This window comes from Winogradskyella sp. PC D3.3 (assembly GCF_054366245.1).
In genome coordinates, this window is record NZ_CM135962.1 from 3711271 (window position 1) to 3826613 (window position 115343).

A 115343-nucleotide genomic window follows, 5' to 3' on the forward strand; every position below is an offset into this window, starting at 1 on the left:
CCTGTAATTTCAGGAACCACTGGCTGGTTAGAGCATTATGACGACATCATAGACTATTGTAATTCTAAAAATGGGACGTTTTTATATGCTTCAAACTTCAGTTTAGGTGTCAATATTTTTTTTGAACTCAATAAAAGATTGAGTGCATTAATGTCTAGTTTCCCTGAATACACAACAGCGATTGAAGAAATTCATCACACACAAAAATTAGATGCCCCAAGCGGAACGGCAATTACATTGGCAGAACAAATTATAGCACATACCAAACATAACAATTGGACCTTAGACCATCCTAAATCTAGTGAAATTCACATCGACGCAAAGCGCATTGCAGGTGTCCCAGGCACACATGAGGTTACCTATAATTCAGAAATTGATGCTATAAGTATTAAGCACACGGCACATAGTCGACAAGGGTTTGCTATGGGAGCAGTAATAGCTGCTGAATGGATTAAAGATAAAAAAGGCATCTTTAGTATGAAAGATGTGTTAAACATTGGTTAATTTGCCAAAGTATTGCAACAAATTAAAATAATTTTCAACCTATTAGATTAAATAACATATTATGAGCTGGACACAGTGGTTTATCTTTTTACTCATTATACAAATCATACATGGCCTAGGTACATGGAAATTATATATAAAAGCTGGGAGGCAAGCATGGGAAGCCTTTGTACCTGTCTACAACGCTGTTATTTTAATGAAAATTATTTCACGCCCATGGTGGTGGGTCATTCTAATGTTTTTACCAATTGTAAATCTTATTATGATTCCTGCGGTTTGGGTAGAAACAGCAAGAAGTTTTGGAAAAGACAGTAAACTAGATGCTCTTATATGCATCATCACATTAGGGTTTTACCTTTTCTACCTCAATTATGTTGCAGATGTGCATTATATTGAAAACCGCGAATTAAAACCAAAAACAGCATCAGGAGAATGGATTAGCTCTATTCTTTTTGCCGTAGTAGCAGCTACAATTGTTCATACGTATTTTTTTCAACCGTTTGTGATTCCATCGTCTTCTTTAGAAAAATCGTTATTAGTAGGAGACTTTCTTATTGTAAGCAAAATACATTATGGAGCGCGTATACCAATGACAACAGTTGGTGCACCAATGGTACACGATACAATTCCTAAATTAGGTAGCAAATCATATCTATTCAATGATAATTTTGAAGAGCGAAACACCTCTTGGATCAATAAACTTCAATTGCCATTTTTAAGATTACCAGGTTTTGAAAATGTAAAACGCAACGATATTGTCGTTTTCAATCAGCCAGCAGATACCTTGCTGAACATGAATGATTTTAATCCCGATAGAAATTATTACAAACCTATTGATAAAAAAACCAACTTAGTAAAGCGTTGCGTTGGTGTTGCTGGTGATACTTTAGAAATTAGAGATGGGTATGTCTTTATTAACGGAAAACAAAATAAGTTACCACCAAGATCGCATCTGCAATTTTCTTATAATGTTACCTTAAAAAAACAGCATACAACCCAAGCAGAACAATATAGATTTTTCGACTTATTAAAGAAAATTGGCATTACTGATGGTGCTCGTTTAATGAATGATGGTAGTTACACAATTTTTGCCGCAACCGATGAGGCTATTGCACAATTAAAAGTTCAACCAAATATAAATACGATTGAATCAATAAAGCAACCAAAAGGTTTAGATGGTCAGATTTTCCCTAGAGATATCAATTACCCTTGGAATGTTGACAACTTTGGACCAATGTGGATTCCAAAAGCTGGTGCTACTGTAGATTTGAATATGGATAATATTTCTATTTACAAACGTGTCATTGGAGAATATGAAGGTCACAATGTTGTAACAAGAGGAAATCAAATTTTCATTGACGATCAACCAGCAACATCTTATACCTTTAACCAAGATTATTACTGGATGATGGGAGACAACAGACACAACTCTATTGATAGTCGCTATTGGGGATTTGTACCTAACGATCATATTTTTGGCAAACCGGTATTCATTTGGATGAGTATTGATGGTATTAACGATGGTATTAAAAACTGGAGTTTCCGTTGGGATCGTATATTTACAACCGTTAGTGGTGGTAATGAACGCACCTCTTATTTAATTCCGTTTATTGTTCTTGTTTTAGGAATCACGTTCTTCAACAAATGGCGAAAGAAGAAAAAAGCAAAATCATAAATTGACGTAACTAGTCGTAATGAAAAGCCTTATTCACCCCACCTATTTCCCAAACATTGCGCACCTTTGGGCTGCTGTGAATGCGGATTCCATACATCTTGAAGTCTTTGATAATTATCAAAAACAATCGTATAGAAACCGAACCGAAATTTATGGTGCTAATGGTAAATTGGCCTTGACAGTCCCTGTAAGTTACACACAGAAGAACAGACAACGCTATAGAGATGTGAAAATTGCTAATGAAGAACAATGGCAGCTACTTCATTTAAAATCGCTACAATCAGCTTATAGTACGTCTCCTTTTTTCGAATTTTACATTGACGACCTCATGCCACTTTTTGAAAAACGATTCGATTATATCTTAGATTTTAATTTGAACTGTTTCGAAATTATCATAAATAGCCTTCAACTAAATATTGAACCTATTCAAACCACCTTATTTGAAAAAGAGCCTGTAGATAAAGTAGATTATAGACCTTTAGTTAAACGAAATTCTGAAGTTAAGTCGCTTCAGCCTTATACCCAAGTTTTCACAGAAAAGCATGGGTTCATTCCTAACCTTAGTATTTTAGATCTTTTATTTAATGAAGGACCAAATACGGAACTGTATTTGAAACGACAAACTTTATAAACAAAGACTATACTTCTAAGTTTCTCTCAAAGAGACATGAAGCTAAAACAGTATTATAAATGCTACAATCATTTGTACATTACGGCATCCACTTCGGCTTACCTTTAGTCCTTGCACTTACGGTCTTTAGAGACCGTTGGCTAAAAGCGTATGGTATTATGATTTTAGGAATGTTAATCGATTTAGATCATTTGTTAGCAACCCCTATTTTTGATCCAAACCGTTGCAGTATTAATTTTCATCCACTTCACACCTATTATGCTATGGTCGTTTATCTATTAGCATTAATTCCTAAAAAGACAAGGCTAATTGGTATTGGCTTAGTCATTCATATTATTGCTGACACTGCGGATTGTGGACTAATGTAAATTACTCTAAACTAAGCGTCGTTTTAATAGGATAATGATCTGATAGTTTTACATCAAAGGTTCGGAATCCATTGACTGTAAAATCTTTATCCGCCAAGATAAAATCAATTCGCATGGGAAAGAATTTAAAATCGTAGGTCCTACCGAATCCATTTCCAGCATTTTCAAACGTGTCTTTTAAATCGTCACCTTTGACCATTCTATAAACATAAGAATAGGCTGTATTATTGAAATCACCTGTAACTATTGTCTTATAATTTGTTTTTGCCTTATGAGCTAAAAACAATTCCACTTGATCTTGCTGTGCTCTAAACGTAGACCTTACTTGCTTAAACAAATGTCCTGAAGTTTCTTTTTTAAGTTTTTCAACGTCAGTTTCAATACCTGAAGATTGCAAATGAAATGTATAAACTCTAATCGTGTCTTTTTGTTTTACGATATCTACAAAAATGGCATTGTTATACGTATTGGGAAACTCAAGAGAACCTGAATTAATAATCGGAAATTTAGAAAAAATTGTTTGTCCGCCTCTAATGCCTTCTGTATATCTAGCATTAAAACTATTATAACCTTTCAGTTCTATTGGATCACCTGTTCTGTATTCTTGTAAACACAGAATATCGGGTTGCTCAGTATCTATAAATTTTAAAATATCTTCTTTCACCGTTTTATCGGGTAACCATCCAAACTTATTAAATAGTCTAACATTAAAAGACATCACAGAAAAGTTAGCCTCGTCTTTTATATCTTCTGAAGATGAAAACTTATACATAGAGTTGATATAATTCCATCCAAATAACAATACAACTAACGATAATAGCATTTGCTTTTTTACACGAAGCAACCAATAAATAAAGAAAACAACATTGAATAAAATAAGTAAGGGAACCCCTAAACTTAAAACTGATAATGACGCAAAACTTTTTGGAGGGATATAAGGTAATATATAAGACGTAAGCAGTAAAAATGCCACCAATGAATTGATGAAAAACACAACTTTACTACCAAATTTTAACCCTTTCACGTGTCTTAGTCTTTACCTACTTTAAATAAAAATGCTTTCTCATCGGCTGTTAAACTCTCATAACCACTTTTGCTAATTTTATCCAGAATAGTATCTATCTTCTTCTGTTTATTTAACGTATCAAAATCGGTTTTAGTCTTCCGCACTGTAGTACTTTTTGATCTATTTTTATGAACGGTCTTTAACTTCGATTTAGGCTTAAAATAACTCATAAAACCATCCATAGTTCGTTCAAATCCCTTTCCTATATCCGTCCCCTTTAGAAGTTGAGTCGCATAAATATATCCTAAAAGATAACCTCCAAAATGCGCAACATAGCCACCTCTATTCATCCCCATAAGCATTCTAAACAAATCCAAACCAACAATAACCATAGCCATATGCTTCCATTTCACATTAAAAGCATTGAATAATCGAATTTCACTATTTGGCATGTATGCCGCCACAAAAAGCAATAAGGCACTTACTCCTGCAGAAGCACCTACTAAAACTCCATTAGATCCTGAGATATTAGCAGGTACAAGATTTGAAAACGCTAAATAGGCTAAGCCGCCAAAAATAATGCCTAAAAAATAAATATTTAAGACCATTTTGGGACGAAATAGATTCGTTGTTACACGCGATAAATAATAAAGAAACAACATATTAAATGCCAAATGGAATAAGCCATTGTGTAAAAAACCATACGTAATCAATGACCATGGTTGCATTATAAAATCCATGATATTGGATGGCATTTCGAAGTAGGCAAACAAGTTAAATCGTATTAGTGATTTAAATATGAGACCAATAAAAAACACAACAACGTTGATGGCGATAATTTTACCAAAAACATCGAGGTTATTAAACTTATATTTTAAATCTTGAATCGTACTCATAATTAATTCCAACGGTATTTATCCTTTTCATTTTTCTTCCAGAAATACATTAATAAAAATCCAGTTAATGCACCACCAACGTGTGCCATATATGCCGTATTGCTTGGACTAAATATAGATTGCCCCGTTAAACCAGAAAATAAATCTAAAGCAATAATAGCTGGTATAAAATACTTAGCTTTTATAGGTATTGGTAAGAAAATAAGCATTAATTTACTTTCAGGAAACAACATCCCAAACGCCACTAATACTCCCATTATTGCACCAGATGCACCAACCATTGTACTATTAAATGCTCCAATAAAACTTTCTAAGTTATCACCTAAAAGCGGCACCCAAGCGGTACTGTATTTTCCTTCATTCAAAATATTTACAATCTCTGTTTGAGATATACCTGACTCTATTAAGGTCGTTAGGCCGGTGTTGTACTGAAAATATAAAAAAGCTACTTGTATAATGGCAGCACCAAATCCAGAAAGCAGATAGAATATTACAAACTTTTTCCATCCAAATACTTGCTCAACAGCAGTACCAAACATCCATAATGCAAACATATTAAACGCAATGTGCATAAAATTACCATGCATAAACATATGCGTTAACACTTGCCATGGCTGAAAAAGTTGATTTTCAGGAAAATAAAGTGCAAACCAAGTCATAAATGGCTGATTTTGACTTCCTATCGTTATCATTCCAATAAAAACAACAACATTAATAATCAATAAATGCTTTACGGCATCCGTTATTCCTTGTCTCATAGTCTACATGAATTTTTTTTCAATGTCATCTACTGCCATCGTTATAAACGTTGGTCTATTAGTTGGTGACACATTGGGTTCCTTACAGGCAAACAAACTATTTACCATATGTTCTTGTTCTGTACTATTTAGCGATTGACCATTTTTAATAGCCAAACTCTTTGCCATAGATTTTGCTAATAAATCCGCAGCACTAAAATTAGTATCTGGCACATCATTTTCTACATCACTAATCAATTGCTCTAAAATAATGGAGACTTCACTTTCTGGCACACCAACAGGAACTCCTGTAATTGTAATCCCCTTAGTATTCAATTCTGAAAACACAAAACCGGTATGTTCTAAATCGGATTTTAAGTCTTCAATAATTTTTGTTTCACTTGGTGTGAAATGCAATTCTAATGGAAACAATAATTGCTGACTGGTAGCTTCTTTTATCGTAATATGCTTTAAAAAGTTTTCATATAAAATACGTTGATGCGCTCTGTTCTGATCAATAACTAACATCCCAGATTTTAAAGTACTCACAATATATTTTTGCTGCAATTGAAACGTCGTTTTAGTAGTTTCAATAGACGAATCACTAAAGATAGATTCATTTTTAGATTCACTTTCAAACGTTACCTGACTAAAATCAGATGGCGAACTATTACCTTTAGATTCTAAACCGACATACAAACTTTCCCAAGACGCTGTAGGTGCAGATTTAAATCCGGTATTATGACTTGTTGTTTTTTGTTTTGTTCCTATATCATCCACAAATGGATTAAAACTGCGATCCACCTCAATTGCAGGAGTGGATGCTTTTTTATCTCTGTAATCGTACGGTGTATTTAAACTACTTTGATGTTCAAAATCTAAAACCGGGGCAATATTAAATTGTCCCAAACTATGTTTAACAGCAGAACGTAATATGGCATAAAGCGTATGTTCATCATCAAACTTAATTTCTGTTTTAGTAGGATGAATATTAATATCTATCGATTTTGGATCGACAGTAAGATTTAAAAAATAACTTGGATGATATCCATCTTTCAATAAACCTTCAAATGCCGATTTTATAGCATGATTTAGATAAGGACTCTTTATAAAACGTTGGTTTACAAAAAAGAATTGCTCTGATTTCGTTTTTTTGGAAAATTCTGGTTTCCCAACAAATCCTGAAATTTTCAAAACTTCTGTTTCTTCTTCAACTGGCACTAATTTCTCATTAGTTTTTGTTCCAAAAATATGAACAACACGTTGCCTGTAGTTTTCTTGAGGCACATTAAAGACATCACTTCCATTGTGGTAAAATGCAAAAGCAATATTAGGGTGTGCCAATGCTACACGATGAAACTCATCAGTAATATGTCGTAACTCTACGGTATCTGATTTTAAAAAATTTCGTCTTGCAGGAATATTAAAAAACAAGTGTTTTACAGAAACCGAAGTTCCTGTTGGGGCTACTGAGACTTCTTGAGATTTTACTTCGCTCCCTTCGATAATAATAGCCGTTCCTAAATCGTCGTCCTCTTGTTTCGTTTTAAGTTCAACATGTGCAATCGCTGCAATACTTGCTAACGCTTCTCCTCTAAATCCTTTGGTATTGAGTTGAAATAAATCTTCAGCAGCTTTAATTTTTGAAGTAGCATGGCGCTCAAAACTTAAACGTGCATCGGTGACACTCATGCCTTTACCATTATCGATAACCTGAACTAAAGTTTTACCAGCATCTTTTATAATGAGTTTTATTTCAGTAGCATTAGCATCTATGGCATTCTCCAATAGTTCTTTCACTACTGAAGCCGGACGTTGTACTACCTCTCCTGCTGCTATTTGATTAGCAACATGATCTGGTAAAAGTTGTATAATATCTGACATTAGCTTTTTGAGAAGAATATAGATAAGTCAAACCCAATAATGAACAAAAACAACAACACTAAAACAGCAACTATAATGACCACGCGTTTATTCACATTATCATCTGGATTATGCTTATAATCATTTATAGCGGCGTTGAATTTACCTTTTATCCCCTTTGCAGGAGCAACGGTTGTTCGGTGTTCATCAAATTTATGCTTAAGCTCAAACGGATTACCATCACCTTTGTAATAACGTGGTTTATAGTTAAACTTCTTATTCTTTTTCAATTTCATTAATCCCATAACATTCTTATTTAATATACCCTTCAAGGACATAGATTAAAACAAAAATAAAAACTAACAAGATGATTAAAACAGGCAATGAAACGACGACTTTTCCGCGACGGTTATCACTACTTTTTACATCATTCCATTTAGCTTCCAAGTCGTCTCTCGACTTTTTTCTTCGGAATCCTGAAAACGAGGTTTATAAGTAAAACGTTTATTTTTTCTTTGCTTAAACAAGTGACTCTTAAATTAAACTTGATTAATCTCAAAAGTACTGAAAATACAAGGAAATATACCTTAAGGAATCCTTAAAATTATTAACAAAAAGGATGCCATAATTGATGGTCGTAGGTCGTAGGTCGTAGGTCGTAGGTCGTAGGTCGTAGGTCGTAGGTCGTAGGTCGTAGGTCGTAGGTCGTAGGTCGTAGGTGAAATTAAATTTTAACTTCCACCAAAAAGATAAGGACCTCTTATTTTAAAAACAAGTATCGCCTATTGAAGACAGAGAACAGCATACTTAAACTGTATCTCTTCGTAATGCAGCCATTTTTATTGCAGCAATGGCAGCTTCTGTGCCTTTATTACCATGTATACCGCCTGAACGATCAATAGATTGTTGCATCGTATTATCGGTAAGCACACAAAAAATAACGGGAATATCTCCTTTTACATTAAGATCTTTAATGCCTTGAGTCACCCCTTCGCAAACAAAATCAAAATGCTTTGTCTCTCCTTGAATCACACAACCTATAACAATAATAGCATCTAGCATTCCTGAGTCAGCATAAATACTTTTACTCATTCTAGCTGCTCCATAGGTTAACTCAAAAGCTCCAGGAACATTCCAACGAACAATATTTTGCTTAATAGCACCGCAATCTATTAGGGTATCAAAAGCACCTTGCCACAAACCTTCGGTTATGGTATCATTCCATTCTGAAACAACAATCCCAAATCGAAAATCTTTCGCATTTGGGATTGTTGTTTTATCGTAATCCGATAAATTATGATTTACAGTAGCCATACTATAAGCTTGCTTCTACTTTTCCTATTAATACCTCAGCTGTTTTAGCTTCTGTTGATGCAGAAAACTCAGTTTTAATACGCTTTAAATAGTCTAAAGCTTTTGCATTCTCACCTAAATCAATTGCAACACGTGCTGCTTTCATTAAGTATAATGGAGTTGTAAAATCGTTAACATTAGCTTTAAATGCTTTTTCGTAATAACTTAAAGCATCCGCTTTTTGATCAAGTTGAACAAATGCATCACCAATACCACCTTTAGCAATCGGATTCAACATTTTATCTTCACTAGAAAAATTCCCTAAATGCTCTACAGCGTTTTGATAATCCTTAAGATTTAAATATGCCATACCTGCATAATAATTAGCTAAGTTGGCTGCTGGAGTTCCACTATATTCATTAATAATATCTAGCATTCCAAATTTCCCTTCACCACCATTTAAAGACATTCTATAAAGTGAATCTGAAGATATACCACTAACAGCATCATCAAAATACTTCTTAGCTGTGTACATTTCGTTCATAGCATCCTTTTGTTGTGGTTCTGCTACTATTTTATTGTATCCTAAATATCCTAGGACGATTAAAGCTACTGCTCCAACGAAACCTATAATATACTTTTGGTTCTTAACAGCCCATTCTTCTGTTTTGGAAGCTCCTTCATCTAAAGTGTTAAACACTTCTGCTGTTGTTGATTCTTCTTCAAAAACCTCTTCCTTCTCTTTTACTGTCTTTGGTTTGTAGCCTCTTTTCTTATACGTTGCCATAACTTGTCATTTTGTGCGTCCGCAAAAATAAAATTTTTATTGGGATTTAAAAGCCTATTTATTTGTTATTTTTGAATTATTAATTATGCATCCAAATGCTTTGTTACATCAGTAAAACAAGGCATAACGTCATCTTTTCATGAATCTAAACACACTATCTTTAGTTAATTACAAAAATTTTGAAAGTCAAGTTTTCGATTTCGACGTCAAAATCAATTGTTTTGTAGGTGCCAATGGTATTGGAAAAACAAATGCTTTAGATGCCATTTATCATCTGGCTTTCGGAAAAAGTTACTTTAATCCTATTGCTGTTCAAAATATCAATCACAATGCTGAGTTTTTTGTGGTAGACGGAAATTTTACTAAAAATGAACGTACTGAGAAAATTATTGTTTCTTTAAAACGCGGTCAAAAAAAAGTCATTAAACGGAATAGTAAGGCTTACGAAAAGTTTAGTGAACATATCGGTTTTATTCCTTTGGTTATTATTTCACCGGCCGATCGCGATTTAATTATAGAAGGTAGTGACACACGACGTAAATTTATAGATAGTGTTATTTCGCAAAGTGATAAAAGCTATTTAGCAGAACTCATTAATTATAATAAGGTATTAACACAGCGTAATGCATTACTAAAATATTTCGCAGTAAACAATACCTTTAATAATGATACACTTTCTATATATAATGAACAACTGCATAATTACGGCACGGAAATATTTAAAAAACGAGAGGCCTTTCTAAAAACATTTATCCCAATTTTTAAAGCCCGCTATGAAGCGATTAGTCAAAGTAAAGAAGCCATAGACTTACAGTATAAAAGTGATTTATTTGATAATGAATTACAAGATTTACTAAGCAAGACTATCAATAAAGACAAAGCCTTACAATATACAAGCGTTGGGACACACAAAGATGATTTAGTGTTTTTAATTGATGACTTTCCGATTAAAAAATTTGGAAGTCAAGGTCAACAAAAATCTTTTCTTATTGCTTTAAAACTAGCTCAATTCGATTTTATAAAGCAACAAAGCGGAGTTTCACCAATCTTATTATTAGATGATATTTTTGATAAGTTAGATGAAAATAGGGTCGCACAAATTATTAAATTAGTAGATGATGCACATTTTGGACAAATTTTCATCAGCGATACCCATGCCGAGCGAACAGAAGAAGTTATAAAACAAACCCATCAATCCTATAAAATTTTCAAATTATGAAAAACCTTACTCATATGACAAGACAACTCGCTCTGTTAGTATTTATGATTGGATTAGTCAGCTGTTCTAAAAACCCAGAAACCTATATTGAACACATCGAAGGGTATTGGGAAATAGAAGAAGTGACCATGCAAGATGGCAGTAAAAAAGAATATAAATTTAACGAAACCATAGATTACATAAGTGTTAATGATAGTTTAAAGGGCTTCAGAAAAAAACTAACACCAGGAATTAACGACACCTATTACACCTCTGATGATGCTGAAGCTATCGCTTTAAAAATTGAAGATGGAAAATTAAAAATTTATTATACCACCCCTTATGCCAATTGGACGGAAACTGTTTTAGATGCAAATTCTAACCAACTTCGTATTATAAATGAAGATGAGAATGTGTATCTTTATAAACGTTATACTCCAATACAATTGGATTTAGAAGAGAAGTAAAACTAAATAAGCAAATTCCCGCTTTATTGGGAAGTGAATATGGCAAAACGAAATAACGACAACCAACCTATACAAGACATTCTAAAAGAGTTTGTTCAAACTAATAATTTACAATCTGGTTTAGACAAGGTAGACGTGCGTGAAGCATGGGCAAATCTTATGGGAAACGGTGTTAATAATTACACCACAGCAATTGAATTAAAACACGACACTTTATATGTACAACTCAGTTCTAGCGTACTCCGAGAAGAATTGAGCTACGGTACGGATAAAATCATAAAGATGCTTAATGAGTCTCTTAGAAAAGAAGTGGTTAAAAAGTTAGTTCTCCGATAAGCCTACAGACTGTTAATCTTTTAATATTACCATTTCATATTTAGTCCTTAAGGTTTCCCTTGTATCATTTTCTATAAGCATTTCTGTGGAATAACCTCGGCCTATCATGTAATCCTGTATCATTCGTTTATTGAAATAATTTGCAATATTCATATCCAAGATTTCCAATTATTTTCCTATTTTTAAATTCTCTATAATTCAACTTCATGAAGTATTTTAAACTCATTCTATCATTCGTTCTAACGATAGGTATTTTCTTTGCATTAAACACAAAATTCGGTTCTATTCCTCCAATAGGAAAATTTCTAAATCCTTATTCTGGTGTTTGGCAAAATGAAACTGACGAATCTATAAGCGGAGATATCACAATTCCTGAATTAAAAAATAAGGTTACAGTACATTATGATGCTGAATTAATTCCGCATGTTTTTGCTCAAAACGATCTGGACTTATACAGAGCCCAAGGTTATATCACCGCAAAGCACAGATTATGGCAAATGGAATTTCAGACGTTTGCTGCTGCGGGGCGTTTATCTGAAATTATAGGCGAAGCAGCACTTAATTACGACCGACAAGAACGTAGACGTGGTATGGGTTATGGTGCAGAACAAACGCTAAAAAAAATGGCAGAAGATAAAACAACATCTGCTATGGTTCAAGCTTTTGCTGATGGTGTCAACAGCTACATTAATCAATTAGAACCAAAAGATTTACCAGTTGAATATAAATTATTGGACTACAAACCCGAAGCATGGACCCCTAAAAAAACGGCTTTATTATTAATGTATATGACTAAGATGTTGGCCGGAGGAGATGAAGACATGGAAAACACGAACGCCTTACGATTATTTGGCAAGGAACGATTCGATTTATTGTTTCCAGATTTTTTTGACATTACCGATCCTATAATCCCAAAAGACACCGATTGGAGTTTTATTGACGTTCCGCAAACACCAACACCAAATAGCACACCTGTTTTAGATTCCATTTCCGAGACTATAGACAAACCTAATCCTGATAATGGCAGTAATAACTGGGCTATTTCGGGTAAAAAATCGACCACCGGAAATGCTATTTTAGCTAACGATCCGCATTTAGGTTTAAACCTACCTTCTATTTGGTTTGTGATGCAATTAAGTACGCCAGAACACAATGCTTTTGGAGCTACATTACCTGGAGCTTTAGCTGTTATTTCCGGTTTTAATCAACATATTGCTTGGGGAGAAACCAATGCCACAAGAGATGTTATTGATTGGTATAAAATTGAATTTAATGAGGATAGAACACAATATAAATTCGATGACCAATGGAAAGATGTGTCTGTAAGAATTGAAGAGATTAAAATAAAAGGTAAAGAAACGTACAAGGATTCCGTGCTCTACACACACCATGGGCCTGTGGTCTATGATAAAAACTTTAAGTCTGACCAAGAACTAGCTGGTTACGCCATGAAATGGACTGGTCATATTCCTGGTAATGGTCAAAAAACCTTTACCGAATTAAACAAAGCCAAAACCTATGATGACTACACGGAAGCTTTAAAAAATTGGATTGCACCTGCTCAGAATTTTGTTTTTGCATCTACCGAAGGAGACATTGCCATATGGATACAGGGATTACTACCAAATAAATGGGAAGGTCAAGGTAAATTTATTATGGATGGTAGCAAATCTGAAAACGATTGGCAAGGATTTATTCCACAAGAGTTTAATGCACACATTAAAAATCCTGAACGTGGCTTTGTGAGTTCGGCGAATCAGCATCCTGTTGACGAAACTTATCCGTATTACGTATTTAATGATGGCTATGAAACCTATAGAAATCGTGTGATTAATAATTTCTTTAATTCTAAAGCAAAATTTAGTGTTCAAGATTTTAAGGATTTACACAATAACAACTACAATCTTAAAGCTGCTGAAATTGTACCTTATATGTTAGAGCACATGGATAGTTCTAACTTAACTAAAGAAGAAAAAGCCATTTATAATGAAATCAAGGCTTGGCGATTTAATAACGATATTAATGAAGTAGGTCCTAGTATTTTTAGACAATGGTTTGGCAAGCTTTACAATATGGTTTGGGATGAATTCGATGTAGAAGACACCGTCTTAGAACAGCCATTTACCTACCAAACCATTTATTTATTAAAAAATAAAGGAGACGATGCCTTTATGGATATTATAGACACACCCAAAAAAGAAACAGCAAAAGATCTATTTTTACTAGCCTTTAAAGAGGCCGCAGCACGTCTTTTAGAAATTAAAGCCGAAAAAGGCGACTATACTTGGGTTACTTATAAAGCGACTCATGCGAGTCATTTATTACAAGGTTTACCTGCCTTCTCTGTTTTTGATATTCCTATTGGTGGAGATCGAAGCATTGTTAACGCAACTTCCGAAGATCATGGTCCTTCTTGGAGAATGATTGTTGAAATGACCTCACCTCCTACTGCGTATGGTATTTATCCTGGTGGACAATCTGGAAACCCTGGAAGTAAATATTACGCTAATTTTATAGACGATTGGGCTGCTGGAAAATACTATAGCCTTAATTTTCTGCAAAGCAATACTGCAACCGATGCTATTATTGGCACACAAACCTTAACACCAAGCAAGTAATGAACAAAACTATCATCAACTTTATAGCCACAATTGTATTAGCGTATGTACTTTCATTAGTCTTGCCTTGGTGGTCTGTTATGACGGCCGCTTTAGCTACGGCTTTATTTATTCCATTAAAAAAAACAGCCGTGTTTTTTGTGCCATTTTTTGCTATTGTCTTATTTTGGACGGTTTATAGTTATGTAATGAGTAGTGCTAACGATTTTACTTTAGCTAAGCGTATTGCGATACTTCTACCCTTAGATGGCAATCCATATCTGTTAATGCTCGTTACAGGACTTATTGGCGGATTGGCCGCAGGTATTGCCGCTATTTTTGGAAAACAAATGAGTTTAATGCTAAAAGGTAAGTAGAGTATATAATAATCGAATTATAACATATAAATAAAAACTTATTCAATTTAGTAAAACCATATAGTCCTGATTGGAGTGGCTTTCAAAAGATAAGATACTCTTATAAATTGGAATTGTCTGATAGAATAAAACGTACGCAAAAAGGTTCTAAATAAACAATCCATAAACTAATCCATGATGCTAATGCTATTTAAACTAAATAAAAAAATTAATAGCCTTAATTTAAATGTTTCCTTATTGTCTATTTTCAAATATTCCTAAAACAATACGACTCATATTATATTTACAATCTTACTCACACGTATTATCGTTACTTACGACCAATGCGAACTAGCAAAGCAAATCAATATATAAAACACTACAAACGCATTGAACAAGGCTGAATACCAAAGTCGCACAGCACATCGTATACAGAATAGACTAACGAGAAGTTACATTGATGTTAATACCCAACTTGAACATTTTGCTATTATTTCATATAAAGTTCCAATTGAAAAAATTAAACACCTAATTCCTAAACCATTCAAACTTTGGACGTATACAGAACACAACCAAACCTACGCTTTAGTGAGCGCTGTTCCATTTAAAGACCACGACTTTTCATTTTATCGCATCTCAAGATTACCAAAATTCAATTTCTTCCAAACCAATTTTAGAACATATATCATTGACCCTCGAGATGACGGTTATTCGGCTTGGTTTTTTGGCACAACACTAGGTTCAATTGCGGCTATGATTCCCAAATTAATATGGAAAATGCCATGGGCATATGCGGATTATGAGTTTAGTTTCAAAATGAACAATGGCTACTATTCTGAATATAAAATGGCCTTTAAGTCCAAATTTAGTAATGGAACTATTGACATAAAAAACACAGGTAATGATGTAGCGCTATTGGAAGGTTTTAAAACCATGGAAGAACAAATTCATATTCTAACACACCCTATTACAGGTTATTACAACAGAGCCAATAAAGGCTTAGGGACTTACAACATTTGGCATCCTAAAATGGATTTAAAAGAAGGAATGGCTAAAAATTTATATTTTGAATTGTTCGAAAAACTAGGGCTTCTGAATCAATTGGAAATGAATAATCCGCACTCAGTCCTAATTACACCAAAAATAGAGTTCGACATTCTTCTACCTCCCCAAAAAACGAAAGTCCAAAATTAATTTTGAAAACTAATCAAACCAAACATAGTTTAAACTCACTAAAAAAAGCTCCACCAATAAAGGTGAAGCTTTTTAATTACCCTATAATTCTAAGTTTATTTAACGACTAACTTTTTAGTTGCTTTTGCATTTTGTCCATTCAATTCTAATAAATAGATTCCTGAATTTAAATCAAGATACATATCATTAGTACCTATTTGAAGTGCTTTTTGTATGATAAGTTTTCCATCAATACTGTAAACATTCATCTGATTAAATGAGGTATTGTTTGTTAAACTTAACCCCCCAGAAGTTGGGTTAGGATAAATACTTATTTCACTTAAAGTCAACTCATCAACACTTAAAAATGTACAGTTCACAGGATCAAACGTAACCAGACCTAGACTAGCAATATCGTTTTGGTGCACAATTACAGCTTCGGCATCAGCTAATGTGTTTGGAGCATTTTCTTCGTCCCAACAATTATGCATGGCAGTCAACGGATTATCTGTATTATTATAAAGCGCATAAGTAGTTCCTCCATTACCATTATTTGAAAAGATATTTTGCCCAACATTAGCAACATCATCACCTAAGTTAATAGCAGACTCACCTTGAAGTGTAATTCCCCATAAATTTCTACGAATCTCATTACCACTAGCAACAATATCCATACCTTCTGAAGACGCATTTAACGAAATACCACTTCCTCCTAGGTTAGGATTACCTTGTGTGTCATTATCTTCAATGACATTATTTCTAATAAATCCCGAAGCATTATCACCAAGAATGGCAATACCATAACGGTTGTCAACTATAATATTATCATCGATAACAGCATTAATCGTCCCGTTAACAAAATTAGAGACTGCAATTCCACCAACCATTTCTAAGGCACGATCTCCTTTTATAGTATTTTGAATAATTTGTATAGGATCTGAAGTCATAGTTGTTCCCATATTAATTTGAGGACGATTAGAATTTGCCTTATTGTTTCCTTCAATATAATTATTGAATATATAAGGTGATACATCACTGTTTGCACCAGAACTAATAGCTGCCGTTTCGTTAAAGGTAATCGTGTTATTTGTAATTTGAGGCATACCTCTTGAGAGTGAAATAACACCACCCGTTGCAACACCCGAAACATTATTTGTAATTAAACAATTGTTGATGGTAAAAGTTTCAGTAAGCACACGCAATCCGCCACCATATTCTATGGTTGCATTTTGAATATTGATATCTGAAAATTGTTCAAAACGAAATCCTTCATAAGGAAATATTGGGTTAACTGCCGTAAAGGTTACATTATTGGCATCAACATTAAAACCTCCAAAAACAGTAATTAATATATCTGCTCCAATTTCTAAGGTTAAATCTGAATCAATAAGAAGTGTGTCGTCTTCAGAAATCGTAAGATTATCTACAAGAGTGTAAGTTGAACCTGTAACAGATAGACTAGAAGGACTTAAAATAACAAGGTCGTCTAAACTGTAGATTATACCAAGACCTGGTGTAACATAACCTTGTGCCGAAATCATTCCGAAAATACTTAAGGTTGCAAATAGAGTAAGTAATAGTTTTTTCATAAAAAAGTGTTTTTTTTTAGTTTCAATAAAATTATAAAATATTAAGAATAACCACTATTAAAAATCATTTTTTATACGAATTTTCTTATTTTTTAATTAAAAATTAAAAAAAAAATCATACTATACCAATAAATATTTAGGGCTTAAAATTTAAAAATAAGGTAACAAAACCCGTACGTGTAACAAGTAGAGATCCAAATGATTTACCCGTATTTAACACTAAATTCGTAGAAGAAATTTACGAAGGGAAACACAAGATGTAGCAGTATGCTGTATAAATGATAAAAGTGGATCAACAACGGTCCTCTTTTTTTATCAATTGCTCCAAAATGACCTTAATTTTTATATTTTGAGGCATTCGCATTAACAAATACTTCAGCTTTTCTAATTTCATTATTAAAACTTAAAGCAACGTTATAATTATTATAAGCCTGTAAACTATCATCATTTAGCAAGTAAGCTTCGGCTAAACTATCATAGACATTAGCACTGTTAGGATGTAGCTCTGCGTTTATTTTAAATACATCAATAGCTTTTTCATAATCTTTCTTTCTCAGGTATTTATATCCCATACTATTAAAATCTCCTTCCTTTATCAAGATACTTGTAGAATCCTTTTTTTAATTTCTAAATATCCAGCAAGTGCTTTATCATAATGACCTGCCTTTAAAAGTGTACTTGGTGTTTTATATTCTTTTGATACTTTTAAATAATCATAAGTCACTCCAACCTCACCTCCTTCAGATATAACTGACAAATACCATTGTGATGTTTCTGGATGCTGAACGAATCGCAATGTCTTATACATATCAGCGACAAAACATTCATTTTTCTCTAAAGCAACAGGTACAATCTGTCTACCTCTCAATTTAAAACCAATTTATTATTGTCATAGTAAACCTCAATAATATCATCTTCATTGTAAAGACAATTACCTGCCGTTTCCTTTTTAAACGTTTCAGAATAGTTGACCAAATTAGAACAGCTCAATCCTATAAAAACGATTAGCACTATTAAAATTTTAAATGTCATTGTGGTTGGTTTATTAGGTTAAATAAGAGCAAAAAAAAGTCTCACTATAAGTGAGACGATTCTTTTTGTATTTTATTACTTAACCTTGATTGAAGCAACTGTAAATTAAAATACTATCTAATAATTATTTAACTCCCATTAATTCAACATCAAACACTAAGGTTGCATTTGGAGGAATAACTCCACCAGCACCAGCAGCACCATAACCTAAATCACTAGGAATTACCAACCGTGCTTTATCACCAACGTTTAAAAGACAAATTCCTTCATCCCAACCAGCAATTACCTGACCTACTCCAACTTGAAAATCTAATGGTGCATTTCTTTTATATGATGAATCGAAAACTGTTCCGTCAGCTAACTGACCTTTATAATGTACAGAAACTGTATTTCCTTTTTCTGCTTTTTTACCATCACCTTTTTGAATGATTTTGTAACGTAAACCAGATGCTGTTTCATCAAAACCTACAGCTAATTTATCCAATTCAGCTCTTACGGCTTCGCGTTCCGCAGCAATACGCTTTTCTCGAGATCCTTCAAATGTTCTAAAAGCTTCAATAGCATTAAACTTTTCAGCAGCATCTCCTTGTCTTACAATTTCAATACTTTCAATTTTATCACCTTGAGCGATAGCATCAACAACATCTTGTCCTTCAACAACTTTTCCAAATACGGTATGTTTATTATCTAACCAATCTGTTGCAATGTGCGTAATATAAAACTGACTTCCGTTAGTTCCTGGGCCAGAGTTTGCCATAGCTAAAACACCAGGACCATCATGTTTTAAATCGGGATGAAACTCATCATCAAATTTATAACCTGGGTTCCCCGTTCCTGTACCTTGTGGGCAACCACCTTGAATCATAAAATCTGGGATAACTCTATGAAATTTTAAGCCATCATAATAAGGAGTTCCTTGTGGCTTTGCAGAATTTTCTAAATTCCCTTCTGCTAAAGCAACAAAATTACCTACTGTTCCAGGAGTTTTTTCGAACTCTAAATTTACTAATATCTCACCTTTTGAAGTGTTGAATTTTGCGTATATACCGTCTTGCATTGTCTGTATTTTTATTTAAAGTTGCAAAGATAGTGAATTGAAAGTTTAGAACATAAAGCAAGAACTTTAAACCCTATATTTCTAAAAATAAGCCGTTATCATAAGACCAAATTGTCAATTTAAATGCCTTTTAAATTACAAAAAACAAAAACTTAAATTCTGTATTGAGAACAGAGCTTAATTTCTTGTAATTAAATGAAGACCACAATTAAAATTGGGGGTTTAAATTAATAAAGTTAGTTTTGAAAAAAAAACAAAACCACATGGCATTTTCGTTATCTAAACTTTTTGGTAGTAAATCTTCAAAATCTCAACCAGGAGACACTGTTGAAGCCATTATAAATGATGTAGAAAACAAACCATTTGGAGTTTCTGAGTCCAACGTCCTATTTGCTGGCTTAAATGAATTAGGTGGCTATCACTTTTTTCAAACCATTATTGTTGGTGAGCTCAATGTGAAAGCTAAAAACGGAGCGCAACTCTTCTTTATCGGCGATAATTTTAAATTACAATTAGAAGCTGACATGCCAGAATTTGAATCTGAAAGCTCTAATATTAAAGGGAGAAACGTCACTAAAATTGATTTTCAAATTGAAGAAAGTGATGTAAAAAACTTAGAAAAGGCAACACTTAGAAGTATTCAACTTAAAGTTAAGAAGCACGATATTCTTTTCAGTAAATATGTTGTGATTGATGCTCCTGATGAAGAGGAATAAAATTAGAAACTGAATTTTAAAATTTATGATTCTTCAAAATAATACAGGTCTCTCTTAATATTGAATGGTAAATACGTTTTTGATAGTATCAATCTAAATGATTTATCTGAACCATCTGAAATAGACTTTGTGGTAATTTGGTAGTACGTTTTAAATGAATACAGTCTATTTATAAGGTTCTCCTCTAATCTGTGACGTCCATCATTTTTATTTCCTCACACTTAATGAACTCATAACCATTAGCCTCTAAAAAATCGTTGGCCTCATTTTCTTTGAAAAATGGAATAAAAAAACAAGCCTTTAAAAATCCTATTATCCAGACATAAAAAGGAAACACTATAATTAAAAGAACAATTAAAAACGGGTTCAAAATATGGATGCCATTATTAAAAAGTTACCACTGATTTTTTTAGATTAATTACTTAGCGCCTTTGTGATTTTGCGAGACAACCTTAAACGGTGACACTCGGAGATACAATCTAAAACGAATTACACAAATTATAACTATCCCTACTAACAACTCGGATTAGACAATTTACTTCGTTTCTTTACTTAGATAATCCCACTGAGATTCGCGGAGTTTACACAAAGAAAAAAGAGTAATAGGAAAAAACCGAGTAAGTAATTAAATATACAACTGTATTACTTTCACTTTACAATATGCCCTCTACACTTTTAAACTTTACACAAAACACTAAGTACATTCAACCATCAACCATCAACCATCAACCATCAACCATCAACCTAATTAGCAACTTCACTCATAAACTTTATACGATACAAGCGCAATTCTTCATCATCGTAATCACCATCAAACTCTTTTATAGCATCGTCAATTTTATCACTTTCAGTTTCCATAAAATACTCATGAATTTCTTCTTGTTGATCCTCATCTAAAAGATCATCGATCCAGTAATTAATATTCAGCTTTGTTCCAGAAAACACAATAGATTCCATTTCCTTAATAAACGTAGGCATTTCCATCCCTTTTGAAGAGGCAATATCTGTTAAAGGTAATTTTCGATCTACATTTTGAATGATGTATAATTTTATAGCAGAATTGGTCCCTGTAGATTTTACCACCATATCTTCTGGACGTAAAATATCATTATCCTTTACATAATCAGCGATTAAATCCACAAAGTCCTTTCCATATTTTTTGGCTTTACTTTCTCCTACTCCATGCACATTAGTTAACTCTTCTATACTAATAGGATACTTTAAAGACATATCTTCTAACGAAGGATCTTGAAAAATCACAAAAGGAGGTACCCCTAATTTTTTAGCATTGCGCTTTCGTAAATCCTTAAGCATGCCCATCAGCTTTTCATCAGCAATAGCACCACCACCTTTAGAATTGGTAACAATACCATCGTTTGAATCTTCATCAAACACATGATCTTCAGCCATCATAAATGAAACAGGATTCGCTATAAAATCTTTACCTTCTTCACTCAATCTTAAAACACCATAGGTTTCAATATCTTTCTTTAAAAATCGAGCAACCAAAACCTGACGAATTAAAGCCATCCAATATCTTGGGTCTTTATCTTTACCTACTCCAAAGTGCTTTTGTAAATCCGTTTTATGCGACGAAATAAGCGCATTTGAGTTACCAACAAGTACTTGAACTAAGTCTTTTGCTTTATACTTTTCATTGGTCTTTTCTACGGTCTCTAAAAGAATTTTAACGTCGTCTTGTGCTTCTACTTGCTTTTTAGGATGACGAACATTGTCATCCATATCACCACCATCTCCTGTTTCATTATCAAACTCTTCACCAAAGTAATGTAAAATAAATTTACGTCGAGATACTGATGTTTCGGCAAAAGCTACCACTTCTTGCAACAAGGCATGACCAATTTCTTGTTCAGCAACAGGCTTACCTGCCATAAATTTTTCGAGTTTCTCTATATCTTTATAAGCATAATAAGCTAAACAATGGCCTTCACCTCCATCTCGTCCGGCACGCCCAGTTTCTTGGTAGTAACTTTCAATACTTTTCGGTATATCATGGTGAATTACAAAACGTACGTCTGGTTTATCAATTCCCATCCCAAAAGCGATGGTTGCTACAACAACGTCAGTATCTTCCATAAGGAACATATCTTGATGTTTCACTCTTGTTTTAGCATCTAACCCAGCATGATAAGGCACTGCTTTGATTCCATTCACCTGAAGCACTTGTGCTAATCCTTCAACACGTTTTCGACTTAAACAATATATAATACCAGATTTACCTTCATTCTGCTTTACAAAACGAATGATATCGGCATCTACATTTTTAGTTTTTGGGCGTACTTCGTAATATAAATTAGGTCTATTAAACGACGCTTTAAATGTTACAGCATTTGGCATCCCTAAACTCTTTAAAATATCCTCTTGAACCTTCGGAGTTGCCGTAGCGGTAAGTCCAACAATAGGAATATCATCACCAATACGTTTAATAATAGTCTTAAGGTTTCTATATTCTGGTCTAAAATCGTGTCCCCATTCACTAATACAATGGGCTTCATCGACAGCCATAAAAGAAATTTTGACCGTTCTTAAAAAGTCAACATATTCTTCTTTGGTCAACGATTCTGGAGCGACATACAGTAATTTTGTAATACCGTTTGTTATATCATCCTTAACGCGTTTAACTTCAGTTTTATTTAAAGATGAATTTAAAACGTGTGCTACACCTTCATGTTCAGATACTGCCCTTATGGCATCTACTTGATTCTTCATCAGAGCAATAAGAGGAGATACTACAATAGCAGTACCTTCAGCAATTAAAGCTGGTAGCTGATAACATAAAGATTTTCCACCACCTGTTGGCATAATAACAAAAGTGTTATTTCCAGCTACGACGTTCTTTATTACTTCTTCTTGAAGCCCTTTGAATTCTGAAAATCCAAAGTACTTTTTTAATGCGGAGTGTAAGTCAATTTCTGCAATACTCATTAATCCCTATTGGTATTTTATATACATTTGCAACAAGTTTAAAGATAACAAAATCTTTAAACCTAGAAAACGCAATAAATAATAAGTTTTGAACACTAAGCAATCTATCTTAAAAACGGCAAAATCTACCATAGAGTTAGAAAGTAAAGCCATCGATAATTTGGCTAAATTACTAACAGATGATTTTGCTGATGCCGTAGAATTAATATACAATTCTAAGGGTCGTGTTATTATTACTGGAATAGGCAAAAGCGCCATTATAGCTAACAAAATCGTTGCGACATTAAATTCAACTGGTACTCCAGCGGTTTTTATGCACGCTGCAGATGCCATCCATGGAGACCTTGGATTAATTCTTGAAGACGACGTTGTAATTTGCATTTCTAAAAGTGGAAATACTCCCGAAATTAAAGTTTTAGTACCACTTATTAAGAACGCAAATAATAAAATGATTGCAATTACAGGCAACATTAACTCCTTTTTAGGGCAGCAAGCCGACTTTATTTTGAATGCTTTTGTAACCCAAGAAGCTTGTCCAAATAATTTAGCCCCCACAACAAGTACCACTGCCCAACTCGTAATGGGAGATGCTTTAGCGGTTTGTTTATTGGAATTACGAGGGTTTTCGAGTAAAGATTTTGCAAAATATCATCCAGGAGGCGCACTTGGTAAACGTCTTTATTTAAGAGTTAATGATTTATCATCCCAAAATCAGAAACCCCAAGTTGGTCTTGAAGCTTCTCTAAAAGAAGTCATTGTTGAAATTACAGAAAAAATGCTGGGTGTGACGGCTGTTGTTGAAAATGATAAAATCATAGGAATTATTACTGATGGGGATTTAAGACGTATGTTAAGCAAAAGCGATGACCTTACGAGCTTAAAAGCCAAAGATATTATGAGCAATAACCCTAGACGAATTGAGGAAGATGCTATGGCTGTTGATGCAAAAGAGCTGATGGAAGAATTTGGAATCTCACAATTATTAGTAGAGCATGATGGCAATTATTCAGGTGTAGTTCATCTTCACGATTTAATAAAAGAAGGCATTATATAATGGCGAAAAAAAATGTAGATGAGATGTCTTTTTTAGACCATCTCGAAGAGTTACGATGGCATTTAGTTAGAGCTGCAGCAAGCGTTATCATTGCAGCTACTTTAGCTTTTATTTTCAAAGATTTTATTGTTGGAATTATAATGGCTCCAAAGCATATGGATTTCCCAACATATGTTGCACTTTGCCACATGTCTCAATTCTTTGGAATGGACATGTCTTTTTGTGCTAGTGAATTACCTTTTGTCATTGAGGTTAGATCCGTTGGAGGGCAATTTTCTGCGCATATATGGACATCCATTTATGCGGGCTTAGTCATTGCATTCCCATATGTATTATACCAATTATGGAGTTTTATTAGTCCTGGACTACAAGATAAAGAAAGACGAAGTTCTAGAGGATTCATATTAATTGCATCCTTTCTTTTCTTTTTAGGTGTCGCTTTCGGCTATTATGTCATAACACCTTTATCCTTAAACTTCTTAACAAACTATACGTTTGCAGATGAAGTATCTAACGCTTTCGATTTAAGTTCTTACAATTCTATTGTTAGATCATCGTCTTTAGCCGCTGGTTTTGTTTTTGAATTACCTATAATTATTTATTTTTTAACCAAAATCGGATTGGTAACTCCTCAAATCTTAAGACAGTACAGAAAGTACGCCTTAGTTATTGTACTAATTATATCTGCTGTAATTACACCTCCTGACATTGCTAGCCAGGTCATTGTAGCCATTCCTATATTATTATTGTATCAAGTAAGTATTTATATTTCTGCTATTGTCGTTAGAAACCAAAAGCGAAAAGCCACAAAAGAAAACAAAAAATCTAAAGTTAAGTCCTAAATTATGTCTGATATTGTAAAGGAATTCAATGATTATCGTTCTAAAATGAACGATAAAATATTAGCTGATAACAATAAAATTGTAAAGCGAATTTTTAATCTAGACACCAATGCCTTTCAGGCAGGAGCTCTAGATAAAAAAACTAAAGAGCTTTTAGGTTTGGTCGCCTCAACGGTATTGCGATGTGACGACTGTGTAAAATATCACTTAGAAGCGTCATATAACGAAGGTATAACCAAAGAAGAAATTAGTGAAGCTCTTGGCATTGCGACTTTAGTTGGTGGTACCATAGTCATTCCGCATTTGCGACGTGCACACGAATATTGGGATGCTATAGAGCAGAACCAATCACAAGGTTAAACTTTTAATAAATGATTAGCTAAAGCCGATAGAATCTATATGTTTTTGTTAATTTTAGCGTTCTTACACCATATATGAAGTTACGAGCAGAACATTTAATGAAGTCCTACAGTGGACGAAAAGTAGTAAAAGATGTCTCTTTAGAAGTGAATCAAGGAGAGATTGTTGGTTTGTTAGGTCCTAATGGAGCTGGTAAAACCACATCCTTTTATATGATTGTTGGAATTATAAAACCTAATGGTGGAAACATCTATTTAGATGATACCAACATCACAAAATTTCCAATGTACAAACGTGCTCAAAACGGAATTGGCTACTTGGCTCAAGAAGCCTCTGTGTTTAGAAAACTAAGTATTGAAGATAATATTTTAAGTGTGTTACAGCTTACAAAATTGAGTAAGAAAGAACAACACGATAAAATGGAATCGCTTATTGAAGAGTTTGGTTTAGGTCATATAAGAACCAATAGAGGCGATTTGCTTTCTGGTGGAGAACGACGTAGAACAGAAATTGCCAGAGCCTTAGCAACCGATCCTAATTTTATATTATTAGATGAACCCTTTGCTGGAGTCGATCCGGTAGCGGTAGAAGATATTCAACGTATTATCGCCAAATTAACAAAAAAGAATATTGGTATTCTTATTACCGATCATAACGTACAAGAAACGCTAGCTATTACGGATAGAACGTATTTAATGTTTGAAGGTACTATTCTTAAAGCGGGTAAACCTGAAGAATTAGCGAGCGATGAAATGGTACGTAAAGTGTACTTGGGTCAAAATTTTGAGTTACGAAAGAAGAAATTAGAGTTTTAAAACTATTGGCATTCTTTATTAGTCATACAAACTAGCATTCCTCTGAAAGTAGGAATCTACTTTTGGCAACAAAAAGCCATACCTAAAAATCATTTATCAACACTACAAAGGAAGAAATCTTATACCAAAGCTTGAACCTTAATGCTTACCTTCCTTTTTTGGAAGCACTAACTTCACCCCATTAACTAAGAGCAAACAAACCGCTCCTACGGCAAGACCAATAATAAAATCTCTTAAAATCGAAGGAATCTGTTCTAAGACATGATGCATAAATTCAATGTTATGAACAAAAATACCACCTGCCACTAAAAGCAAAGCTATTGTACCAATAACAGACAAACTCTTTACAAGTATAGGCAATGCATTTACTAAAAACGTGCCAAGTCCATATAACAATCCTTTTTCACCATTACTTTTATTGATAAGTTTTAGCCCCAGATCATCCATTCTTACAATTAATGCTACAATTCCATAAACACCAACGGTAGCGATTAAAGCAACTATAGAAACTACAATTATCTGCGTGACTAATGGTTCATTAACAACTGAACCTAGAGCTATAATTACAATTTCAACAGATAAAATAAAATCAGTAACAATAGCCGATTTAATCTTAGTTTTTTCTAAATCTAACAGTTCTTGTTCTGTAAAATCTCGTTTTAATTCAATCGTTTCATGTTTGGGATGTGGCACAAAAAACTCATAAATTTTCTCGGCTCCTTCATAAGCTAAATATAGACCACCAAGGATTAAAATAACGATAATTGCCCAAGGTATAAAGGCACTTAATAAAAAAGCCAGTGGTAAAATCATTAATTTATTAAGCATCGATCCTTTGGTGATTGCCCATAATACTGGGATTTCACGTGATGATACAAATCCGGATGCTTTTTCTGCATTTACAGCTAAATCATCCCCTAAAATACCAGCCGTTTTCTTTGTTGTAATTTTAGTCATTGCAGCGACATCATCCATTATAGTGGCGATATCATCGAGTAGTGCAAAAAATCCTGAAGCCATTAAATATAGTTAAGTTGGTGTAATTAAATTTTTGATTGTGTCAATAAAGAAAGTACAATATATAAGGCAATAATTAGTGGTATTGCGGCAAAATGTAGCACTATTAAAAACACCATACTGAGCAATAGAAAAATATAACGTATTGCATTATCTTTAAATCCCCAATTTTTAAACTTTAAAGCAAACAACTTTATCTTAGAATTTAAAAGATAGCAACTCAAAAAAGTTAAGCCTATTAAAAACCATTTATTAATTATTATAGAATTAATAAGGTCGTTATTCTGATACTCTAAAATTAATGGTAGTGATATTATTACTAAGGTATTAGCAGGCACTGGTAAGCCTTTAAAATAAGTTTGCTGATCTTCATCCAAATTAAATTTAGCTAAACGATAAGCAGAAGCTAAGGTTACAAATAAACCGATTAATGGTAATACAGACATCTTAAAGCCTTGCCAATGAAAAACGGAATTCCAACTATCACTATATGCTGAATAATCAGGTGCATCAATAGTTAATGAAATCAGCTTAAACATGATAACCCCTGGCACAACTCCACTAGTCACTAAATCGGCTAATGAATCTAACTGAATACCCAACGGACTCTGTACGTTTAACTTACGCGCTAACAAGCCATCAAAAAAATCAAAAAATATGCCTAAAAACACAAAAATAGCGGCAGCTATAAAATTACTGTTCACAGCAAATATCACAGCAATACAACCCGAAAACAAATTCAGAAGTGTAACAATATTAGGGATGTGTCTTTTAAAACTCATAGATGTATTTTTTGTAAAAATATAAAAGTATTTGCGTCTTAACTTATTATTTTTTCAAATTGCTTAAAAATAAAACAATAAGAACACCTTTTTACAGTTAAATAGATAGAAAAATAATGTGCATCTTTGTAAAAAATTTTTGCTGTTGAAAAATTACTATGTAATTCTCTTAACGCTTGCTACACTAACGGTTTCAGCTCAAACAACGAGAAAATATTCAAACGAATTTATGAATATTGGTGTTGATGCTGCTGCCTTAGGTATGAGCAATGCTGTGGTTTCACAAACTGATGACGTCAATTCTGGTTATTGGAATCCAGCCGGATTGGTACACCTTGAAGATAACCAACTAGCTTTAATGCACTCTAGCTATTTTGCCAACATTGCAAACTATAATTATATAGCATTTGCCATGCCATTAGACGATAAAAGTGCTGTTGGCGTATCATTAATTAGATTTGGTGTAGATGATATTTTAGATACCACACAATTAATAGATGATCAAGGGAATATTAATTACGACAGAATTAGTACGTTTTCTACGGCTGATTATGGCCTCACATTTTCCTATGCAAGAAAACTACCTTTAGATGGTTTAAATTTTGGAGTGAATGCCAAAATTATTAGACGAATTATTGGTGATTTTGCATCCTCATGGGGTTTTGGTTTAGATGCAGGGATTCAATTTGAAAGTAAAAATGATTGGAAGTTTGGAATAATGGCCAGAGATATTACAACCACTTACAATGCTTGGTCAATTGACGAAGAGAAATTCGAAGACATTAGTGGTGCTGTTGATGGAGAAAATCAAGAATTACCAGAAACAACTGAAATTACAATTCCCAAATTACAAATAGGAATGTCTAAAAAATGGATTTTCAACTATGACTATTCCTTATTAGCAGCTGCAAACTTAAATATGCGCTTTGCTCAAAATAATGATATTATCTCAACGTCATTTGCGAGTATTAATCCGGCTTTAGGTTTCGAATTCGGGTATACCGATTTGGTATTTTTAAGAGCCGGTGTTGGGAATTTTCAAAATGAAATACAAATTGATGATTCAGAACAAATAACATTTCAACCTAACTTTGGTGTTGGTTTTAAATATAAAGGTATTCAAATCGATTATGCCTTTACAGATATCGGAGACCAAAGTGCGGCATTGTATTCTAATGTATTTTCCTTAAAAATAGACTTTAGCGTCTTTAGATAGTCTTTCGTATGAAACTAAAATTAGCCTTACTTGTTTTCTTATTAACTTCTGTTACCGTATTTGCTCAACACTTTCAACTTTCTGATAACGCAAAAATATCAGTATTAACTATCGGCCCAGGCGAATCTTTATCTGATGCTTTTGGACATAATGCCTTTAGAATTAAAGATCAAAAGTTAGGAATAGATGCCGTATATGGTTACGGGGAATATGATTTTGACTCCCCTAATTTTTATTTAAAATTTGCACGTGGTAAGTTAAACTATCTCATTAGCAGACATAATTTCAATGCTTTTTATTACGCCTATACAAATGCGAATCGCACCATTAAAGAACAAGTTTTAAACCTTTCTACTGAAGAAAAACAAAACATCTTTAATTACTTAGAAAACAATTACAAACCAGAAAACAGAAGGTATTTGTATGATTTTTTCTATGATAATTGTGCCACTAGAATTAGAGATGTCGCACAAGCAACGACAAACAGCGATATCCAGTTCATCCCACCAGCAGATTTTAAATCTAAAACATTTCGTGAACTTATTCACGAACATGTCGGCCTGAATTCTTGGGGAAGTTTTGGGATTGATATTGCTTTAGGGTCTGTAATTGACAGACAAGCATCAGCTGAAGAATTTATGTTTTTACCAAAATACATTCATGCTTTCTTCGAAAGTGCTAAGATGAATTCTTCCGAAAATTTAATCGAAAGTTCATCTGTATTATACAAGAAGAGGGATATAAATGCCCCATCAAATTTCCTATGGAGCCCTTTAATTATCATCGGTTTACTAGCCGCTATAATTGTATTTATAACATTTAAGGATTATAAAAACAACAGAAGAAGTAATTGGTTAGATATTATTCTTTTTGGAACAACAGGCCTTATAGGTATACTCCTTTTATTATTATGGTTTGCTACAGATCATTCGGCTACAGCGCAAAATTATAACCTATTATGGGCCTTCCCACTCAACTTATTTATTATTGGTCAATTATATCAACCAAAAGTAAAAACGTGGTTTAAAAAGTATTTGAGATTCTTAATTATAATGCTTTGCCTACTCACCTTGCATTGGATTATTGGCATACAAGTGTTTGCAATCGGTTTAATCCCTTTGCTAATTGCGCTATTGCTAAGGTATGTCTATTTAGTAAAGTTCTTTAATCAGAATTAAATTCAAACGCATGATTGTTTAAATTAACAATATTCGAATAATAATTAGCTGAATTTATGTCATTTATCTAATCAAGTCTTTTAAAACATTAGATATTAATAATTTGTTAAAAAAATTTAAAGATCTAAGAAAATATAATTTTATCTTGAAGCAATTTGCGGTAATCCAATTGTTCAAATCAAGTCCTCATTACTCTTAACTAAAAAACTACTGTCCTCTATAATATAAAATAGTACTTAGTGTTTTTATAAAAATACTAAAATCTAGAAATATACTTCTATGTTTTATATAATACAGATCATATTGAAGTTTGTTCAGACTATCATCTATAGATGCTCCATAACGTGTACTAACCTGTGCCCAACCGGTTAAACCAGGATTAATAATATGTCGAGTTTCATAAAACGGAATAACACGCGATAACTCACTAACAAAGAAAGGACGTTCTGGACGTGGCCCAATAATACTCATTTCGCCTTTTAGTACATTGTAAAACTGTGGGATTTCATCCAAACGCGATCGTCTTAAAAACATACCAAAAGCGGTAATTCTTGTGTCGTTTTTTTGCGCCCACTTTACACCATCAGCCTCAGCATTAACAACCATCGTTCTAAGCTTAAGAATGTTGAATAGCTTACTGTTTTTACCAACGCGCTCCTGAGTGTAAAATAAAGGCCCTTTATTCCCTATTAAATTCCCAATTAAGATAAAAGGCAACAACAAACTACCTAAAATTAACCCTATAATAGCAAAAGTGATATCAAAGGCACGCTGAACAAATATGTAGAGCTTATTTTCATTACTTCGGCTAAAAGGAAAATACTTATAGAAGTCTTTACCAACAAATTGAATTGGAACCTTTTGCAAAAGCTCTTCATAAACTTGCGTATAATCTCTAATTTTAAAACCACGTTCCAGAAGCGATATTAAATCGTGATACACTTCTGCCATTATCGCCTCCGTATTAAAACTTGCGACCAAAACTTCGGAAATTTTTTCTTTTTTAATGGTATCTAAAAAATCTTCAGCATGAAATTCAGGTAGTCCATTATATTTTACAGATTCTGATGGTGAAGCCTCACTATTAATAAAACCAACTATTTTATAATTAGGATCGGAAGTATTCAAGGCTTTTATTAGGCCATCAATATTAGAAATTTCTCCAACTAAGAGCACGCGCTTGTAAAATCTAGGCGATTCAATTAAATTAATATAAAAGAGGCGCCATAAAAGAATAGAAATAATAATTGCCAAATAGAGATACACTATTTGCATCCGTTCATTTGGTAATACCGGAGATAAAATTGGTGTTAGTAAATAAAACAGTACAACAGTAGAAGCCGTTATAACTATATTTTTAAAAGTAGTATCAATACGACTCGCTTTTTGAAGATCATATAATTCAAAAATGGTTCCAAAAACAGTAATATAAACTCCTAATAAAATTAAGGCTACACTATTTTCAAAGCTGACTTCAATATACTCAAAATCAAAAAAAAGGCTTAAGCCATAGACAGAAAAAAACACCATCAATAAATCAAAAATTCTAAGAAGAATCTTACGTTCTGAAATTTCGAAATGAATGCTTTTTTTTTCGTCATTATTAAGAGTAAATGGTGGCGTAAATATAAGGAGTTGAAACGTTTTTTTTAACAGAAATTTAAGATAAAAGGGATTTCCATAAGGGTTTTACAGCCCCCCAAGCAAAACTTTCACTTTTTGCACGTGCATTTGTAATAAGCTTATGTCTCAAACCATTATCTGTTTGTAATGCTATAACTGCTTTGACCATCGCATCAACATCATTCGGAGGTACTAAGAGGCCGTCGTCGTAATCTGAAATTAAATATGGCAAACCACCGACGTTAGTTGAAACTATAGGTAAGCCAAGAGCCATAGCTTCAATAACACTTACGGGTGTATTATCTACATTTGTGGTGTTTAAAAAAATATTATATTGTTCTGAGCGCAAAATCCATTCGGTTTTTGTCAACTTACCTGTAAATTCAACATCCAAGTTGAGTTTTAAAGCCATTTCTTTCACGTGTTTTAAAGTCCCGTCAGAGTCGGGTCCAACCATACATAATGTAACATCTGGATTGTGTTTTTTTAAATCATGTAAAACGTGAATCGCCAATTCAGGATTATAAATTTTTGAAAACGAACGCACCCACAATAGTCTAAGTGTATCGTAAGTTTTACTCTTGAAAGGATAATTGTCAATTTGAATGGTATTGGGAATATGAACAATATTATCATAACCAAACGATTGAAATTCTTCTTTTAAATATAAAGAAGGAGACACATTCTGTTTTGCATATTTAAACACTAATGCACTTAATTTAGGATGCTGTTTTAAACGCTTAGGAAGATGACCGCCATGTAATATGGGCACATAAGGTAATTTTAATAATCGACAGACTTGACTTACTAAAACGGCATAATAAAAATTTTGAGTACTATAGGTATCTATAAGAACAGTATCGATACGTTTATGTAACTTTAAAACGCTCCACAACATATCAAATAACCTCAGCAATTTTTGAGATTGTGATGACGCATAATACAACTTATACCCCTCACCCTCAAGCAAAGCACCAAGAATCTGAATACCAGAGATATTAGACTGCTTGTTCTTTAAGTCGTTTCCTATGTACAGGACGTTTTTCATGTTTTACGTTTAATAAGGCTAAGGCGTATATAAATCCAGGAGCAGCAATACGCATTGCTGAATGGTTAATTGTTGCAAACCAAAAGATTAAAAACGAGTAAAACAATAAATTTCCTTTATGTTGGGCTCTGTATACTAGAGGAGTAATAATAAGTAGTAACAATATTATAATACCAAAAATTCCATGCTCTGAAAACAAGCGACTCACCTCGTTATGAGAAGCAATTGTTTTACCTTCTTCTTCGAATCTTACTTGTTTCATTCCACTAGCCCCTACACCAAGAAAAGGATGTCTTAAAAAGCCTTCGAACTCATGTATAAACAATTCAACTCTTCCTGTAGAAAGATCTGATTTTTCTCGTCCTACAGCATCTTTATTCGTGTACCGATTTTCAATTAATCCGTCCGTTTGGCTAGCTGTTATTGACCAAGTAATTACAACTCCTATAATTAATATAAAAACAGAGCCAATAATTTGTTGCCGCCTTTTAAATTTAGAAGTACTGTATAACACCACTAAAAATCCAATAATCATCATAACGGCAGCTATTACACCTCCACGACTAAAGGTTACTAAAGCCCTAAAGGAGATTAGAGCTAATAATAATAAATTAAAAAGTTTTAGAAATAACGTGGGAGAATTTAAAAAAAAACGAACGGTTAAAGTTACCATTCCTAACCCCAATAAAGTAGCTACCTGATTTGGACCGAACCCACCCGAAGCTGCAAAATTAGATGCTGTACTTTGTAGCACTTCCTTAATACTAGGATTGTACAAAAACAAATAGATCATCATAGCAAGTAAAGGAAATGTCATACAGGCTAAAATTTGTAATAATTGTTCTTGTGTTATGGTTTTATGATAGCAATACAGTGCCGAAGCTCCTAAACATACAGGACCACTCAATACAAATGCAACCGAAGTTCTAAAATTCAAATCAAAACCCAAAGTAGTAGAAGCTACCAAAACTGCAGGTAATAATAAAATGAGATAAACAAAATAGGGATAGCTTTTACCTGATACTCCGGTAAAAAACATACCAATTAATACAAGTAGAATAATATAATATTTAGAAAACTCATAAAACAAGCCTCCACCAGTCATCCGAAATAACGATTCTGCTGCAGCAATGTAGGCACACCCAAACAATACCCACATGACTTTAGAAGCCTTATCTGACAATAATACCTTAGCAATAAAATAAAAACAAACAATTATAAAATATAATTTCGAAAAGAAAGGGACATAATAAATGGCCACACCTATAAGCAGATGTAATACAACCAAAGCGACATAGAGGTCATTGGTAAAATGATATCGTTTTTTATATTGTTGAGCTCTCGTCATTTTATTACACAAATTTAGACATATAATGCCAATAAACGACTAACACTTGTTTCTTTAGAAAAATTTTGAGAGACAACAGTTTGTAAAGCAGTTCCTGTTTGTTGTCTAAGTGCAATATTCTTTATAAATACTATTATTGATTCTGCTAATGCTTCAGCATCTAAAGGAGGCACTAAAGTTCCAGAATCTACATCACTAATAACAAGGTTGCAATCCCCTACATCTGTAGCTACGACTGCCAAACCTGCTTGCCCATATTCTAATAGAGCCAAGGGTAAACCTTCTGACTTGGAAGACAACACCCCAATATCTACTTGAGACATAATTTGTTCAGTATCTTTACAACTCCCATAAAAAAATACGTTGGGCTCTAATTCCAATTCTTTAACCAATTTCATAATCCTTTTCGCATAGGCATCATCAAAACTCTTACCAACACAGTGTAAAGACCAATCTGAAAATTGACTAATAATAAGTTTTAACGCCTTTAGAAGTGTACCATGATCTTTTTGCGGTCTTAAATTAGCTAAACATAACAATCTCTTCCCTTTCTCTCCTTTTAATTTTGTTACTGAAACTGTATTATAAGACACTACAAAATTTGGTAAAAATATGACCTGTTTACATAACAAATGCCTTGCATCCCAATTAGCCAATTGATCATTGACTGCAATAATCCCTTTAAAGATATAAGAACATAATTTCAAAATCATTTTTGGTCGCTGATCTAAAAATTCACTATTGCCATAATGATCATGCCAAATAATAGATATTTTAGGATATATTAATTTCAATAAGGTAGCTATAAAATATGAACTAGCATGGGCATGAACTACAGTAATCTGCTCTCTTTTTACAAATTTTAGTAAACGTTTTAAAGCTCCAAAATCCAAAATCCTAACCCGATTTAAAAATAGGTATCCTACCCGTGCATTCAAGCTCCCTTTTAATAGACCTTCTGCACGAGTAGCACATAAATAAGACTTATCCACTTCGGAAACTAAAACATTTGCTAAATTAACAGCCATACGTTCTGCCCCTCCTGCTTCCAAACTATCTATTAATTGTAATACTCGCAATGGCATTTTAATTTTCGATTAATTATTAATTTCACATTTTTCACTTTTCTATCCGCACCAATAACATACGCTTAACAACCTATTCAAACCCTACTCTCAAAAGTCCCGTTCAATACGTCTTTAATATCTCTTTCTAAACGATTAATAGTATATTTCTGCGACCAATTTATGGCGTCTTTAGCCATAGAATCCAAATTGGCTGTTTTAAATATTTTGATAAATTCGGATATAGCAGCATCTAAAGTTGGCTCTACAATTATACCTCGACTTCCATGGCCGAGCATCCAACTTACACAAGACACAGAAGTCGACACAGGAATACAGCCATAAAACATACCTTCTGCAACAGCTTTAGGCCAACCTTCGCTCTTAGATAATAAAATATTAAAATGCGCCCTTAATAATGCCGCTTTAACTATAGTTTTATCCTGGTTTCCTCTTATGTTTATTTGATTATTTATGCCGCGTTCTTCTATATAACTTTTTATTTCTTGCATTAAAGGGCCATCTCCAAACAGTTCTAATCGTGCTGGAATACCCTGCTGATTTAGTTGTTCTATAAACTGAATTGTAAGTAAGGGGCGTTTTCCTGGCACTAACATACCTGCAAATACAAACACTAATTCTTCTGTATAATCTTTTGGACTAAAAGCGACGCGCTCCTCATCTTTATAGGTTGCTGAAATAAAAGGATACACATTTGATGTTTCCCCTGGCCAATCACCATATACCAACACCTTCATGTTCCGAGTAATAAAAGTGTTTCGTAGAATTGACTGTTGCAAGCGATAAGACTTGGGTTGATTACTATTAGGATCCCAATTCCCCGCATATTTAGTTGATTTATTTTTCCAAGGAAACACTATTTGCACGAAACTAGCCACTAAACTTACATTTGCAGGACAACGCAAATGAATGTGGTCTGCCCAAGCCATAGCTCTTATCATTTGAAACACAATTAAAGGCATAAATAGTATGGCCTTGATAGCGTTTAAAATAGAATTAAAAGCAAAAAAAGGAATGTAATAACGCTTAATTGAGTTGGTACTAAAAGGTTTAATTAAAACATCGTCTGGATATGAAAATGGCGCTAATATCCGTTGTTCATCTGCATATTTAAACCAAACATCCATTTCATTAACATAAGGGGAATAGGACCAATATTTCCCATCTTTCAAAATGGTTGGAGCTAAAGATATAATTAACAATTTCTTTGTTTTATTATTCATATATACCCACTTGAGTTATGATTATTTATTTTTATTGCTGGAACTCCCAACACTGTTGTATTACTTGAGACATCTTTTGTAACTAAGGAGTTCGCTCCTATTACTGCTCCATCACCAACATTAATTTTACCAGCCACAACTGCATTAGCACCGATATACACATTATTACCTATTATAGGAACACCTCGCTTATCTTTAATACCACTAACACCAATAGTAACCCCTTGGGAGATGTTGCAGTTATTTCCAATAACCGCATTTGCATTAATAATAATACCTCCAAAATGTCCAATATAGAAACGTTCTCCAATTGTAGATGCGTATGGCAATGATATACCTGTTATAATCTCTATAGATTTTTGAGCAATTAAGCAAGGAATTAATAATAGTCGTTTAAAAATAGCAGGTGTTTTGCTAACATAAATAGAGTGAGATATGCGATACACAAATAATGCCCACAGTCCTTGTTGAGTAAGTACTAAAACTAAGCTATTAGTATTACTATACTCCTTGTATTTAGCTATGTCTTTTTTAAATTTATTAAACATTATGCATAATTTTAGGCTTATTAAAGATTAAACTCCACCATCCTACTATTCTTCCTACGGCATCAGTTAAGGCTGATTTTCTTTCATTAGTAGTAATAACATTTAATAAACGAATGAACAACAATACCCCATGAACTGCGTGCCATTTAAATTTTGCCGTAATACTAGGATGTGGATATTTTACTCTCCAAACATACCAACCATTTCTTAAAACCATTTTTCCATACTTATACATATTAGGTCTCCCAGCGGCATCGTGATAATGACTTAATTGTACTTTAGTATCTATGACATTTTTCCCATAATCTAATGCCCGAATACTGAAATCAGCATCTTCATAAAGTCCATAACCTTCAAAATAGGTTGAAAAATTAATATGATCAAATAGTGTTTTTCGGAAAGACATAGACATCCCAATTAACAAATCTACTTCGTAACACTTACCCGTTAATGGATAGCCACTTGTACGACCATGTGAAAATTCAGGCACGCAGTTAGAAGCTAGTTGCGATGTAAGCCCTAAATAATTTCGAAATCTATTTCGTAAACCCTCAGGGTAAACGTATCCATCAAGCTCATAATACAAATTAGGATTATAATTTTCACCTACTTTCATCGGCTCCCATCGATTTTCGTTTATGGCAACTCCTCCTACGCCAATAATATTATTATTTTCATTAAATGTATGAATAACTTGTTTAAAATAATTTGGTTCTAAAACGGTATCATCATCTAAGAAACACACGATTTCTATATCTTCTGAAACCCTAGAAGTTCCAAAATTTCGTTGTTTGGTTAAACCTCGTTGATGCTCATTAACTTTATAATACTTCAGATTCTTGAAAGCATTAGCATTAAGCATGCCTGCTGTCTCTTCGTTTGTAGAGCCATCTACAATTAATATTTCATTGGGGTATAACTCTTGTAACTTTACTGAATTTAATAAAGTCAATAAAGCTTTAGGTCGCATATATGTGCATATAACAAGTGAAAAATTCATATTATAAAATTCTGCATTAAATAATTACACATCTTTTTTAAATCAAACAACTATTTTATTTTTTTTTATAATTAATTCAGATGCTTTGAGACACCTTTTCAACCATAATTGATTAATTAATTGATTGATTGATTGGGATTAAATTTAAATTACTTTTTCAATGCCTACAATTTACTCTTAACTAAACGATAAATTAAAATTTATCAGCCTCAAATTTTATTATGAATTTGTCTTTCTTTTTTTAAAAATAAATAACAATACAATTTAATCCATGAAGGCGCATCCTCATATCTTTTATTAGGATCTCCTATATTTTCAGCATGCGATTTCCATTGATTTTCCTTAGGGGCAAATGATGAATTAATATTATGAATTTTATCCACATCTTCAATCGTTAATTTGCTAACTTCAAGAAAATCTGATAGTAATTCTAGGTTTATATTATTTCTTAAATCTTCATATTTAATAATCAAGACATTGTTTAGGACGTTATAATTTGATATAAAACGATAAAAACTCATTTTATTTCTCCATTTTAAAAGAAAGTATAAGGAATATAGCGGTCTTAAAATAAGTTTAATGGTGTTTTTAAAACTAGAGGTTCTAAAGTTATAAATTGATTTTTCAACACTAACAAATAGATTATAAGGATCTCTTAATAAGATAATGTGCTTATCATTTGGAAATACCTCTATTTGTGATCTACTATCTAAAAAAGGACTTTTCAATAAAATATTACTATCTAAATTTAGTAACTCCGTCCGATACCCATTAACAATTAATTGTAATTCATTATTTTTTGAATCTTTCGCTCTAACAAAATGTTTACTGCAATTTATTTTTTCATAAATATCTCCAAATAATTTAGTTGATATTGTTTCATAACTTTCATTATTTATAATTTCGAAATCACTTCCTTTTCTAATTATTTGTGCAAGAAAATTATGTCCCGCTCTTTGAGAGAGTGAATGCAAAAAAGTAATTTGAGACCCCATACATTATATTTTTTTGTTTTATTTATTTTAACCTTCTTTTCAAAAATAATTTAAAAATGCATTAGCACTTAGTCTTAATTACTTCAATATACTCCTATAAAACACAATATTTTTTTTGGCTTGTTTGTCTATATCAAAACGTTCCTCGACAAACTGTTTAGCTGCTTTCCCCATATTTAAGCATAAATCTTCATTTCCTAATAATGAGACAATTTTGCTAGCATATAATTCATGTGCTTTAGGATGAATTAAAAAACCACTTTTACCATCCTCCATTAATTCTTGAGCCCAACCAATATTACTATTGACCACTGGTTTTTGTAATGCCATAGACTCAATGGTAACCATGCCTAAAGTTTCTGCAAACGTTGGAAACACACATACATGAGCGTTCTTTATATAATTTTGAACTTCGCTATATGGTACTTTCCCTACGTATTGGACATCTCTTAAATTAATATCCTTAAAACGCTCTTTCATTAATACCCAAGTTGATGAACTCCCCGTTACAATATCGGGTGCGTCACTTCCTATTAAAACTAATTTAGCTGTAGGGACTTTTTGTTTCACCTTTTTAAAAATCTCGGGTAATTCTAATACCCCTTTTTTTCTAACTAATGTACCAATATATAGAACAGTATTTGTTTCAAAGATGGTTGGTTTATCATTTATAAAATTTTCCAGCTGTAAACCATAATGAATAGTTTCTATCGCTTTTTTATCTGAGATTTTAAATAGTTTTTTAGATAATTGTCCTGCAAAAGCCGTAGGTGCAATAAAGGCTACTGCTCCTCTTACAGCTAATAGTTCAAATAGTTTATTTTTCAACTTTTGCTTGCGACCCTCCAAATAACAAAAATAGCGATCACTGCCATGAAACCTCATTACAACAGGTATAGAAAACCTCATCAATGCACTTATACCTGTCCAATCTGCAACTTCTAAAATATCTATATTTTCTTCAGAGATTACCTTTTGAATAGAATGTTGAATATGTTTTCTGTATCGAAACCATTTCGCAAATCTATAATTTTTGTCTCCTATTAAATAAAAGTGAATGCCATTTTCAATAAAATAATCATCTTTATTTTGACCATAAACAAACACATAAATGCTATGCCCCTGCTTTCCCAAGGCCTTTGTTAAGTTACCAACACTAGTTCCTAAACCTGCAGCATATTTGACCTTAGAATGTGGATATTCTGGAGTTAAAAAGGCTATTTTTATTTTTTTTTCAGGCATTTATCAATTCACTTATAGTTTTCCAAATTGTTTCTGAAGATTTGCTTGGTGTCTCACCTACAATTCTTGAAAACCATTGCTTTGTTAATGGTACTGGATTAACATTTTCATCTAATAGCAATTGAACTTTACTTTTCAATTCCGTTTTACTTTTAGCCCAAACTACAGCATCTTCGCTAGGCATAGACCTAAAATGCACATATTTATAGTTTTGTCCTATATCTCTAATCCCTTTTTTTAATTGTGGTTGCTCGTAATTATAGTAAATACAAGGCTTATCGTGTATAACGAAATCAAACACAGTGGATGAGCACACATTTGTGACCATTTCTGTATGAATGCAAACATTAACAAGCATTTGAAAATCGTCTTTAGACGGAACAATTTGATCCCAATTTTTACCAATTGGCTTCCATATTGGTGCTAGTGGAACAATGACATCTTTATAGTTTTCTAGTATGGGATTATATCTATCCGTAAAATCTACAGGGCATTTTCTGTATATTATTCCTAAATTATATTTTTCTTTATTTAATGCTCTAACTGCTTTGGCTAAATCTTCTAAATAGTATTGATCTAAGGGTGAAGTGGTCTCATCATCTCCAGAAAAGCAGATATATTTTTTTTCTAAATCTAAATTGTATTTCTTAAAAAAATCTACTTTAGACATCACTAAAGAAGCATCATAATGAGGTTCGAATTGAGGAGTACCTGTTACTTTTACTTGATCCTCTGATATAAAAGAATAATAATAAAGTAGTTCCTTTTTCATGTGTTCACTCCATACGTAGTAATAATCAGTTTCTACTACCAACATGGCTTTAGGCACATTATCCCATGAGTATATAAAAGTTGCTGTAGGAATTCCTAATTCTTTTGCCGCTAACAAGGGAGCAATTGCTTGTGTTGATCTCTGACTTGTACATAAAACCATTTCCGGCTTATGTTTCTGTAATTGATTCTTACAATAAGCAAATTTGGATGTTCCCTTTTCTGTTTTTTTTATTTTTTCTCTTAATTTTATAATATCTTTCTCTGATGAACCTAATCCTATATAGGCGCTCATAAATGAACTTTTTACAATGTTTCTTAAACTATTATATAACAAAGGAAATTTATAAGTTTGATAAACCTCATCATTAAATTTTTTGGTCCAATAATTAAGTTCTTTTCTTTTTCTAACACGACTGTATAATTGCGTTAGAATATTAGTGGTTTTGTCTTCAATTTTTAATTCTTGAAAGTTTAATGAATCTGTTATAGAAAAATCTGTAATATTCCAGTACCATACATCAACCCCTTGCTTTTCACCTTCTTGTTTAAAATTTGTTAATGCAAAATTCCTAAGTCCTACGCCATCTGGAAAAAGCACGAATACTTTTTTATTCATTTTTAATTATAAATTATTCATTCAAAAATAATATTTTAAATTGTTAGTGAAACTTTATTATGCTTTATTTGAATTAAAATTAAACAATGAATTATTCCAGTAACTTTAATTATATATATTTGTCTTTGATCATTTTTGACTAACACTTATGAAAATTATAAAGTATAAAAAACCTTTTGTTATTGCTGAAATTGGATGTAATCATAAAGGGGATATAGAAATAGCTAAGGAACTTATAAAAGTCGCTAAAATATTCTGTAATGCCGATGCTGTAAAGTTCCAAAAAAGGAATAATAAAGAATTATTAACGGAAGATCAATACAAGGCACCACACCCTAATCCTGTAAACTCTTACGGAGATACTTATGGCTCTCATAGAGAATTTTTAGAGTTTGATATTGAACAACACCGAACTTTAAAAGCCTATTGTGAGGAAATAGGCATTGTATATTCAACATCAGTTTGGGATACGACCTCCGCTAAAGAAATAGCTTCCTTAAACCCTGATTTTATTAAAATTCCTTCCGCTTGTAACAACCATTTTGAAATGTTAGAATGGTTATGCGAAAACTATCCTGGGGAAATCCATATTTCTACAGGAATGACTTCGAAAGATGAAATTGAAACTTTAATCAATTTCTTTGTTGAAAGAAAAAGAAACCAAGATCTTGTTGTTTATAATTGTACTTCAGGCTACCCTGTACCTTTTACTGATGTTTGTCTATTAGATATTACATTATTAATAAATAAATATAGTGACATTGTAAAACATATTGGATTTTCCGGACATCATTTAGGTATTGCTGTAGATATAGCCGCATACACTTTAGGGGCAAATATTATTGAGCGTCATTACACCATAGACAGAACTTGGAAAGGAACCGATCACGCTGCGTCATTAGAGCCAATGGGGTTACGCAAATTATCTAGAGACTTAAAAGCCGTACACCAAGCACTTAGTTTTAAACAAAGCGATATTCTTGATATAGAACAAGTACAACGAGATAAGCTAAAGTATAGAAAAAAATAAGGCTGATAAATAAGAAAAGCATAAATTGAATTATTTTATGCTTTTCTTGTTTTAACATAAATTAAAAACGTTTGTTATAGTTACTAATCCATTCACAAGCCTCCCTAATTGCTCCTTCTCCAGAATTAGATTTTAATAATACATCGGCAAACGGTTTCACATGTTCTGTTCCATTTCCTGGCACAAATGACCAACCAACACTACATAGATTTGCTAGATCGTTAACATCATCACCTATATAGGCTATTTCCTCTAAATTCAAATTTCTTTTTTCTCTTAAGTCAGCCAAAAAAGCATATTTATCTTTTACTCCTAAAAAAACATCTTCAATATTTAGTTTTTTCATTCTGGCTGCAACTAATGGCGAGTTTTCCGATGTCATCACCATAATTTTTACTGACTCTTGTCTTAAAATCTCAAGTCCCATACCATCTCGCATATCAAATGTTTTGGTATGTTCACCGTCAGCTGTATAACTAATTGTGCCTTTTGTGAATACACCATCAACGTCTAAAACAAAATGAGTAATCGGTTTTGGTGCTCGTTTCTCTTTTAATCTTTGTATTAATAATTGTTCTACAATAACCCAGTCTTTTAATGAGTCGATTTCCGTAAGTGACTCCTCGCACATTTCAACGGTTCCTATATTACCACTAATTCTATTATTACTCTCTATAAACGCTTTTTTGGTTGTACAATATACAGCACCATTTTCAATTAATAAGCCTTCAAAATCTTGTCTTCTCGGTCTTTTAAAAAGGTTATAATTAATAGGCTCACCATTAGAACTCCATATAAATCTGTGAGAATTAACTACGGTTAATGCCGCATCATATAATTCGTTTTCAATTTTATCAATGCAATTATTTATATCTTTAGATACTGTTAAAGGCGAAGTTGCTTGTAGTAAACATAATACATCGAACTTATAATCTATTAGTTTAGAGAACTCTATCATTGCAGATTCTGTAGATGCTGAATCATCGGCATTTTTACTTCCTCTTAAAATTACATGTACTTTATTTGTCCAATGATATTCTTTTTCAATAAAACTTACAACTGACGCGTCATCAGTAAATACATAAACTTCATCTAACTTTGAAAAAATAGCTTCTTTTAACACCCAACAAAACAATGGTCTTCCAACCATTTTCTTTTTATTCTTGTTCGAGATACCTTTAGATCCCTTTCTTATAGGTATAAAGCCTATTGCTTTCATATATTTAAAATTTTGATGGTTTATTTAGTAAAAATTTAATACGGAATATTAACCGTTTAAAACTATAATATATATTTAGAAATAACCTTTTAAAGCTTCCGTAAACATCTGCTAAAAATTGCTTAACAACATCTAAAAAATTAAAATCTGTATGCCATAATTGATAATTCCCGACAATATCATTCTTAAACCTAAAAAACTTTTGCTTTCTAGTTCTCTTTATTTCATAGCTAAAAATAGCATTAACAAACTCTATATGGTAGCCAGCTTCTAAAACGCGTTTACTCCACTCCTTATCTTCAAACGTTGATACGTCTTCTCTAAATGGGTGTTTCTCCCAAACTTTTTTATTAAAGGCAGACCCTGAAAAAATCAATCCTGACCTGTTCGCATCCTCTTCCGCTGAAATATTATTAATATAATTTCTGTAATCGTTAGGACTATGCAAACATCTTAACCCGGCTAACTTAGGGTTTCTGTGAAATTTTTCTAATATCAATTTAAAAAAATCATGACTAATTGGGTAAGAATGTGCACTAAAAATAACAACGATAGGAAATGTTGCTGCGTTTGCTGCAATATTAGCACTTCCACCGTAACTAAACTTTTTAACCGTAACAACCCTAGCCCCAAACAATTCTGCTGTTTCTATGCTACCATCTGTAGATTCATTATCTATTACTATAATTTCAGAAATATCTTCAGCGTACCTTTCTGTAAGATTCTTTAATAAAAAAGTAAGAGCTATTTTTTGATTTTTATTTCTTATAACTACCGAAATCATTATTTATAATTTTTAAATAGACCTAATCTCTTTAATTTTGTTATTAGTTTTCTCCCCAGCTTAAACTCTAATGACTCTTTTATTTCTTGGTTTTTGACTCTTTGTACTTTTAAATCCTCTAAAAGAGCTTCAATTAAAAGATTATAATTGTTCTTGTACACGTCTTGGTGCTTGATAAAGATATATTTCATAATTTCTTCCTTATAAAATCTATTCGTTTCAATTAACATAGAATTATCTTTTTTTCTATAAAAAAACAAAGGCTCTTCAATAATCTTAAATCCCCAACCCTTTTTTAAAATTGAAATCCAAAATTCCCAATCTTCAAACCCATATTTCATACTTTCATCATAACCATCAACCGAGTCCCAACATTTTCTTCTGTAAAGAGACGTAGCAATTAACTTATTCTCAAATAAAATATCTTTTAAGCTATTTCCTTCAGGTTTAGAAATTTTAATGATCTGTTTAGAGGATTCCTTAAAATGTTTACTAGCACAAGATACGATGCCAAGTTTATCATCTTTAAATTCTCTTAAAACAAGTTCTAAATATAATTTATCAATTAAATCATCTGAATCTAAAGGTAAAATATACTCCCCTTTGCTTTCTTTAATTCCTGCATTTCTAGCACTAGATAAACCACCATTTTCTTTTTTAATATAACTAAATCTTGAGTCTCGCTTTAACCATGTATGTGCGACGTCTTCGGTATGATCAGGGCTACCGTCATTAACTATAATACACTCCCAATTTGAATAGGTTTGCATCAAAACGGACTCTAAGGTTTCATCTAGAAAATGAGCTTGTTTATAACAAGGTACAATAATGGACACTTTTGATTCTTTCATACAGTGTTATTAAAAAACATATTTATTTCTTTATTATACCGCGCATCACCTTTGTTAAAAAAATAATATGTAAAACCTATAGCATTTAACTTTAACCTAAGCAAAGCGTTAACTGATTTTAAAGAATTTAGCTCTTTTAAAAATAAACTCAAATGCTTTTTTAATAGTATCTTTTTTATGTTTTTCATACATTTTTCAAGTGCAATATTACTGTTTTTCTCATCACTCTCTTCTAATAAATAGTTATAGATTTGTTTCCAAACAGATAATTCTGAAACCACATCATTAATATTATTTTCATTAAACTTATAGCTTATAGATTGCTGATGCATTCTTGTTTTAATTAATACTTTTTGAATATTAATTCCCTTTAATCTATTTTGCTTTAGAACTCGGAAATTAAAATCTAGATCCTGAGCCCTTGATAAATCTTCTTTAAACCTTATGTTATTTACTATTTCTCGAGAATATAGTGTACTCGGAGTATTTAACACTATAGCAAACTCTAAAAAATTCTGCGTTATTTTTTCTAATTTATCTAAATTATAAGCCCTACGATAATACTCCTCGCCTCCAAAAGTTTCGAATCCACATAAAGCATAATCAAAGGGTTTCGGATTAGAATAAACTGCCAAAATTTTCATTTCAATAGCTTCTTCTAACAACAGATCATCACTATCAAACCATTGGATATAATCTCCTTTACTAACCTCAAACCCATAATTACGAGCGCCGTTTCCTCCCGGTAAATGATTATTAGGTCTGTGGTGGTATTGAAATCGAGCATCCTTTTTGCAATAGCTTTCCATGATCTCAGCCGTATCATCAACACTACCATCATCTACCACAATACACTCCCAGTTCGGATAAGTCTGGTTCAAAACTGAATCGAGGGTTTCACTAATAAGATGTGCTCGATTAAATGTTGGGATGATAATAGACACCAATGGTTGCTTGGTCATTTCTAACGTTATTTTTTAATATAAGTATTATTAACTACTTAAATATAATGAGATCCTTTTGTTTTATTCACAGCATAACTCTGGCGAACTGCTTTTTCTAATTTTTTAAGAGTTTTATATTCTTTTTTTAATCCTTTATAATTGTAAAAACTTAATAGAAAAGCTGCTTTTAAATATTGTTTTTTTGCATATTTAAGTTTTAATTTTAATTGGTGTAGTGCTTCTTTGTTATTAACATCAGCAAAACGGACTTTAAACTTTCTAATCGCTGAAGCGAAATAAGCCTCAGTATATTTTTTAGGTTGAATAGTTTTCCGCTCGGCTCTATCATGTATGACATACGACTGAGGCAAAACGCCAATTTTGAATCCGTGATATAAAACACGCTGGCAATAATTATCATCTTCAGCATAATGAAAAAATAGTGGATCAAACCCACCAACAGTTTCCAAACATGCTTTAGAAATTAACCAAGCCGCAGCATTTATAAAAGGGACCTCATAAACCGCTTTCAATGTATTGCCTAATACAAAATCAGAATAAAACTGACCCGAACACTCTTTACGCATAAAAATAGAGAAATTCTTATCTAATTTTATCTGATCACCAGTAATATGAATAGGGCTTAATATTCCATGCTTAGGCTGCTTTTTTTGAAACGCTACCAAATCATTTAAAACCGTATCTACTAAATACGCATCTTGGTTTAATAAAAATACATGTTCAGCACCTTGATCTAAGGCATAACGAATACCTAAATTATTTGCTTGACCAAAACCTAAATTCTCTTTTTGTTTAAATAAAATGACATTTGGGTAATTTTGCTCAATAAAAGCAACCGTGTTATCGATTGAAGCATTATCAATTATAATTACAGGATAATCCGCACAACTTTTTAAACACTGATCTAGCCAATGCATACCGTTATATGTTACTATTATTATATAGGTCAATGTGCTTTAATTTTTATTCCATTTATTTTTAAAACGTTCTATCTCTACTTCTGTGTAAAAATGTTTTACATAATCAGAATTATATATTCTATTAATGTATTCTGTTGGTAAACTTATATTGGTTTTAAAATCTTTATATACGTTATTAATAGATTTAGAGCTTGCTTCATTAGCTGAAATCAGTTCTATTTCTTCACCAAAAAAATCAATCATAGACTTGTCAAAAGTTTCAGTAATATTTTCAATTTTAAGCACTAATAGCGATATGTTCCCTTTCTCTAAAATAGAATACCCTTTTTCTTTATTAAAAATACTTAGAAGAACGTCCATATCGAAGACATCTTTTAATTCAGAATTCAACCACTCTAAATGAGAATCAATAACAAATTTATTATAGAAAAAATCATATAGCTTAGAGAGATCATTTTTCGGTGTAGTAATTTCAAAAGGGTAATTATTGTTTCTTGACTTAAAGACATATACATCATGCTTTTCTTCAAAATCAATCCACTGAAAAAACAAAGATATATTCCTACTAACAGGCTCTCTTATGACTGTAATTAACTTTAAATTTATAAATTTATTTTTTTTTATAATATCGCTTAACCATTGTGGTTTCCATAACAAATCTGTTGTTAGGTGTCTAGGGTATTCATTCTTACCGTAAACTTCGCTTTTAATCATTTTTTCTCTCTCTCGAAGGTAATAGTCATTTAATCTGTGTAAATGAAAAATATCTTTGCTTGGGTATGCTCCTTTTAATGACTCATATAAAGAAGTAGATGCTACTTTCCCCATGGTATATATTAGAATGAACTCTTCTGAAAACTTCCTGGATTTAGACAAGTTTCTTTGATATATATATTTATCAAAAAAATAAAATGATTTTAAATTACTAAGTAATTTACGTTTAACTTTTTTAATAAGTTTCATTTATAGTCTAACTTTTTTGAAATTAGTAATCACAAGTTTCATACTATATTTTATTGATTTGATTTTATTATAAACACCATTCTTTTTTCTAAAGTTAGAATACAACAACAAACTAGAAGCTTTAGCAAAATCTAATAAATAAATTTTATGAGAATAGTCCAACACAGTTTTTGAGATAAAACTTTTTAGCTTATAAATGTTAAAATCCGTATTATAGTTTTTAATATATTTAGCAATAATATAATCTAATTTCATTTGTTTAGAAGTTACCTGTCTCGAAATGCCTCCCTCATTTTTTCTATATACTGCAGTAACATCTTCTAATAACTTAATAGAGCCAAAGCAGGACACTAACAAAAACAAGGTTCTATCTGCTGACAAAACTTTTTTTGGAAAATCATTTTTAAATGCTGCTTTTCTAAACATAAAAGTTGCAGTGTGAAAATGTCTAGACTCTAACAAGTCATTTGTTTGTAATTTAGATTTCAACTTAGACTTAAATAAATGTTCCTTAGTTGAGCCTTCATACTTTACTAAGGAGTTTGTTGCAATACCTGAAAAATCATTATGTGCTTCTAAAAAATCTACCTGTTTCTGTAATTTTAAAGGATCAGTCCAATAATCATCTCCATCTAAAACGGCAATATATTCTCCAGAACATTGTTGTACCGCAAAAACAAAATTTGGCGTGATTCCAATGTTCTCCTTTTGACTAAAATATTTAATCTTACCAACTAATTTATTTTCGTTAATAAAATCAACTATAATAGAATCTGTAGAATCTGGAGAACGATCATTCGACAATACAATTTCAAAATCAAAATCACAATCTTGTTTTAAAACACTTTCTATAGCTTGTTGAATATAATTTTCATGACCATAAGTAATCATGCAAACTGAAACTTTCATTTGCTTTTTTATTTTGAAATAATCTTTCCAGGAACGCCGACTACTGTACAATTATCCGGTACATCTTTTATGACCACCGTCCCTGCTCCTACAATTACATTTTTACCTATTTTAACATTAGGAATTACAACAGCACTAGTTCCAATACTAGTTCCATTGCCAATAATACAATGCCCTGAGATATTTACATCTGGTGAAATCTCTACGAAATCCCCTACTACACAGTCATGTCCTATTGTTGCATTTATGTTTATCAAACAACCTTTTCCAATTTCGATACTATTGGTTACAATAACACCCGACATAATAGAAGTGCCCATCCCTACCTCTACGTCAAAACTACCTACTTCACTATTTTTAGAATAAACTGTTAATGGCTCAGCTCCTAATTCCATAAATTTCTGATATAAACTTTCCCTGTGCTTAGGCTGTCCCAACCCTAATACAAATGATTTATCTTCTGATTTCGACAAATAAGATTTTACCGCATCAAAAGATGTTAATAATCTAAACCTATCATAAATTTTTAAGGGTAAATCAGTGCTAACATTATCAAAAAACACAATATCGTCATCGTGCAGATCCATATCTACGGATACAATTTGTAAAATTTCTTTAGCAAAACCTTTGGCTCCAATAATTATCATAGTAATTGTTCTTTTACAATATTAATAATTTGGTTCAAATCCTCTGATCCTAAACCGGCATAAAGCGGTAAACATAAAATTCTTAATGATATAGATTCAGAAATTTCCATACGTTGCTGCTCAATATATGGCAATCTATTTAAAGAAGGGTAAAAATAACGTCTAGGAAAAATAGAATGTGTTTCTAAAGCTTGTTTAACTTTTAATAATTGCTTTTCATCTTCAAAAATAACAGGATAGTAGCTATAGTTCCATTCAGTATGCTTTCTAATTTTTAGTAATTGTAAATTTGTTGTTGCAAAAGCTTCATTGTAGCTGTCAACTACTTTTTTACGCTCTGAGAGTATCTCACCCATATACGGAAACACCGCTAATCCCATGGCAGCCTGTGGTTCGCTCATTTTAGCATTTATTCCTAAACTACTAAAATGCTCTGGTCCATCATGTCCAAAATTATGATATGAAAATAGGGTTTCAAAATAGTTTGACTTACAAAACAAAGCCCCTCCTTCTCCTGTATGAAATAGCTTTGTAGCATGAAAACTACATGTACTTACATCACCACAGTTAAAAACAGATTTCCCCTTATAAGTCACACCAAAACAATGGGCCGCATCATAAATAACCTTTAAGTTATGTTTTTTTGCTATCCCTTCAATAACCTCTATTTCACAAGGGTTACCAAAAACATGCGTTGCCAATATCGCCGACGTTTTATCTGTTATGGCAGCTTCTATTTTGTGCTCGTCAATCGTTAAGTATTCTGGATCTATATCTACAAAAACAGGGGTACAACCTTCCCAAACAATACTACTCGTAGTAGCGACATAACTAAAAGGGGTTGTAATAATTTCGCCTTTTAAATCTAATCCTTTTATGGCTATTTGTAAGGGTAAAGTCCCATTGGTCATAGCAATGATATTAGACAACCCTAAAAACGATTGTAATTTAGCTTCTAATTCCTTAACCAAAACCCCTCTGTTAGTCATCCACCCAGTATCCCAAGCACGTTTTAAAATTGCTTGGTACTCTTCTTGTGGTGGTAAAAATGTTTTGGTGACGTTAATCATTTACTTTGATTTATTTGCATGTACTTGATAATTATCTGGTAATTGAATATTAAAAAAAGCACCTAACTTTTTCCATTTATCAGTATCTTCAAGCTCAGCTGTAAATAAAGAATTTGGACTAATTACATTAAAAAAATCTACTATTTCTTTATTTCTTAAATTATATACATTTTTATAATGTGTTCTATGAGTTTCATTAATATCGAGAAGGTTATCTGTTTTACGGATAGTTTCATAAAAATGTTTATCAGAAAAAGTCTTGTAAAACTCTTCTTTTCTATCGTAAATACTAGAGTGCCTAAATGTGTTACCTAATGTTTTACCATTAGAGTGACTCATCATAGAATTAAACCATTTATCTGCGTCTCTTGTGAACAAAATAAATTTAGCATCGGGAAAGCGGTAATATAGCACTTTATAGAAATCCACTTCCCACCACGGGTTATCTTCAAAAACTTGATAATTTCTAAATTCTTTAGAATTAAATATACTCTCATAATCACCTAAAAACCTTTTCACAGACCAATTATTGCTTCTATTGGTATCATAACTTGCTACTCTAAACCCAAAATCTTTAAAGAATTGTCCCACGGAAGTTGTCCCTGTTCTCTGAAATGAAATACAAAATATTTTACTTTTCTTTTTCTTAAACATTTCTGATACGTTTATAAATTAACCCATTCAAAATTTGGTTTTAAGGCACCTTTAGTTTTCCCCATCCACTCACCTAGTTCAACCCCTTCATCTATAACATTAAAACTTAACTGATCTTTTGCAACAAACAAAGACTTTTTACCATCCGTTATCAATACATCAACAAATAAAACTCCTTGATTGAAAAAATTTTTAGGGATTATCATTTTTTTAGATTGTATATCACCTGTTTCAGTATTAAAATAGTCTGACGAACAAACAAATAGAAAATAACCTTGATCATCTTTAAATCGTAAAACCGATTTAACCTTTTTCTTTCCACTATTTTTTAATTTTAATGAAAACTCAATAGACTCTGTTCTTAAAATAGGTTCTCCAAAAGATTTGCCTATTGCTTTAACACCAAATTCTAACAATTCAAATTTTAGCCCTTTAAAATCATCAGAACTAAAATATCTTATTTGATTGGCTCCTTTATCATTGCCTATTTTTAAATAATGATCTACACATTCGTCTGTTTTACCAGTAAATACAACATTGCCATTCTCCAAAACAATACCTCGTGTACACAAACTTTTAACCGCCGCCATATTATGACTTACAAACAAAACAGTTCTTCCGTCACTGTGAGATATGTCTTGCATTTTACCTATGGCTTTTTTCTGAAACTCAGCATCACCAACGGCAAGCACCTCATCTACCACTAAAATATCAGGCTCTAAATGAGCTGCAACAGCAAAAGCTAAGCGTACTTTCATACCAGAGCTATAGCGTTTAACAGGAGTATCCACATATCTTAAACAGCCTGAAAACTCAATAATTTCATCTATTTTAGAATTGATTTCAGCTTTGGTCATCCCAAGGATAGCGCCATTCAAATAAATATTTTCTCTCCCTGTCATTTCAGGGTGAAATCCAGTACCTACTTCTAATAAAGACGCGATTCTTCCTTTGGTTTTAATCTGTCCTGTTGTAGGTCCTGTGACACGAGATAAAATTTTTAGTAAGGTTGATTTGCCTGCCCCATTTTTTCCAATAATCCCAAGAACCTCACCGCGCTTAACTTCAAAATTGATATCTTTTATTGCCCAAACATAGTCGGAATCACCTTTCGAACTTCTATCATTAGCTTCACCCACTTTTAAATAAGGGTCTTCCTTTCCTCTAATCCTATTCCACCAACGATTAAGATCATGACTGATGGTACCTGTACCTACAAGTCCTAAACGGTACTGCTTACCTATATTTTCTACTTTTAAAATTATTTCTGAACTCATTATATGGTATCAATAAAGCTTTTTTCAGTTTTATTAAAAATAATTAATCCTATCAGAAAAATTATAAAACTTGTTATTATAGTATATATTAATTTATTGATGTCTAATTCTCCAACACCAAAGACCATGGTCCTAAAGGACTCAATGATAATAGCAATAGGGTTCCATTCTATTAACCAATAATAATTAGGCAATTTATCCTTAAAATAAGACATTGGATACATGACTGCTGACCCATACATTAATAATTGCACACCAAATTGAACTAGAAAAGTTAAATCTCTATATTTGGTAGTCATTGAAGATATTATCATACCAAAACCTAATCCTAAAAGCGCCATTAAACCTATTAACAGAGGTAAAAGCAATAAACTTAATTGTGGCATAACATTAAACGTATTGCCTGTAAAATATAGGTAATAGATATAAAAACCAATAAATACCAAAAGCTGAATACCAAATTTCAATAAATTTGAAACAACAACAGACATAGGCATTATAACTCTAGGAAAATATACTTTTCCAAAAATGTTTTCATTCTTTTTAAAGGTATCACTAGTACCAACCAAACAGTCTTTAAAATAGTTCCAAGATGTAATACCTGCTAAATTAAACAGGAAATTAGGCACACCTTCACCAGTAGGAATATCTGCTAGGTTATTAAATATTAAAGTAAATATTAGTGATGTAAATAAAGGTTGAATTAAGTACCAAAGCGGTCCGAGAACCGTTTGTTTATACAATGTTATAATATCCCTTTTTACAAATAAAAATAATAAATCTCTATAATTCCAGATTTCTTTAAAATTAAGATCTAGAAGTTTCTTTTTTGAAGAAATGACATACAACCAATGCTCTTCTGCAGTTTTCAATTATAAACTTGTTTTTTAATAATATTGCGAATATAAGAAAGGAAAATTACTTAAGTTAATAAGTCTTTTGAATTGTATAAGTATTATAGTGATTTATCATTTTCATTATCCCTTCTTCTACAGTAACTAAATCTCTTCCTAGCAAAGATTTCATCTTAGTTATATCTGGGCATCGTCTAGTCATATCGCCTTCTTTTAAAGATGGAAGAAAAATGATTTCTGATGTTGAATTAGTAAGCTCTATAATTTTTTCTGCCAAATGTAATATACTTATTTCATTACCATTACCAATATTTAAAACATCATTAACATACGCATCTTCATATAAGGCTTTAAGGCAAGTATCTACATTATCATCAATATAACAAAATGAACGTGTTTGATCTCCATTACCATAAATTGGAATAGGCTGATTATTCATTGCCAATTTCAAAAATCTAGGCATTACAAAATCATTACTCTGAAAAGGCCCATAGGTATTAAAAAAACGAAAAATTGTATAATCTAAATCGTTTTCCTTTTGATATGCTTTAAGAAATGCCTCACCAACATTTTTCACAATGGCATAAGGTAATCTTGAATTTAAAGGTGTTGTATTTTCATTTTGAGGAATTTCAAAAGGCTCCCCATAAACTTCTGATGAACTCGAATAAAAAACACGTTTTACACCAGAGTTTTTGGACAATGACAGTATATTCTTTATACCGTCTATATCATGTAATACATTTATTGGGTTTTCTAATGTTCTTTCAACACCAACAACTGCTGCAAAATGAAATACATAATCGAATTTAAAAGTTGCAAAGATTGAGATAATGTCATTATAATCATTGACATCTGCCTTTATAAACTTAATATTTTCTTTTTTAGGAATTTTGGATTTTTCTCCAGTAGAAAGGTTATCTATAATTACAACCGTTACATTTTCTTTTAATGCTAGTTTAGCAGCAATCGAACTCCCTAACTGACCAGCACCTCCAGTTACTAAAATATTTGTCATTAATAATTAATGTTTATATTAAAGTTTAGAAATATCAGGGGAATACACTAGACCTTATTTAATTAACTCGGAATAAAGATATTAATTTTAAACAAACAAATCAATTATAGATGAATTTTCTCTAATTAAAAGAATCCCAAGTAATTTTTAAACCTTCTCTTACAGTATATTTTGGTTTATAACCTAATAAATTTTGAGCCTTTGAAATATCAGCTAAAGAATCTCTTACATCTCCCTGTCTATTAGGACCATAAATAGCCTTTAACTCAGAATTTGCTGCAATACGCAATGATTCCCATAAGTAATTTATAGTAATACGCTCACCACAAGCTACATTAAAGACCTCATTTTTGGCATCTTTAGAGGCAAAAAATCCTTTTACATTAGCCTGAACCACATTATCTATAAAAGTAAAATCTCTTGTTTGCTCACCATCTCCATTAATTTTTGAAGGCTCATTATCTTTAAGCGCCTGCATGAATAATGGAATTACAGCAGCATAAGCACCACTAGGACTTTGCTTAGGGCCAAATACATTAAAATATCTTAAGCCAATTACATCAGTATCGTAAGTTGTTCCAAACACATCAGCATACAATTCATTTACGTATTTTGTGACAGCATAAGGCGACAACGGTTTACCTATAGTATCTTCTACTTTAGGCAAGGCTTTACTATCTCCATACGTTGAACTAGACGCCGCATAAACCATACGTTTCACCGTCGGACTATCTTTCAAGGCAATCATCATATTTAAAAACCCGGAAATATTAACTTCATTCGTCGTTGCAGGATCATTAATAGAACGCGGTACCGAACCTAAAGCGGCTTGGTGAGAGACATAATCTATCCCGTCCATTACTTTTTTACACGTTTCTAAATCTCTGATATCTCCTTCTATAAGTTCGAAAGCAGGATTACCCATAAATTCGGTCAAGTTTTCACGATGACCATTAGAAAAGTTATCTAAAACGCGTACTTTTTTTGCGTTATACTTTAATAAATACTCCGTAAGGTTAGAACCGATAAAGCCTCCTCCGCCTGTGATTAAAAAATTTAACTGAGAAAGATCGGCAGTATGGTGTGGGTTTGAATACATTATAATCGTGCGTCTATAGTGTCTATTGGAAGTAATGATTTTACATCGAAAACAACACCGGTTTGTGATTTTAATTTAGTGATATCTAATTTTAAAAATTCGTTATGTGAAACCGCTAAAATTACAGCATCATAATCGGAACTTAAATCACTAAAATCGTTAATTAAGTTGAGTTTATACTCATGCTTTACTTCTTCAGCTGAAGCCCAAGGATCATAAACATCAACATTAACGTCATAAGTCTCTAGCTCTTCAATAATATCAATAACTCTAGAGTTTCTAATATCTGGGCAATTTTCTTTAAAAGTGATTCCCAAAACAAGGGCATTAGCCCCTTTAATAGTCGCTCCTTTTTTAATCATCATTTTTACAGTTTCAGTAGCAACATAACTACCCATACTATCATTCATCTTACGACCTGCTAAAATAATTTCAGGATTATAACCAGATTCTATGGCTTTTTGGGCCAAATAATAAGGATCAACTCCAATACAATGCCCTCCAACTAAACCTGGGGAGAATTTTAAGAAATTCCATTTCGTACCTGCTGCTTCTAAAACTGCCTTGGTATCAATATCTAAAAGTCTGAAGATTTTAGATAACTCATTAACAAAGGCAATATTAATATCACGCTGAGAATTCTCAATCACTTTAGCTGCTTCTGCAACTTTTATAGAAGGAGCCATATGTGTACCTGCAGTGATGACTTTTTTATAAAGGTCATCCACTTTTATTGCGATTTCTGGTGTAGAACCAGAAGTGACTTTCAATATTTTTGTAACCGTATGCTCCTTATCACCTGGATTTATGCGTTCAGGCGAATAACCTGCATAGAAATCAGTATTATAAACCAAACCTGACGATTGTTCTAATACAGGAACACAGATATCTTCGGTAGCACCTGGATAAACTGTAGATTCATAAACAACAATATCACCTTTAGATAAAACCTTACCTACCGTTTCACTAGCCTTAATTAATGGCGTAAACACAGGTTTGTTTAAAGCGTCAGTTGGTGTAGGCACTGTAATAATATAATAATTGGTTACCGATAAGGCCTCAATATCATCTGTAATATACAAGCCTTTACTAGCATTTAAATCAGAAGTTAGTACCGATTTTAAATCATCGTTTTCAACTTCTAAAGTCTTATCTAACCCAGTATTTAATTCACTGATACGTTGTTTATTAATATCAAAACCAATGACAAAGAATTGTTTTGCAAATTCTACAGCAAGTGGCAAACCGACATAACCTAATCCTATTATTGCAATTTTATCTTCTGAATGATTCATTTGTTTAAAATAGATTTTAAAATAAGTGTCAAATCTAAGTAAAAACTGTAATTCTGAACGTACTTTTTGTTTATTTTCACCTTATCAACCCAAATAATCGTTCTATTGTAATGTTCTGGATCCTTTTGACACTTTAAAATACGTTCTTCGTGTCTATATTTTAAAGTTGCTGGACCTGTAATTCCTGGTTTAACCTTTAAAATTATACGATCCTCCCCTTTTAGTTCATCAGCAAATCCCTTTAAATCAGGTCTTGGGCCAACAAAACTCATATCACCAATCAGTACATTATACAACTGAGGTAATTCATTCAATCTAGTAACTCTTAGAAATCGACCTATACGTGATGCACTAGCATCTAATTGACCTAAGGAATATTCACCATCAGGCAAAGTTCTGATTTTATAAATTTTAAATAGCTTACCGTATTGGCCAACCCGTTCTTGTGAATAAATGCCCCATTTTCGAGTATCTATAGTGGCTATGAGAACCAATAACAGTATAGGAAAGATAAGTAACGGCAGACACATTAAAACAAAAAAAACATCAAAAAAACGCTTAATAGAAAGCTGACTTTTACTAATCATGCGCATACAGTTAAATAATATCCTAAATCCTCAGACTCAGTCCCTGACTACAGGAGCAGACGCCAAATTAAATTTCATATAAAGAAATCAAAGACGGAAAATTCTAATTCTACTTCACCTACCCTAAAGCCAACAGCTAAAGGCTAAAAAAAATCAAATCCGCTTCAAGAACTCTTTAACCTTTTTAAAAACAGATTGATTATCTTTTTCATGATAAGTATTACCATAAACACCATAACCATAGCCGTAACCATAACCATAGCCGTAACCATAATTACTATTGTTTTTATGTCTATAAAAATTAAGCACAAAACTCACATTTCTAAGTTCCCCCGTTTGGTGTTTTGCATTTACCAGTTGTAGCATTCCTTTTTTAGTATAATCCAATCGCACCATAAAAATAGTGGCATCAACATATTGGGTTAATTCTAATGCATCTGTAACTAAGCCTAATGGTGGAGTATCTAAAATAATCATATCATATTCTTCTTTAAGCACCGTAATCATTTCTTTCATTCTATCACTCATCAGTAATTCCGACGGATTAGGAGGAATTGGACCTGAAGGACATATACTTAAATTTTCAATATGCGTCTCGGTTATTACCTCATCTAGAGAACTATCACCAATAAGGTAATTAACAACACCTTTGTCATTTGTCACACTAAAATCATCAAATATTTTTGGCTTACGTAAATCTAATCCTAATAAAATGGTTTTTTTTCCAGAAAGGGCATAAACCGTTGCAATATTAATTGATGTAAATGTTTTCCCTTCACCACTAACTGAAGATGTTATCATTAAGGTATTCGCCTTTGTTTCAGAAACAGAATTTTTAAAAATAAACTGCAAACTCGATCTAATTGCCCTAAACGACTCAGCTACGGCAGATTTTGGCTTTTCATAAGCCACTAAATTATTTTTGTATCGGTACTTTCCTATTAATCCTAAAATCGGGATTTTAGACATCCTTGTAACTTCGTCTGAACCATGAATGGTACTATCTAACAGATAAATTACAAAAATTAAAAACATAGGAGTAAAAAACCCCATCATTAAAGCCATCATGTAATTTAGGGACTTATTTGGTCCAATTGGTGCATCACCAATATCCTTAGCCTCATCTATAACAGTAATATCAGATACGTTTGCTGCTTTTACAATTGCAGCTTCTCCTCTTTTAGCTTGATAAATATCAAAAGCTTCCCTACTCAAATCTAACTTACGCTGAATCTTTAGGTATTCTTGTTGGTCCTCAGGAAGTCCTATAAGCTTAGATTCTAAATTAGCTATCTTTCTATTTATGGTATTTAATTGTACACCTATAGTTTGCTTTGTAACATTAATTGTTTCCAACAAAACATTTTTCTCAGTATCGAGCTGGCGATCTACATCTTCAAAAAGTATAGACCCTTCTTTAGTGGAGTATTCAAGGTTTCGCCTTTCTACGGAAAGAGCTATAATTCGACTTACACTTGTTAAAATATTCCCTTCTTCAATACCAACAGATGATGGTGCTGCAATTTTAGTGTAGTCTGTTTTTGTTCTTAAATAATTTTCTAAAGTATTTAAATAATCTAACTTAGATTCTTCATTTAGTTTTTCTAGATCATAAGCCTTCAACTGTTCTGAAATCTGACTTATTTCAACCTCTACATTAAAAACCTTATTATCCTTTCTAAAGCTATTCATTTCATCCGTTACAGCTTTCAGGTTTAAATCTACTGCACCTAAACTACTATCAATAAACTTTATGGTATTTGTCGCATAGAGATTTTTTCGTTCTAATTCTGTTCTACTCAAAATAGCAGATGTTGCATTAAGAAAGTCAACAATTTTAGATTTATTCTTCCCTATAAGTGACAACCTTAAAACGGATAAAGACTGTTTAGAGTATGGCTCAATATTAATACTGTTTTTATATTGATTTACAACACTGTCAAAATTTAAATATTTTACAAAGTATGTATCACCTTTAGTCACCAACACACCTGGCTTTAAATTAACAACTCCATTAAAAAAGGAGTATTTACAACCTCACCATACTTAAATACCTTAGAAAACATTCCTACACTAACACTAGTTGTCAATTTTTCCTTAGAATCAAATACTTGAGTCAAAACCTTATTTTCAGTAAACTCATAAAAAATCTCATAAGATAAGCCATCCAGAAGTTTAATCCCTATTTCCTTATTTAATGCCTGAGGCTTAGACTTATCTGTTATAACGTTAAACGGAGCATCTTTATAAATATCTATAAGATGGTATTTGCCTTGTTTGAGATACAATTTATAATACTCTAATGAATCAATAACTAGTTCATTATGAGTTCTTGTTTTTATTTCTGTTAAAATACTACCTACTTTTCCTGAAACACCTCCCCAATTAAATGAAATACTTGTATTAGCCGTAAAAAACGGATTCTGTTCGTTATCTATAGTTATTAACGAGTCTAACCTATAAATACTCTCCTTTCGTACATTAATAAAATAAGCAACAAGTAAAGCTGCACCAATACACAATAAAATTAATTTCCAAAGATTCAGTGCTTTAAATAAAAATCCTTTAAAATCAAAACCAACACCTTGTGAATCTCCTTCGCCTATATCTTCGTAATCCCTCATATATAATTAATTATAGTCTTGAATAAAGCAATACTGAAGTCGCCAATATTGATACTATAGACGCTATGGTTGTTAAACTAGAAACAGCTGTTTCACCTGTACCCATTGATTTCTGTTTCAATGGTTTTACATATATTATATCGTTAGGCTGTATATAATAATAGGGAGATTTCATAACATTTATATCTGTTAAATCTAAACTATGTATTTTTTGACCTTGAGGGTATTGCCTAATAATTAAAACATCCTTTTTATTCCCAGTTACAGGTATTTCTCCAACATTTGCGATAGCTTCGAAAATGTTAACGCGCTCCGAAAACAACACATTACTTCCTGGCGAACCAACTTCACCATTTGCTGTATAACGCAAACCTGCTAATTTAACAGTTACAAAAATATTTGCAGTTTCTTTAAATTGCTCATCGAGTAACTTTTTTTCAATTATCTTTTCAATTTCTTCGGTTGTAAAACCCAAAACGTTAATATAGCCTAAAGTTGGAATTCTAATATTCCCATGAACATCTACAGTAAAGCCATCAAAATAAGCACGTTCTGCACTACTAGCATTTAACTTCTCTTCTCCACTTGGGTTCAAAATAGCTACAGCTTCTTGGTCTATAGATTTAACTTTCACATTAAGAATATCATTAATCTGAATTCTATAAGGCTTCTGAACTTCACTCAGGTTATTTGGAATAGTATCATTAATTGAACTCCCTTTGTCTTGTAAATAAATAGTGTCCTTATGAGGAATACAGGACGAAACAATAACACAACTCAACACAATAATTAAAAGCTTAATACGCTTCATATGTACAATAAATCTTTAAAGACAAATATAATGTATCAATAGTAATATCAAAACTATTAGTATTCTTTTTGGTTTATTTCCGTTCTTTGTAAAAAAAACAGTTTGAATTACCTCAACGTCGAAAACATTTCTAAGTCTTTTGGAGAGCTTGTACTTTTCAAGGATTTATCATTTAGTATTCATAAAGATCAGAAAATTGCTTTTGTAGCTAAAAACGGAAGTGGAAAAACTTCTATTCTCAATATTTTAGCTGGAAAAGATTCTCCAGACGATGGTCAAATCGTCATTAGAAAAGGATTACGTTTAGCCTTTTTAGACCAAGAGCCCGATTTAGATCCTAATCTTACACTCGAAGAAACCATTTTCGCTTCAGACATCCCGATTTTAAAAATCATTGAAGCCTATGAACACGCCTTAAAAACCCCAGAAGATGCCGATGCTTATCAAAAAGCGTTCGAAGGAATGGATCGTCATAACGCGTGGGAATTCGAAACGCAATACCAACAGACCTTATCACAATTAAAGTTAGATGACCTCTCTGTAAAAGTGAGCACACTTTCTGGCGGACAGAAAAAACGTTTAGCCTTAGCACAAGCGCTATTGAGTAAACCTGATATTTTAATTCTCGATGAACCTACCAACCACCTCGATTTAGAAATGATCGAATGGTTAGAAGAATATTTTGCTAAAACACAACAAACACTATTCATGGTAACGCACGATCGGTACTTCTTAGAACGTGTGTGTAATGAAATTATAGAGTTAGATCACGGAGAATTACATACGTATAAAGGAAATTATTCATACTATTTAGAAAAGAAGGAAGCTAGAATAGAAAACCAAGCGACTGAAGTTGGCAAAGCCAAACAACTTTTCAAAAAAGAACTCGAATGGATGCGTCGCCAACCTAAAGCGCGTACCACAAAATCCAAAAGTAGAATTGACGATTTTTCTGAAATAAAATCCAAAGCGCACCAACGTCGAAACGACCATACAATCGAATTGGATATCAATATGGAACGCCTTGGTAGTAAAATCATAGAGTTTCACAAGGTCTCTAAAGCATTTAAAAACAAGACTATTTTAAAGGATTTTGAATACACCTTCAAAAAAGGTGAACGTATTGGTATTATTGGAAAAAACGGAACCGGAAAATCGACGTTTTTAAACCTTTTAACACAAAGCGCACAGCCAGATAGCGGCAAAGTTGTCTTGGGTGAAACCGTTAAAATTGGATATTATACACAGGGAGGTATTAAAGCTAAACCCAACCAAAAAGTTATTGATGTCATTAAAGAATTTGGCGAGTATATTCCATTAGCCAAAGGCCGTCAAATTAGTGCACAACAATTACTTGAAAAGTTTTTATTCGATAGAAAAAAACAATGGGACTTTGTAGAAAAACTAAGTGGTGGAGAACAAAAACGTCTGTATTTATGTACCGTTTTAATTCAGAATCCAAATGTGCTAATATTAGATGAGCCTACCAACGATTTAGATATTGTAACGCTCAATGTCCTCGAAGATTTCCTTATGGATTTCCCTGGAGTTCTACTTGTGGTTTCTCACGACCGTTATTTTATGGATAAAATTGTAGACCACATGTTTGTCTTTAGAGGAGAAGGTGTTGTAGATGATTTCCCTGGTAATTATTCAGATTTTAGAGCTTACGACAGCAGCCAACCAAAGCAAATTGAAATGGTAAAAAAGGTTGACAACACAAAAGCCGAAAAGCAAAATGAAGCCAACAAACTAGACTACAACGAACAAAAGGAATACAAAAACCTAACCTCTAAAATTAGAGCTTTAGAGTTAGACAAAGCAGCTATTGAAGCCAAATTCCTTAATCCAGAATTAACACAAGATGAGATTAGTAAGCTTTCAGAAAAACTACAAATTATTATAGATACTATAGAAGAAAAAGAAATGCGCTGGTTTGAATTGGCTGAGAAGTTGGAAAGTTAAAAGCCTCTAGTAAAGGCACAAGGCACTAAAGTAAGTAATGCTTTTTTTATTTGCCCCTTAGTATCTTTGAGAGAAAAAGAAACTCTAAAAACTATGAAACTCCGAAACTTTGAAATTTTGAAACTCCGAAACTCTGCCCCCTAAACGTGTACCCAATATTAGCATACATAAAATTCCTTTTAAGCGCCACCAATCAACATGGAGTCCACTCCCCTTTTATCTATAGTTTTGTCACAAAATGTCTTTATGATAAATCAAAATACAACGACTATTTTAAACTCAATCAGTATAGAGCAACCTTACAAGAATCAACCACCATTCTTAAAATAAAAGATTTGGGTGAAGGCTCAAAAACACTTGGTGCACATCAACGGGAGGTTCGTAAAATGATAAAAACCTCCAGTAGCTCTAAAAAAGAATCGAAACTTCTATATCGACTATCAAAATACTTCAATTTTAAACACGTTTTAGAATTAGGAACGTCTTTAGGAATGGGAACATATGCCTTATCATTAGCTAAACCATCGTCTCAAATTATAACTATTGAAGGGTGTCCTAATACCTCAACTTTTGCACAATCGCAACTTAAAATACTTGAAACTAAAAATATTGAATTTAAAATAGGAAACTTTAAAGAGGTTATTCCTGAATTAAAAAATAACACCTTCGATGTCATCTTCTTCGATGGTCATCATAACAGAGAAGCTACGATTCACTATTTTGAAGCCTTATTGCCAAAAATTCATAATGATACCGTTTTTGTTTTTGATGACATATATTGGTCTCAAGGCATGACTGAGGCCTGGACCTATATTAAAAACCATAATGCAGTAACGGTAACCGTAGACTGTTTCCACTTAGGTTTCGTTTTTTTCAGAAAAGAGCAAAAGAAAGAACATTTTAAAATTAGACTGTAACAAGCTAGTAACTTTAACGTCTTATAAAATAAATTACTGCAAAATCCATTATCTTGCAGTGCACTTAAGCAATTACACGATTTAGATTATGAGTAGCAACGTCATTGAGATTAGAAATATCATTAGAGATTTTAAATTAGGACAAGAAATTGTTCATGTACTAAAAGGTATCGATTTAGACATTAAACGTGGCGAATATGTTGCTATCATGGGACCATCTGGTTCTGGAAAATCAACATTAATGAATTTATTGGGGTGCTTAGATACCCCAACGTCAGGGTCCTATAATTTAAATGGTAATGACGTTAGTCAGATGTCTGACGATGAACTTGCAGATATTAGAAACAAGGAAATCGGATTTGTATTTCAAACCTTTAATTTGCTACCAAGAACCACCGCTTTAGACAATGTCGCTTTACCAATGATATATGCAGGCGCTTCTAAAAAAGAGCGTATAGAACGCGCTACAGAAGTATTAACAGACGTGGGCTTAGCAGACAGAATGGACCACAAACCCAATCAACTTTCTGGTGGACAACGACAACGTGTTGCTGTGGGAAGAGCCTTAGTAAACAAACCCTCAATTATATTAGCCGATGAACCTACTGGTAACCTAGATTCTAAAACAGGTACTGAAATCATGGGGTTATTTGATAAAATTCACGCAGCAGGAAACACTGTAATTATGGTAACACACGAAGAAGACATTGCAGCACACGCAAAACGGATTATTCGTCTACGCGATGGTGTTATTGAAAGTGATACATTTAATGCTTAGAGCGCTTCATTTATGAAAAAAGCATCCCATCTAATCGCAATAGGATTTCTAACAAGTCTATTCGCATTGGTATTTATTTTTTTCATTTCATCCTACGCCATTAAAGAAGGTAATGATGCCATATTCTATTTCCTGTTTATGCCTATCATCATTTTAATTATCGGTGTCATGATTTTTAGACATGGAATTCACCTTAAAAAAAATCACAACGCATAAACATTCCCATCAATGTCTAAAAAGAACCACAATACACCTCCTCGTAATAACATTCACCAATTAAATAAAAAACCTTAAGCCTCTAAAACTTTTATAACTCTAAGTATCCGCACCGCCACATCACCGCACCGCCGCATCACCACATCACCAAATCACCAAATCACCGCATCACCAAATCACCGCATAACCGCATCACCACATCACCGCATCACCGCATCACCACATCACCGCATCACCGCATCACCAAATCACCCCATCACCGCACCGCCACACAAAATTCCAACTGAAACAACAGCCTTCAAACCTAAATTCTTAACTTTACATTTCAAACATTAAACTTCAAACCTTGAAAGTATACACAAAAACAGGAGATAAAGGAACAACAGCGCTTTTCGGTGGCACAAGAGTTCCGAAGCACCATATAAGAATTGAAAGCTACGGCACCATTGACGAGCTCAACTCACACATCGGACTAATAAGAGATCAAGATATTGACCAATTGTATAAAAACACATTGATGGCTATTCAAGATCGACTATTTACCGTTGGCGCAATTTTAGCCACAGATCCGGAAAAAGCAACTCTAAAAAACGGTAAGGCTCGCTTAAATATTCCGAAAATAGCAACTGAAGACATTGAGAAATTAGAAAAGGAAATGGATCTTATGGAAGACAGCCTCCCGCCAATGACACACTTTGTTTTACCAGGCGGACACCAAACCGTGTCATTCTGTCACATAGCACGTACTGTATGCCGTAGAGCCGAACGTTTGGCCTCACACCTTAATGACTTAGAACCATTTCAACCCGAAACTTTAATGTATATCAATAGACTATCTGACTACCTTTTTGTATTGGCACGGAAGTTGTCACATGACTTACACGCAGAAGAAATCAAATGGATTCCTCAAAAGAATTCATAACCCTAAAGCTTTTAGATGGTGAATAATGCAATATTCCATCTAAACATGTTGAAAATTATACGTTCTTTTTATTAATGATTAAACATTTATAAGTGACATTTGAACAATTCAAAAACACATAAATATAAATGTTAGGTGAGACCCATAAATTAATTTATTTAAAATACAAACTAATTAATTTGATTTTTTCTTGAATTGTTCAACTAAAAAATTATTTTTGCAAAAATTAAATTACACACACAATTATGTATTGGACATTAGAATTAGCATCTTATTTAAGTGATGCACCTTGGCCGGCAACAAAAGATGAGCTTATCGACTACGCTATTAGAACAGGAGCTCCTTTAGAAGTAGTTGAAAATTTACAAGCAATAGAAGATGAAGGTGATTCTTATGATTCTATTGAAGAAATTTGGCCAGACTATCCAACTGACGAAGATTACCTCTGGAATGAGGATGAATATTAACATATAAAATTATCACAAAAAAGTCTCTTGCGTTATCATAACTGAGAGACTTTTTTATTTTCGGATGCTTTTTTTATCTGAGATAAAAGTCAAAAACCTACTCTGCCATAACACAGAGACTAAAAACAATAAGAACATCACGCTAAGTGATGGATATAAATTGTTTAAGGAGTTCCCTTGAAGGAACTTTAGAGATGTTATTTTTTTTAAATTAATGACACCAAGACAAACTAACTAAAATTAACAAAATAAGATTGATACAAATCAATCCGTAACAAACATCAAATTATGACATTTTTAGATAAGGTACTGAAAGTTTTTGTTGGAGATAAATCCAAACAAGACGTTAGTGCCATTAAACCTATTGTTGAAAAAATAAAAACGTTTGAAAAAGCTTTAGAAGCTTTATCACATGACGAACTTAGGGCAAAGACTGCTGAATTTAAAGCAAAGATTGCTGAAGCCAGGAAGCCTTTGCAAACCAAAAAGGATGACCTTTTAGCAAAAGCAAATGTTACTGAAGATATTGATGAGCGTGAAGACATCTATCTTGAGGTTGATAAAATTGATGATGATATTTACAATGTTACGGAAGACGTTTTAAACGATATTCTACCTGAAGCCTTTGCTGTGGTTAAAGAAACAGCTAAACGTTTTGTACACAACACACAAATCCGAGTAACAGCAAATGCTTTTGACCGTGAGATTTCTGGTGAACACGATTATGTTACCTTAGAAGGTGACCAAGCCATTTGGGCCAATTCTTGGGATGCTGCAGGTAAGCCAATTACTTGGGACATGATTCACTATGATGTTCAGCTAATTGGTGGTATTGCTATGCACCAAGGTAAAATTGCTGAGATGCAAACCGGTGAAGGAAAAACCTTAGTTGCAACACTTCCTGTATATTTAAATGCTTTAGCAGGTAAAGGAGTGCACTTAGTAACAGTTAACGATTACTTAGCTAAACGTGATAGCGCGTGGATGGCACCAATATTCCAATTTCATGGAATGAGTATTGACTGTATTGATTACCACCAACCCAACTCGGACGCACGTCGTAAAGCCTATAACGCAGATATTACATACGGAACTAATAATGAGTTTGGTTTTGATTACTTACGTGATAACATGGCACATTCGCCAGAAGATTTAGTACAACGTCCACACCATTATGCCATTGTCGATGAGGTCGATTCCGTATTGGTCGATGATGCACGTACTCCATTAATTATTTCGGGTCCTGTACCAAGAGGAGAAGAACACGAATTTGACGCGTTGAAACCTAAAGTTCAACAAATTGAAGAAGTACAACGCAAATATTTAGTTGGAGTTTTAGCTGAAGCTAAAAAATTGATTGCCGCAGGAGATACTAAAGAAGGTGGTTTCCAATTATTAAGAGCATATAGAGGTATTCCTAAAAATAAAGCCCTAATTAAGTTTTTATCTGAAGAAGGTGTAAAACAATTGCTTCAAAAAACGGAAAATTATTACATGCAAGATAACAATAGAGAAATGCCTAAAGTAGATGCAGAACTCTATTACGTTATTGATGAAAAAAATAACCAAGTTGAATTATCAGATAAAGGAGTTGAATTCTTATCTGGTGAAGATGATCCAGATTTCTTCGTACTACCAGAAATGGGTACAGAAATTGCTAAGATCGAAGCCATGGGCTTATCTTCTGAAGAGGAAGCAAACCTTAAAGAAGATTTATTTAGAGACTTCGGTATCAAATCAGAACGTATTCATACCTTAAACCAACTTTTAAAAGCTTACGCTTTATTTGAAAAAGACAATCAATATGTTGTAATGGACAACAAAGTTATGATTGTCGATGAGCAAACAGGTCGTATTATGGATGGACGTCGTTATTCAGACGGACTGCACCAAGCGATTGAAGCTAAAGAAAATGTAAAAATTGAAGCCGCTACACAAACCTTTGCAACCGTAACCCTTCAAAACTACTTTAGAATGTATCGTAAACTGTCTGGTATGACAGGTACTGCGGTTACAGAAGCTGGTGAACTTTGGGAAATCTATAAATTAGATGTTGTTGAAATTCCAACAAACAGACCAATCGCTAGAGATGATAGAGACGATTTAGTTTACAAAACAAAACGTGAAAAATACAATGCGGTTATCGATGAAGTTGTAAACCTTGCGAATGCAGGTCGCCCTGTACTTATTGGAACAACTAACGTTGAAATTTCAGAGCTTTTAGGTAAAATGTTAAGTATTCGTAAAATTGAGCATAACGTCTTAAACGCGAAACAACATAAAAAAGAAGCGGAAATCGTTGCACAAGCGGGTAATGCAGGACAAGTAACCATTGCAACCAACATGGCTGGTCGTGGTACCGATATTAAGTTAAGCGAAGAAGTTAAAAAAGCAGGTGGTTTAGCGATTGTAGGTACAGAACGTCACGATTCGCGTCGTGTAGACAGACAGTTACGTGGTAGAGCGGGGCGTCAAGGAGATCCAGGAAGTTCACAGTTCTATGTGTCTTTAGAAGATAACTTAATGCGTCTATTTGGGTCTGAGCGTATTGCGAAGATGATGGATAGAATGGGATTAAAAGAAGGTGAAGTAATTCAGCATTCAATGATCTCTAAGTCTATTGAGCGTGCTCAGAAAAAAGTAGAAGAGAACAATTTTGGTGTACGTAAGCGTTTATTAGAGTATGATGACGTTATGAACGCACAACGTGAAGTGATTTACAAGCGTCGTCGTAATGCCTTACATGGTGAACGTTTAAGAGTCGATTTAGCAAATATGATTTTTGATACTTCTGAAGGTATCGCTATCAACAATAAAGAAGCTAACGATTTTAAAAACTTTGAGTTTGAATTGATCCGTTACTTCTCAATGGCCTCTCCTATTTCTGAAGCTGATTTCGGAAAAATGAACGCCACTGATATTGCTGGTACTATTTATAAAGCAGCCTTTAAGCATTACAGAGAAAAAATGCAACGTGCTGCAGATTTAGCGTTTCCTGTCATTGAAAACGTATACGATACACAACGCGATAAGTTTAAACGTATCGTTGTACCTTTTACAGATGGAGTTAAGAATTTACAAGTTGTTACAGACTTACAAAAAGCATACGAAACTAAAGGGACACAGTTAATTAATGATTTTGAAAAGAACATTACATTAGCCATTGTAGATGACGCTTGGAAAGTACATTTACGTAAAATGGACGAATTAAAACAATCCGTTCAATTAGCCGTACACGAGCAAAAAGATCCGTTGTTAATTTATAAATTTGAGTCGTTTGAGCTATTTAAGGCTATGATTGACCAAGTGAATAAAGATGTGATTTCGTTCTTATTCAAAGGTGAAATTCCACAAGAAACATCTAACTCTATTCAAGAAGCAAAACAACGTAAACAAGAAAAATTAGAAACTCAAAAAGAAGAGATTCCTAATTTAGATGAACGTTCTTCTCAAAATAGAGCTGCAGGAGCCGGAGCATCACGTCAACAACAGCAAGTCGTTGAAACCATTACTAGAGATCAACCAAAAATTGGTCGTAATGATAAAGTGACGATTAAACATGTGATGAGTGGTGAAACCAAAGATGTTAAATACAAACAAGCCATTCCTTTAATTGAAAAAGGAGAATGGGTACTTGTTGAGTAACACAAATTCCTGCCGACGCAGGAATCTCAATAATAGAATTAAAAATCCTGATGTAACCCATCAGGATTTTTTTGTGATACACAAAACGTCACTTCTAGTGTTCCAACTTTTTTTTCGTTGTAACATATAGAGAAGTATCAAAACACAAAAAATCATATTGACCCAAATTCCTTAATCTCATTAGATTTTAGTAACTTGTAAAAACAACAATTCAATCCAAAAATCCACCAACCAACATGAAACACATCATCACAGCTATAATGTTCACAGGACTCTTAGTGTCTTGTAATTCATCAGACAAATCAAAAACAATAACGCAAGAGGCTGACTTAACAAAAACCACAACAGCACCAACAACAAACGAAACCAATACCACATTACAACCTATTGATACAGATGAAGCCTTAATTGCAACGGCATTAATGGCGGCTCCAGAAGCAAGTAGATCCAATTGTAAAGTTATTGGCTATAATATGGCAGGTGAATTTGTAACGCTAAAAGAAGGCGATAATGAATTTATTGTACTCGCGGATGACCCTAATAAAAACGGATTTAGTGCGGCCTGTTATCATAAAGATCTCGAACCGTTTATGGCAAGAGGACGCGCTTTAAAAGCCGAAGGAAAGAAACATCAAGAAATTTTTGATATCCGTGAAGCAGAAATGAAAGCTGGTAAATTTAAGATCACCTCCGGAGCGACATTACATATCTATTCTGGACCAAAAGCAGAGTACGATCCGACAACCACAGAAGTAGCTGGCGCAAAACTTCGTTATGTAGTGTATCTTCCTTGGGCTACGGCAGAATCTACAGGTTTACCAGAAGCACCAGTAGCTTCAAATCATCCTTGGATTATGAATCCTGGCACACATAGAGCACATATTATGATTTCACCATTAGCTGAAGACACTAAAGAATAGTTAAGTTTTACTAAAAATCAAAAATCCTGATGAAATCCATCAGGATTTTTTTTGTGAGATACCTAATGTCTCTTCAAATGTCCCAACGTCATTAATAAAACATACCAAGCAACAATTTCAATCGCAATGTCACTTCGCGTGAAATTCCTTTTCTGAAATTTCGTATTGAGAAGCTTTACAACACCAAAGGTTCTCAATACATTTCTTATCTATTCGATTCCCTAAAACTAACGGTATCCGTCATTTAATAGCGCAGTAAACTGACCCAAACCCCGCTCCTACACAATAGTGTAACACTTCAAATCAAAACAATATTTACCTAAAACAAACCTCTATTTCATAAAAAAACAAAAAATCTAAGATACAGGTTATAGCGCGGTTATGGCATCCTTAAAACAATCTTACAGCAAACTTACAGTATAAAAGAATCAGGTGAAGTCAACTTTAATACACACCTCTATAAATCACATAGTCCATTGTACTGGGGCAAATAATAAATTTATTATACAACTGTAGAAGACTTTCAATACTATAGGATGCTATGAAAAAATCTTCTTAACTTTACATTTGTGAGTTTTTGGAAAATCCAGACCTCAACATAAGGGGTTTTCAAGACATACGAATACTCATTTAGTTCTATAGAAATTCCTTTTTTAAAAATCCATTATGAAAAACATCATCTTTATTATCGGTTTAATGTTAACAAGCAATTTAATACAAGCACAAAAGACCATGACACCTGAGCTGTTATGGCAAGTAGAACGCCTTAACGTTATGGGTATTGACAGCGAAGGTTCAACCCTATTCTTCTCTGTAAAAACACCAAACATTAAAGAAAACAACTACGACTCTAAATACTTTAAAATGCCTATTGAAGGTGGTGATATGGTAGAAATAAAAGAGGAAGACGTTAGAGCTACCGACAAAAATGTATCAGCCGATGGCAATTATAAATTGTTTAATAATGAAGTTCATATTGAAGCTATTAAAGGATCTGATGTCTATAAGAATTTAGATAAATCGGATGTATATATTTTTTCTGATTTAGATATTCGCCATTGGGATACCTGGAGCGATGGTCGTTTTAACCACCTACTTTATAAAAAAATAGGATTAGAAGATGCCACAGGAATTGATATTATGCCTAATGAACCTTATCACACACCTCAAAAACCTTTTGGTGGTGATGAAGATTATATCTGGTCTCCAGACAGTAAAGCGATTTACTACGTTAGTAAAAAATTAAAAGGTAAAGCCTACGCTACGAGTACCAATACGGATATCTACAAATACAATCTAGACTCTAAAACCACTGAAAATATTACAGAAGACAATAAAGGATATGATACTAATCCGGCCTTTTCTTCTCAAGGAGCTTTGGCTTGGTTACAAATGAAAACCGATGGCTACGAAAGTGATAAGAACGATATCATTGTTTTAAATAACGGCATTAAGCAGAATTTAACCCAACAATGGGATGGCACAGTAAGAAGCTTTACATGGAGTAATGATGGTAAAACTATTTACTTTACAGCACCTGTTGCCGGCACCATTCAACTTTTTAAAGTGAATTATCCTGGAAAAAAGCGAATAGCGCCTATGGTAGAGCAACTTTCAGAAGGGCAATTTGATATCACAAGTATTATCGCTCAAAAAGACAAAACCTTATTGGTTACGAGAACGGACATGAATCATGCCGCTGATATTTTTAGTTTTAATCTAAAAAAGAAAACCTTTACCCAATTAACCAATATTAATAAAGACTTATATGATAGTGTTGCTTTACCTAAAGTAGAAAAACGCTACGTCACAACAACAGACGGCAAACAAATGTTGGTCTGGGTTATTTTACCTCCTAATTTTGATGCTTCAAAAAAATATCCAACACTATTATATGCGCAAGGTGGTCCGCAATCTCCATTATCTCAGTTTTATTCTTACCGTTGGAATTTTCAACTAATGGCGTCACAAGGCTATATTGTGGTGGCGCCTAACCGTCGTGGTATGCCAGGACATGGTGTCAAATGGAATGAAGACATTAGTGAAGATTGGGGTGGCCAAGTGATAGATGATTACCTTTCTGCAATTAATGCTATCGCAAAAGAACCCTACGTAGATAAAGACCGACTAGGTGCTATTGGTGCTAGTTTTGGAGGCTATTCTGTATTTTATTTAGCAGGAATGCATAATAATCGTTTTAAAACATTCATTGCTCACGATGGTGTTTTTGATACCAGATCTATGTATGGCACAACCGAAGAGTTATTCTTTGTAAACCATGATTTTGGTGGGCCGTATTGGGATAAAAATAATAAAGCTGCACAAAAAGCGTATAACGCCTTTAACCCAATTACTAAAGTATCTAAATGGAATACCCCTATTTTAATTATTCAAGGTGGAAAAGATTACAGAGTTCCTATTGAACAAGGCTTAAGCGCATACCAAGCCGCACAACTATTAGGCTTAAAAAGTAAATTACTCTATTTCCCTGAAGAAAATCATTGGGTATTAAAACCTCAAAATGCATTAATTTGGCAACACGAATTTTTTAAATGGTTAAAAGAAACCTTATAATGCTTCTTATCAGTTAAGCAGAAATTAAGTCTATTAAGAACTAACCAATATCAATAATGAGAAATATATTAGCAACCATAATTGGTTTTATTACAGCATCGGTAACCGTTTACATCATTGAAAACCTTATTGGTCATAATTTATTTCCTTTACCAGATGGAGCAGAGCCACTGAATATAAAATGGTTAAGTGACAACATGAATTTAATCCCTGTAGGAATGAAAATATGCGTTGTTATTGGACATTTTGTAGGTATTGTAATCGGCATGCTAGTAGCTGCTAAAATTTCTAAGCAAAGTAAAATCCCAAGTTACATTGTTGGTGTCTTAATGCTTGCTGCTACATTTTTTAATATCGTTATGCTACCAAAAGAACTCTGGTTTACGCTTTCGGATGGGCTACTTATAATTGTTGGTTTCTTTTTAGGGGATGTATTAAGCTCTAAAATCATCAATAAATCAAATAATTTATAAAACGTAAATACAAATGGGTATGCGTACTGTAAGATAATGGCGGCTAGTAATTGTATTTTTATGTCGTTTCAAATACCTCATCAATTCTTTTAATATGGCAGATAAAATAAGTTTAAAAGAGGCAATTTCTATTGGTATAGGAGGTATGGTTGGTGGAGGTATTTTTGCTGTTTTAGGATTAGCTGTATCTATTGCCCAAGGTGGCACACCTGTTGCCTTTTTATTTGCTGGTATTTTAGCTTTACTAACATCCTACAGCTATGTCAAACTATCTCAGCACTACCCAGATAGAGGAGGCACTGTGAAATTTATTAATCAGGGTTTTGGTATTACTGTCTTTAGCGGAGCCATCAATAATTTATTGTGGGTAAGTTATATTATAATGTTATCGCTATACGCTTCTGCTTTTGGATCTTATGCTCCTAATTTATTAATGCTAACGTCAAACACTATTGTCGACTTTCATATTTATGCCAGTGCCATCATCATTGTAGCAACAGCTATAAATTATTACAGTATTGCTATTGTTGGGAAAATAGAATCTTATGCCGTCATCATAAAACTAATTATTCTTATCGGTTTTATAGGTATTGGTGCTTATGGTCTCAAGGACAATCCCAATCTAGCGCAATTAGCCATTTCTAATTGGGAATCTCCTGTACAACTTTTCGCTGCAGGAATGGTAATTTTTGTAGCCTACGAAGGCTTTGAACTTATTGCGAATGCGGCTCCAGATATTGTAAATCCTGAAAAGAATATTCCTCGTGCGTATTATTACTCAGTGGTATTTGTAATTGCCTTATATATCATAATTGCTTTTGTCACTGTGGGCTCATTACCTTTTGATAAAATTGCAAAAGCAGAAGATTATGTTTTAGCGGAAGCAGCAAAACCTATGTTAGGACAAATAGGATTTACCATCATTACCATTGCGGCCCTAATCTCAACATTTTCGGCCATAAATGCATCCTTATATGGTGGCAGTCGTGTTAATTTTGAAATTGCAGAAGATGATGAATTACCTCATCACTTCACCTCTAAACTTTGGAACCAACCTATCGGCTTACTCATTACAGCTATTTCGACGTTAATTTTAGTAAACATTTTAGATTTAGAAAGTATATCAACCGCAGGAAGCGTTGGATTTATCCTCATTTTTGGCATTGTGAATTGGGTCGGATTCAAAAAGTCTAAAGACACTAATAGTAACAAAATAATTCCACTCGTAGCCTGTATCCTTTGTGTATTAGCCTTGGTGATTTTAATCAATCAACAGTATAAATCGAATCTCACAGGTGTACTTGTTTCTGCTGCAGTTATTGGTTCGTGTTTTATTGCGGAATGGATGTTTAAAACCTATGAAAAGCGAAGAAAAAGCTAATACAACTTTAAAAGCAAATTAGGGTCTGGACAGTTTTCTTTATAAAAAGTTAAATCAAGTTGATTACTGACTCCTGGATAATCTCCACTAAATTCTTGAATATCCTTTATAATTTGAAAATGTAAATGTGGTGGATAATCACCATTAACCTCAGTCGTTCCAAGTGTTGCGATTTGATCTCCTTGGGTTACTTCTACACCAACGTCCAGGTTTTGAATCGAAGCCAAACTTAAATGCCCATACAAGGTATAAAATTCAACACCTTCAATATGATGTTTTAAAATAATCGTTGGTCCATAATCTCCGTGATTGGTATTGTTTTTAAAACTATGAATCATTCCATTTAGAGGAGCAAAAATTGGTGTATGGGCTTCTATCCACAAATCCATACCTAAGTGAATATTGCGTTCTTCCTCAGGGTTTTGTTGAGTAAAATACGTGCTGCGTTGGTAAATTCCACGCTTTTCCAAATAACCTCCATAAGCAATTTTACCATAATTCCTTTTAATACGATTCCAAATAAAGTGTTCTAAATCTTCCGAAGAAGACACGTTAACGATTTTTAATTCCGGATTATGAATAGATAAATTGAGTGTAATAAAATCGTTGGAAGTAATATTAGAGTCAAACAACGAATGTGGTTTGAGTGATTTAATAAATGTTTCGAAAGTAAGAAATGACATAAAAACAAAATTTCCATAAAAATAGAAAATCTATCTCACGGAAAACTGAATGTGAGTTTTAATAATAAATTTAAAATCGAAGATTCGTCGTCGTCAATGAACAATTAGGTTTCGACTGCGTTCAATCTAACATTATAATTACGCTTTAATTAATAATCACATTACTAAACTTAGCATTCACCATAATATTTCGGTTCGAACGTTGTCCTTCAGGATAATTGCGAAGCGTCTTTTGTGTTGTTGCTTTATTATTGTACTTAGAACGGTTGCCTTTAAAATAAAGGGTATAATCTATATCTTTTGGCAAATTAATAAGCGCATCACTGTTTTCTAAAACCAAATTGAGATTTTTAAAAGTGGCACTTAAATTGGAAATCGTTAAATCGCCAAAACTCCCATTAATAATAGCCGTATCTATTAAATTACCTACGGTTATATTAGACGACTTAGAATTCAGTACTAAATTTTGAGCGGTTTTAATCTGCGCTTTATCCACAAAATTGAGATTTAAAGTCCCCAAATTCCAAGTATTCACCATTACCGGAGAATAGGATACATTGATGGAAGTCTCGCTTCCATCAATGTTCTCTGCTACTAAGAATGAATGTGAAATATCACCTTTCATATTGTGTATTACAGATGATATTTTTAATTCACCATGTCTAATATTAGTCTTGAGTTTAGCTTTCTTAGGTATTTTAATTTTAATCACCTTTTTTACTTTGCTATTATTTCCTGACTCTAATCGCTTCACCAAAATAGACGCTCTTTTATCTGCCAAATATTCATGTCTTTTAGCAAGTGCTTCCTGTCGTTTCTCTAGTGACTCTCCACTCTTTTCCATGGCTTCAGCACGTTCCTCTATTTGTTTTGCTAAATTTTCTCCCCAAGCTTCCATTTTTTCTTCCCATTCTTTCCCAAATTTTTCACCAAATTCTTCACCCCATTTTTCCATATCTTTACCGTACTTTTCACCAAATTTCTCACCCCATTTCTCTATCTCTTTGGCCCAGTTCCCTTCAAAACGCTCACCGTACTGTTCTCCCCATTTTCGCATTTTTTCTTGGTATCCTGACTCACCAAATTTCCGTGCCCAGTCTTCCATCTTTTTCTGAAATTCTTTACCCCCCTTCTTTTCATACTTTTTACTCCATTCTGCTAAGTAGTTTTCACCATCTTTTTGATATTTATCATAATCAAATTCTATAGTCGTAATTCCTTTTGGTAATGTTGGCAATTTTGGCATCGCAGGCATTTCTGGCATCTCTGGCAACATTGGTATTTCTACCAGTTCTGGTAACATTGGCATGATAGGCATAACAGGCATCTCGGGCAATTCAATTAACTCATACTCTAATTCTTTTAAGGCATTAGAATATTCTGAATACGGAAATAGACTCGAACTACTTCCTCCTGTTGAAGATATAAGCACACTGTTACTAGACCCTTCTACTTTTAAATTCCAATGTTCTAAAGCTTGTTTTAATTCGGTTTCAGATAATTTATCTCCTTCAATATAAGCTTCAATTTCCACAACATCTTTATTCCAAGTGTCGATCTCTATTTCAACGTTGCTCATATTTAAATCTATCACAACATCTTTATTCACTTTGATAGATTGTGATGTTTTACTCATTTTTTTCTGTGCATAACCAAAAGAGGTTAATAGACACATGATTAAAATTCTAATTGTCTTCATAATTCTTGATTTTTAGAAATACCCCGTTCACCTGAGTAAAATCTGTTCGTTTTTTGATTAAATTGATTGATTGATTGATTGATTGATTGATTTTATAATACTTTGGCTATCCCTAGAAGAGTACCATTTTAAACACTTTCTTGTGCAAATGCATCGTCGTTAAACTCTTTTAGTTTTTCCTTAAGGCGTTTCACTAAATTGAGTCTAAATTTTAAGTTATCAATTAGCGCATCTAATGTTGCGTCATTAGGTCCATTAGCATTCAACTCAATGGTTAGCGTCTTATATTCATCATTTAACTCTTTCAACCGTTCAACATATCCATCAAATAACTCTTTATTTTCTGGTGTGAGTTGCACTTTAGACAATTCTAAATTGATACTAGCGAGATAATAGTCTTCCACTTTTTTTAAATCTGGAGACACGTCACCTAAGGATTTTATTTTAGCATGTACCACCTTAATTGGTTCTACTGACTCTGGAGAAACATAAAAATACTGATAGCTACCAAAACTTAACCCTAGCAACACAACTACAGTTGCTGCAATATTTAAAACTCCAAATCTGTATGTTGATTTTCGTTGCTTTGGAAACTCACTCTCCAGTTTTTTAAGAAAACGCTCTTCATGTCCATCAGACATTGTTGCTTGCTGATCTTTGGAGTCTTCTTCAAATAAATTTCTAAGATCTTGTGCCATTTTTTTCTAATTTTAAAACGTCCTTTAATTTTTGTTTTCCACGTGATAATTGTGTTCTTGATGCAACTTCCGAAATATTTAAAATTTCAGATATTTCTTTATGATCGTAACCTTCCATTAAATACAATAACACCACATATTTATACTTTTCAGATAGTGTTTCTATTGCAGTTTTCACATCTTCAACAGTGATGCCGTCATCAATAGTCCAATCTGTTTCATAAGCCTTATCAATCACACTCAAATGATTTACTTCTAACGCAACTAAACGCTGTTTTTTAGATTTTAAAACATCGATACATCTATTGATAACAATGCGTTTTAACCAAGCGCCAAAACTAACTTCGGCTTTAAAATCTTCTAATTTGGAAAATGCTTTTATAAAGGCTTCCTGTACTATATCCTCGGCCTCCATTCTATCTTTTACAAATCGAAGTGCTACGATTAGCATACCATTACAGTATTGATTATACAATTGCATTTGCGCTTGTCTATCATTCTGCTTGCATTTTTCAACAATATGAATTGGAAACGTGCTGATTTTGGTTTGGTTTTTTGATTGATTACATATTAAAGACGACGCAAAGTTTGAAGTGTTGCAAGAATCTTTAAAATATTTTAAATTTTATAAGATTTATATAAAATTCAAGGTTTGACATCTATAAAGTTATGGAATTCAATTATCTTTAAATCTTGAATGCATAAGTTTGCATTTTATTTTTTTAACCTATTATATTTTTAGAGTAACAGCTATGTTAAAACGCCTCCTTATCATCTTATCTATTTTAGCTTTAGGCTTGCTTTTATATTCCGCATTTGTTGAAAATATTTTCTCACCACCTTTAAGTCCTAAGGATACTGCTGAAATCTCACTTAACGATTTAACCCTTAAAGTAGAATACAACAGACCTTCAAAACGCGATCGTGAAATTTTTGGTGCCTTAGTTCCGTTTGATAAAGTTTGGAGAACAGGTGCAAATGAGGCAACAACATTTGAAACCAATCAAACCTTAATGATTGATGGCATAACATTAAAAAAAGGAAAATATACTATTTGGACTGTCCCTATGAAAGATGCTTGGAAAGTAATGTTTAATTCTAAACAATACGATTGGGGAGTTAACGAAAAAATGGAACCAATGTGGGATCCAAATTATGATGCTCTTGAGTTGCTTGTTCCTGCCCAAAAATTAGATGTTACTGTAGAACGCTTTACCATTGCTTTTGATAATAAAACAGGGCATTTAAAATTAACCATGGCTTGGGACAATACTTTAATTGAAGTTCCTATAGAGGTTAAAGCGATAAAAACAAAGAACTAAATTGATTGCAAATTGGCAAAGGAAAACAAGACATACAAATCTGCTTTGCATGAGCAAGATGGCGTAGAATCCCCAAATAGCTTAAGTTCTAAAGTTGCCAAAATCATAAAAGCCAATCGTAAGAAAACCATCTCGGTTAATGATTTAGTTTCTGGGATTATCTCAGGAAATATAACGGCTTTAAGCAGAGCTATTACCTTAATTGAAAGTACAAATCCTTCACATTCTAAAAAAGCAAACGATATTATTACTAAGTGTTTGCCCTATGCTAACAAATCAATTCGGATAGGAATAACAGGTGTTCCCGGCGTAGGAAAAAGCACCTTTATTGAAGCTTTCGGAATTCACCTTACGTCCTTAGAAAAAAAAGTAGCCGTTTTAGCTGTAGATCCTAGTAGTAGCTTAAGCCAAGGAAGTATTTTGGGAGATAAAACCCGAATGGAAGATTTGGTAAAAAACGAAAATGCTTTTATAAGGCCTTCGCCTTCAGGAAATTCTTTAGGTGGTGTAGCCAGAAAAACACGTGAAACGATTATTTTGTGTGAAGCCGCTGGTTTTGATACCATTATTATTGAAACGGTTGGTGTTGGACAAAGTGAAACGGCCGTGCATGGCATGGTAGATTTCTTTTTATTATTAAAATTAGCTGGCGCTGGTGACGAACTTCAAGGTATTAAACGCGGCATTATAGAAATGGCCGATGCTATTGTAATTAACAAAGCTGATGGTGACAATTTAAAAGCCGCCAAAATGGCGAAAGTAGAATTCAATAGAGCTTTACATTTATATCCGGCTAAAGCTTCCGAATGGTCACCAAAGGTGTCCTTATGTAGCGCCCTTAAACGTGAAGGTATTTCAGAAATTTGGAATATGATTGAAACGTATATTGAAACCACATCAAAAAATCAATACTTTCAAAATAATAGAAATAATCAAAATAAATTTTGGTTACTTCAAACTATTGAAGACCGGCTAAAGTCTAATTTCTACAACGCCACTAAAATTAAAACAGAACTACCAGAGCAAATTAAACTTGTTGAAGCTGGAAAAAGAACTCCATTTGTAGCTGCCGAGTACCTGCTTTCCCTTTAATTGATGCTTGAATAACCACCAAATAATGAAACAAACTGAAATAATTCTAAGTATAGCGATACTTTCATTAATGGCATTGCGATTATTCTTCACGTACTCATATGCCGCTTTACTTATTACAATATTGACCTTACTATTATCAATGCTCTATTTTGTATTTAGCTTTGGACTTTTAAATCAAATAAGATTTAGAAATTTATTTCAATCGCAATCCTACAAAGGCATTAGCATATTACGAATCATAGGTACCGTTGGCACTGGGTTTGTATTATCTTTAGTTTCAATCAGTATATTATTCAAATTTCAAAGATGGCCTTATAGTAGTATAAATTTATTGATTGGATTATCGAGTCTATTACCAATAGTTGCAATTGTAGTGGTTAAATACTTTAAACAGAAATCGCCTTTTTACAAAGCACTTTTAATTCGACTGTCTATAGTTTTAGGTATTGGAACACTCTTCTTTTTTACAAAATCAGAAACATTATTAGAACTGAAATTTAGAGATTTTCCAGAGTATATTGAAGCCGTAAAGAATGAGATAAAAGACCCAGAGAACTTAGAAGTACAGCAAATAACAGACAAAGAACGACTGAAAATGGAATCCTCAGAGTGATACTGTTTACTTTAAATCATAAGACTTTCTCCATAACACAAAAAAACGATATTTTTGTCCCGACAAAGCAATATAGCGCATGACGTATCAATTCACTATCATAGTTCCCGTTTATAATGAAGAAGAAAATTTAGAACGTGTAGAATCGGAACTTTTAAAATATCTCAAAATAGCAACGGTAACAACGTCAATACTCTTTGTAAATGATGGTTCTAGTGACAATAGTCAGGCCTTAATAGAAGCCATATGCCAGCGTAATGCTGCTTTTGAGTATATCTTATTTAAAGAGAATAGAGGTTTAAGTGCGGCTATAAAAGCAGGTTTTGACCACGTCGATTCTGAATTAGTTGGTTATATAGACTCTGATTTACAAACCGCACCTGAAGACTTTAATGTGCTTTTACAGCATATAGATTCTTATGAATTGGTTACAGGAGTACGCTCTAACCGAAAAGATTCCTTTGTTAAGAATATGTCGTCTAAAATTGCCAACGGAATACGTCGCGCTTTTACACACGACGGTATGGACGATACAGGTTGTCCTCTTAAAGTCATAAGAACGGATTATGCTAAACGCATTCCTATGTTTAGAGGTTTGCATCGCTTTTTACCTGCAATGATTATGCTGCAACAAGGACGTGTAACACAAATTACTGTACAACATTTTCCTAGAATGGCTGGCACAGCAAAATTTGGACTTTGGAACAGACTGCTTGGGCCTTTAATGGATTGTTTTGCTTATTTGTGGATGAAGAAAAAGTATATCAACTACGAAATCGAAAAATCTAGTAAACACAATCTCTAATTTGAAAGACTGGATAATTTACAGCATTGGATTCTTAGCCCAGATTTTATTTTCTTCTCGGCTTATTATACAGTGGATCACTTCAGAAAAGCAACGAAAAGTAATCACCCCAAAAACATTTTGGACACTGAGCTTAATCGCTTCTTTTTTATTATTTATCTATGGTTATTTACGCTTAGACTTTGCTATTATGTTAGGCCAAAGTTTAACCTATTTCATATATATCCGGAATTTACAACTACAAGGACAATGGCAGAAATTCCCAAAAATAGTCCAGTATTTACTTTTTATTGTACCTATTTTAATTGTAATATTTTATTATAACAACAATAAAATAGATATCGACTTACTCTTTCAAAATGCCGATATCCCAACTTGGTTATTAGTTTTAGGCATTGTAGCACAAGTCATTTTTACTTTGCGTTTTGTATATCAATGGATTCATTCTGAACGCCAAAAAGAATCGACTTTACCAATGGGGTTTTGGGTTTTAAGTTTAATTGGTGCTGGTTTAATTTTAACCTATGCTATTATCAGAGAAGATCCAGTGTTGTTTGTTGGCCATTTATTTGGTTTAGTGATATATGCTCGTAACGCTTATTTAATTCGAAAGACCAATGATTAAGTTCGTAGAAAAACATCCTATCCTTAGCCTTTTACTTTTTGTAATTGTAATGCTTGGTTTTACAATCGATGCAATTCCGGTAACCATCATGGAAGCCCGAAATTTTATTTCCGCAAGAGAAATGTTAACTGATAACAACTGGATTTTAACCACTATGAATGGTGAAGCACGTTATCAGAAACCACCGCTACCAACATGGATTACAGCTGTTTTTGGTTATTTATTTAGTATAAAATCGGTTTTAGCTTTACGTTGGCCTGCACTACTCTTTTTAGCGAGTATCGGGATTTCGACCTATTTATTATCAAAAAAGTTAGAGTTAACAAAATCGCATAGTTTAATTAATGGCTTTATTGCACTGACCTCTTTTTATATCATTGGTATCATCGTTGAAGCACCTTGGGACATTTACACACACGGTTTAATGTTAATGGCATTATATCAGTTATTTCTAATGTTTCAAACTGAAAAAACCACAATTCTAAGAAGTTTATTATTTGTGCTGTTTTTGGCTGGTTCTATTTTATCAAAAGGTCCCGTATCACTATATGTACTTTTCTTACCTTTTGTTATTGCCTATGGAATTGCGTTTAAATTTAAAGGTGGAAGTCTTCATTTTTTAAAACTATTTAGCCTTTTAGTCTTCGGAGTTGTATTAGGTGGTTGGTGGTATCTTCACGTAAGAGTTGCAGATCCTGAAACGTTTACCGCTATTGCACAACGTGAAACGTCTAATTGGCACAGTTATAATGTGAGACCGTTTTACTATTACTGGAGCTTCTTTATTCAGAGTGGCTTATGGACCATTCCGGCATTTATCAGTTTGCTATATCCTTATTTAAAAACTAAGGTAACTCACCTAAAAGCTTATCGTTTCAGTTTCTTTTGGACCATTTTAGCGGTCATTTTATTATCACTTATTCCAGAAAAAAAATCGCGTTATTTAATGCCCGTATTAATTCCGCTAGCCTTAAATATTGGATTTTATATTGAATATTTAACGCGTGAATTCAAGAATTTAAAGTCGAAAAAAGAAACTTTCCCTGTGTATTTTCAATTTGGCCTTATTGGAACTATTGCACTACTGTTTTGGATCGCAGGTTTCTTTTTAGCCCCATCATTATCAGGAATTACTTGGCTAAGGTTTATAGTTACTAGTATGGTACTGGCAACTATTGGCGGCTTCATTTTTAAGCATTTAAAAGCAAAAAACATAAAAACCACATTTTACTTGGCAATTGCATTCATGCTTAGTTTTGGGCTTTTAGCATTGCCACTAGCAACCATACAACCTCAAGAGAATTACAAACCCCTTTCTGAACTAACACCTGAAATACCACTTTATACTTTAGATGGTATTTCGCCTGAAGCTATCTATAATTATGGTTATAAAATTCCGCGGATTAAAATTGAAGAAGGCCTAGTTCTTCCAGAAGAAAAGCAATTCAGAGTATTAACATCTTCAACAAAACCTGAAGCTATTGATGAATTAGCCAAGCTATATACTATTGAATTTATTGGGACTTATGATTTAAATTTTTCAGATAGAGCATATAAATCGCGTTTAGTCAATCAGCTTTATCAACTCACTAGAAAATAACCACAAGGGTTTAAAATTACCTTACATACCTCTTAAAAAGAAAATTGTAAAGCTTATAAAACCCAAAACCCGCTAAAACACCAAAAGTTAAACCACATATAATATCTAGCGGATAATGTACACCTACATAAATACGACTATAGGCGACAATAAAACTCCAAATAAGCAATAAGATTAATAAGTTTTTGAAATAAGGTTTTAAAAGTAAGCCAGCAAAAATAGCGACTGCCATAGAATTAGAAGCATGTCCTGAGAAAAAGCCATACTTACCACATCGTGGTGCTACAAAGCGCATAATATCTTTAACCCCTTCTGCTCTACACGGTCTAGGACGCTGAAATGAATCTTTAAATACATTAGTAATTTGGTCCGTAAATGTCACCATTGCCGCTATAACTAACACCATCAATACAACCGCTTTCCAACCGAGTTTTTTATAAATTAAAAACAGCAAAAAAGCATATAAAGGAATAGATGATAATTTATTGGTTATAACCAACCATAAACCATCCCAAGTTTCAGACCCTAGATTATTGAGGTATAAAAAAAGTGCTTTATCGTACGCTAAAAGTTGTTCTAACATTACTCGTCGTATCTTGCGATTTCTCTATCGTAAAAGTCTGTAGCTTGCTGAATGTAATTTTCAGTTTCAGTCTCCAATTCTTTTTCATCGTGCTGATCGAACTCTTCAAACCATTCCACTTCATCATTTTCAAGATTAATAATAAAACGTGGAAATTCTGTATGTATTATAAATATAGCATTAGGATAATCGGTATTATCTCCTAATATAAATTTTGGTAATTCCATTCTTTTTTGATTTTATTTCAGACGACTAGAAGCCTCTTAACTTATGTTACAAATATATAGATTTTGATTGAGCTCTTCGTTTAATATTGCCTTATCACAACCATATAAAACCTATTTATGACTTGGAGGATTTAATAATGAGCTTTTTTGTTAATAGATGAAATCTAATAAACAATAAAATTGCTGCTACGGTTAATCCTGCAATAAGTCCAATCCAGATACCAAGACTGCCATAAGCTTCAGCTTTCCCTAAATAATAACTAATAGGAAATCCAACCACCCAATACGATATAAAGGTAATTATAGTAGGTATTTTTACATCTTGTAAACCACGTAAGGCTCCTAGAGCAATTACTTGAAGGCTATCACTTATCTGAAAAACGGCTGCTGTTAATAATAATGTTGCTGCAATTTTAACAACTTCGGCTGTATCTACTGCATTTTCAGGATCATCTAAATCGACATATAAATCTGGAAGCACTTGATGAAACGCCACAAAGAGTAAGGCAAAAATTACCGCAAAAATAAAGCCAACAAAAAATATAGATTCTGCAATACGTTTTAAAGCTTTAAAATCATTTAATCCTTTTTGGTTCCCCACTCGTACCATGGCTGCAACACTTAATCCTGTTGCCACCATAAAGGTCATAGACGATAAATTTAAAGCAATTTGATTGGCCGCTTGTGCATTAGCGCCTAAAGTGCCACTTAGCCATATGGCTGCCGTAAAAATACCGACTTCAAAAAACATTTGCATAGCACTAGGCAATCCTAAATTGCTCAGTTTTTTAATGGGCTGCTTACTCAATTCAAAGAACTTTATATTCGTTACATAGGCTTTCGATTTTTCGCGTTTTGCTAGTAACCACCATAAATAAGCGACCATAACAAAACGAGAAACTAAGGTCCCAACAGCCGCTCCAACAATGCCCATTTCAGGAAAACCAAACTTTCCAAAAATTAAGACATAGTTAATGGCAACATTGAGCAAATTGGCTACGATTGTAGCATACATAGGGTATTTGGTTAGCGACAAACCATCACTAAATTGTTTAAACGCCTGAAAAACAATCAATGGAACTAACGAAAAGGCTACTAAATCTAAATACGGAATAGCTAAATCGACAACTTCTTCTGGCTGATCCATAATATACATTAAAGGCTTAGCAAATAATAAGATGCCAAATAAAACCAATCCTAAAACCATGCAAAGAAAAAGACCATGCTTAAACACTGATTTTCCTTTTTCAAAATCATTCTCGGTATCTGCTTCAGCCACTAGAGGTGTAATTGCTGTAGAAAAACCAATACCTAAAGACATGGCAATAAAAACAAAACTGTTACCTAAAGATACTGCTGCCAATTCTGCTGCACCTAATTGGCCAACCATTATATTATCTATAAAACTCACAAAAGTATGACCAAGCATACCCAACATCACTGGAGATGCGAGTTTAAGATTGTATCTGAATTCTTTAGTGTAGTTGCTTAAAACCATGGTGCAAAAGTAATACTTACTTTTAGTTTTAAGAATGAATTATTTAGTAATTTATAGGCCTTTTTAAAATTTTGTGAGTACTCTAATTGCGCTCTAAAATAAACAGCTCTTAATCAATCCGTTTTGCTTGAGTTAAAAAAGAGAGGCCTTGCTGCCCTGATGTAGATGTCATTACTCCTTCAAAAATAGGTTCCGGACAATCTTTAGGTGTTTTCCAATCAAAAATAAAATTACCACCTGTACCACCTGCAATATCGACCTCATTGATAACAATATCTAACGTTTCCATTGGTGTTAAGTAAACAGGTTTATCAAAATACGTTTTTAATAAGGTACCATGTGTATCGTAATAATCGACTTTAGATAAGAAGATACTGTCTTTAGCACTTGCATTTCGTATACTTATCATCGCCGTCAGGTTATAGGTTTTGTGCTGTGAATAACTATAAATCTGAGAATAAACGGATAAATAAGAGGTCCCTGAATCTAATGAATCTGAAAGTTTATAATTGACTTGGCGTTCACCCCAATTAATTTTCTCATATGTATCATTATTCAACACTTCATTACAACCGTAAAAACCAAAAAGCACTATAAATAAAACGAGTATTCTTTTCATGATGTGGTAATTTGATTTAGAATTAATGATAACACTAATAGATTGAACATTAGTTTTAAGCAGTTAATTATAACGATAAATTTTAGAACTGCAAATAAAAACTAAACATTATTAGTCTTGGTACTTCGTCCTTATTTTAATTTTACAATACTAAAGTCGTCCCTAAGATCTTATTTATTTCTATTAAACTTTCTTCATTATCTAAAAGCAGTACTAACGTATCATTTGCTTCAATAACAGTAGAACCTCCTGGACGCACAAACTTATTATTTCGCTTAATCATTACAATAAATGCCGATTTTGGAAAATGTAAATCAATAATTCGTTTATCTACAGCAAAACTATTCTGAGGTATTGCAATTTCTTCCATTGCAGATTTAGGCAAGTTAAGAATATAACGATCATTCTCTGCAATAGGTTTCACTTCTTCTGGCAAGGCCACATTTAACCATTTCGCAAAAAGCGATAAGGTTGTACCTTGAATTAAAACAGAAGTCACCGAAATAAAGAAAACAATATTAAATATCATATTAGCCTTATCGATTCCGGCTAAAAGCGGATAGGTTGCAAATACTATAGGTACTGCTCCACGCAAACCAACCCACGAAATATAAAAGCGTCTTCTCAATTTCATTTTAAAAAAGATAAGACTTATAAACACCGCTGCAGGTCGCGCCACAAGAATAAGAAAGACTGAAATTAACAATCCAATTCCCATATAAGGAATAATTTGGGAAGGAAAAACAAGTAAGCCTAAGGTAAGGAACAGCACAATTTGCATTAACCAAGCCATACCATCAAACATTTTCAAAATCGTAGATTTATGAATTAAATCTTGATTCCCTAAATAAACGGCACATATATAAATAGCTAAGAATCCATTTCCACCGACAAAATCAGTTGCCGAAAATGTAATAAACATCAGCGCAATGACTAAAACAGGGTAAAGTCCTTCGAAACCTAACTTAATTCTATTAATAATAATCCTACTCAATTTACCAAAGGCAAAACCTGCAATACCACCTAAGATCATCTGTTGAAAAAACATGAAAATCATAGTAGAAATACTCTGGTCTTGATTAATTACTAAACTTAAACACGCTAGGGTTAACACATAAGCCATGGGATCGTTACTACCACTTTCGAGCTCTAATGTTGGTCTTAAATTCGTTTTTAATGCTAAATTTTTGGAGCGTAAAATAGAAAATACGGCAGCTGCATCTGTAGAAGATACAATAGACCCTAACAACAAACTTTCATAAATTGTAAAATCCGTAACAAACCAAACAAATACACCAAGTGTTGCTGCGGTAAGAAACACACCTAAAGTAGACAACACCAAACCTTCTTTAAGTATGGGTTTTATGGCTTTAAAATTGGTATCTAAACCACCAGAAAACAATATAAAGTTAAGAGAAATAATACCTATAAATTGGGCTAATTTAGGATCATCAAAACGAATACCACCAATACCATCGGAACCTGCAAGCATTCCTATAGCCAAAAAAAGTATTAATGTTGGCACACCAAATTTATAAGATGTCTTACCTACAATAATACTTATAAAAAGTAATAGAGAACCTATTAAGAGGATGTTTTCAGTGGTTAAATTCATACGCTACTAGTTAAAAACAGCATGCACAAATTTAGGTTTTTTATTAAAAAAACGTGACTAAATAAACGTTTTAAAACGTAGGCATCCAATAAATTATCAACTTCTAAAAAACAGCGTTCAATTCACCATTTTTCCACAAAACAACGTCATTTTAATTACCATATTTATAGTCACTTAAACTCCTTCTATTTATCAGTGAATATCCAATTAACTATAAATCCGACATGGTTTTCTTTGCCTCCTCAAATTCACGCACCATCTCCTCTACAATCTCAGCAACTGGCTTCACATCGTGAATCAATCCTGCAATTTGACCAATCTCTAATTCGCCCTCCTCTAAATCACCTTCAAACATCCCACGTTTAGCTCTAGCTCTTCCTAATAATTCTTTAAGCTGTTCTGGTGTTGGACTTGTTTTATAGAGTTCTTGTAAGTCGTTGTAGAATTTATTCTTTATTAATCTCACAGGTGCTAATTCTTTTAAGGTTAATTGGGTATCACCTTCTTTAGCATCAACAACCACTTGCTTAAACGCTTGGTGTGCTGAAGATTCTTCACTCGCAACAAATCGACTCCCTACTTGTACTCCATCTGCTCCTAGCACCATACAAGCTAACATGGCTTTTCCAGAGGCAATACCTCCTGCTGCAATTAAAGGAATTTGAAGTTGCTCTTTCACCATAGGAATCAACGTCAACGTCGTAGTTTCATCTCTTCCATTATGTCCACCGGCTTCAAACCCTTCGGCTACAATAGCATCGACTCCAGCCTCTTGTGCTTTTAAAGCAAACTTTACACTACTTACCACATGCACCACTGTAATGCCTTTGTCTTGTAACCATTTCGTCCAAGTCTTCGGATTTCCAGCAGACGTAAAAACCACCTTTACACCTTCTTCTACAATAATATCCATGATTTCCTGAACATTGGGATACAACATAGGTACGTTAACCCCAAATGGCTGATCAGTTGCCGCTTTACATTTTTGAATATGTTCTCGCAAAACATCAGGATACATGGAGCCTGCTCCAATTAAGCCTAAGATTCCGGAGTTACTTGCAGCGGACGCTAATTTCCAGCCGCTATTCCAAATCATTCCTGCTTGGATAATTGGATATTTTATGTTGAAAAGTGATGTGATTCTATTGACCATAGTTTAAAATTATTTCTGTTGTAATAGCGTATAAATTTCGGCAATTCATGTGAATTTCACGATTGAAAATGAAGATAATTTTTATTGCCCCAAAGGAATTCTAGTCCAATCTATTTTAGCGACGATGTCTTGTACTTATCAATCGTTATAACTAAGTTCTTTTAGTTATTAGAACTTTTAATAAACTTAAATGTTTTGGAATTAGTCGTCGTTGACAATTTGATTAAATAAATGCCTGAAGCTAAATTGGTCACATTGACAACGTTTGACGTTTCTGTTAGCCATTGCTTCAAAACTTCTTGACCTAATTGATTGTAAATTGAAACTTCTAATTGATCTGCTGCATAAGGCATCTCAATAGTAAGTTTTGTCGCTACTGGATTAGGATAAAAATGAAAACCTTGAAGGTAAGACTCATCTATTGACAATGCGTTACTTCGAGCCAAATCTAAATCTGGAATCCCATAGCCTAAAAAATCATCTGGCATGTTATATTGTGAAGCAGATTGTCTTACTAAATCCATAAGGGCTGTAGGTGAAACATCAGGAATAGCCTGCCATAAAGACGCAATACCACCACACACAATTGGCCCACTAAACGATGTGCCATTATTCTGTACAATACTATTAAATTCATCGATGACATAAGCGGTTCCGGCTCTAGCAACCACATCCGGTTTTTGATAGCCTACTTGCGCAGCACTGCCTTGTGAGCTAAAGGCAACATAATTACCATCGGCATCTACACCTCCAATAGAGAGTACCTTTGGGGAATCTGCAGGGGCACCAACCGTTTGCCAAGTCGTAGCACCAGAATTCCCAGCACTAACCACAACCAAAATCCCTTTTTCAGCAGCTATAGAAGCACCTTTAGAAATATAAGCCGTTTGCCCATTCATATCCAATGGTGTATAGTCATAATTAGAATTGTCATAAGTTTGATAGCCTAATGAGGTATTAATCATATCAACTCCCAAACTATCTGCACGTTCTGCAGCTTCTACCCAATAACTTTCCTCCACCGGATTTTCACTTCCAGAATCTTCTGTTCTAAACAAATAATAAGAAGCATCTGGCGCTGTGCCAACATATTGATCTTGCACAAATGCGGCCATTGTACTCAATACTTTTGTACCATGATTATTTCCTGTAAAGGCATAAACATCTTCGTTTCTATCTACAAAATCATAACCATTGAGTAAACCTCCGTTATCTCGTAAACGCTGAAAAGCGGCCATCGTATTTACATTTGGAAAACCAGCATCCATCACAGCAATTGTAATGCCTTCGCCTGTAAAATCAGCCAAATGAAGATGATCTACAGTAATCATTTCTACTTGATTTTGTGTATCACCATAAGTAAATGTAGTGGTTTCATCTTCGATTTCTGTTTTACTGTATTGTGTTGTACTCCGTAAAGAGGCATTTAGACTATGATTAGCAAAGGCAATGGTTTCAACAAAAGTTAAATTCATCAAAGCATTAATATCCGCTTCTGTTCCTCTAACATGAACAGCATTAAACCATTTGGATTTTGCCAAGACTGTGATTCCTGTTTGATTTTTTAATTCTGAAATATAGGCCTCATTTACAGGCACATCGCGTTCATCAATAGCTATATTATAATTTTGCTTTCTGTCGATGGCTTTTTGTGTAAGTATACTAATAGGATTGGCTATTGACTCCGCAACGTTTGGTTTGTCTATAAGGTAAACCCAGGCATCTTCTTGTGCATAACTATAAGTGATAAAAATTAAAAGTAGAAGTGTAAAACTGTTTTTCATAGAACTATTAATTATTGGACTAAAATATAGGTATTAGTGGACTATCTTATAAAAAAACATTCCTATAAGCTACGCTTGCTTGTTTTAAAACAACATTTAATTGTTTCTCATAAATAACAATCCTATTGCAAATCCTTTTGTGATACACAAATTATTGAATTACAACTGATCAAACAGATCAACCGTAATTTAAGAAATAACTCCTGAGCCTAACAATTCGTCTTCTATATACCAAGCTACAAACTGACCTTCGGTAATTGCGGATTGTTTATTTTCAAATTCCACATACATACCAGAAGCGACTTTATGCAAAGTAGCTTTTTCTAAGGTTTGTCTATAGCGAATTCTCGCCATAACGTCCATAGTTTCACCTTCGTTTATAGCTAAATCTTCGCGTACCCAATGCAATTCTTCGTTAGACACAAACAACACATTTCGGTATAACCCTGGATGTTGTTTTCCCTGACCTGTATAGATTATATTAGCATTAACATCTGTGTCTATCACAAACAAAGGTTCTACAGTACCACCAACACCCAATCCTTTTCGTTGGCCTTTGGTAAAATAATGTGCCCCTTGATGCTTGCCAACGACTTTCCCATCGGTTACATTATAGGTTGGTTTTTTAGATAAAAACGCTAATTCATTTTCTTTTGAATCGAACTCTGGAAGTGCTTGATTATAGGTTTCAAATGTATCTGCCACTTCAACAATAGCACCTACTTTAGGTTTTAATTGTTGTTGTAAAAATTCGGGTAATCTTACTTTCCCAATAAAACACAAGCCTTGAGAATCTTTCTTTTCGGCTGTAATTAAACCTTGAGCTTTAGCAATTGCTCTTACTTCTGGTTTTTGTAATTCGCCTATAGGAAACAATGCTTTTGCCAATTGCTGTTGTGATAATTGACAAAGAAAATACGATTGGTCTTTATTATCATCTGCACCAGCTAACAACTGATGGATCTGTTTTCCGTCTTTTTCAATCGTTCCTTTTCTACAATAATGCCCCGTTGCTACGTAATCTGCTCCTAATTCTAAAGCAATATCCATAAAGACATCAAACTTTATTTCGCGATTACAAAGTACATCGGGATTTGGGGTACGTCCTTTTTCGTATTCATTAAACATATAATCGACAATACGTTCTTTATATTGCACACTTAAATCGACTGTTTGAAAAGGAATTCCTAATTTATCTGCCACTAACATAGCATCATTACTATCTTCTAACCACGGACATTCATCAGAGATCGTTACAGAATCATCGTGCCAGTTTTTCATAAACAAGCCAATAACTTCATAACCTTGTTCTTTTAAAAGATAGGCGGCAACACTAGAATCTACCCCTCCTGAAAGTCCTACGATGACTCTTTTCATATTATTTAATCTCTTTTTATTTGAACATCTATTCGAGTAATTTCGATTTTTTATCGGAATTGTATCGAGAACATTCTTACCTTAAATTACTTCTCGATACAAAATTCACTAGAAAGGTGAATTTTACTCGAAATGATATAACGCTACTCAAGAGAAACGTCATGCTTAGTTCGAAAATATTCGGCAAAATTACAAAATAAAAAAGGCAATCCTATTAAGATTGCCATTCTGAAATTCTATAGAGCGCATAGTTTTAAGCTATTCTTTCTTATATAACACTTCTTGAGTTGTATGATCTATCTCTTTGGTGAGTACACCATCTTTATAATATTTCCAAATGCCCTTTTTCTGACTTTTTATATAATTACCTTCTGAAACAACTTTACCTCTGGCATCATAATGAATGCTTTTGCCCTCTAAATGACCATCCTTATAATTAGCATGTCTTAGCAATACATTTTTTTCAGAATACCACTTAGATTCACCATGAAGGTCTCCATTTTTGTAATTAGCACTTTCTGCAACCACTCCATTTTTAAAATAAACAAAGCGTTCACCATCTAACAATCCGTCATCGTTATAATTTTCAACAATCATTTTGGCATTAGAGTTTTTATGATAAAACGTCCATTGCCCTATAAAGCGTTTGCCATTCATTTTACCCGCACTAATTACTTTTTTTGTTGAAGCATAAAACGTTACATCTGTAATACTGTCGTTTTCATTAAAGACTTTAATGGCACTGAGAACACTTTTTCCTGAAGATAAGGTATAGAATTTAAATGAGTCAACTTCCTTTCCATGTCTAAAGAAACCCTCATAACGTTTTTGTTTAGTGTTATGGTAGTTTTTTGTCCATTTACCGTGCCTTAACCCATTCTCATCAAATTGATTCACTGGGTTTTGCGCATAAGCAGATGTTAAAAATAGTGTTAAAGTGAAAAGCGTAAAAACATTTTGTTTAATCATTTTGTATTTTTGTTAAACAAACCAAGAAGGTTTGAATGTTGAACAATATAAAAACTCAAAACAATGAAAATTATTTCAAAAAACTTCAAATTACTTACAGTATTTCTATTGGTTATAGGTATTACATCTTGTAGTGATGATGATGACAATGGCACCGCAACAACTCCGACAACAGTAGTTGACATCGCTTTAGAAAACAATTTAACATCGTTAGCTGCGGCATTACAAGCAACAGACTTAGTTACAACCTTACAAGGTGAAGGCCCTTTTACTGTATTTGCACCAAGCAATGCTGCCTTTGCCCAATTATTATCGGATACAGGTTTAGATTTAAACAATTTATCTACCTCTGAAAATGCTTTGGTAAAAAATATTTTATTAAACCATGTGATTATTGGTTCTACTTTAACGTCTTCAAATTTAATTGATGCTGGCTCAGGATATACCAATACTGCTGCAACAGGGCCCAATGGTACTAATTTAAGTTTGTATTTCACAACTTCTAATGGAGTTATGCTAAATGGCGCTTCAACAGTGACAAATGCCGATAATGTAGCTAGTAATGGTATTGTACATATAGTTGACGAAGTTATAGGCTTACCAACTATTGCCACATTTGCAACAACCAATCCTGCTTTATCAAATTTAGTAGCAGCATTAACCTTAGCAGACTCTGGTACACCAACAGTTCCTTATATTTCTACAGTTTCTGACGCTTCAGCTGGACCATTTACAGTATTTGCTCCAACGAACGACGCTTTCGCTAATTTGTTATTAGAGTTAGATCCTTCAGGAAATACAGCTCTTGGTGATTTAGATGCTGCAACTGTAGACGCTGTTTTAACGTATCATATTGTAAGTGGTAACATACAATCTAGTGGCTTACCAAATGGAGCCGTTATGACATTAGGTGGCGAAATTATGGCTGACAATACTGCTTTTACATTAACAGATCCTAATAATCGTAGCAGTAATATTGTAACGAGTTTAGTAGATATTCAGTCAATCAATGGTGTAGTACACGTTATTGACACCGTACTTTTACCAATGCAATAAATATAAAAAAAGAGGGTTCTCCCCTCTTAAGGTTTTAGGTTGATTAATTAGTTAAGAAAAGGCTCAAACGGTAAAAGGTTTGGGTCTTTTTTATTGTAATACTTTAGAAAAATAAATGCGTCGATGCCCTTTTGGGAAATCTTTAATTTCACCAATAATGGTATATCCGTTTTTAATATAAAATGCTTCTGCCTGAAAATCAAACGTATCAACCATAGCAATATTAGCACCACGTTTAATAGCTTCCTTTTCAACATAGCTTAATAGTTTTGTTCCTAAGGCCTGATTTCTATAATCTGCATCAACCCATAGAATTTTAATCTCTAAACCATTCCAATAATTGATTCCTGATAAAACACCCGAACAACGGTATCTTTTTCATTCTTTATACTAAAATCTAAAGGTGTCCAAATCTCTGATAATGCCGGTACTTTTTCTAAGTTATAAGTATTAAGGCCATCCACAATTATTTTAATAGCTGCTTTATTACAAACTTCGCGGGTCATCTATTTAGATTAGTTAATAAAAATAGCCTCAACAAAACTGTTGAGGCTATACTGATCTATACGAATAGAAAGAAAACGAATTATTTTTTCTTCCCTTTTTGTTGTGCTTGTTTTTGCTGCTCAGCTTGTTCCATCATTTCAGCCATTTTCTTCTGAAACTTATTTTGTTTCTTAGGCTTTGTTTTGCTGACTTCAATCTTAGCTAACACTTTATCTTCATCGATAATGTAGTTTTTAATCACTAACATAATACCAATACTAATTAGGTTAGAAATAAAATAATACAAACTTAACCCAGAAGCATAGTTGTTAAAGAACACTAACATCATAATTGGCGAGAAGTAAATCATGTACTTCATCATTTTAGCCATATCTGGCATTCCTTCTTGTGTTGGCTGTGTTGCCATTTGCTGACCAGTCGTCATTTTCATATAAAAGAAAATAGCAATTGCAGCTAAAATTGGGAATAAAGCAACGTGATCCCCGTATAATGGAATATGAAAAGGTAAATCTAAAACAGAATCATAAGAACTTAAATCGTCTGCCCAAAGGAAACTTTTTTGTCTTAACTCAAAAGCTGTTGGAAAAAACATAAACAATGCATAAAACACTGGGATCTGCATTAAACCAGGTAAACAACCGCTCAATGGACTCGCTCCTGCTCGGCTTTGAATGGCCATGGTTTCTTGTTGCGCTTTTAACTTATTATCCTTGTACTTTTCTCTCACAGCATCTAATTCTGGCTTTAAGATTTTCATCTTTGCCTGAGATAAGAATTGCTTATATTGAACAAAAGACAATACAATTTTCACCAAAACAGTCATAACAATAATGGCGATTCCATAAGGTAAGATCCCACTAAGGAAACCAAATAACGGAATAAATAGCATTTTGTTTATCCATCCAAAAATACCCCAACCAAACGGAATACTTTTTTCTAAACCTTTATCGTATTTTTTTAATGTTGTATTATCTGTAGGACCATAGTACAGGCCTAAGTTTTTATTTAATTCACCTCCACTATAAGCCAATGGCATTTTAGAGGTATACAACTTAGTATATAAGGTATCTATTTCTTCATCTTCTACTAAATCGGAAGAAGTTACTGTTGCTTTTTTAAATGGGCTATCATTAGCGACTAAAATAGAACTAAAGAAGTGTTGTCTATACGATAGCCATTCAACATCGTCAATCATTTCATCATCATCACTAGCTTGTGACAATTTATCCACCTTACCATCATCATACATGTATGTTAATCTTGTATAACGATTTTCGTAACTTATACTTTTTGAATGACGAATACTTTTTTGTTTCCAATCTAATTCAATTGGTTGTGACGTATTAAAGACACCACTTAAACCTTGAGATTTAATTGAGAAATCAATCATATAATCATTAGGCTTCAACTCGTAACGGTATTCTAAAAATGCCGTTTCAGAAACCTTCAATTTCATGGATACTATTGTATTTTCTCCATTCTTAGTAACTGTTGGTTGAAAAGGAAAATCTTGCGTATTTAACGTTCTATGATCCGAAGTACCAAATGTAATATTAAAAGCACTATTATTATCCTTAACCATATAAACAGGTACCGAATCATAATCTACAAAGTTTTTCAATTTAACTTCAGCAAGATGGCCACCTTTGTTATTAAATTTTAATTCAAAAACATCTGTTTCAACCGTTGTTTGCTTATCTGATGCTGAAGGCAAGGTTAAGGCATAAGCAAAAGAGCCAACCTTATTTTGAAGTGCAACTTTCTGAGTAGAATCTAAAACTTGCGCATTGGTAACAAAATCGGCCGAAGTTGTTACCAAACTTTCGTTTTGTTTACTTTGATTTTTATCAGCTTCAACCTGTTCTTGTTCCGCTTTTTTCTGAGCTTCAAGTTCTTCAGGACTTGGTTGATTTTGGTACATTATGTACAAAAGTATACCAAAAATGAGGACAAAACCTATTATTGATTTAACATCGAATTTCTTTTCTTCCATCTTTAATTTTCAATTTTAGACCTGTCATGTTTTAAACATCTGACAGGTCTTATAAGGTAACAATTGAACAACCCAAAAAACTGTCCAAAATTTATTTTACGTCAAAGTGACATATTATTTATTACTTTTCTTCTTCTTGTATTTTAGAGCAGCAGCGACAAAAGCGACAAATAAAGGATGTGGATTTTTCACTGTACTCTTATATTCTGGGTGATATTGCACACCAACGAACCAATCATTTTCAGGTATTTCAACGATTTCGACTAATCCTGTTTCCGGATTTAGACCTGTCGCTTTCATGCCTGATTTTTCAAATTGAGACTTATAATCGTTATTAAACTCAAAACGATGTCTGTGTCGCTCTGTAATGGTTTCCGATTTATAAACCTTGTAAGCAATACTATCCTTTTCAATTTGGCAATCCCAAGTACCTAAACGCATGGTTCCACCTTTATTAACGATACCTTTTTGTGATGCCATTAAATTAATTACAGGATTTGGAGTCTGCTCATCCATTTCAACCGAATTCGCATCTTTAAGATTTAGTACATTTCTAGCATATTCTATTACTGCCATTTGCATACCTAAACATATTCCTAAAAACGGAATGTTTTGCTCACGTACAAAACGCACAGCATCAATTTTACCTTCAATACCACGTTCTCCGAAACCTGGTGCCACTAAAACACCGTCTAAATGTCCTAGTTTAAATTCTATATTGCTTTCTGATAAATATTCAGAATGAATCGGTTCTACATTGACTTTAACCTCGTTTTCTGCACCTGCATGTATAAACGACTCTAAAATCGATTTATAAGAATCTTGAAGCTCTACATACTTACCAATTAAACCAATGGTAACTTCACTTTTAGGATTTTTATGACGCTTTAAAAATTCGTTCCAACGTTTTAAATCTGGAACATCACTTTTAAGTTGTAGTTGATCTAAAACTACTTTATCTAAGCCTTCTTCTAACATTAAGTTTGGCACATCGTAAATCGTAGAAGCATCAATAGACTCTATAACCGCCTCCTTTTTGACATTACAAAAACGTGCTAATTTGGTTTTTATACTATCACTAAGTGGGTGTTCTGTTCTACAAACTAATATATCAGCTTGCACGCCACTTTCCATCAAGGTTTTTACACTGTGTTGGGTTGGTTTCGTTTTTAATTCACCTGCAGCGGATAGGTATGGAACTAACGTTAAATGAATAACACAGGTATTGTGTTCGCCCAAATCCCACTCTAACTGTCTAACGGCTTCAATATATGGTAACGACTCAATATCACCAACAGTACCACCTATTTCAGTAATGACAATATCATAATCACCCGAATTTCCTAATATTTGAATTCGGCGTTTGATCTCGTCTGTTATATGTGGAATGACTTGGACTGTTTTTCCTAAAAACTCGCCGCGTCTTTCTTTATTAATAACACTTTGGTATATTCTACCAGTGGTTACATTATTTGCTTGCGATGTTGGTACGTTTAAAAAACGTTCGTAATGGCCTAAATCCAAATCCGTTTCCGCTCCGTCATCAGTAACATAGCATTCGCCATGCTCGTAAGGATTTAAAGTACCTGGATCAATGTTAATGTATGGATCTAATTTCTGAATGGTTGTTCTGTAACCTTGGGCTTGTAAAAGTTTAGCCAAAGAAGCAGCTATTATGCCTTTTCCTAGAGAAGAAGACACGCCTCCTGTTACAAAAATGTATTTAGGGTTTGTGGTCATGATGCGATTTTAAACGCAGGCAAAATTACAAAATTTAATGAGTTATTCCCTATTTGTTTATCGTTTGTTGATATGTTATTATTTCTATCTGTTTTAATTAAAAAATAACCCCCTTAATTAATGGTTTACAAAGGGTTACAAATAAACATTTAAAACGAATTGAAAAAGAAATCCTTGTAAAGTAAAATGGAATTGCAAAAGTATTTAGTAGAGCCATACGAATAGCAAGAAAATAAGTTTCAACTTATTAATTTCCCTTATCCATTTCTGCTGCATTAAATCAAATGTCTTCTAAAAAAAAGAGAGCGCTATACGCATTAAACTGCCCATACCGAGTTTTGAAATTCTTATAATATATCTTATTTTTTCATCAAAACATTAGATCTATAAGCACCAGTATCTACTTAACAAATAATATGATGACATTGCCGCTTTGTTGCAACTCAATATGAATACCCTTACGTCGTGATTCACAGTATGAATACCACATAATCGCAATAACGATAAAGCCCCTATTAAAAGCACCTTAATTCTGCTTTCTGAAATCTCGGCGAATCGTATAGATCAATTCTTCCAATCCATTGATTTTTATTTCACACATTTGTGCCATCATACGTCCCAATTTCCCATCAGGAAATCCTTTTTGTTGATACCAGATATAATAATATTCTGGGATATCTATAAGGTATTGATTTTTGTATTTGCCAAAAGGCATTTTGTAATGCGCTAATTCAATTAAAACTGTACCGTCTAATTCCATTTTAATTAAATTTTAGTGTAGATAAAAAGTATGGCATCACTGCGACTTATAGTCTTCAAATTTATTAAGCTCGTTTTGGATTGTTATCTCCCATTCCTTTTGCATTTCTCTATTCATAGAATGGTTGGTTTGCGCATCGTAACGTTGTTGAGTTTCGTTAACGGCTTCATTAATTGTAGCCTGTAAACGTTTCATCTGTTCCTTCACATTTTGATTTACTATTAGCTTCGTTATTTGTGCTCTAAATTGACGTGCATATAGTTCTGTGATATCAAAGTGTAATTGTTCATGTCTTAAAATATAAGGATTCCCTTTACTTTTGACATACCACGATTTATTTGGATAAAAATGCGCTTCTACTGTTGCTGTAAAATCCACAATTTGTTTCCCTGAAGTTTTTACAGCATACCCAAAAGTAATCCCTGAAGCTGTTAACGCTACAGCATCTGATTCTAAATCTGGAGTTCCTTTAAAGTCCTCCCAAGTTAGTTTGGCCCTATCATTCCAGGTAAAAGATTCCTCATTTGAAGGACTTCCTAGAAACAGAATGCTTAATACAATAAGTAGATTTTTCAAGAGTAATTATTTCAAATTAAAAGTAATCGTTTTTCCTATTGAAGCATACTAAATGCACTATAAGAATATTAAACAACGATTAATAACAATTATTAAGGTATTATTTGGCCTTTACAATTCTAAGGTCATCATACTTTACAATGTATACCGCTTCATTAATATAACCACCCAATGGCGCTTTTTTGTATCTGAATTTATTTTCAATATACTCCGTTTCAATTGCATCTGTAGAAGCCTCATATAAATTTTCGGCAGAAGCCAAACGCATTAAAAGATCTAAAGTTATATCAAATCCACGCGCCACATATTTACTTGGTGTAACGCCATACTCTTTTCGGTAAGCATCAACAAAACCATTAGATTTTGTTACATCAAAATCTTTATAAACGGATGGATAATGAAATTTAAGATGCGACAAGTTATTATTATCGATATCCTTACCTTCAAACGCCTTCCCTTTGTTTAGAGTTGCTAATATAATTTCAGTTTTATCGACAGCAAAACCGTTGAGCATACTAATAACACTAGACGCTAAAGATATATTATCTGTTTCTAAAAACACTATGGTTTTACCTGGTTTAAATACATTTTTCAAATGTGCATGGTATATATAATAGGCATCCTTGGTTTTGTCTTTTTTATCTTTTTGCGTTAAGATCAATTTAGAGTTTGGAAATTGTTTCTGTAAAGCCTCACTACTTGCTTTATGCGCATGATCTGAAATGATAACCACTTTTGTCTTCAAACTATCTACTTTCATAAAATCAATCATGGTCTTAGTCAATAACCTCTCTTCTGGTATCGTCTGAAAAACATTATCAAATACCTGCTTCGGTTTATTCATAGCGGCAATAACAGGAATATTATCTGCTTTTAATGTCATTGCTACCCGACTAAAACTATTTTCTTCCATTGGACCGATAACGGCATCATAATCTGAGAAATCATTTTCGGCTAATATTTCTGCTGTTTTTGAAACATGGTAACCAGTATCAAAAACTTTTAAATCTGTTGAAATCCCCAATTGTTTTGCAGAGTCTAAAGCCATCATAACTCCTACATGAAAATCTAATACAACAGATAATCGTTTGTCGTTTTTAATTCGCTCTTTGGTTTCTTCAATAGCATCTACATCGATTCTATCTAATCGATACGGCATCATTAAGGCAATTTTTTTAGTCTTAAAGTTAGACAAACTACTTTTTAAGTTTGTAGTTTCTACGGCATCTAAACGCGTTGTGGTATCAACAACTCCTGTTGGAACTTTTAAAACCATTCCTGCTTTTAAACCTGTTTCTTTTAACTCTGGGTTTAGTGCCTCTAATTGTTCTTGTGTTAAATTAAGTTTGACCTTTAATCTATAAAATCCTTCTTTAGGTAACACTTCATAATAACCAAAAGTCGGCTCAATTTGCTTTTCCTCTGTATCATTTATATTAGGAACATTAAGCACGTCTCCAGGCTGAATAGTTTCATTCATAGATGGATTTAAAGCTTCTAAATCTGCGACAGTAATCCCAAATTTATAGGCAATTCTCCATTTTCCTTCCTTAGGTTGAACGGTGTATTTTTTCACCGTATTCGTCAAAGTTTGTTTAGATGCAACGGTTCTAAATCTTGGGATTCTAATTTTATCACCTTTTTTTAGGTTTTCAGAATACAAAAAACGGTTTGCTTTTTTTATTTCATCTTCAGAAACACTGTATTCTTGCGCTAAGCCATATAAGGTTTCTTTGCGTTTCACTTTATGATTCTTATAACCAATAAGCTCCCTACTATCTTCTACAATAGACGCATTCTTAACTTTAGAATTCGGTATAATTAAGATAGTATTAGGTTGAAACTTACGTTTAGCATCAGGATTTAGTGCATAAATGTCAAATGGAGTTACTAAATAGCCTTTAGCTATACTTTCAATTGTTTCACCTGGTTTAACGGTATGCTCAATATAATCTTGGGCACTTAAACCTATTGTAAAAGTAATTAAAAGGATGGTTAAAATATTTCTCATGTATTCTGTTTTACTACAAACTGTACTTTGATTTCGCTCAGCAACTAGTTCGTATTTTTATTCCCACTCAATAGTGGCAGGTGGTTTTGAACTGATATCGTAAACGACTCTATTCACACCTTTCACTTTATTTATAATTTCGTTTGATGTCTTTTGTAAAAACTCATATGGTAAATTTACCCAATCAGCCGTCATTCCGTCGGTACTCTCCACTGCTCTTAAAGCTACACATTTTTCATAAGTACGCTCATCTCCCATCACTCCAACACTATTTACGGGTAACAACATCGCACCTGCTTGCCATACCTTATCATATAGATTCCAAGAACGAAGATTATTTATAAAAATAGCATCGACTTCTTGTAATATACGTACTTTTTCTGCGGTTAGATCTCCGAGAATTCGAATTGCTAAACCTGGACCAGGAAATGGATGACGCCCTAAGAGTTGTTTATCCATATTCATAGAAGCCCCAACACGTCTTACTTCGTCTTTAAATAAAGCCTTTAAAGGCTCCACAACCTTAAGCTTCATATAATCTGGTAAGCCACCAACATTGTGGTGACTTTTTATTGTTGCACTTGGACCACCTGTTGCGGACACACTTTCAATAACATCTGGATAAATAGTGCCTTGTGCCAACCATTTCACATCTTGTATTAAATGTGCTTCATCATCAAAAACTTCAATGAACACCCGCCCAATGGCTTTTCGTTTTAACTCTGGATCACTCAATCCTGCTAAAGCATCCAAAAAGCGTGCCGAAGCATCAACTCCTTTAACATTAAGCCCCATACCTTCGTATTGTTTTAACACATCTACGAATTCATTTTTACGTAACAAACCATTATTTACAAAAATACAATACAGGTTTTCACCAATAGCTTTGTGCAATAACATAGCGGCTACAGACGAATCTACTCCACCTGATAAACCAAGCACCACTTTATCATTACCTAATTGTGCTTTAAGACTATCAACGGTTTCTTCAACAAAAGATTGTGGTGTCCAATCTTGTTCCACTTTAGCAATCTTAATTAAGAAATTGCTTAAAAGCTGATGACCATCTGTAGAGTGATATACTTCAGGATGAAACTGAATAGCATAGGTGTCTTCGCCTTCAATTTTATAAGCCGCATTTTCAACGTCTTTTGTACTTGCTAAAAGCACTCCTCCTGTTGGTAATTTTTTAATCGTATCACTATGGCTCATCCAAACTTGGCTGCCTTCATGTATATTTTCAAAGAAATCTTCGTCTGGCTTTACAAAACTTAAATTTGCTCTTCCATATTCTCTGGTATTTGATTCTGCGACTTCTCCGCCTGAAAAATGCGCCAAATATTGCGCACCATAGCAGACTGCAAGCATCGGTTTTTTTCCTCTGATACTCTCTAAATCAGGATGGAGAACTGCTTCGCCTCGCACGGAATTAGGACTACCAGATAAAATAACAGCTTTAAAGCTATCTGAATCTGAAGGAATTTTGTTGAATGGGTGAATTTCGCAATAGATATTTAATTCTCTAACGCGACGCGCAATAAGCTGTGTGTATTGCGATCCGAAATCTAATATTAGGACTTTGTTGTGTTGCATGCGCAAAAATAGTAAGGTTTTCGGAATTACTATTTATCAATCACCATTTTTTGCATTAACTTTTTAACAAGTGAAATCTATAATTAAACTATTAAAAAAAGTAAAGGGATTATTTTGCTATTAAAATCGTGATGTCACTTAAACCATCGAGTCTAAAATCATCTCAATATCACGCTCTGTTGTATCTGGGTTTATAAAACAAAACCGTGAACACGTTTCATAAGTATCACCATTTTTCCATTTGGTTGGTGTCACTAATGCAAAGCCTTTTTCGTGGTTTTCGTAGGTCCAATGTGTATAATCTTCGGGTTTCCAACCTATTCTTCTGTATAATACACAAGATAAACTTGGTGCTCTCACCAATTCCAAATCTGGATGCGCTTCAATGAGTCGCCCTGCTATTTGTGCCAATTCCAAACCGCGTTCTACAGCTTCTTTATAACGGTCTGTACCATGTGTTGCTAAAGAGAACCATAACGGCAACCCTCTAACACGACGTGTCAGTTGAATTTGGTAATCGGTTGGATTAAACCCATGAGCGCCTTCGTCCTTAAATATTTCGAGATATGAGCCTTGTTGCGAATGGGCATTTTTTGCCAATTCCATATTCTTATAAATCACAGCACCACAATCGTAAGGTGAGAACATCCATTTATGTGGATCAATGGTGATACTATCAGCTTTCTCAATACCCTTAAATAAATGACGTACAGAATCGGCCACTAAAGCCCCTCCTCCATAAGCCGCATCAACATGAAACCATAAATTCTCTTCTTCGCAGACTTTAGCTATGCTATCTAAATCGTCAATGATTCCAGCATTAGTCGTACCTCCTGTTGCAACAACAGCAAACAAACACTTGCGTTGGTGCTCTGTTAATGTAGCAATGGTTTCTCTTAAGGCATTACCTGTTAAGTGCTCTTCAGAATCGACCAAAACGATATCTACATCAGCAACTTTAGCCATGGCTTTTATAGATGAATGTGCACCAATTGAGGTCACAATCAATCCTTTTTCTCGCTTAAACTCTGGATTTTCTCTCCAATGTTCTCTAGCAGTGACAATAGCCGATAAATTAGCGGCTGTACCTCCACTTGTAAAAACCCCAAAAGCACCTTCTGGTAAACCGGTTAAGGACACAATCCATTTCATGGCCTCATTTTCACAAAAAATACCTCCTGCACCTTCCATCCAATACGCGCCATGTATACTTGATGCCGACGTAATTAAGTCGAACATAATGGCCGCTTTCGTTGGTGACGCTGGCACAAAAGCTAAATTCCTTGGGTGATCTACAGGCACATTGGCTTTAGCCAAATGTGCTTTCCAAAGGTTAAAAGCGTATTCTCCACCAACACCTTTTGGTGTTACAGTTTCACCAACTAGTGCTTTTAATTCTTCTGATTTTTTGGGTTTTCCTATTTGATGTTCGGTTGCTGAAACTCTTCCGATGACATATTTCATAACATCCAAAGTCATTTCAATTAACTCAATATCAATATGATGCATTTGCTATTTTAAATTTAGGATTAAAAATTCACCTTTTAGAGGTTCTAAGGCTTTTAATAATTCTGGTATTAATTGATTACCATACTCTAAATACAACTCCGAAAAATTAGTATTTCGTTCTTGTAAACTTTGACCAGGAAACAATTGCTCTTGTAGTTCTGTACAACGTTCAATTTGATCTGCTAATTTCCGTTTTTGGGCTGTTAACAATCGTTTTTCAAGATGTTTTAAACCTTTTAATTGTTTGACTTCTTGTGCTTTTACAGCACCAACAAAGGATTTATCCGTTTGTTCTGCTAAATCATAAAGCCCTTTAAATTGGGTTTCTAAATGTTGAATTTGTTCAGAAAAGTCAATATCTATATTCGATATTTTTCTAACCTTTTTATTAATAAACGAATGTCTATCTAAGAATAAATCGTTATCCGAAATATGCAATTTTTCAAGCTTCTCTGCTTGCTTTGTCGTTTTAACTAAGGCTGAATTTCTTAATAATAACATTGGAAACGTTACCTTTTGCGCTTCAAAATTAGATTTTAATTGTAACCAATAAATCATTTCTCCACCTCCTCCAATGTAACAAAGGTTAGGTAAAATCACTTCTTGATATAAAGGACGCATAATCACGTTTGGCGAAAATCGCTCCGGAAATTCATCAAGATGCTCTAGTAGCTCACTCTTGCTCCAAGAAATATCAGTATCTAGTACCGAATATACTCCTTCATTTTCTACAATACGCTCGCGTAAACCATCTTTAATATAAAAGAGGTTAATTTCTCTCGGATTGACTTGAATCTTTAATTCTAAATCTTCTAATTTCTTATTGGTTTCAGAAACAGTTTTAAATGCTGTTTGTTCTAGCATTTCTTGTTTCATCTGCGGAATAAACAAACGTTTCAGTGCTCTATCATCGGCATCTATAATCACTAAACCATGTTCTCCAAATAATTCGTTAGCCAAATAACGTGTAGCATCTGCTAAATTATGATGTTTAAGATACCCTTCCTTAAACCATCTTTTTAATTGTTCTGCATTTTTTCCACCGCCAAATTCTAAAGCTATCACTTCAAACACGTCATCTAAACCTTCGGTATTAAAATGACCAACAGCTCCTGTTTGCTGAGAATTCCACTGAATCTTTTTGCCTTTAAAATTAAAGTAATTGATTTCTTCAAAATCGTGATCCTCAGAAGCCATCCAATATATAGGGACAAAATTGTAATCTGGATATTCAGCCTTTAATTGCTTCGTTAGATTGATGGTTGAAATAATTTTGTACAGAAAATAAAGTGGTCCTGTAAATAGATTTAATTGATGCCCGGTGGTAATGGTGAAGGTAGTGTCGTGCTTTAGGCTTTCAATATGTTCAATAGTTAATTCTGAAGTGTCAAGGTTTTTATATTGATGCTTTAAGCTTTCAACTAAAACCGTTCTCGACTGCGCACCAACAGACTTTTGCTTTTCTTTTATCTGTGCTTCAAAGTTTTTCAACTTAGGGAAACGATGGTAAAAATCCTTTAGTTCATCTTTTTCAGCGAGATAATCGCATATAAAATCTGAGAAATAATTGGTGTCCTTAAACGGAATATAATTGGTTGGCATTATCAAACTTATTTATGGCATAAATATAAGGCTCTTCAATTTTTTATCTGCTAATTTTTAGTTAATTCAGTTGCACTAACTATCTTTACTAGCTTACAACCTTAATTTTAAATTAAATGCAAAAATTTATCTTAGCGCTTTTGGTCGTTTTCGGTAGTCTAACCTTAACATCAGCACAAACCATTCCATCTCCAACGGACTTTTTAGGTTATGACATTGGCACACAATTTAGTAGAAACCATCAAGTTGTTGATTATTTTAAAGCGGTAGAAAAAGCAAGCCCTCATCAAGTAAAATTAGAAAACTACGGAAAAACCAACGAGCGTAGAGATTTGTATTTGGCTTTTGTAACGAGTGAAGCTAATATGAAGCAACTCGAAACTATTAGAGAAAACAATTTAAAAAACGCAGGTTTATTAGAAGGCGAACCTACAGCAACAGATATTGCCATTGTTTGGTTAAGTTATAATGTACATGGTAATGAAGCATCGAGTTCTGAAGCGTCTATGCTTACCTTATACAAATTATTAACTGAGCAACAAGAGTTACTTAAAAACACGGTTGTAATTATTGACCCAAGCGTCAATCCTGATGGTCGCGATCGTTATATCAATTGGTATAATGAAACAGCGAGCCAGCCATACGATATAGACCGACAAGCCAGTGAGCACCACGAACCATGGCCAGGAGGACGACCAAATCATTACCTCTTTGATTTAAATAGAGACTGGGTTTGGGCTTCGCAAGTAGAAACGCAACAACGTATTGCTGTTTATAACAAATGGATGCCACATGTGCATGTCGATTTTCATGAACAAGGCATCAATGAACCGTATTATTTTGCTCCTGCAGCAGAACCGTTTCATGAAATTATTACCGATTGGCAACGCGATTTTCAAACACAAATAGGACAAAATCACGCTAAATATTTTGACAAAGAAGGTTGGCTGTTTTTTACAAGAGAACGTTTTGATTTGTTTTATCCTAGCTATGGAGACACCTACCCAACATTTATGGGAGCCATGGGCATGACATATGAGCAAGGTGGTCACGGTATGGCAGGATTAGGCATCTTTAATGATGAAGGCCATGTATTAACCTTAGTTGAGCGATTAACTCACCATACAACCACAGGACTTTCAACAGTTGAAATGGCATCAAAAAATGCAAAACAATTAAATACTGAGTTTGGTAAATTTTTTAATAATACCAACTTAAAATACAAAAGTTATGTCTTAAAAGGTAATCCAGATAAATTAAATCGTTTAAAAACCCTTTTAAACAAACACCAAATTACATTTGAAAACCCAACAACCTCTAAAGTATCTGGTATTAACTATGCTACTGGAAAACAAGGAACTTTAAACGTCGATGCTAGTGCATTAGTGGTACACACTAACCAACCCAAAGGTAAAATGGTAAAAGCATTGTTTGAACCTAATGCTAAACTTTCAGATTCCTTAACTTACGATATAACAGCTTGGTCCTTACCATATGCTTATGGCTTAGAAACAATTGCCAGCACGTCTAAAATTCCGAGTTCACAACTATCAAGTCGTGCAGAAGTTCAAACCTTGAAGGAGGCCTATGGCTATGTAAGCAAATGGGATGCCATGGATGATGCCCAATTTTTAGCCGAATTACTAAAACAAAATTTCAAAGTAAGATTTACCGAAAAACCATTTGCTTCAAATAATAAAAAGTTTGAACGCGGCTCTTTAATTATTACGCAAGGAGACAATAAACATATCGATGATTTCTTAGACAAGTTGAATGCGATTGCGCAAGACCAAGCACAACCACTTACAGCCATTAATTCTGGGTTTTCACAAAGCACTCCAGATATTGGTTCTCCTGATATTAAATTAGTGAACAAGCAAAAGGTTGCTGTCCTTTCTGGTGAAGGCACCTCGTCTTTGAGTTATGGTGAAATTTGGCATTTCTTTGAGCAGCAATTGCATTATCCTTTAACCTCGATTAACACAGATAATTTAGGCAATACTGATTTAGACAAATACAATGTATTAATTCTTCCGAATGGTAATTACAGAAAAGTCCTTAATGAAAGTAACATGACTAAACTTAAAGACTGGGTACGTTCTGGTGGTAAAGTGATTGCTATTGATGGTGCGCTACGCAGCTTTGCGGGTAAAGATGGTTTTAGTTTAACTTATAAAGAAACAGATCAGGAAGCAAAAAGACAACCTTACAGCTTATGCCGATCGCGAACGTGAATACAGTAATAACCTGATTACTGGTGCTATTTTTAAGACTAAAGTCGATAATACCCATCCAATGGCTTTTGGATATAGCGATACTTATTTCACTTTAAAATTAGGCAGTTCAGCGTATAGTCTATTAGACAATGGCTATAACGTAGCTTACTTAAAGGACACTAAAGTGTATTCTGGTTTTGCAGGACAAAATGCAAAAAAAGCACTAGACCAAACTTTAGTTTTTGGTGAAGAACTTATGGGAAGTGGTAGTTTTATTTATATGGTAGACAACACCCTTTTTAGAAGCTTTTGGGAAAATGGTAAACTCTTTTTTGTCAATGCTGTTTTTCTTGTGAATAACAATACTTATGAATTGTAGTTTAAAATAGAAAATGAAAACTTTAAAAGAACAAACTGACGCTAAGATTGCTGCTGGAAGAAAAGCAAAACCTGACTTTATGAAAGGTGTTGATGAAGCCATTGATAAAGCAAAAGCTTTTGAAGAAGGAAAGGATGCTTTAAAAATTGGGGACAAAGCTTTAGATTTTGAATTACCAAATCCACAAGGACAACTAATTTCATTGTCTGGTTTATTAGAAAAAGGACCTGTTGTAGTTACATTTTATCGCGGTAGTTGGTGTCCTTATTGCAATTTGCAACTAAGAGCACTACAAGCTAAACTAATTGAAATCCATGCCTTAGGTGCAACATTAGTTGCTATTAGTCCTGAAGTACCAGATGATTCCTTAACGGAAAACGAAATCAACAACATGGATTTTACGGTATTGTCTGATCAAGATGCAAAAGTGGCTTCACAATATGGTGTGGCTTGGGAAGTTCCTGAATTTTTATTAGATCATATGCGTGTAGATAGACAACTCGACCTTAAAAAAATCAATAATGGCAATGCTAGCGTTTTACCAATTCCTGCGACCTTTATTTTAGACACCGATGGCATAGTTAAATGGAGCTATGTCAATGTGGATTACAGAACACGCTCTGAACCAGATGAAATTGTTGAAGTGCTTAAAAGTTTAAATTAGTTCTAGTTGAAAAACCAATCGAAAGCATTAGTTTTATTTATTAAGTAAACAACACCCTTTTTAGACGCTTTTGGGAAAATGGTAAACTCTTTTTAGTCAACGCTGTTGTTCTTGTGAATAACAATACTTATGAGCTATAACCAAATCGTTGAATAGGTTCTTGCTTTAGATAAATCTAAGGGAGCAATCCCGTGTAGAAAATACTCCAAGGTGATTGAGAGCTTTTCATTGTTTTAAATTACAACTCAAATGAAAACATATATAATTATTGGAGTTTTACTCTGTATTAGCTGTTATAATAGTGTTAAGGCTCAAACTGAAATCGATTCACGAAATAGAGATTTAGATTTCAAATCCATTTCTGAAACGGATTACACATCTTATTTATTAAAAGAAACAGAACGACTAACAAATGCTAAAGAAAGTGATTCTACATTCTTTAAAAAAAGGGGGGTAACTCTAAAAAGTTATTGCGACCAAATTTGTGAGACTTATTTAACAGATGATATTACAGGAGAAAAATTTTGGTTACCTGCAAGTTTTGACCAAGGAATTTTAGGTACGGCCTTTTCGCCAAACCACAATTACTTTATGGTTTTTGGCTCTTACGATGGCCCTGATTATAACCATTATTACGATTATCGTGCCGATATTCATATTTTTAAAATCACCAAAAACAAAGGTTTAAACCTTTTGGAATTTTATTTTAGTTTTTACACCAAAGAGTGGTCTATTGAAGATATCGTATGGATTGATAATGCAACAATAGCTTTAAAAATTTATGAAGATGGTAGATTTGGAGATGGCGAACATTTGAAATTCAAATACATAAAGACCAGCATCAAATAAAACGTACAACCTTTAAATCTAATTAATTAACCATATTATGAAACTAGGAGCCTTTTCAACAAGCCTTAACGTTAAAGACCTCAAAGCTTCAAAAGCATTTTACGAAACTTTAGGATTTACCGTTTTTGGAGGTGATATTAAACAAAACTATCTCATCATGAAAAATGAATCAACACTTATTGGTTTATTTCAAGGGATGTTTAAAAACAATATTTTGACTTTTAATCCTGGTTGGGATCAAGATGCGAATACACTTAAAAACTTTGATGACGTGCGTACCATTCAAAAGCATTTAAAAAGCCATAATATAACATTAGAACATGAAGCCGATGAAACCACTTCGGGGCCAGCAAGTTTTGTTGTGTTAGATCCTGATGGTAATGCAATATTAATAGATCAGCATATTTAAATTGAAATAAAACCTAGCAAATTATCATAGGCCTAAAAAGGGTTTTTAAAAGCCTTTACTGCTAAATCATTCTCTAAAATAAAACTTTGTAAACAAAATAACTACAAATCAAATAGAGCGTTAATAATAAAATTCGCATTTGATTTCGTTTTACTGGATTCATGACTAAAAGGGATTTACTCATAAGACACTGAATAAGATCATAAGTCACAAAAAAGTTTAGCGTACTACAACTTCACCATACAAATCAAAATCTTCTGCTTCAGTAACTTTAATGGTTGCAAATTCTCCGGTTTTCAAATAAGTCTTTGTAGCATCAATTAGGACTTCGTTATCAACATCTGGTGAATCAAACTCTGTTCTACCCACAAAATAGTTACCTTCTTTACGATCAATAACCACTTTAAACTCTTGTCCTATTTTAGCTTGATTCAATTCCCAAGAAATTTGAGACTGAATTTCCATAATCTCATTGGCACGCTGAATTTTTACATCCTCAGGCACATCATCTTCTAAATTATAGGCATGTGTGTTTTCTTCATGAGAATACGTAAAACACCCTAAACGCTCAAAACGCATTTCAGAAACCCATTGTTTAAGCTCTTCAAAATGTGCTTCTGTTTCTCCTGGATAACCAACAATCAGCGTTGTTCTAATAGTCATTTCAGGAACAATAGCTCTAAATTCATGAATCAATTTTGTGGTCTTTTCTTTTGTAGTACCACGACGCATCGATTTTAATAAATCATCAGAAATATGCTGTAACGGAATATCTAAATAGTTACAAATTTTAGGTTCACGCTTCATGATATCTAAAACATCCATAGGAAAACCTGTTGGAAAAGCATAATGCAAACGAATCCATTCAATACCTTCAACCTTAACTAAGTGTTCTAATAACTCTGCTAGGTTTCGTTTTTTATAAATATCTAAACCGTAATAGGTTAAATCTTGTGCGATAAGAATCAATTCCTTAACACCATTAGCTGCTAATTTTTCAGCTTCGGTGACTAAGTTTTCAATTGGAGTACTTTTATGTTTGCCTCGCATAATTGGAATCGCACAAAAACTACAAGGTCGGTCACAACCTTCTGCAATCTTTAAATAAGCGTAATTTTTCGGAGTTGTTGTTAAACGCTCTCCGATTAATTCATGCTTATAATCGGCACCTAATGCTTTTAATAAACTTGGCAATTCTGTAGTTCCGAAATACTGATCTACATTCGGAATTTCTTTTTCTAAGTCCGGCTTGTAGCGCTCACTTAAGCAACCGGTAACAAACACTTTATCAACGTCTCCATCTTCCTTTTTCTGCATGTACTCCAAAATGGTGTTCACACTTTCCTCCTTAGCATTATTAATAAAACCACAAGTATTTATAACCACAACATTACCTTCTTGCTCATGCACCACGTCCTTTCCACTGGCTTTTAGTTGCCCCATTAACACTTCGCTATCGTAAACATTCTTACTACAGCCTAATGTAATAACATTAATTCTATTCTTTTTTATGGTCTTAGTTCTCATGCTTTTTTTGTAAATCAGTTTGCAAAGATACGGAATGATTTACGATAATTGATTGCTGCTTAGCGCGATTAAACGTTTTCTTATTTTTAAAGTCTTATTTTTAAACAAAATCATGAAAACAACACCTATAGTTATTTTAATTTTATGTTTAGCCTTTAATTTTTCCTGTTCTAATAATGATGATAATACTCTTGAAGAACTAGAAACTGAGGCCATTTACTTTCCTCCAATAAATTCCGATACGTGGGAAACTAAATCAATTTCAGAATTAAATTGGAATGAAGATCAGCTTCAACCATTATTAGACTTCCTAGAGGAAAAAAACTCTAAAAGTTTTATGATTCTTCATAACGGCAAAATAGTTGAAGAACATTATTTTAATAACCATACCAGTTCAACACCATGGTATTGGGCAAGTGCAGGAAAGACATTGACTACTGCAGTTACTGGAATTGCTCAAGATGAAGGGTTATTAGATATCAATAATAAAGTTTCAGATTATCTTGGTACTGGATGGACAAGCGCTCCATTAGAAAAAGAAAACCTAATTACTTGTAAAAATTTATTATCCATGACCTCTGGTTTAGACGATACTTTAGGTGATGATGTTTCCCCAAGTAATTTACAATATGTGGCAGATGCTGGTACGCGTTGGGCTTACCATAATGTGTATGTAAAATTACAAGATGTTGTAGCTGAGTCTAGCAATACAACTTGGGACAATTACTTTAATACACATCTTAGAGACAAAATAGGAATGACTGGAAATTGGATAGACTTAAGTGGCTTAAGTGTTTACCTAAGCGATACCAGAAGCATGGCTAGATTTGGCTTATTAACTTATGCCAATGGCAAATGGGAAGATGAACAAATTGTAAACGACAATTATTTATCTACTGCCACCAACACTTCTCAGGAGGTTAATTTGGCTTATGGTTATTTATGGTGGCTTAATGGCAAAACGTCATATCATTTACCCCAAAGTCAAATTGAGTTCTCTGGCGAACTCATACCAGATGCACCGAGTGATATGTATGCCGCTCTTGGTAAAAATGATCAAAAAATATATATCGTTCCAAGCAAAAAGCTTGTCATCGTAAGAATGGGACAATCTGCAGAAGATACAAATTTTGCACTTTCAAATTTTGATAATGAGCTT

General features: G+C 33.3%; 108 protein-coding genes and 1 pseudogene (2 of these 109 only partly in view). 41 read left to right on the top strand and 68 right to left on the bottom strand.

Annotated features, from left to right (window positions below):
- The 4 genes from dapB to ACXGSQ_RS16510 all read left to right on the top strand — a co-directional run.
- Nucleotides 1–504: the 3' portion of a 4-hydroxy-tetrahydrodipicolinate reductase gene (gene dapB, locus ACXGSQ_RS16495; protein WP_458627241.1), read on the top strand. Its footprint begins 198 nt before the window's first position; the window shows 504 of its 702 coding nt (coding positions 199–702); the start codon falls outside the window, past its left edge; it ends in the stop codon at nt 502–504.
- Between the two features lie 61 nt (nt 505–565).
- A complete protein-coding gene (gene lepB / locus ACXGSQ_RS16500) occupies nt 566–2179 on the top strand; it encodes a signal peptidase I (protein ID WP_458627242.1) in 1614 nt (537 codons plus the stop codon).
- A 19-nt stretch (nt 2180–2198) separates the two neighbouring features.
- Nucleotides 2199–2810 (top strand): WbqC family protein, encoded by a 612-nt coding sequence (locus tag ACXGSQ_RS16505; RefSeq protein ID WP_458627243.1) that lies wholly within the window; start codon nt 2199–2201, stop codon nt 2808–2810.
- A 59-nt stretch (nt 2811–2869) separates the two neighbouring features.
- Nucleotides 2870–3178 carry a DUF6122 family protein gene (locus ACXGSQ_RS16510; RefSeq protein WP_458627244.1) on the top strand — a complete coding sequence of 103 codons (309 nt, stop codon included), beginning with the start codon at nt 2870–2872 and terminating at the stop codon, nt 3176–3178.
- A gap of 1 nt (nt 3179) precedes the next feature.
- On the opposite strand, the gene ACXGSQ_RS16515 is transcribed toward ACXGSQ_RS16510, so the two are convergent.
- The 7 genes from ACXGSQ_RS16515 to ACXGSQ_RS16545 form a co-directional block, all read right to left on the bottom strand.
- A complete protein-coding gene (locus ACXGSQ_RS16515) occupies nt 3180–4202 on the bottom strand; it encodes an endonuclease/exonuclease/phosphatase family protein (protein ID WP_458627245.1) in 1023 nt (340 codons plus the stop codon).
- A 5-nt stretch (nt 4203–4207) separates the two neighbouring features.
- Nucleotides 4208–5080 carry a rhomboid family intramembrane serine protease gene (locus ACXGSQ_RS16520; protein ID WP_458627246.1) on the bottom strand — a complete coding sequence of 291 codons (873 nt, stop codon included), beginning with the start codon at nt 5078–5080 and terminating at the stop codon, nt 4208–4210.
- A gap of 2 nt (nt 5081–5082) precedes the next feature.
- Nucleotides 5083–5838, bottom strand: coding sequence for a rhomboid family intramembrane serine protease (locus tag ACXGSQ_RS16525; RefSeq protein WP_458627247.1), 756 nt, complete (start codon nt 5836–5838; stop codon nt 5083–5085).
- Between the two features lie 3 nt (nt 5839–5841).
- Nucleotides 5842–7701, bottom strand: coding sequence for a DNA mismatch repair endonuclease MutL (gene mutL, locus ACXGSQ_RS16530; RefSeq protein WP_458627248.1), 1860 nt, complete (start codon nt 7699–7701; stop codon nt 5842–5844).
- On the bottom strand, nt 7701–7985 hold the full coding sequence (locus tag ACXGSQ_RS16535) for a riboflavin synthase subunit beta (RefSeq protein WP_458627249.1): 285 nt from the start codon (nt 7983–7985) through the stop codon (nt 7701–7703). The genes mutL and ACXGSQ_RS16535 overlap by 1 nt, the downstream gene beginning before the upstream one ends.
- A 502-nt stretch (nt 7986–8487) precedes the next feature.
- Entirely contained in the window at nt 8488–8994 is a 507-nt protein-coding gene (gene ribH, locus ACXGSQ_RS16540; RefSeq protein WP_458627250.1) for a 6,7-dimethyl-8-ribityllumazine synthase, read from the bottom strand.
- A 1-nt stretch (nt 8995) separates the two neighbouring features.
- A complete protein-coding gene (locus tag ACXGSQ_RS16545; protein ID WP_458627251.1) occupies nt 8996–9760 on the bottom strand; it encodes a tetratricopeptide repeat protein in 765 nt (254 codons plus the stop codon).
- Nucleotides 9761–9899: 139 nt separating this feature from the next.
- On the opposite strand from ACXGSQ_RS16545, the gene recF reads away from it, so the two are divergent.
- The 6 genes from recF to ACXGSQ_RS16575 all read left to right on the top strand — a co-directional run bounded on the left by recF (nt 9900) and on the right by ACXGSQ_RS16575 (nt 15908).
- Nucleotides 9900–10979 carry a DNA replication/repair protein RecF gene (gene recF / locus ACXGSQ_RS16550; RefSeq protein WP_458627252.1) on the top strand — a complete coding sequence of 360 codons (1080 nt, stop codon included), beginning with the start codon at nt 9900–9902 and terminating at the stop codon, nt 10977–10979.
- Nucleotides 10976–11425: a lipocalin family protein gene (locus tag ACXGSQ_RS16555; protein WP_458627253.1), complete on the top strand. Its 450-nt coding sequence runs from the start codon at nt 10976–10978 to the stop codon at nt 11423–11425. The genes recF and ACXGSQ_RS16555 overlap by 4 nt, the downstream gene beginning before the upstream one ends.
- Before the next feature lie 39 nt (nt 11426–11464).
- Entirely contained in the window at nt 11465–11761 is a 297-nt protein-coding gene (locus ACXGSQ_RS16560) for a DUF721 domain-containing protein (RefSeq protein ID WP_020896067.1), read from the top strand.
- A gap of 206 nt (nt 11762–11967) precedes the next feature.
- Entirely contained in the window at nt 11968–14379 is a 2412-nt protein-coding gene (locus ACXGSQ_RS16565) for a penicillin acylase family protein (RefSeq protein WP_458627254.1), read from the top strand.
- Complete coding sequence (locus ACXGSQ_RS16570; protein ID WP_458627255.1) at nt 14379–14735, top strand: hypothetical protein; 357 nt, start codon at nt 14379–14381, stop codon at nt 14733–14735. Before ACXGSQ_RS16565 ends, ACXGSQ_RS16570 begins: the two co-directional genes overlap by 1 nt.
- A 369-nt stretch (nt 14736–15104) precedes the next feature.
- On the top strand, nt 15105–15908 hold the full coding sequence (locus ACXGSQ_RS16575) for a DUF2071 domain-containing protein (RefSeq protein ID WP_458627256.1): 804 nt from the start codon (nt 15105–15107) through the stop codon (nt 15906–15908).
- Nucleotides 15909–16003: 95 nt separating this feature from the next.
- Here the strand turns inward: ACXGSQ_RS16575 and ACXGSQ_RS16580 are convergent, their stop codons facing one another.
- The 5 genes from ACXGSQ_RS16580 to ACXGSQ_RS16600 all read right to left on the bottom strand — a co-directional run bounded on the left by ACXGSQ_RS16580 (nt 16004) and on the right by ACXGSQ_RS16600 (nt 19565).
- The gene (locus tag ACXGSQ_RS16580) at nt 16004–17476 is read right to left on the bottom strand and encodes a T9SS type A sorting domain-containing protein (RefSeq protein WP_458627257.1); all 1473 of its coding nucleotides are present in this window, start codon (nt 17474–17476) and stop codon (nt 16004–16006) included.
- A 335-nt stretch (nt 17477–17811) separates the two neighbouring features.
- Nucleotides 17812–18048, bottom strand: coding sequence for a hypothetical protein (locus ACXGSQ_RS16585; protein WP_458627258.1), 237 nt, complete (start codon nt 18046–18048; stop codon nt 17812–17814).
- 23 nt (nt 18049–18071) lie between these two features.
- Nucleotides 18072–18344: a hypothetical protein gene (locus tag ACXGSQ_RS16590; RefSeq protein ID WP_458627259.1), complete on the bottom strand. Its 273-nt coding sequence runs from the start codon at nt 18342–18344 to the stop codon at nt 18072–18074.
- The gene (locus ACXGSQ_RS16595) at nt 18341–18508 is read right to left on the bottom strand and encodes a hypothetical protein (protein ID WP_458627260.1); all 168 of its coding nucleotides are present in this window, start codon (nt 18506–18508) and stop codon (nt 18341–18343) included. Before ACXGSQ_RS16595 ends, ACXGSQ_RS16590 begins: the two co-directional genes overlap by 4 nt.
- Nucleotides 18509–18632: 124 nt before the next feature.
- The gene (locus ACXGSQ_RS16600; RefSeq protein ID WP_458627261.1) at nt 18633–19565 is read right to left on the bottom strand and encodes a peptidylprolyl isomerase; all 933 of its coding nucleotides are present in this window, start codon (nt 19563–19565) and stop codon (nt 18633–18635) included.
- A 263-nt stretch (nt 19566–19828) separates the two neighbouring features.
- Between ACXGSQ_RS16600 and ACXGSQ_RS16605 the strand changes: the two genes are divergently transcribed.
- Nucleotides 19829–20281, top strand: coding sequence for a hypothetical protein (locus tag ACXGSQ_RS16605; protein ID WP_458627262.1), 453 nt, complete (start codon nt 19829–19831; stop codon nt 20279–20281).
- Nucleotides 20282–21025: 744 nt separating this feature from the next.
- On the opposite strand, the gene recQ is transcribed toward ACXGSQ_RS16605, so the two are convergent.
- Complete coding sequence (gene recQ / locus ACXGSQ_RS16610) at nt 21026–23227, bottom strand: DNA helicase RecQ (RefSeq protein ID WP_458627263.1); 2202 nt, start codon at nt 23225–23227, stop codon at nt 21026–21028.
- A gap of 88 nt (nt 23228–23315) precedes the next feature.
- Here recQ and ACXGSQ_RS16615 point away from each other — a divergent pair, with 88 nt between their 5' ends.
- From ACXGSQ_RS16615 to lptB, 4 genes are all read left to right on the top strand, one after another.
- Complete coding sequence (locus tag ACXGSQ_RS16615) at nt 23316–24281, top strand: KpsF/GutQ family sugar-phosphate isomerase (RefSeq protein ID WP_458627264.1); 966 nt, start codon at nt 23316–23318, stop codon at nt 24279–24281.
- Nucleotides 24281–25123 (top strand): twin-arginine translocase subunit TatC, encoded by an 843-nt coding sequence (gene tatC / locus ACXGSQ_RS16620; protein ID WP_458627265.1) that lies wholly within the window; start codon nt 24281–24283, stop codon nt 25121–25123. Before ACXGSQ_RS16615 ends, tatC begins: the two co-directional genes overlap by 1 nt.
- A 3-nt stretch (nt 25124–25126) precedes the next feature.
- Nucleotides 25127–25483, top strand: coding sequence for a carboxymuconolactone decarboxylase family protein (locus tag ACXGSQ_RS16625; RefSeq protein ID WP_458627266.1), 357 nt, complete (start codon nt 25127–25129; stop codon nt 25481–25483).
- Between the two features lie 74 nt (nt 25484–25557).
- Nucleotides 25558–26298, top strand: coding sequence for an LPS export ABC transporter ATP-binding protein (lptB, locus tag ACXGSQ_RS16630; protein WP_458627267.1), 741 nt, complete (start codon nt 25558–25560; stop codon nt 26296–26298).
- A 138-nt stretch (nt 26299–26436) separates the two neighbouring features.
- On the opposite strand, the gene ACXGSQ_RS16635 is transcribed toward lptB, so the two are convergent.
- Complete coding sequence (locus ACXGSQ_RS16635; protein ID WP_458627268.1) at nt 26437–27318, bottom strand: DUF808 domain-containing protein; 882 nt, start codon at nt 27316–27318, stop codon at nt 26437–26439.
- A gap of 23 nt (nt 27319–27341) precedes the next feature.
- Entirely contained in the window at nt 27342–28097 is a 756-nt protein-coding gene (locus tag ACXGSQ_RS16640) for a CDP-alcohol phosphatidyltransferase family protein (RefSeq protein WP_458627269.1), read from the bottom strand.
- 145 nt (nt 28098–28242) lie between these two features.
- Between ACXGSQ_RS16640 and ACXGSQ_RS16645 the strand changes: the two genes are divergently transcribed.
- Entirely contained in the window at nt 28243–29313 is a 1071-nt protein-coding gene (locus tag ACXGSQ_RS16645) for a putative type IX sorting system protein PorV2 (protein WP_458627270.1), read from the top strand.
- An 8-nt stretch (nt 29314–29321) separates the two neighbouring features.
- Nucleotides 29322–30491 carry a lipoprotein N-acyltransferase Lnb domain-containing protein gene (locus ACXGSQ_RS16650; protein ID WP_458627271.1) on the top strand — a complete coding sequence of 390 codons (1170 nt, stop codon included), beginning with the start codon at nt 29322–29324 and terminating at the stop codon, nt 30489–30491.
- A 207-nt stretch (nt 30492–30698) separates the two neighbouring features.
- Here ACXGSQ_RS16650 and ACXGSQ_RS16655 read toward each other — a convergent pair whose 3' ends face one another.
- The 10 genes from ACXGSQ_RS16655 to ACXGSQ_RS16700 form a co-directional block, all read right to left on the bottom strand.
- A complete protein-coding gene (locus ACXGSQ_RS16655) occupies nt 30699–32021 on the bottom strand; it encodes an exopolysaccharide biosynthesis polyprenyl glycosylphosphotransferase (protein ID WP_458629374.1) in 1323 nt (440 codons plus the stop codon).
- Between the two features lie 130 nt (nt 32022–32151).
- Nucleotides 32152–33162 (bottom strand): glycosyltransferase family 4 protein, encoded by a 1011-nt coding sequence (locus ACXGSQ_RS16660; RefSeq protein WP_458627272.1) that lies wholly within the window; start codon nt 33160–33162, stop codon nt 32152–32154.
- The gene (locus tag ACXGSQ_RS16665; RefSeq protein ID WP_458627273.1) at nt 33113–34510 is read right to left on the bottom strand and encodes an O-antigen ligase family protein; all 1398 of its coding nucleotides are present in this window, start codon (nt 34508–34510) and stop codon (nt 33113–33115) included. Before ACXGSQ_RS16665 ends, ACXGSQ_RS16660 begins: the two co-directional genes overlap by 50 nt.
- A 14-nt stretch (nt 34511–34524) precedes the next feature.
- On the bottom strand, nt 34525–35595 hold the full coding sequence (locus ACXGSQ_RS16670; protein ID WP_458627274.1) for a glycosyltransferase: 1071 nt from the start codon (nt 35593–35595) through the stop codon (nt 34525–34527).
- Nucleotides 35596–35672: 77 nt separating this feature from the next.
- Entirely contained in the window at nt 35673–36818 is a 1146-nt protein-coding gene (locus ACXGSQ_RS16675; RefSeq protein ID WP_458627275.1) for a glycosyltransferase family 4 protein, read from the bottom strand.
- Nucleotides 36815–37366, bottom strand: a complete 552-nt coding sequence (locus ACXGSQ_RS16680) for a serine O-acetyltransferase (RefSeq protein ID WP_458627276.1) — start codon at nt 37364–37366, stop codon at nt 36815–36817. The genes ACXGSQ_RS16675 and ACXGSQ_RS16680 overlap by 4 nt, the downstream gene beginning before the upstream one ends.
- Nucleotides 37359–38366: a glycosyltransferase family 2 protein gene (locus ACXGSQ_RS16685; protein WP_458627277.1), complete on the bottom strand. Its 1008-nt coding sequence runs from the start codon at nt 38364–38366 to the stop codon at nt 37359–37361. The genes ACXGSQ_RS16680 and ACXGSQ_RS16685 overlap by 8 nt, the downstream gene beginning before the upstream one ends.
- Nucleotides 38367–38575: 209 nt before the next feature.
- Complete coding sequence (locus ACXGSQ_RS16690) at nt 38576–39361, bottom strand: hypothetical protein (protein WP_458627278.1); 786 nt, start codon at nt 39359–39361, stop codon at nt 38576–38578.
- 78 nt (nt 39362–39439) lie between these two features.
- Nucleotides 39440–40603, bottom strand: coding sequence for a glycosyltransferase family 4 protein (locus ACXGSQ_RS16695; RefSeq protein WP_458627279.1), 1164 nt, complete (start codon nt 40601–40603; stop codon nt 39440–39442).
- Nucleotides 40596–41993, bottom strand: a complete 1398-nt coding sequence (locus tag ACXGSQ_RS16700) for a UDP-glycosyltransferase (protein WP_458627280.1) — start codon at nt 41991–41993, stop codon at nt 40596–40598. Before ACXGSQ_RS16700 ends, ACXGSQ_RS16695 begins: the two co-directional genes overlap by 8 nt.
- A gap of 148 nt (nt 41994–42141) precedes the next feature.
- On the opposite strand from ACXGSQ_RS16700, the gene ACXGSQ_RS16705 reads away from it, so the two are divergent.
- A complete protein-coding gene (locus ACXGSQ_RS16705) occupies nt 42142–43023 on the top strand; it encodes an N-acetylneuraminate synthase family protein (protein WP_458627281.1) in 882 nt (293 codons plus the stop codon).
- A gap of 61 nt (nt 43024–43084) precedes the next feature.
- Here ACXGSQ_RS16705 and ACXGSQ_RS16710 read toward each other — a convergent pair whose 3' ends face one another.
- The 19 genes from ACXGSQ_RS16710 to ACXGSQ_RS16800 all read right to left on the bottom strand — a co-directional run bounded on the left by ACXGSQ_RS16710 (nt 43085) and on the right by ACXGSQ_RS16800 (nt 61570).
- Complete coding sequence (locus tag ACXGSQ_RS16710) at nt 43085–44242, bottom strand: cytidylyltransferase domain-containing protein (protein ID WP_458627282.1); 1158 nt, start codon at nt 44240–44242, stop codon at nt 43085–43087.
- 4 nt (nt 44243–44246) lie between these two features.
- The gene (locus ACXGSQ_RS16715; RefSeq protein ID WP_458627283.1) at nt 44247–45026 is read right to left on the bottom strand and encodes a glycosyltransferase family 2 protein; all 780 of its coding nucleotides are present in this window, start codon (nt 45024–45026) and stop codon (nt 44247–44249) included.
- Nucleotides 45026–45877, bottom strand: a complete 852-nt coding sequence (locus tag ACXGSQ_RS16720) for a glycosyltransferase family 2 protein (protein ID WP_458627284.1) — start codon at nt 45875–45877, stop codon at nt 45026–45028. The genes ACXGSQ_RS16715 and ACXGSQ_RS16720 overlap by 1 nt, the downstream gene beginning before the upstream one ends.
- Nucleotides 45874–46839 (bottom strand): glycosyltransferase family 2 protein, encoded by a 966-nt coding sequence (locus ACXGSQ_RS16725; RefSeq protein WP_458627285.1) that lies wholly within the window; start codon nt 46837–46839, stop codon nt 45874–45876. Before ACXGSQ_RS16725 ends, ACXGSQ_RS16720 begins: the two co-directional genes overlap by 4 nt.
- Nucleotides 46840–46877: 38 nt before the next feature.
- Nucleotides 46878–47759: a glycosyltransferase family 2 protein gene (locus ACXGSQ_RS16730; RefSeq protein WP_458627286.1), complete on the bottom strand. Its 882-nt coding sequence runs from the start codon at nt 47757–47759 to the stop codon at nt 46878–46880.
- Between the two features lie 39 nt (nt 47760–47798).
- Nucleotides 47799–48725 (bottom strand): putative capsular polysaccharide synthesis family protein, encoded by a 927-nt coding sequence (locus tag ACXGSQ_RS16735; RefSeq protein ID WP_458627287.1) that lies wholly within the window; start codon nt 48723–48725, stop codon nt 47799–47801.
- Nucleotides 48726–49634: a glycosyltransferase family 2 protein gene (locus tag ACXGSQ_RS16740; protein ID WP_458627288.1), complete on the bottom strand. Its 909-nt coding sequence runs from the start codon at nt 49632–49634 to the stop codon at nt 48726–48728.
- Nucleotides 49635–49642: 8 nt separating this feature from the next.
- Nucleotides 49643–50281, bottom strand: a complete 639-nt coding sequence (locus tag ACXGSQ_RS16745; RefSeq protein WP_458627289.1) for an acetyltransferase — start codon at nt 50279–50281, stop codon at nt 49643–49645.
- Entirely contained in the window at nt 50278–51351 is a 1074-nt protein-coding gene (locus tag ACXGSQ_RS16750) for a DegT/DnrJ/EryC1/StrS family aminotransferase (protein WP_458627290.1), read from the bottom strand. The genes ACXGSQ_RS16745 and ACXGSQ_RS16750 overlap by 4 nt, the downstream gene beginning before the upstream one ends.
- Nucleotides 51352–52005 carry a sulfotransferase gene (locus tag ACXGSQ_RS16755; protein WP_458627291.1) on the bottom strand — a complete coding sequence of 218 codons (654 nt, stop codon included), beginning with the start codon at nt 52003–52005 and terminating at the stop codon, nt 51352–51354. It abuts the gene before it with no gap.
- Nucleotides 52006–52016: 11 nt separating this feature from the next.
- Nucleotides 52017–53282, bottom strand: coding sequence for an ABC transporter ATP-binding protein (locus tag ACXGSQ_RS16760; RefSeq protein WP_458627292.1), 1266 nt, complete (start codon nt 53280–53282; stop codon nt 52017–52019).
- On the bottom strand, nt 53282–54154 hold the full coding sequence (locus tag ACXGSQ_RS16765; protein WP_418636165.1) for an ABC transporter permease: 873 nt from the start codon (nt 54152–54154) through the stop codon (nt 53282–53284). The genes ACXGSQ_RS16760 and ACXGSQ_RS16765 overlap by 1 nt, the downstream gene beginning before the upstream one ends.
- Before the next feature lie 55 nt (nt 54155–54209).
- Nucleotides 54210–55154, bottom strand: a complete 945-nt coding sequence (locus tag ACXGSQ_RS16770) for an NAD-dependent epimerase/dehydratase family protein (RefSeq protein ID WP_458627293.1) — start codon at nt 55152–55154, stop codon at nt 54210–54212.
- A gap of 121 nt (nt 55155–55275) precedes the next feature.
- Entirely contained in the window at nt 55276–56253 is a 978-nt protein-coding gene (locus ACXGSQ_RS16775) for an SDR family oxidoreductase (RefSeq protein ID WP_458627294.1), read from the bottom strand.
- Nucleotides 56253–57548: a nucleotide sugar dehydrogenase gene (locus ACXGSQ_RS16780; RefSeq protein WP_458627295.1), complete on the bottom strand. Its 1296-nt coding sequence runs from the start codon at nt 57546–57548 to the stop codon at nt 56253–56255. Before ACXGSQ_RS16780 ends, ACXGSQ_RS16775 begins: the two co-directional genes overlap by 1 nt.
- On the bottom strand, nt 57545–58135 hold the full coding sequence (locus tag ACXGSQ_RS16785; protein WP_458627296.1) for a sugar transferase: 591 nt from the start codon (nt 58133–58135) through the stop codon (nt 57545–57547). Before ACXGSQ_RS16785 ends, ACXGSQ_RS16780 begins: the two co-directional genes overlap by 4 nt.
- 153 nt (nt 58136–58288) lie before the next feature.
- Nucleotides 58289–60118 (bottom strand): polysaccharide biosynthesis tyrosine autokinase, encoded by a 1830-nt coding sequence (locus ACXGSQ_RS16790; protein ID WP_458629375.1) that lies wholly within the window; start codon nt 60116–60118, stop codon nt 58289–58291.
- Nucleotides 60119–60132: 14 nt separating this feature from the next.
- On the bottom strand, nt 60133–60759 hold the full coding sequence (locus ACXGSQ_RS16795) for a hypothetical protein (protein WP_458627297.1): 627 nt from the start codon (nt 60757–60759) through the stop codon (nt 60133–60135).
- Between the two features lie 10 nt (nt 60760–60769).
- The gene (locus ACXGSQ_RS16800) at nt 60770–61570 is read right to left on the bottom strand and encodes a polysaccharide biosynthesis/export family protein (protein ID WP_344714978.1); all 801 of its coding nucleotides are present in this window, start codon (nt 61568–61570) and stop codon (nt 60770–60772) included.
- 102 nt (nt 61571–61672) lie between these two features.
- On the opposite strand from ACXGSQ_RS16800, the gene ACXGSQ_RS16805 reads away from it, so the two are divergent.
- From ACXGSQ_RS16805 to ACXGSQ_RS16855, 11 genes are all read left to right on the top strand, one after another.
- On the top strand, nt 61673–63535 hold the full coding sequence (locus ACXGSQ_RS16805; protein WP_458627298.1) for an ABC-F family ATP-binding cassette domain-containing protein: 1863 nt from the start codon (nt 61673–61675) through the stop codon (nt 63533–63535).
- A 146-nt stretch (nt 63536–63681) separates the two neighbouring features.
- Nucleotides 63682–64452: an O-methyltransferase gene (locus ACXGSQ_RS16810; protein WP_458627299.1), complete on the top strand. Its 771-nt coding sequence runs from the start codon at nt 63682–63684 to the stop codon at nt 64450–64452.
- An 88-nt stretch (nt 64453–64540) separates the two neighbouring features.
- Nucleotides 64541–65230, top strand: a complete 690-nt coding sequence (locus ACXGSQ_RS16815; RefSeq protein WP_458627300.1) for an ABC transporter ATP-binding protein — start codon at nt 64541–64543, stop codon at nt 65228–65230.
- A 12-nt stretch (nt 65231–65242) separates the two neighbouring features.
- Nucleotides 65243–65446 carry a hypothetical protein gene (locus ACXGSQ_RS16820; protein WP_458627301.1) on the top strand — a complete coding sequence of 68 codons (204 nt, stop codon included), beginning with the start codon at nt 65243–65245 and terminating at the stop codon, nt 65444–65446.
- Between the two features lie 346 nt (nt 65447–65792).
- Complete coding sequence (locus ACXGSQ_RS16825; protein ID WP_458627302.1) at nt 65793–66368, top strand: cob(I)yrinic acid a,c-diamide adenosyltransferase; 576 nt, start codon at nt 65793–65795, stop codon at nt 66366–66368.
- 245 nt (nt 66369–66613) lie between these two features.
- Complete coding sequence (locus tag ACXGSQ_RS16830; protein ID WP_008272287.1) at nt 66614–66835, top strand: DUF2795 domain-containing protein; 222 nt, start codon at nt 66614–66616, stop codon at nt 66833–66835.
- 288 nt (nt 66836–67123) lie between these two features.
- Nucleotides 67124–70480: a preprotein translocase subunit SecA gene (secA, locus tag ACXGSQ_RS16835; RefSeq protein WP_458627303.1), complete on the top strand. Its 3357-nt coding sequence runs from the start codon at nt 67124–67126 to the stop codon at nt 70478–70480.
- 236 nt (nt 70481–70716) lie between these two features.
- Nucleotides 70717–71400, top strand: coding sequence for a hypothetical protein (locus ACXGSQ_RS16840; protein ID WP_458627304.1), 684 nt, complete (start codon nt 70717–70719; stop codon nt 71398–71400).
- A gap of 666 nt (nt 71401–72066) precedes the next feature.
- Nucleotides 72067–73974, top strand: coding sequence for a S9 family peptidase (locus ACXGSQ_RS16845; protein WP_458627305.1), 1908 nt, complete (start codon nt 72067–72069; stop codon nt 73972–73974).
- 56 nt (nt 73975–74030) lie between these two features.
- Nucleotides 74031–74447, top strand: a complete 417-nt coding sequence (locus ACXGSQ_RS16850; RefSeq protein ID WP_458627306.1) for a hypothetical protein — start codon at nt 74031–74033, stop codon at nt 74445–74447.
- 94 nt (nt 74448–74541) lie between these two features.
- Nucleotides 74542–75828, top strand: a complete 1287-nt coding sequence (locus tag ACXGSQ_RS16855) for an APC family permease (protein WP_458627307.1) — start codon at nt 74542–74544, stop codon at nt 75826–75828.
- Here the strand turns inward: ACXGSQ_RS16855 and ACXGSQ_RS16860 are convergent.
- The 4 genes from ACXGSQ_RS16860 to ACXGSQ_RS16875 form a co-directional block, all read right to left on the bottom strand.
- The gene (locus ACXGSQ_RS16860; protein ID WP_458627308.1) at nt 75825–76511 is read right to left on the bottom strand and encodes a peptidoglycan DD-metalloendopeptidase family protein; all 687 of its coding nucleotides are present in this window, start codon (nt 76509–76511) and stop codon (nt 75825–75827) included. The genes ACXGSQ_RS16855 and ACXGSQ_RS16860 overlap by 4 nt on opposite strands.
- A gap of 145 nt (nt 76512–76656) precedes the next feature.
- Nucleotides 76657–78210 carry a hypothetical protein gene (locus ACXGSQ_RS16865; RefSeq protein WP_458627309.1) on the bottom strand — a complete coding sequence of 518 codons (1554 nt, stop codon included), beginning with the start codon at nt 78208–78210 and terminating at the stop codon, nt 76657–76659.
- Between the two features lie 128 nt (nt 78211–78338).
- Entirely contained in the window at nt 78339–78908 is a 570-nt protein-coding gene (locus tag ACXGSQ_RS16870; RefSeq protein WP_458627310.1) for a hypothetical protein, read from the bottom strand.
- Entirely contained in the window at nt 78892–79479 is a 588-nt protein-coding gene (locus tag ACXGSQ_RS16875) for an RNA polymerase sigma factor (RefSeq protein ID WP_458629376.1), read from the bottom strand. The genes ACXGSQ_RS16870 and ACXGSQ_RS16875 overlap by 17 nt, the downstream gene beginning before the upstream one ends.
- Nucleotides 79480–79660: 181 nt before the next feature.
- On the opposite strand from ACXGSQ_RS16875, the gene ACXGSQ_RS16880 reads away from it, so the two are divergent.
- From ACXGSQ_RS16880 to ACXGSQ_RS16905, 6 genes are all read left to right on the top strand, one after another.
- Entirely contained in the window at nt 79661–80230 is a 570-nt protein-coding gene (locus tag ACXGSQ_RS16880) for a DUF2911 domain-containing protein (protein ID WP_458627311.1), read from the top strand.
- Between the two features lie 12 nt (nt 80231–80242).
- Nucleotides 80243–81322, top strand: a complete 1080-nt coding sequence (gene meaB, locus ACXGSQ_RS16885; protein ID WP_458627312.1) for a methylmalonyl Co-A mutase-associated GTPase MeaB — start codon at nt 80243–80245, stop codon at nt 81320–81322.
- 25 nt (nt 81323–81347) lie between these two features.
- Nucleotides 81348–81938, top strand: coding sequence for a hypothetical protein (locus ACXGSQ_RS16890; protein WP_458627313.1), 591 nt, complete (start codon nt 81348–81350; stop codon nt 81936–81938).
- Nucleotides 81939–82017: 79 nt separating this feature from the next.
- Nucleotides 82018–82743, top strand: coding sequence for a glycosyltransferase family 2 protein (locus ACXGSQ_RS16895; protein WP_458627314.1), 726 nt, complete (start codon nt 82018–82020; stop codon nt 82741–82743).
- A gap of 1 nt (nt 82744) precedes the next feature.
- The gene (locus tag ACXGSQ_RS16900; protein WP_458627315.1) at nt 82745–83368 is read left to right on the top strand and encodes a lipid-A-disaccharide synthase N-terminal domain-containing protein; all 624 of its coding nucleotides are present in this window, start codon (nt 82745–82747) and stop codon (nt 83366–83368) included.
- Entirely contained in the window at nt 83361–84968 is a 1608-nt protein-coding gene (locus ACXGSQ_RS16905) for an ArnT family glycosyltransferase (protein ID WP_458627316.1), read from the top strand. Before ACXGSQ_RS16900 ends, ACXGSQ_RS16905 begins: the two co-directional genes overlap by 8 nt.
- Before the next feature lie 16 nt (nt 84969–84984).
- Here ACXGSQ_RS16905 and ACXGSQ_RS16910 read toward each other — a convergent pair whose 3' ends face one another.
- From ACXGSQ_RS16910 to ACXGSQ_RS16950, 9 genes are all read right to left on the bottom strand, one after another.
- Complete coding sequence (locus tag ACXGSQ_RS16910) at nt 84985–85551, bottom strand: phosphatase PAP2 family protein (RefSeq protein ID WP_458627317.1); 567 nt, start codon at nt 85549–85551, stop codon at nt 84985–84987.
- Nucleotides 85551–85778: a hypothetical protein gene (locus tag ACXGSQ_RS16915; RefSeq protein ID WP_215924224.1), complete on the bottom strand. Its 228-nt coding sequence runs from the start codon at nt 85776–85778 to the stop codon at nt 85551–85553. The genes ACXGSQ_RS16910 and ACXGSQ_RS16915 overlap by 1 nt, the downstream gene beginning before the upstream one ends.
- A 115-nt stretch (nt 85779–85893) precedes the next feature.
- Entirely contained in the window at nt 85894–87276 is a 1383-nt protein-coding gene (locus ACXGSQ_RS16920; protein ID WP_458627318.1) for an MATE family efflux transporter, read from the bottom strand.
- 109 nt (nt 87277–87385) lie between these two features.
- A complete protein-coding gene (locus ACXGSQ_RS16925) occupies nt 87386–87895 on the bottom strand; it encodes a DUF3124 domain-containing protein (RefSeq protein WP_458627319.1) in 510 nt (169 codons plus the stop codon).
- A gap of 142 nt (nt 87896–88037) precedes the next feature.
- Nucleotides 88038–89510 carry a potassium/proton antiporter gene (locus ACXGSQ_RS16930; protein ID WP_458627320.1) on the bottom strand — a complete coding sequence of 491 codons (1473 nt, stop codon included), beginning with the start codon at nt 89508–89510 and terminating at the stop codon, nt 88038–88040.
- Nucleotides 89511–89721: 211 nt separating this feature from the next.
- Nucleotides 89722–90663 (bottom strand): NAD(P)H-dependent flavin oxidoreductase, encoded by a 942-nt coding sequence (locus tag ACXGSQ_RS16935; protein ID WP_458627321.1) that lies wholly within the window; start codon nt 90661–90663, stop codon nt 89722–89724.
- Between the two features lie 161 nt (nt 90664–90824).
- The gene (locus ACXGSQ_RS16940; RefSeq protein WP_458627322.1) at nt 90825–92447 is read right to left on the bottom strand and encodes a S8 family serine peptidase; all 1623 of its coding nucleotides are present in this window, start codon (nt 92445–92447) and stop codon (nt 90825–90827) included.
- Between the two features lie 189 nt (nt 92448–92636).
- The gene (mnmA, locus tag ACXGSQ_RS16945; protein ID WP_458627323.1) at nt 92637–93824 is read right to left on the bottom strand and encodes a tRNA 2-thiouridine(34) synthase MnmA; all 1188 of its coding nucleotides are present in this window, start codon (nt 93822–93824) and stop codon (nt 92637–92639) included.
- Nucleotides 93825–94082: 258 nt separating this feature from the next.
- Entirely contained in the window at nt 94083–94793 is a 711-nt protein-coding gene (locus tag ACXGSQ_RS16950) for a toxin-antitoxin system YwqK family antitoxin (RefSeq protein ID WP_458627324.1), read from the bottom strand.
- A 63-nt stretch (nt 94794–94856) separates the two neighbouring features.
- On the opposite strand from ACXGSQ_RS16950, the gene ACXGSQ_RS16955 reads away from it, so the two are divergent.
- Nucleotides 94857–95849, top strand: a complete 993-nt coding sequence (locus tag ACXGSQ_RS16955) for a fasciclin domain-containing protein (protein WP_458627325.1) — start codon at nt 94857–94859, stop codon at nt 95847–95849.
- A gap of 90 nt (nt 95850–95939) precedes the next feature.
- Here the strand turns inward: ACXGSQ_RS16955 and ACXGSQ_RS16960 are convergent, their stop codons facing one another.
- From ACXGSQ_RS16960 to bshC, 10 genes are all read right to left on the bottom strand, one after another.
- Nucleotides 95940–96194 carry a GNAT family N-acetyltransferase gene (locus tag ACXGSQ_RS16960; RefSeq protein ID WP_458629377.1) on the bottom strand — a complete coding sequence of 85 codons (255 nt, stop codon included), beginning with the start codon at nt 96192–96194 and terminating at the stop codon, nt 95940–95942.
- Nucleotides 96173–96355, bottom strand: coding sequence for a hypothetical protein (locus tag ACXGSQ_RS16965; RefSeq protein WP_458627326.1), 183 nt, complete (start codon nt 96353–96355; stop codon nt 96173–96175). Before ACXGSQ_RS16965 ends, ACXGSQ_RS16960 begins: the two co-directional genes overlap by 22 nt.
- A gap of 80 nt (nt 96356–96435) precedes the next feature.
- Entirely contained in the window at nt 96436–98349 is a 1914-nt protein-coding gene (yidC, locus tag ACXGSQ_RS16970) for a membrane protein insertase YidC (protein WP_458627327.1), read from the bottom strand.
- A 114-nt stretch (nt 98350–98463) separates the two neighbouring features.
- Nucleotides 98464–100089, bottom strand: a complete 1626-nt coding sequence (locus ACXGSQ_RS16975) for a CTP synthase (RefSeq protein ID WP_458627328.1) — start codon at nt 100087–100089, stop codon at nt 98464–98466.
- A gap of 526 nt (nt 100090–100615) precedes the next feature.
- Nucleotides 100616–100849: a DUF3820 family protein gene (locus tag ACXGSQ_RS16980; RefSeq protein ID WP_458627329.1), complete on the bottom strand. Its 234-nt coding sequence runs from the start codon at nt 100847–100849 to the stop codon at nt 100616–100618.
- Between the two features lie 36 nt (nt 100850–100885).
- A complete protein-coding gene (locus ACXGSQ_RS16985) occupies nt 100886–101425 on the bottom strand; it encodes a DUF922 domain-containing protein (RefSeq protein ID WP_458627330.1) in 540 nt (179 codons plus the stop codon).
- A 100-nt stretch (nt 101426–101525) separates the two neighbouring features.
- Nucleotides 101526–103436: an amino acid ABC transporter substrate-binding protein gene (locus tag ACXGSQ_RS16990; RefSeq protein ID WP_458627331.1), complete on the bottom strand. Its 1911-nt coding sequence runs from the start codon at nt 103434–103436 to the stop codon at nt 101526–101528.
- A 57-nt stretch (nt 103437–103493) separates the two neighbouring features.
- Entirely contained in the window at nt 103494–105029 is a 1536-nt protein-coding gene (gene guaA, locus ACXGSQ_RS16995; protein WP_458627332.1) for a glutamine-hydrolyzing GMP synthase, read from the bottom strand.
- Nucleotides 105030–105167: 138 nt separating this feature from the next.
- The gene (locus tag ACXGSQ_RS17000; protein ID WP_458627333.1) at nt 105168–106538 is read right to left on the bottom strand and encodes a pyridoxal phosphate-dependent decarboxylase family protein; all 1371 of its coding nucleotides are present in this window, start codon (nt 106536–106538) and stop codon (nt 105168–105170) included.
- A gap of 3 nt (nt 106539–106541) precedes the next feature.
- Nucleotides 106542–108140, bottom strand: coding sequence for a bacillithiol biosynthesis cysteine-adding enzyme BshC (bshC, locus tag ACXGSQ_RS17005; protein WP_458627334.1), 1599 nt, complete (start codon nt 108138–108140; stop codon nt 106542–106544).
- A 116-nt stretch (nt 108141–108256) separates the two neighbouring features.
- On the opposite strand from bshC, the pseudogene ACXGSQ_RS17010 reads away from it, so the two are divergent.
- The 4 genes and pseudogenes from ACXGSQ_RS17010 (at nt 108257) to ACXGSQ_RS17025 (ending at nt 112657) form a co-directional block, all read left to right on the top strand.
- Nucleotides 108257–110735: pseudogene (locus ACXGSQ_RS17010) on the top strand (M14 family metallopeptidase).
- Nucleotides 110736–110748: 13 nt separating this feature from the next.
- Nucleotides 110749–111399 carry a peroxiredoxin-like family protein gene (locus tag ACXGSQ_RS17015; protein ID WP_458627335.1) on the top strand — a complete coding sequence of 217 codons (651 nt, stop codon included), beginning with the start codon at nt 110749–110751 and terminating at the stop codon, nt 111397–111399.
- 249 nt (nt 111400–111648) lie between these two features.
- On the top strand, nt 111649–112248 hold the full coding sequence (locus tag ACXGSQ_RS17020; protein ID WP_458627336.1) for a hypothetical protein: 600 nt from the start codon (nt 111649–111651) through the stop codon (nt 112246–112248).
- A 37-nt stretch (nt 112249–112285) separates the two neighbouring features.
- A complete protein-coding gene (locus ACXGSQ_RS17025; RefSeq protein ID WP_458627337.1) occupies nt 112286–112657 on the top strand; it encodes a VOC family protein in 372 nt (123 codons plus the stop codon).
- A gap of 219 nt (nt 112658–112876) precedes the next feature.
- Here ACXGSQ_RS17025 and rimO read toward each other — a convergent pair whose 3' ends face one another.
- The gene (rimO, locus tag ACXGSQ_RS17030) at nt 112877–114184 is read right to left on the bottom strand and encodes a 30S ribosomal protein S12 methylthiotransferase RimO (protein WP_458627338.1); all 1308 of its coding nucleotides are present in this window, start codon (nt 114182–114184) and stop codon (nt 112877–112879) included.
- A 112-nt stretch (nt 114185–114296) separates the two neighbouring features.
- Between rimO and ACXGSQ_RS17035 the strand changes: the two genes are divergently transcribed.
- Nucleotides 114297–115343, top strand: the 5' portion of a protein-coding gene (locus tag ACXGSQ_RS17035; RefSeq protein ID WP_458627339.1) for a serine hydrolase domain-containing protein. It continues 30 nt past the right edge of the window; the window shows 1047 of its 1077 coding nt (coding positions 1–1047); it begins with the start codon at nt 114297–114299; the stop codon falls past the right edge of the window.

Excerpts from the sequence above, each read along its gene's own strand:
- bshC (WP_458627334.1), bottom strand. The coding sequence starts at position 108,140 with ATGCCAACCAATTATATTCCGTTTAAGGACACCAATTATTTCTCAGAT.
- ACXGSQ_RS16950 (WP_458627324.1), bottom strand. The coding sequence starts at position 94,793 with ATGATTAAACAAAATGTTTTTACGCTTTTCACTTTAACACTATTTTTA.
- ACXGSQ_RS16845 (WP_458627305.1), top strand. The coding sequence starts at position 72,067 with ATGAAAAACATCATCTTTATTATCGGTTTAATGTTAACAAGCAATTTA.
- ACXGSQ_RS17000 (WP_458627333.1), bottom strand. The coding sequence starts at position 106,538 with ATGCATCATATTGATATTGAGTTAATTGAAATGACTTTGGATGTTATG.
- ACXGSQ_RS16580 (WP_458627257.1), bottom strand. The coding sequence starts at position 17,476 with ATGAAAAAACTATTACTTACTCTATTTGCAACCTTAAGTATTTTCGGA.
- ACXGSQ_RS16640 (WP_458627269.1), bottom strand. The coding sequence starts at position 28,097 with ATGAGTTTTAAAAGACACATCCCTAATATTGTTACACTTCTGAATTTG.
- ACXGSQ_RS16935 (WP_458627321.1), bottom strand. The coding sequence starts at position 90,663 with ATGGTCAATAGAATCACATCACTTTTCAACATAAAATATCCAATTATC.
- mutL (WP_458627248.1), bottom strand. The coding sequence starts at position 7,701 with ATGTCAGATATTATACAACTTTTACCAGATCATGTTGCTAATCAAATA.
- ACXGSQ_RS16925 (WP_458627319.1), bottom strand. The coding sequence starts at position 87,895 with ATGAAAAGAATACTCGTTTTATTTATAGTGCTTTTTGGTTTTTACGGT.
- ACXGSQ_RS16700 (WP_458627280.1), bottom strand. The coding sequence starts at position 41,993 with ATGAATAAAAAAGTATTCGTGCTTTTTCCAGATGGCGTAGGACTTAGG.
- recF (WP_458627252.1), top strand. The coding sequence starts at position 9,900 with ATGAATCTAAACACACTATCTTTAGTTAATTACAAAAATTTTGAAAGT.
- ACXGSQ_RS16910 (WP_458627317.1), bottom strand. The coding sequence starts at position 85,551 with ATGTTAGAACAACTTTTAGCGTACGATAAAGCACTTTTTTTATACCTC.
- ACXGSQ_RS16860 (WP_458627308.1), bottom strand. The coding sequence starts at position 76,511 with ATGTCATTTCTTACTTTCGAAACATTTATTAAATCACTCAAACCACAT.
- ACXGSQ_RS16695 (WP_458627279.1), bottom strand. The coding sequence starts at position 40,603 with ATGCCTGAAAAAAAAATAAAAATAGCCTTTTTAACTCCAGAATATCCA.
- ACXGSQ_RS17020 (WP_458627336.1), top strand. The coding sequence starts at position 111,649 with ATGAAAACATATATAATTATTGGAGTTTTACTCTGTATTAGCTGTTAT.
- ACXGSQ_RS16855 (WP_458627307.1), top strand. The coding sequence starts at position 74,542 with ATGGCAGATAAAATAAGTTTAAAAGAGGCAATTTCTATTGGTATAGGA.
- ACXGSQ_RS16555 (WP_458627253.1), top strand. The coding sequence starts at position 10,976 with ATGAAAAACCTTACTCATATGACAAGACAACTCGCTCTGTTAGTATTT.
- ACXGSQ_RS16760 (WP_458627292.1), bottom strand. The coding sequence starts at position 53,282 with ATGAGTTCAGAAATAATTTTAAAAGTAGAAAATATAGGTAAGCAGTAC.
- ACXGSQ_RS16605 (WP_458627262.1), top strand. The coding sequence starts at position 19,829 with ATGGCATTTTCGTTATCTAAACTTTTTGGTAGTAAATCTTCAAAATCT.
- ACXGSQ_RS16940 (WP_458627322.1), bottom strand. The coding sequence starts at position 92,447 with ATGAAAAACAGTTTTACACTTCTACTTTTAATTTTTATCACTTATAGT.
- guaA (WP_458627332.1), bottom strand. The coding sequence starts at position 105,029 with ATGCAACACAACAAAGTCCTAATATTAGATTTCGGATCGCAATACACA.
- ACXGSQ_RS16870 (WP_458627310.1), bottom strand. The coding sequence starts at position 78,908 with ATGGCACAAGATCTTAGAAATTTATTTGAAGAAGACTCCAAAGATCAG.
- ACXGSQ_RS16750 (WP_458627290.1), bottom strand. The coding sequence starts at position 51,351 with ATGATTAACGTCACCAAAACATTTTTACCACCACAAGAAGAGTACCAA.
- ACXGSQ_RS16770 (WP_458627293.1), bottom strand. The coding sequence starts at position 55,154 with ATGACAAATATTTTAGTAACTGGAGGTGCTGGTCAGTTAGGGAGTTCG.
- yidC (WP_458627327.1), bottom strand. The coding sequence starts at position 98,349 with ATGGAAGAAAAGAAATTCGATGTTAAATCAATAATAGGTTTTGTCCTC.
- ACXGSQ_RS16815 (WP_458627300.1), top strand. The coding sequence starts at position 64,541 with ATGAGTAGCAACGTCATTGAGATTAGAAATATCATTAGAGATTTTAAA.
- ACXGSQ_RS16920 (WP_458627318.1), bottom strand. The coding sequence starts at position 87,276 with ATGGTTTTAAGCAACTACACTAAAGAATTCAGATACAATCTTAAACTC.
- ACXGSQ_RS16850 (WP_458627306.1), top strand. The coding sequence starts at position 74,031 with ATGAGAAATATATTAGCAACCATAATTGGTTTTATTACAGCATCGGTA.
- ACXGSQ_RS16665 (WP_458627273.1), bottom strand. The coding sequence starts at position 34,510 with ATGACGAGAGCTCAACAATATAAAAAACGATATCATTTTACCAATGAC.
- ACXGSQ_RS16880 (WP_458627311.1), top strand. The coding sequence starts at position 79,661 with ATGTTAAAACGCCTCCTTATCATCTTATCTATTTTAGCTTTAGGCTTG.
- ACXGSQ_RS16650 (WP_458627271.1), top strand. The coding sequence starts at position 29,322 with ATGAAACTAAAATTAGCCTTACTTGTTTTCTTATTAACTTCTGTTACC.
- ACXGSQ_RS16955 (WP_458627325.1), top strand. The coding sequence starts at position 94,857 with ATGAAAATTATTTCAAAAAACTTCAAATTACTTACAGTATTTCTATTG.
- ACXGSQ_RS16565 (WP_458627254.1), top strand. The coding sequence starts at position 11,968 with ATGAAGTATTTTAAACTCATTCTATCATTCGTTCTAACGATAGGTATT.
- ACXGSQ_RS16730 (WP_458627286.1), bottom strand. The coding sequence starts at position 47,759 with ATGCATTGGCTAGATCAGTGTTTAAAAAGTTGTGCGGATTATCCTGTA.
- ACXGSQ_RS16820 (WP_458627301.1), top strand. The coding sequence starts at position 65,243 with ATGAAAAAAGCATCCCATCTAATCGCAATAGGATTTCTAACAAGTCTA.
- ACXGSQ_RS16740 (WP_458627288.1), bottom strand. The coding sequence starts at position 49,634 with ATGAAAGTTTCAGTTTGCATGATTACTTATGGTCATGAAAATTATATT.
- ACXGSQ_RS16680 (WP_458627276.1), bottom strand. The coding sequence starts at position 37,366 with ATGTTTAATAAATTTAAAAAAGACATAGCTAAATACAAGGAGTATAGT.
- ACXGSQ_RS16830 (WP_008272287.1), top strand. The coding sequence starts at position 66,614 with ATGTATTGGACATTAGAATTAGCATCTTATTTAAGTGATGCACCTTGG.
- secA (WP_458627303.1), top strand. The coding sequence starts at position 67,124 with ATGACATTTTTAGATAAGGTACTGAAAGTTTTTGTTGGAGATAAATCC.
- ACXGSQ_RS16745 (WP_458627289.1), bottom strand. The coding sequence starts at position 50,281 with ATGATAATTATTGGAGCCAAAGGTTTTGCTAAAGAAATTTTACAAATT.
- ACXGSQ_RS16785 (WP_458627296.1), bottom strand. The coding sequence starts at position 58,135 with ATGATTAGTAAAAGTCAGCTTTCTATTAAGCGTTTTTTTGATGTTTTT.
- ACXGSQ_RS16990 (WP_458627331.1), bottom strand. The coding sequence starts at position 103,436 with ATGAGAAATATTTTAACCATCCTTTTAATTACTTTTACAATAGGTTTA.
- ACXGSQ_RS16685 (WP_458627277.1), bottom strand. The coding sequence starts at position 38,366 with ATGAATTTTTCACTTGTTATATGCACATATATGCGACCTAAAGCTTTA.
- ACXGSQ_RS16720 (WP_458627284.1), bottom strand. The coding sequence starts at position 45,877 with ATGAAAGAATCAAAAGTGTCCATTATTGTACCTTGTTATAAACAAGCT.
- ACXGSQ_RS16755 (WP_458627291.1), bottom strand. The coding sequence starts at position 52,005 with ATGTTTAAGAAAAAGAAAAGTAAAATATTTTGTATTTCATTTCAGAGA.
- recQ (WP_458627263.1), bottom strand. The coding sequence starts at position 23,227 with ATGAGTATTGCAGAAATTGACTTACACTCCGCATTAAAAAAGTACTTT.
- ACXGSQ_RS16635 (WP_458627268.1), bottom strand. The coding sequence starts at position 27,318 with ATGGCTTCAGGATTTTTTGCACTACTCGATGATATCGCCACTATAATG.
- ACXGSQ_RS16570 (WP_458627255.1), top strand. The coding sequence starts at position 14,379 with ATGAACAAAACTATCATCAACTTTATAGCCACAATTGTATTAGCGTAT.
- ACXGSQ_RS16535 (WP_458627249.1), bottom strand. The coding sequence starts at position 7,985 with ATGGGATTAATGAAATTGAAAAAGAATAAGAAGTTTAACTATAAACCA.
- ACXGSQ_RS16520 (WP_458627246.1), bottom strand. The coding sequence starts at position 5,080 with ATGAGTACGATTCAAGATTTAAAATATAAGTTTAATAACCTCGATGTT.
- ACXGSQ_RS16895 (WP_458627314.1), top strand. The coding sequence starts at position 82,018 with ATGACGTATCAATTCACTATCATAGTTCCCGTTTATAATGAAGAAGAA.
- rimO (WP_458627338.1), bottom strand. The coding sequence starts at position 114,184 with ATGAGAACTAAGACCATAAAAAAGAATAGAATTAATGTTATTACATTA.
- ACXGSQ_RS16905 (WP_458627316.1), top strand. The coding sequence starts at position 83,361 with ATGATTAAGTTCGTAGAAAAACATCCTATCCTTAGCCTTTTACTTTTT.
- ACXGSQ_RS16525 (WP_458627247.1), bottom strand. The coding sequence starts at position 5,838 with ATGAGACAAGGAATAACGGATGCCGTAAAGCATTTATTGATTATTAAT.
- ACXGSQ_RS16655 (WP_458629374.1), bottom strand. The coding sequence starts at position 32,021 with ATGGTGTTTTTTTCTGTCTATGGCTTAAGCCTTTTTTTTGATTTTGAG.
- ACXGSQ_RS16975 (WP_458627328.1), bottom strand. The coding sequence starts at position 100,089 with ATGACCACAAACCCTAAATACATTTTTGTAACAGGAGGCGTGTCTTCT.
- ACXGSQ_RS16625 (WP_458627266.1), top strand. The coding sequence starts at position 25,127 with ATGTCTGATATTGTAAAGGAATTCAATGATTATCGTTCTAAAATGAAC.
- ACXGSQ_RS16780 (WP_458627295.1), bottom strand. The coding sequence starts at position 57,548 with ATGAATCATTCAGAAGATAAAATTGCAATAATAGGATTAGGTTATGTC.
- lepB (WP_458627242.1), top strand. The coding sequence starts at position 566 with ATGAGCTGGACACAGTGGTTTATCTTTTTACTCATTATACAAATCATA.
- ACXGSQ_RS16560 (WP_020896067.1), top strand. The coding sequence starts at position 11,465 with ATGGCAAAACGAAATAACGACAACCAACCTATACAAGACATTCTAAAA.
- lptB (WP_458627267.1), top strand. The coding sequence starts at position 25,558 with ATGAAGTTACGAGCAGAACATTTAATGAAGTCCTACAGTGGACGAAAA.
- ACXGSQ_RS16705 (WP_458627281.1), top strand. The coding sequence starts at position 42,142 with ATGAAAATTATAAAGTATAAAAAACCTTTTGTTATTGCTGAAATTGGA.
- ACXGSQ_RS17015 (WP_458627335.1), top strand. The coding sequence starts at position 110,749 with ATGAAAACTTTAAAAGAACAAACTGACGCTAAGATTGCTGCTGGAAGA.
- ACXGSQ_RS16545 (WP_458627251.1), bottom strand. The coding sequence starts at position 9,760 with ATGGCAACGTATAAGAAAAGAGGCTACAAACCAAAGACAGTAAAAGAG.
- ACXGSQ_RS16980 (WP_458627329.1), bottom strand. The coding sequence starts at position 100,849 with ATGGAATTAGACGGTACAGTTTTAATTGAATTAGCGCATTACAAAATG.
- ACXGSQ_RS16595 (WP_458627260.1), bottom strand. The coding sequence starts at position 18,508 with ATGACATTTAAAATTTTAATAGTGCTAATCGTTTTTATAGGATTGAGC.
- ACXGSQ_RS16725 (WP_458627285.1), bottom strand. The coding sequence starts at position 46,839 with ATGACCAAGCAACCATTGGTGTCTATTATCATCCCAACATTTAATCGA.
- ACXGSQ_RS16930 (WP_458627320.1), bottom strand. The coding sequence starts at position 89,510 with ATGAATTTAACCACTGAAAACATCCTCTTAATAGGTTCTCTATTACTT.
- ACXGSQ_RS16510 (WP_458627244.1), top strand. The coding sequence starts at position 2,870 with ATGCTACAATCATTTGTACATTACGGCATCCACTTCGGCTTACCTTTA.
- ACXGSQ_RS16890 (WP_458627313.1), top strand. The coding sequence starts at position 81,348 with ATGAAACAAACTGAAATAATTCTAAGTATAGCGATACTTTCATTAATG.
- ACXGSQ_RS16735 (WP_458627287.1), bottom strand. The coding sequence starts at position 48,725 with ATGAAACTTATTAAAAAAGTTAAACGTAAATTACTTAGTAATTTAAAA.
- ACXGSQ_RS16600 (WP_458627261.1), bottom strand. The coding sequence starts at position 19,565 with ATGCAAGACGGTATATACGCAAAATTCAACACTTCAAAAGGTGAGATA.
- ACXGSQ_RS16505 (WP_458627243.1), top strand. The coding sequence starts at position 2,199 with ATGAAAAGCCTTATTCACCCCACCTATTTCCCAAACATTGCGCACCTT.
- ACXGSQ_RS16670 (WP_458627274.1), bottom strand. The coding sequence starts at position 35,595 with ATGCCATTGCGAGTATTACAATTAATAGATAGTTTGGAAGCAGGAGGG.
- ribH (WP_458627250.1), bottom strand. The coding sequence starts at position 8,994 with ATGGCTACTGTAAATCATAATTTATCGGATTACGATAAAACAACAATC.
- ACXGSQ_RS16800 (WP_344714978.1), bottom strand. The coding sequence starts at position 61,570 with ATGAAGCGTATTAAGCTTTTAATTATTGTGTTGAGTTGTGTTATTGTT.
- ACXGSQ_RS16585 (WP_458627258.1), bottom strand. The coding sequence starts at position 18,048 with ATGGGATATAAATACCTGAGAAAGAAAGATTATGAAAAAGCTATTGAT.
- ACXGSQ_RS16660 (WP_458627272.1), bottom strand. The coding sequence starts at position 33,162 with ATGAAAAACGTCCTGTACATAGGAAACGACTTAAAGAACAAGCAGTCT.
- ACXGSQ_RS16915 (WP_215924224.1), bottom strand. The coding sequence starts at position 85,778 with ATGGAATTACCAAAATTTATATTAGGAGATAATACCGATTATCCTAAT.
- ACXGSQ_RS16690 (WP_458627278.1), bottom strand. The coding sequence starts at position 39,361 with ATGGGGTCTCAAATTACTTTTTTGCATTCACTCTCTCAAAGAGCGGGA.
- ACXGSQ_RS16710 (WP_458627282.1), bottom strand. The coding sequence starts at position 44,242 with ATGAAAGCAATAGGCTTTATACCTATAAGAAAGGGATCTAAAGGTATC.
- mnmA (WP_458627323.1), bottom strand. The coding sequence starts at position 93,824 with ATGAAAAGAGTCATCGTAGGACTTTCAGGAGGGGTAGATTCTAGTGTT.
- tatC (WP_458627265.1), top strand. The coding sequence starts at position 24,281 with ATGGCGAAAAAAAATGTAGATGAGATGTCTTTTTTAGACCATCTCGAA.
- ACXGSQ_RS17025 (WP_458627337.1), top strand. The coding sequence starts at position 112,286 with ATGAAACTAGGAGCCTTTTCAACAAGCCTTAACGTTAAAGACCTCAAA.
- ACXGSQ_RS16865 (WP_458627309.1), bottom strand. The coding sequence starts at position 78,210 with ATGAAGACAATTAGAATTTTAATCATGTGTCTATTAACCTCTTTTGGT.
- ACXGSQ_RS16840 (WP_458627304.1), top strand. The coding sequence starts at position 70,717 with ATGAAACACATCATCACAGCTATAATGTTCACAGGACTCTTAGTGTCT.
- ACXGSQ_RS16715 (WP_458627283.1), bottom strand. The coding sequence starts at position 45,026 with ATGATTTCGGTAGTTATAAGAAATAAAAATCAAAAAATAGCTCTTACT.
- ACXGSQ_RS16965 (WP_458627326.1), bottom strand. The coding sequence starts at position 96,355 with ATGACCCGCGAAGTTTGTAATAAAGCAGCTATTAAAATAATTGTGGAT.
- ACXGSQ_RS16795 (WP_458627297.1), bottom strand. The coding sequence starts at position 60,759 with ATGAGGGATTACGAAGATATAGGCGAAGGAGATTCACAAGGTGTTGGT.
- ACXGSQ_RS16775 (WP_458627294.1), bottom strand. The coding sequence starts at position 56,253 with ATGTATTCAAACCCACACCATACTGCCGATCTTTCTCAGTTAAATTTT.
- ACXGSQ_RS16675 (WP_458627275.1), bottom strand. The coding sequence starts at position 36,818 with ATGAATAATAAAACAAAGAAATTGTTAATTATATCTTTAGCTCCAACC.